This is a genomic window from Algoriphagus resistens (genome assembly GCF_001442615.1).
Lineage (GTDB): Bacteria > Bacteroidota > Bacteroidia > Cytophagales > Cyclobacteriaceae > Algoriphagus > Algoriphagus resistens.
The window spans coordinates 1-115343 of the sequence record NZ_LMXN01000005.1; the positions used below are offsets into that span (position 1 = coordinate 1).

The 115343-nt window shown below is 41.6% G+C and carries 98 protein-coding genes (1 of these 98 running past the window's edge); 59 read left to right on the forward strand and 39 right to left on the reverse strand.

Annotation, left to right across the window (positions count from 1 at the left end):
• On the reverse strand, nucleotides 1–510 hold a 510-nt coding region (locus AS141_RS10590; RefSeq protein ID WP_057937641.1), incomplete at its 3' end, for a 3-keto-disaccharide hydrolase.
• Nucleotides 511–884: 374 nt separating this feature from the next.
• Between AS141_RS10590 and AS141_RS10595 the strand changes: the two genes are divergently transcribed.
• Nucleotides 885–1586, forward strand: a complete 702-nt coding sequence (locus AS141_RS10595; RefSeq protein ID WP_057937642.1) for a ferritin-like domain-containing protein — start codon at nucleotides 885–887, stop codon at nucleotides 1584–1586.
• 24 nt (nucleotides 1587–1610) lie between these two features.
• Nucleotides 1611–2429 carry a ferritin-like domain-containing protein gene (locus tag AS141_RS10600; RefSeq protein ID WP_057937643.1) on the forward strand — a complete coding sequence of 273 codons (819 nt, stop codon included), beginning with the start codon at nucleotides 1611–1613 and terminating at the stop codon, nucleotides 2427–2429.
• A gap of 173 nt (nucleotides 2430–2602) precedes the next feature.
• On the opposite strand, the gene AS141_RS10605 is transcribed toward AS141_RS10600, so the two are convergent.
• On the reverse strand, nucleotides 2603–3136 hold the full coding sequence (locus AS141_RS10605) for a GNAT family N-acetyltransferase (RefSeq protein WP_057937644.1): 534 nt from the start codon (nucleotides 3134–3136) through the stop codon (nucleotides 2603–2605).
• Between the two features lie 92 nt (nucleotides 3137–3228).
• Between AS141_RS10605 and AS141_RS10610 the strand changes: the two genes are divergently transcribed.
• The 5 genes from AS141_RS10610 (at nucleotide 3229) to AS141_RS10630 (ending at nucleotide 8216) form a co-directional block, all read left to right on the forward strand.
• The gene (locus AS141_RS10610) at nucleotides 3229–4086 is read left to right on the forward strand and encodes an ATP-binding cassette domain-containing protein (RefSeq protein WP_057937645.1); all 858 of its coding nucleotides are present in this window, start codon (nucleotides 3229–3231) and stop codon (nucleotides 4084–4086) included.
• Nucleotides 4083–4907: a hypothetical protein gene (locus AS141_RS10615; RefSeq protein WP_057937646.1), complete on the forward strand. Its 825-nt coding sequence runs from the start codon at nucleotides 4083–4085 to the stop codon at nucleotides 4905–4907. Before AS141_RS10610 ends, AS141_RS10615 begins: the two co-directional genes overlap by 4 nt.
• A gap of 1 nt (nucleotide 4908) precedes the next feature.
• Nucleotides 4909–5286 carry a GntR family transcriptional regulator gene (locus AS141_RS10620; RefSeq protein WP_057937647.1) on the forward strand — a complete coding sequence of 126 codons (378 nt, stop codon included), beginning with the start codon at nucleotides 4909–4911 and terminating at the stop codon, nucleotides 5284–5286.
• Complete coding sequence (locus AS141_RS10625) at nucleotides 5273–5968, forward strand: hypothetical protein (RefSeq protein ID WP_057937648.1); 696 nt, start codon at nucleotides 5273–5275, stop codon at nucleotides 5966–5968. The genes AS141_RS10620 and AS141_RS10625 overlap by 14 nt, the downstream gene beginning before the upstream one ends.
• A 64-nt stretch (nucleotides 5969–6032) precedes the next feature.
• Nucleotides 6033–8216, forward strand: coding sequence for a S41 family peptidase (locus tag AS141_RS10630; RefSeq protein ID WP_057937649.1), 2184 nt, complete (start codon nucleotides 6033–6035; stop codon nucleotides 8214–8216).
• Nucleotides 8217–8263: 47 nt separating this feature from the next.
• On the opposite strand, the gene AS141_RS10635 is transcribed toward AS141_RS10630, so the two are convergent.
• Nucleotides 8264–8884, reverse strand: a complete 621-nt coding sequence (locus tag AS141_RS10635) for an HPP family protein (RefSeq protein ID WP_057937650.1) — start codon at nucleotides 8882–8884, stop codon at nucleotides 8264–8266.
• A 226-nt stretch (nucleotides 8885–9110) separates the two neighbouring features.
• Complete coding sequence (locus AS141_RS10640; protein ID WP_057937651.1) at nucleotides 9111–9617, reverse strand: RidA family protein; 507 nt, start codon at nucleotides 9615–9617, stop codon at nucleotides 9111–9113.
• A gap of 81 nt (nucleotides 9618–9698) precedes the next feature.
• Here AS141_RS10640 and AS141_RS10645 point away from each other — a divergent pair, with 81 nt between their 5' ends.
• Complete coding sequence (locus tag AS141_RS10645) at nucleotides 9699–10160, forward strand: GNAT family N-acetyltransferase (protein WP_057937652.1); 462 nt, start codon at nucleotides 9699–9701, stop codon at nucleotides 10158–10160.
• A 22-nt stretch (nucleotides 10161–10182) separates the two neighbouring features.
• Here AS141_RS10645 and AS141_RS10650 read toward each other — a convergent pair whose 3' ends face one another.
• On the reverse strand, nucleotides 10183–11106 hold the full coding sequence (locus AS141_RS10650) for a DUF6089 family protein (protein WP_057937653.1): 924 nt from the start codon (nucleotides 11104–11106) through the stop codon (nucleotides 10183–10185).
• Nucleotides 11107–11157: 51 nt separating this feature from the next.
• Nucleotides 11158–12060, reverse strand: coding sequence for a mechanosensitive ion channel family protein (locus AS141_RS10655; RefSeq protein ID WP_057937654.1), 903 nt, complete (start codon nucleotides 12058–12060; stop codon nucleotides 11158–11160).
• Nucleotides 12061–12223: 163 nt separating this feature from the next.
• On the opposite strand from AS141_RS10655, the gene AS141_RS10660 reads away from it, so the two are divergent.
• The 5 genes from AS141_RS10660 to AS141_RS10680 all read left to right on the forward strand — a co-directional run bounded on the left by AS141_RS10660 (nucleotide 12224) and on the right by AS141_RS10680 (nucleotide 18752).
• Nucleotides 12224–13765, forward strand: coding sequence for a carbon-nitrogen hydrolase family protein (locus AS141_RS10660; protein WP_057937655.1), 1542 nt, complete (start codon nucleotides 12224–12226; stop codon nucleotides 13763–13765).
• Entirely contained in the window at nucleotides 13747–14331 is a 585-nt protein-coding gene (locus AS141_RS10665) for a KdsC family phosphatase (protein ID WP_057937656.1), read from the forward strand. The genes AS141_RS10660 and AS141_RS10665 overlap by 19 nt, the downstream gene beginning before the upstream one ends.
• Nucleotides 14318–15166 (forward strand): 3-deoxy-8-phosphooctulonate synthase, encoded by an 849-nt coding sequence (gene kdsA / locus AS141_RS10670; protein WP_057937657.1) that lies wholly within the window; start codon nucleotides 14318–14320, stop codon nucleotides 15164–15166. Before AS141_RS10665 ends, kdsA begins: the two co-directional genes overlap by 14 nt.
• Before the next feature lie 11 nt (nucleotides 15167–15177).
• Nucleotides 15178–16818, forward strand: coding sequence for a L,D-transpeptidase family protein (locus AS141_RS10675; RefSeq protein ID WP_082632259.1), 1641 nt, complete (start codon nucleotides 15178–15180; stop codon nucleotides 16816–16818).
• Between the two features lie 269 nt (nucleotides 16819–17087).
• Nucleotides 17088–18752, forward strand: a complete 1665-nt coding sequence (locus tag AS141_RS10680) for a L,D-transpeptidase family protein (RefSeq protein ID WP_157243435.1) — start codon at nucleotides 17088–17090, stop codon at nucleotides 18750–18752.
• Here AS141_RS10680 and AS141_RS10685 read toward each other — a convergent pair.
• Complete coding sequence (locus AS141_RS10685; protein ID WP_057937659.1) at nucleotides 18732–19421, reverse strand: murein L,D-transpeptidase catalytic domain family protein; 690 nt, start codon at nucleotides 19419–19421, stop codon at nucleotides 18732–18734. The two genes, AS141_RS10680 and AS141_RS10685, sit on opposite strands and share 21 nt — an antisense overlap.
• Before the next feature lie 294 nt (nucleotides 19422–19715).
• Here AS141_RS10685 and AS141_RS10690 point away from each other — a divergent pair, with 294 nt between their 5' ends.
• Together AS141_RS10690 and folE are read left to right on the forward strand one after the other, a co-directional pair.
• Nucleotides 19716–20126, forward strand: coding sequence for a 6-pyruvoyl trahydropterin synthase family protein (locus AS141_RS10690; protein ID WP_057937939.1), 411 nt, complete (start codon nucleotides 19716–19718; stop codon nucleotides 20124–20126).
• Complete coding sequence (gene folE / locus AS141_RS10695; RefSeq protein ID WP_057937660.1) at nucleotides 20086–20790, forward strand: GTP cyclohydrolase I FolE; 705 nt, start codon at nucleotides 20086–20088, stop codon at nucleotides 20788–20790. The genes AS141_RS10690 and folE overlap by 41 nt, the downstream gene beginning before the upstream one ends.
• 466 nt (nucleotides 20791–21256) lie before the next feature.
• Here folE and AS141_RS10700 read toward each other — a convergent pair whose 3' ends face one another.
• Complete coding sequence (locus tag AS141_RS10700; protein WP_082632260.1) at nucleotides 21257–21976, reverse strand: CPBP family intramembrane glutamic endopeptidase; 720 nt, start codon at nucleotides 21974–21976, stop codon at nucleotides 21257–21259.
• A gap of 109 nt (nucleotides 21977–22085) precedes the next feature.
• Complete coding sequence (locus AS141_RS10705; protein ID WP_057937662.1) at nucleotides 22086–23609, reverse strand: FG-GAP repeat domain-containing protein; 1524 nt, start codon at nucleotides 23607–23609, stop codon at nucleotides 22086–22088.
• Between the two features lie 151 nt (nucleotides 23610–23760).
• Here AS141_RS10705 and AS141_RS10710 point away from each other — a divergent pair, with 151 nt between their 5' ends.
• The 3 genes from AS141_RS10710 to AS141_RS10720 all read left to right on the forward strand — a co-directional run bounded on the left by AS141_RS10710 (nucleotide 23761) and on the right by AS141_RS10720 (nucleotide 26791).
• Entirely contained in the window at nucleotides 23761–24897 is a 1137-nt protein-coding gene (locus AS141_RS10710; protein WP_057937663.1) for a hypothetical protein, read from the forward strand.
• 271 nt (nucleotides 24898–25168) lie between these two features.
• Complete coding sequence (locus AS141_RS10715; RefSeq protein ID WP_157243436.1) at nucleotides 25169–25786, forward strand: hypothetical protein; 618 nt, start codon at nucleotides 25169–25171, stop codon at nucleotides 25784–25786.
• Nucleotides 25787–25801: 15 nt separating this feature from the next.
• Nucleotides 25802–26791, forward strand: a complete 990-nt coding sequence (locus tag AS141_RS10720; protein ID WP_057937665.1) for a phosphotriesterase family protein — start codon at nucleotides 25802–25804, stop codon at nucleotides 26789–26791.
• Nucleotides 26792–26888: 97 nt separating this feature from the next.
• Here AS141_RS10720 and AS141_RS10725 read toward each other — a convergent pair whose 3' ends face one another.
• From AS141_RS10725 to AS141_RS10735, 3 genes are read right to left on the reverse strand one after another with little or no spacing between them, the layout of a single operon-like run.
• A complete protein-coding gene (locus tag AS141_RS10725; RefSeq protein WP_057937666.1) occupies nucleotides 26889–27491 on the reverse strand; it encodes a hypothetical protein in 603 nt (200 codons plus the stop codon).
• Between the two features lie 59 nt (nucleotides 27492–27550).
• Nucleotides 27551–29260, reverse strand: coding sequence for a M28 family peptidase (locus AS141_RS10730; protein WP_057937667.1), 1710 nt, complete (start codon nucleotides 29258–29260; stop codon nucleotides 27551–27553).
• A 50-nt stretch (nucleotides 29261–29310) separates the two neighbouring features.
• Nucleotides 29311–29913: a hypothetical protein gene (locus tag AS141_RS10735; RefSeq protein WP_057937668.1), complete on the reverse strand. Its 603-nt coding sequence runs from the start codon at nucleotides 29911–29913 to the stop codon at nucleotides 29311–29313.
• Nucleotides 29914–30259: 346 nt separating this feature from the next.
• Between AS141_RS10735 and guaA the strand changes: the two genes are divergently transcribed.
• From guaA to AS141_RS10755, 4 genes are all read left to right on the forward strand, one after another.
• Nucleotides 30260–31789: a glutamine-hydrolyzing GMP synthase gene (gene guaA, locus AS141_RS10740; RefSeq protein WP_057937669.1), complete on the forward strand. Its 1530-nt coding sequence runs from the start codon at nucleotides 30260–30262 to the stop codon at nucleotides 31787–31789.
• Between the two features lie 294 nt (nucleotides 31790–32083).
• On the forward strand, nucleotides 32084–33733 hold the full coding sequence (locus AS141_RS10745; protein ID WP_057937670.1) for an ABC transporter substrate-binding protein: 1650 nt from the start codon (nucleotides 32084–32086) through the stop codon (nucleotides 33731–33733).
• 3 nt (nucleotides 33734–33736) lie between these two features.
• On the forward strand, nucleotides 33737–35047 hold the full coding sequence (hemL, locus tag AS141_RS10750) for a glutamate-1-semialdehyde 2,1-aminomutase (RefSeq protein ID WP_057937671.1): 1311 nt from the start codon (nucleotides 33737–33739) through the stop codon (nucleotides 35045–35047).
• A 15-nt stretch (nucleotides 35048–35062) separates the two neighbouring features.
• Nucleotides 35063–35416, forward strand: coding sequence for a Spx/MgsR family RNA polymerase-binding regulatory protein (locus AS141_RS10755; RefSeq protein WP_057937672.1), 354 nt, complete (start codon nucleotides 35063–35065; stop codon nucleotides 35414–35416).
• 141 nt (nucleotides 35417–35557) lie between these two features.
• Here the strand turns inward: AS141_RS10755 and AS141_RS10760 are convergent, their stop codons facing one another.
• The 5 genes from AS141_RS10760 to AS141_RS10780 form a co-directional block, all read right to left on the reverse strand.
• The gene (locus AS141_RS10760; protein ID WP_057937673.1) at nucleotides 35558–36940 is read right to left on the reverse strand and encodes a c-type cytochrome domain-containing protein; all 1383 of its coding nucleotides are present in this window, start codon (nucleotides 36938–36940) and stop codon (nucleotides 35558–35560) included.
• On the reverse strand, nucleotides 36933–37778 hold the full coding sequence (locus AS141_RS10765; protein ID WP_232424874.1) for a sugar phosphate isomerase/epimerase family protein: 846 nt from the start codon (nucleotides 37776–37778) through the stop codon (nucleotides 36933–36935). Before AS141_RS10765 ends, AS141_RS10760 begins: the two co-directional genes overlap by 8 nt.
• A gap of 34 nt (nucleotides 37779–37812) precedes the next feature.
• Entirely contained in the window at nucleotides 37813–39306 is a 1494-nt protein-coding gene (locus tag AS141_RS10770) for a DUF1501 domain-containing protein (RefSeq protein ID WP_057937674.1), read from the reverse strand.
• Between the two features lies 1 nt (nucleotide 39307).
• Nucleotides 39308–42049 carry a DUF1553 domain-containing protein gene (locus AS141_RS10775; RefSeq protein ID WP_057937675.1) on the reverse strand — a complete coding sequence of 914 codons (2742 nt, stop codon included), beginning with the start codon at nucleotides 42047–42049 and terminating at the stop codon, nucleotides 39308–39310.
• A 412-nt stretch (nucleotides 42050–42461) separates the two neighbouring features.
• Nucleotides 42462–43409 carry an NAD-dependent epimerase/dehydratase family protein gene (locus AS141_RS10780; RefSeq protein ID WP_057937676.1) on the reverse strand — a complete coding sequence of 316 codons (948 nt, stop codon included), beginning with the start codon at nucleotides 43407–43409 and terminating at the stop codon, nucleotides 42462–42464.
• Between the two features lie 155 nt (nucleotides 43410–43564).
• Between AS141_RS10780 and kbl the strand changes: the two genes are divergently transcribed.
• Nucleotides 43565–44761, forward strand: a complete 1197-nt coding sequence (gene kbl, locus AS141_RS10785; protein WP_057937677.1) for a glycine C-acetyltransferase — start codon at nucleotides 43565–43567, stop codon at nucleotides 44759–44761.
• Nucleotides 44762–45061: 300 nt separating this feature from the next.
• On the opposite strand, the gene AS141_RS10790 is transcribed toward kbl, so the two are convergent.
• From AS141_RS10790 to folP, 3 genes are all read right to left on the reverse strand, one after another.
• On the reverse strand, nucleotides 45062–45772 hold the full coding sequence (locus AS141_RS10790; RefSeq protein ID WP_057937678.1) for a DUF5715 family protein: 711 nt from the start codon (nucleotides 45770–45772) through the stop codon (nucleotides 45062–45064).
• A 404-nt stretch (nucleotides 45773–46176) separates the two neighbouring features.
• Complete coding sequence (gene cdaA, locus AS141_RS10795; RefSeq protein WP_057937679.1) at nucleotides 46177–47058, reverse strand: diadenylate cyclase CdaA; 882 nt, start codon at nucleotides 47056–47058, stop codon at nucleotides 46177–46179.
• A complete protein-coding gene (gene folP / locus AS141_RS10800; RefSeq protein ID WP_317043032.1) occupies nucleotides 47055–47831 on the reverse strand; it encodes a dihydropteroate synthase in 777 nt (258 codons plus the stop codon). The genes cdaA and folP overlap by 4 nt, the downstream gene beginning before the upstream one ends.
• A gap of 122 nt (nucleotides 47832–47953) precedes the next feature.
• On the opposite strand from folP, the gene AS141_RS10805 reads away from it, so the two are divergent.
• The 3 genes from AS141_RS10805 to AS141_RS10815 are packed head-to-tail and all read left to right on the forward strand — an operon-like array spanning nucleotide 47954 to nucleotide 50138.
• Entirely contained in the window at nucleotides 47954–48499 is a 546-nt protein-coding gene (locus AS141_RS10805; protein ID WP_057937681.1) for a DUF1599 domain-containing protein, read from the forward strand.
• Nucleotides 48492–49592 (forward strand): BT_3928 family protein, encoded by a 1101-nt coding sequence (locus AS141_RS10810; protein WP_057937682.1) that lies wholly within the window; start codon nucleotides 48492–48494, stop codon nucleotides 49590–49592. The genes AS141_RS10805 and AS141_RS10810 overlap by 8 nt, the downstream gene beginning before the upstream one ends.
• A gap of 3 nt (nucleotides 49593–49595) precedes the next feature.
• Nucleotides 49596–50138 (forward strand): shikimate kinase, encoded by a 543-nt coding sequence (locus AS141_RS10815; protein WP_057937683.1) that lies wholly within the window; start codon nucleotides 49596–49598, stop codon nucleotides 50136–50138.
• Here the strand turns inward: AS141_RS10815 and AS141_RS10820 are convergent.
• Nucleotides 50116–51621, reverse strand: coding sequence for an OmpP1/FadL family transporter (locus AS141_RS10820; RefSeq protein WP_057937684.1), 1506 nt, complete (start codon nucleotides 51619–51621; stop codon nucleotides 50116–50118). The two genes, AS141_RS10815 and AS141_RS10820, sit on opposite strands and share 23 nt — an antisense overlap.
• A 180-nt stretch (nucleotides 51622–51801) precedes the next feature.
• Complete coding sequence (locus tag AS141_RS10825) at nucleotides 51802–53016, reverse strand: DUF5320 domain-containing protein (RefSeq protein WP_057937685.1); 1215 nt, start codon at nucleotides 53014–53016, stop codon at nucleotides 51802–51804.
• A 233-nt stretch (nucleotides 53017–53249) separates the two neighbouring features.
• Here AS141_RS10825 and proS point away from each other — a divergent pair, with 233 nt between their 5' ends.
• From proS to floA, 3 genes are all read left to right on the forward strand, one after another.
• Nucleotides 53250–54731, forward strand: a complete 1482-nt coding sequence (gene proS, locus AS141_RS10830) for a proline--tRNA ligase (protein WP_057937686.1) — start codon at nucleotides 53250–53252, stop codon at nucleotides 54729–54731.
• Nucleotides 54732–55036: 305 nt separating this feature from the next.
• Nucleotides 55037–55495 carry an NfeD family protein gene (locus AS141_RS10835; protein WP_057937941.1) on the forward strand — a complete coding sequence of 153 codons (459 nt, stop codon included), beginning with the start codon at nucleotides 55037–55039 and terminating at the stop codon, nucleotides 55493–55495.
• 1 nt (nucleotide 55496) lies between these two features.
• Nucleotides 55497–56513, forward strand: coding sequence for a flotillin-like protein FloA (gene floA, locus AS141_RS10840; protein ID WP_057937687.1), 1017 nt, complete (start codon nucleotides 55497–55499; stop codon nucleotides 56511–56513).
• Between the two features lie 11 nt (nucleotides 56514–56524).
• Here the strand turns inward: floA and AS141_RS10845 are convergent, their stop codons facing one another.
• The 3 genes from AS141_RS10845 to AS141_RS10855 form a co-directional block, all read right to left on the reverse strand.
• Nucleotides 56525–58090 carry a WG repeat-containing protein gene (locus AS141_RS10845; protein WP_057937688.1) on the reverse strand — a complete coding sequence of 522 codons (1566 nt, stop codon included), beginning with the start codon at nucleotides 58088–58090 and terminating at the stop codon, nucleotides 56525–56527.
• Nucleotides 58091–58186: 96 nt separating this feature from the next.
• Nucleotides 58187–59452: a glutamyl-tRNA reductase gene (gene hemA, locus AS141_RS10850; protein ID WP_057937689.1), complete on the reverse strand. Its 1266-nt coding sequence runs from the start codon at nucleotides 59450–59452 to the stop codon at nucleotides 58187–58189.
• A gap of 341 nt (nucleotides 59453–59793) precedes the next feature.
• Nucleotides 59794–60060 (reverse strand): hypothetical protein, encoded by a 267-nt coding sequence (locus AS141_RS10855; RefSeq protein WP_057937690.1) that lies wholly within the window; start codon nucleotides 60058–60060, stop codon nucleotides 59794–59796.
• On the opposite strand from AS141_RS10855, the gene AS141_RS10860 reads away from it, so the two are divergent.
• From AS141_RS10860 to AS141_RS10930, 15 genes are all read left to right on the forward strand, one after another.
• Nucleotides 60059–60532, forward strand: a complete 474-nt coding sequence (locus AS141_RS10860) for a type I restriction enzyme HsdR N-terminal domain-containing protein (protein ID WP_057937691.1) — start codon at nucleotides 60059–60061, stop codon at nucleotides 60530–60532. The two genes, AS141_RS10855 and AS141_RS10860, sit on opposite strands and share 2 nt — an antisense overlap.
• 62 nt (nucleotides 60533–60594) lie before the next feature.
• Nucleotides 60595–61308 (forward strand): Crp/Fnr family transcriptional regulator, encoded by a 714-nt coding sequence (locus AS141_RS10865; protein WP_057937692.1) that lies wholly within the window; start codon nucleotides 60595–60597, stop codon nucleotides 61306–61308.
• A gap of 36 nt (nucleotides 61309–61344) precedes the next feature.
• Nucleotides 61345–61854 carry a rhodanese-like domain-containing protein gene (locus AS141_RS10870; RefSeq protein WP_232424875.1) on the forward strand — a complete coding sequence of 170 codons (510 nt, stop codon included), beginning with the start codon at nucleotides 61345–61347 and terminating at the stop codon, nucleotides 61852–61854.
• Nucleotides 61855–61944: 90 nt separating this feature from the next.
• Entirely contained in the window at nucleotides 61945–62709 is a 765-nt protein-coding gene (locus tag AS141_RS10875) for a DUF547 domain-containing protein (protein ID WP_057937693.1), read from the forward strand.
• A gap of 50 nt (nucleotides 62710–62759) precedes the next feature.
• Nucleotides 62760–64115: an NAD(P)/FAD-dependent oxidoreductase gene (locus AS141_RS10880; RefSeq protein WP_057937694.1), complete on the forward strand. Its 1356-nt coding sequence runs from the start codon at nucleotides 62760–62762 to the stop codon at nucleotides 64113–64115.
• Nucleotides 64116–64194: 79 nt separating this feature from the next.
• Complete coding sequence (locus AS141_RS10885; RefSeq protein WP_057937695.1) at nucleotides 64195–65739, forward strand: 4Fe-4S binding protein; 1545 nt, start codon at nucleotides 64195–64197, stop codon at nucleotides 65737–65739.
• On the forward strand, nucleotides 65740–67206 hold the full coding sequence (locus tag AS141_RS10890) for a cellulose synthase family protein (RefSeq protein ID WP_057937696.1): 1467 nt from the start codon (nucleotides 65740–65742) through the stop codon (nucleotides 67204–67206). It begins immediately after the preceding gene.
• Between the two features lie 4 nt (nucleotides 67207–67210).
• A complete protein-coding gene (locus tag AS141_RS10895; protein ID WP_057937697.1) occupies nucleotides 67211–67903 on the forward strand; it encodes a glycosyltransferase family 2 protein in 693 nt (230 codons plus the stop codon).
• 86 nt (nucleotides 67904–67989) lie between these two features.
• On the forward strand, nucleotides 67990–68868 hold the full coding sequence (locus AS141_RS10900; RefSeq protein WP_057937698.1) for a hypothetical protein: 879 nt from the start codon (nucleotides 67990–67992) through the stop codon (nucleotides 68866–68868).
• Nucleotides 68869–68912: 44 nt separating this feature from the next.
• Entirely contained in the window at nucleotides 68913–70199 is a 1287-nt protein-coding gene (locus AS141_RS10905) for a glycosyltransferase 87 family protein (RefSeq protein WP_057937699.1), read from the forward strand.
• Nucleotides 70196–70924, forward strand: a complete 729-nt coding sequence (locus tag AS141_RS10910) for a PepSY domain-containing protein (protein WP_057937700.1) — start codon at nucleotides 70196–70198, stop codon at nucleotides 70922–70924. The genes AS141_RS10905 and AS141_RS10910 overlap by 4 nt, the downstream gene beginning before the upstream one ends.
• A gap of 37 nt (nucleotides 70925–70961) precedes the next feature.
• Nucleotides 70962–71708 carry a DUF6503 family protein gene (locus AS141_RS10915; protein WP_057937701.1) on the forward strand — a complete coding sequence of 249 codons (747 nt, stop codon included), beginning with the start codon at nucleotides 70962–70964 and terminating at the stop codon, nucleotides 71706–71708.
• 7 nt (nucleotides 71709–71715) lie between these two features.
• Nucleotides 71716–72930, forward strand: a complete 1215-nt coding sequence (locus AS141_RS10920) for a bifunctional alpha/beta hydrolase/OsmC family protein (RefSeq protein ID WP_057937702.1) — start codon at nucleotides 71716–71718, stop codon at nucleotides 72928–72930.
• The gene (locus tag AS141_RS10925) at nucleotides 72927–73967 is read left to right on the forward strand and encodes a glycoside hydrolase family 113 (RefSeq protein ID WP_057937703.1); all 1041 of its coding nucleotides are present in this window, start codon (nucleotides 72927–72929) and stop codon (nucleotides 73965–73967) included. Before AS141_RS10920 ends, AS141_RS10925 begins: the two co-directional genes overlap by 4 nt.
• Before the next feature lie 291 nt (nucleotides 73968–74258).
• Complete coding sequence (locus AS141_RS10930; protein ID WP_057937704.1) at nucleotides 74259–75671, forward strand: Gfo/Idh/MocA family protein; 1413 nt, start codon at nucleotides 74259–74261, stop codon at nucleotides 75669–75671.
• A 153-nt stretch (nucleotides 75672–75824) separates the two neighbouring features.
• Here the strand turns inward: AS141_RS10930 and AS141_RS10935 are convergent, their stop codons facing one another.
• Both AS141_RS10935 and AS141_RS10940 read right to left on the reverse strand, forming a co-directional pair.
• Nucleotides 75825–76682, reverse strand: coding sequence for a 3-keto-disaccharide hydrolase (locus tag AS141_RS10935; RefSeq protein WP_057937705.1), 858 nt, complete (start codon nucleotides 76680–76682; stop codon nucleotides 75825–75827).
• A gap of 6 nt (nucleotides 76683–76688) precedes the next feature.
• Nucleotides 76689–77489, reverse strand: a complete 801-nt coding sequence (locus tag AS141_RS10940) for an endonuclease/exonuclease/phosphatase family protein (protein WP_057937706.1) — start codon at nucleotides 77487–77489, stop codon at nucleotides 76689–76691.
• A gap of 284 nt (nucleotides 77490–77773) precedes the next feature.
• Between AS141_RS10940 and AS141_RS10945 the strand changes: the two genes are divergently transcribed.
• Nucleotides 77774–79408 carry an AsmA family protein gene (locus tag AS141_RS10945; protein ID WP_057937707.1) on the forward strand — a complete coding sequence of 545 codons (1635 nt, stop codon included), beginning with the start codon at nucleotides 77774–77776 and terminating at the stop codon, nucleotides 79406–79408.
• A 203-nt stretch (nucleotides 79409–79611) separates the two neighbouring features.
• Here AS141_RS10945 and AS141_RS10950 read toward each other — a convergent pair whose 3' ends face one another.
• Nucleotides 79612–79986 carry a PRC-barrel domain-containing protein gene (locus AS141_RS10950; protein ID WP_057937708.1) on the reverse strand — a complete coding sequence of 125 codons (375 nt, stop codon included), beginning with the start codon at nucleotides 79984–79986 and terminating at the stop codon, nucleotides 79612–79614.
• 350 nt (nucleotides 79987–80336) lie between these two features.
• Between AS141_RS10950 and AS141_RS10955 the strand changes: the two genes are divergently transcribed.
• Nucleotides 80337–82592 carry a helix-turn-helix domain-containing protein gene (locus tag AS141_RS10955; protein ID WP_057937709.1) on the forward strand — a complete coding sequence of 752 codons (2256 nt, stop codon included), beginning with the start codon at nucleotides 80337–80339 and terminating at the stop codon, nucleotides 82590–82592.
• Between the two features lie 242 nt (nucleotides 82593–82834).
• On the opposite strand, the gene AS141_RS10960 is transcribed toward AS141_RS10955, so the two are convergent.
• Nucleotides 82835–84478 carry a carboxylesterase/lipase family protein gene (locus AS141_RS10960; RefSeq protein ID WP_057937710.1) on the reverse strand — a complete coding sequence of 548 codons (1644 nt, stop codon included), beginning with the start codon at nucleotides 84476–84478 and terminating at the stop codon, nucleotides 82835–82837.
• A 90-nt stretch (nucleotides 84479–84568) separates the two neighbouring features.
• Between AS141_RS10960 and AS141_RS10965 the strand changes: the two genes are divergently transcribed.
• Nucleotides 84569–85276, forward strand: coding sequence for an NUDIX hydrolase (locus AS141_RS10965; RefSeq protein WP_057937711.1), 708 nt, complete (start codon nucleotides 84569–84571; stop codon nucleotides 85274–85276).
• A 15-nt stretch (nucleotides 85277–85291) separates the two neighbouring features.
• On the opposite strand, the gene AS141_RS10970 is transcribed toward AS141_RS10965, so the two are convergent.
• The 5 genes from AS141_RS10970 to AS141_RS10990 all read right to left on the reverse strand — a co-directional run bounded on the left by AS141_RS10970 (nucleotide 85292) and on the right by AS141_RS10990 (nucleotide 90993).
• Nucleotides 85292–85858, reverse strand: coding sequence for a pentapeptide repeat-containing protein (locus tag AS141_RS10970; RefSeq protein ID WP_057937712.1), 567 nt, complete (start codon nucleotides 85856–85858; stop codon nucleotides 85292–85294).
• A 90-nt stretch (nucleotides 85859–85948) separates the two neighbouring features.
• Nucleotides 85949–86542 carry a hypothetical protein gene (locus AS141_RS10975; RefSeq protein ID WP_057937713.1) on the reverse strand — a complete coding sequence of 198 codons (594 nt, stop codon included), beginning with the start codon at nucleotides 86540–86542 and terminating at the stop codon, nucleotides 85949–85951.
• A 227-nt stretch (nucleotides 86543–86769) separates the two neighbouring features.
• The gene (locus AS141_RS10980) at nucleotides 86770–87882 is read right to left on the reverse strand and encodes a carbon-nitrogen hydrolase family protein (RefSeq protein WP_057937714.1); all 1113 of its coding nucleotides are present in this window, start codon (nucleotides 87880–87882) and stop codon (nucleotides 86770–86772) included.
• A 96-nt stretch (nucleotides 87883–87978) separates the two neighbouring features.
• A complete protein-coding gene (locus tag AS141_RS10985) occupies nucleotides 87979–90318 on the reverse strand; it encodes a glycoside hydrolase family 95 protein (RefSeq protein WP_057937715.1) in 2340 nt (779 codons plus the stop codon).
• Nucleotides 90319–90414: 96 nt separating this feature from the next.
• Nucleotides 90415–90993: a TlpA family protein disulfide reductase gene (locus tag AS141_RS10990; protein ID WP_057937716.1), complete on the reverse strand. Its 579-nt coding sequence runs from the start codon at nucleotides 90991–90993 to the stop codon at nucleotides 90415–90417.
• A gap of 299 nt (nucleotides 90994–91292) precedes the next feature.
• On the opposite strand from AS141_RS10990, the gene AS141_RS10995 reads away from it, so the two are divergent.
• A complete protein-coding gene (locus tag AS141_RS10995; RefSeq protein WP_057937717.1) occupies nucleotides 91293–93539 on the forward strand; it encodes a Tex family protein in 2247 nt (748 codons plus the stop codon).
• Nucleotides 93540–93735: 196 nt separating this feature from the next.
• On the opposite strand, the gene AS141_RS11000 is transcribed toward AS141_RS10995, so the two are convergent.
• Nucleotides 93736–94932, reverse strand: a complete 1197-nt coding sequence (locus AS141_RS11000; RefSeq protein ID WP_057937718.1) for an ATP-binding protein — start codon at nucleotides 94930–94932, stop codon at nucleotides 93736–93738.
• A gap of 286 nt (nucleotides 94933–95218) precedes the next feature.
• On the opposite strand from AS141_RS11000, the gene AS141_RS11005 reads away from it, so the two are divergent.
• On the forward strand, nucleotides 95219–97636 hold the full coding sequence (locus AS141_RS11005) for an ABC transporter permease (protein WP_057937719.1): 2418 nt from the start codon (nucleotides 95219–95221) through the stop codon (nucleotides 97634–97636).
• A 281-nt stretch (nucleotides 97637–97917) separates the two neighbouring features.
• Here the strand turns inward: AS141_RS11005 and AS141_RS11010 are convergent, their stop codons facing one another.
• From AS141_RS11010 to trpF, 3 genes are all read right to left on the reverse strand, one after another.
• Nucleotides 97918–98910: an LLM class flavin-dependent oxidoreductase gene (locus AS141_RS11010; protein WP_082632278.1), complete on the reverse strand. Its 993-nt coding sequence runs from the start codon at nucleotides 98908–98910 to the stop codon at nucleotides 97918–97920.
• 308 nt (nucleotides 98911–99218) lie between these two features.
• Complete coding sequence (locus tag AS141_RS11015) at nucleotides 99219–99464, reverse strand: hypothetical protein (RefSeq protein WP_057937720.1); 246 nt, start codon at nucleotides 99462–99464, stop codon at nucleotides 99219–99221.
• A gap of 140 nt (nucleotides 99465–99604) precedes the next feature.
• Nucleotides 99605–100225: a phosphoribosylanthranilate isomerase gene (gene trpF, locus AS141_RS11020; RefSeq protein ID WP_057937721.1), complete on the reverse strand. Its 621-nt coding sequence runs from the start codon at nucleotides 100223–100225 to the stop codon at nucleotides 99605–99607.
• Nucleotides 100226–100353: 128 nt separating this feature from the next.
• Here trpF and AS141_RS11025 point away from each other — a divergent pair, with 128 nt between their 5' ends.
• The 10 genes from AS141_RS11025 (at nucleotide 100354) to AS141_RS11070 (ending at nucleotide 114686) form a co-directional block, all read left to right on the forward strand.
• Nucleotides 100354–101013 (forward strand): hypothetical protein, encoded by a 660-nt coding sequence (locus AS141_RS11025; RefSeq protein ID WP_057937722.1) that lies wholly within the window; start codon nucleotides 100354–100356, stop codon nucleotides 101011–101013.
• A complete protein-coding gene (locus AS141_RS11030; protein ID WP_057937723.1) occupies nucleotides 101000–102664 on the forward strand; it encodes a S8 family serine peptidase in 1665 nt (554 codons plus the stop codon). The genes AS141_RS11025 and AS141_RS11030 overlap by 14 nt, the downstream gene beginning before the upstream one ends.
• 58 nt (nucleotides 102665–102722) lie before the next feature.
• Nucleotides 102723–103376, forward strand: a complete 654-nt coding sequence (rpe, locus tag AS141_RS11035; protein WP_057937724.1) for a ribulose-phosphate 3-epimerase — start codon at nucleotides 102723–102725, stop codon at nucleotides 103374–103376.
• A 119-nt stretch (nucleotides 103377–103495) separates the two neighbouring features.
• On the forward strand, nucleotides 103496–104005 hold the full coding sequence (locus AS141_RS11040) for a hypothetical protein (RefSeq protein WP_057937725.1): 510 nt from the start codon (nucleotides 103496–103498) through the stop codon (nucleotides 104003–104005).
• Nucleotides 104006–104100: 95 nt separating this feature from the next.
• Nucleotides 104101–105123 (forward strand): hypothetical protein, encoded by a 1023-nt coding sequence (locus tag AS141_RS11045; protein WP_057937726.1) that lies wholly within the window; start codon nucleotides 104101–104103, stop codon nucleotides 105121–105123.
• Between the two features lie 96 nt (nucleotides 105124–105219).
• The gene (gene gyrA / locus AS141_RS11050) at nucleotides 105220–107793 is read left to right on the forward strand and encodes a DNA gyrase subunit A (RefSeq protein WP_057937727.1); all 2574 of its coding nucleotides are present in this window, start codon (nucleotides 105220–105222) and stop codon (nucleotides 107791–107793) included.
• A gap of 27 nt (nucleotides 107794–107820) precedes the next feature.
• Nucleotides 107821–109032: a tetratricopeptide repeat protein gene (locus AS141_RS11055; protein WP_057937728.1), complete on the forward strand. Its 1212-nt coding sequence runs from the start codon at nucleotides 107821–107823 to the stop codon at nucleotides 109030–109032.
• Nucleotides 109033–109191: 159 nt separating this feature from the next.
• Nucleotides 109192–110322, forward strand: coding sequence for an acyloxyacyl hydrolase (locus AS141_RS11060; RefSeq protein ID WP_057937729.1), 1131 nt, complete (start codon nucleotides 109192–109194; stop codon nucleotides 110320–110322).
• 82 nt (nucleotides 110323–110404) lie between these two features.
• Nucleotides 110405–112861: a PIG-L family deacetylase gene (locus tag AS141_RS11065; RefSeq protein WP_057937730.1), complete on the forward strand. Its 2457-nt coding sequence runs from the start codon at nucleotides 110405–110407 to the stop codon at nucleotides 112859–112861.
• 103 nt (nucleotides 112862–112964) lie between these two features.
• Nucleotides 112965–114686, forward strand: coding sequence for a sodium:solute symporter (locus tag AS141_RS11070; RefSeq protein ID WP_057937731.1), 1722 nt, complete (start codon nucleotides 112965–112967; stop codon nucleotides 114684–114686).
• 108 nt (nucleotides 114687–114794) lie between these two features.
• On the opposite strand, the gene AS141_RS11075 is transcribed toward AS141_RS11070, so the two are convergent.
• On the reverse strand, nucleotides 114795–115343 hold the 3' portion of the coding sequence (locus AS141_RS11075) for an IS701 family transposase (RefSeq protein ID WP_057937732.1). Its footprint extends 876 nt past the window's final position; the window shows 549 of its 1425 coding nt (coding positions 877–1425); its start codon lies beyond the right edge, outside the window — the gene reads right to left on this strand; its stop codon occupies nucleotides 114795–114797.

Here is a 115343-nt window from a genome sequence, read left to right on the forward strand (position 1 = left end):
TCCCCGAAGCCCAACCCATCGGCTCCGGCCGTGGGTGGGTAATTCACAGTCGTTCCAATCATTTTTATTTATCCAAGAAGCCACCTGTGTAGAATCTGGGGCAATCAAGGTGCGGTTTCTTCTGGATTCATCATAGAGACTTGCCCAATAGTCTTCACCCCAATCTGCCTGATATCCCTGCATTTCGTAATCCGGATCTGATAGTCTTTTACTATGAAACTGAATCCCTGAATTAATGAAACCCTCGTTGCCGGTGAGCTTAATTTTTGCGGTAAGTATAAAGTTATCATAGCTTCTGTCGGTTACTAAAAATTCATTTGTTGGGACCGTTTCAGTCAAGGACCCTCCCACAATCATTCCATCTTCAACACGCCAGGTGTTCATGGTGTCTCCCTGCCATCCTGAAAAACTTTTCCCATCAAACAGAGAAGTGGGAGTATCCACTGATGCTTCACTACATGCAAAAAGGATGAACAGAATGAGCGAAAGTGGTAATAAACTTGATCCCATGGGTAAAGTGGTTGAAGGTGAAAATTAGCTGGCGGACCATACAATTTACAAGATTCATTTCGCAGTCCAGGATTTTTATTGGGGTTTTATATGAAAAATTTTGAAATGTAGAGTGGCAAATAAAATCGCTTTTTTCAAGGCTCTTGGTATTAAAAAGGAGGATTTTAATAAAAAGCGAGGGTTTGGTAGGAGAAGTGTCCTGGCTCAGATTCTCAATCAATTTTTGATTGATCTCAAAAAACTTTGGGGTTAGCTAAATCCGGAGGTGCAGAGGACTTCGTAATTGAGTCCATAGTACCTGATTTATCAAAAAGGGACTAAAGATAAGTCTCATAAAAACCATAACCGGATTATTAACCTAAACAATCAGAAAAATGAAAAATGAACTATTCAAGCCTCAGGGACTGGTCAAAAATGCAAACCGCAGACAGTTCCTTAAAGCAGGCTCACTTTCGGTAGCTGCTGCCGGATTAATCATGGTAGGCTGTAAAGATGTGGAAGATAGGGATCCAATTCCTCCGATGGAAGGGGTAATGCTTGGCTCAGGTGATATTGGGATTTTGAATTATGCGTATGCTTTAGAACAGTTGGAAGCAGCATTTTATGCCGCTGTGATGCAAGGAAGTTATTTTGCCAATGCAAGTGCGGAGGAAAAAACCATTATGGGGGATTTAGAGAAGCATGAAAGAGCCCACAGAGAGTTTTTCAAAGCAGCACTAGGTGACGCGGCAATCGCTGACCTGGAGGTTGATTTTAGTGCCATAGATTTCAGCAACAGAACATCTGTCCTGGGAGCTGCAAAGACTTTTGAAGACTTGGGGGTTGCTGCCTACAATGGAGCAGGACAATACATAGAGAATGTCGATTACCTGTTGATCGCAGGTAAAATTGTTTCAGTAGAAGCCAGACATGCTGCTGCGATCAGAGATTTGATTAACCCAGGCTCTGCCGATTTTGCAGGAGATGATCTGATCGATGCAAATGGCCTTGAGCGCACCCTGAATTTTACTGAAGTATTGACCGCAGCCAGCTCATTTGTCACCACACCGATTGACTTCAGTCAGTTGCCATCCTAATCCACCACTTTAAACAACACAGATATGAACTTATTAAATTTGCTTGATAAAATGTGCCCGGATACCAATAGTCCGGAAGAGAAAGAAATGTTTTTCTCCAGAAGAGAGGCTTTCCGCCAGTTTGGAGACATGAGTAAGAAAGTAGCGATGGCTGCCGTTCCACTTGGGATTCTGTCGGCTTTGCCGAAAGTGGCAAAGGCGGATACCGCAAGTTTGATCGGTGTATTGAATTACGCCTTAACCCTGGAGCATTTGGAGTACAGGTATTACCAGATGGGTATTGAGTCAGGAGTAATTGACGGAGCTGATTTGGCGATTTTCACCAAAATCAGAGATCATGAATTGGCTCATGTGAATTTCTTGGACGAGGTGATTTCCAACGTGCTTATGGGATCGCCGGTCCCGGAACCGGAATTTGACTTTACTGCTGGTGGCAACTTTATGCCATTCGATGATTATCCTACGTTTTTGGCGCTATCCCAGGCGTTTGAAGATACGGGGGTAAGAGCATATAAAGGGCAGGCTGGAAATGTAATGGAAAATGATGTGGTGTTGACAGCTGCACTTTCTATTCACTCGGTAGAAGCCAGACATGCTTCAATGGTTAGAAGATTAAGGACCAGAAAAGGTCAGGATGACGTAAAAGGTTGGATTACCAATGACTCCAGAGGATCCCTTCCAGAACCTACGCAGGCTATCTATGCTGGAGAAGAAAATGTGACACACGGGGGTGTAAATGTAGTTAATCTCACCGGTATAGATGCGGGGGCAGTATCCGAGGGATGGGATGAGCCACTTAGCAAAGAAGCTGTGCTGGGAATTGCCTCACTTTTCCTGGCTTAACAAAAATACATTAGTTGGGGTTGAGTGGTTTGATGTCACTTCCGCTTGGGAGTGGCATCTTTTTTTTACCACTGCGGTCGCAGAGTTGTCCGAAGACAGTGCAGGTCATTGGATAGCTCGTTGTCCTGCTTCTCCAGAAACTGGACTTTTGTAAAGAATGTAAGCTGGTAATTTTAGATCTCAATTTTATATAAGCTGCAGGGTTGTAATTCAGGATAATCTATGAGGTCAGGATGCTCAAAATCATATTCATGTTCCATTCCTATTTTTTGCATCACGCGGATGGAAGCCATGTTTTTCGTTGAGGCGAGGGAATAGACTTTTTTTATTCCTAATTTTTTCGCGTGAACAAGACATCTTCCAGCTCCTTCACTTGCGTAGCCTTGATTCCAATACTCTTTCCTGATCCGCCAGCCAATATCGACGCAAGGCGTGAAGTCGGCTTGGAAAGTTTTTGTGCCAAGTCCAATCATACCTAAGAATTGCCTGTTTTCCAGTAGTTCAACAGCGAAATAACAATGATTCCGTTCAGCATAGAGTCGGGCCATTCTATCCATTAAAGCCTGCGATTCTTTCTCGGACAAAGGATGCTGAAAGAAAGTCATCGTCTCTTTATCAGCGTTCATTTCGCTAAAAGCGGGTAAATCTGAAGGGAGCCAGGTGCGGAAACCAAGTCGTTGGCTTTGGAAGAGGTAAGGTGAATCCATGGCTGAATTTAAGGGTTTGTAGAAAATCTTACGTGAAAAGTTTGATTTTCAATTTTAGTTTGTAGTTTAGTGTCATAATACACTATGACACTATGTCTATTTCAATTGAAGATTTGAATTTTTCCTATCCAAAATTTGATCCCTTATTTAAGCGATTGCACTGGTCAGTCCCGCAAGGATCAGTGGTAGGGCTTCTTGGCAAAAACGGATCAGGAAAATCCACCCTGTTACATTTGCTTACAGGATTACTTTTTCCTAAAAACGGGTCCATCAAGGTTGATTCCTGGTGCCCTAAAGACAGGAAGCCGGTATTTCTTGAAGACGTTTTTCTGCTTACTGATGATATGGCCTATTCTGGGTCAATGCGTATTGCCACTTATGAGAAGGTGATGGGTGCCTTTTATCCAAAGTTTAATTCATCAAGGTTTTATCAAATACTCGGGGATTTTGATTTGAAAAGAAAAACCAAGATGAATAAGCTCTCACTGGGAGAGCGGAAAAAAGTGTTTTTGTCTTTTGCGCTAAGTACGAACTGCCGATTCCTGTTTTTCGACGAGCCTACCAATGGATTGGATATCCCTTCCAAAAGTGCCTTCAGAAAAATAGTGACAGGCAATCTTCATGAAGACCAAACCCTGGTTATCTCCACCCATCTGGTGGCAGATGTGGAGAAATTGATTGATCGGGTGGCGATTTTGAACAATGGGGGGATACAATTGGATGCTGATTTATTGGACTTGTCGGATCATTTGCAATTCAGTTTAGCCATAAATGCTCCACAGGATGCGCTGTATGTGGAGAAATCCGGAACCGGATATCGGTTCATCAGGGCAAGGGCATCGAACGAAGTACAGACGCAAGTACATCTGGAACTACTGTTCAATGCCGTGATTGGCAATAATTTGGACGAAAGTTCAATTTTTCAAACTAAAAATCCAGAAATGCTATGAGAAATAATTCAATAGATTTTCATCGTTTTCAAAACCTGTTGCGAATTGAGTGGGCATTTCAGAAGAGGTTTTATCTGATGGGCTCAAGTGGGATTTTCTTAATAACCTTTGGAGTTTTTTTAACAATTTGGTTTAATCAATATTCAGGATTTATATGGCGTTCAGTGGACTATAATTCTATCTTTTTTGGAGGGTTTATTTTTCTATCGGTTTTCGGGGTCAGTCAGAGTTTTGTGGATTTGAGGGAGAAGAAGATGGCTATCCGTTATCTTGCCTTGCCTGCCAGCCCTATGGAAAAGTACCTCCTGCAGGTCTTTCTTCGCTTATTCTTACCCCTAATTCTTTATCCCGTTGTTTTTTGGCTTGGGGCAAATTTGTCAGTAGATGTATATTATTTTATTCAACATTCGCTTCTGGAAAAAACAGAACTTCCAGAAATAGAAAAGGTGGAGGTTTTGCATTTGTATTGGATTCCAACGACAAACATGAACATGGTATACTGGGCCGTTTTTGGATTAACCTTTTCAATTCCTACACTTATGTTTATGGGTGGGATAGTATTTGGTAAATGGAATTTTATTATGATGCCAGTTGCTGTCGTAATAATACTTGCTTTGTTTTTAGGAAGCTTTTTTGGGTTGAGTTGGTTTGTAAATGCCAGCCCGTTTGGCGCAGGTGGTAATTATTCTATCCGAATTGATAATCCGGAGGTAATGGATGGTGTACCCTTATTGATATTTATTTCATCGATTTTGGTTTGGCCAGCCTTGTTTCTGACATTACTGCTGCCCTATCTCAAACTCAAAGAACGAGAGGTTTAAGATGGATTTTAACGATACTAAAAACATTTTCCTTCAGATCCGGGATTGGGTGGCTGACCAGATTCTTCAGGGAAAAATCATTGCTGGAGAGAAGATCCCCTCGGTAAGAGAACTGGCTGTAGATATGGAGGTAAACCGCAATACCGTTATGCGTAGTTATGCGCTGATGGAAGAGGAGGGAATCATAGAGAACAAGCGGGGAATCGGTTTTTTCGTCGCTGCTGACGCAAAAGTTAATCTACTCAAGATGCAAAAGCGGAGTTTTTTGAAAGACGAGCTTCCTGCTATTCTACATAAGGTAGAAGTACTCAAACTCAATTCCGAGGATTTGCAAATCCTTATCCAAACCATTCAATCCAACGACCATGAAAACCAGTAATAAAATCATCATTTCCTTTTTGACGTTTGCCTGGCTTAGCCTCATGGCTTCGCTGTTGATTTCCCATCAATTTGCCGATTATGATAAAATTCCTGGAATGAGGAGAGTTGTCAAGAAAATGAATCCTCTGGAGGATTTTACTGTAGTAAAAATTGAAGATGCTGTTGTTTTGAAAATTGTCCCTGGAGATAGTAATCAGTTAAGTTACGACGAACTCTTCGGTGCAGATATAGATTCATCGGAAGCTGAGCCTACCCAGAACTTTAGTGTGAGAGACGACACACTTTTCATTGCAAGTCTGAGCCGGGGAAATTATGAGGGATATGTTTTGTGCGTAAATAATATGAAGCATCTGATTGTGGATAATGCCGCCGAAATTGATTTGGCAGGCTTTAATCAAGATTCTCTTCTAATCACCTCCGAATACAATAATGTGACAATTTCGAAAAATTCTGGATTCTCTTATCTGTATTTGAAATCAGGACAAAAATTCGATCTAACCTTTAAAGCCGTGAAAGAATTTGGAATGGCTCTCTCGGAGACTAATTGTAATGTTTTTGGTGATATCGAGGAGATTTCGGGAACAGTTGGCAATTATGCGAGACTAGGTATTCCTAGGGAAACAGGCAAGGTGAATGTTGATACCTCGATCAATGGGAAAATGCATTTCGTATTTAAATAGGCCCTGAATTTTAATTTTCAATCAATTGATTGGCTTAGCCGCTATAACTTTTAAATAACCAACCATGAAAAAGATTTTTGTACTACTGTTTCTATTGTCATCACTGAATTGTTTTGCCCAGCAAGTAGAGAAATTTAACCTAGGGTTTGAACACCAAAAAGAGGGAAATACACTTTCAGATGACTGGGGTAAATGGGGTGATTACAAATTGAGTATTGATTCTTTGGCATTTTCTGGGATAAAGTCGGGAAAAATAGCATCAACTGGTGTTGAAAACGCCTTCGGTTGTATCGCTTACAGAATTCCGGCCCATTATTCAGGTGATGTCATTAAGCTTGAGGGTTATATGAAGATCAACAATGTTGAAAATGGATTTGCGGGATTGATGCTAAGAATCGATGGGAACGGGAATACGCTTGCATTGGACAATATGCAAAACCAACAGGTGATAGGAACCAAAGATTGGCAGAAGTACAGTGTTACCCTCGCTTACCCGGAAGATGCGGAGTACATATATGTTGCAGGAATACTAGTTGGGAAAGGAGAAGCTTGGTTTGATGATTTTCAGGTAACTGTTGATGGCAATGATATACAAACAATAGAATTACCTAGGGCTATAACAGACCATGGGTTTGACAATGGTTCTCTTATTGAATTTGGAAAATTGACTCTCGATCAGATCGAAAATTTGGAGTTGCTGGGAAGAGTCTGGGGATTTTTGAAATATCATCATCCTGAAATAGCAAAGGGAAATTATAACTGGGATTATGAATTGTTTAGATTTTTACCAAAATATTTGGACGCTACTGATGCGAATGAGAAAACGCGGCTCTTAATAGACTGGATCGGTACTCTCGGTACCCTAGAAGAATGTACAACATGTGAGACTTCTGCCAAGAATAAATTCATATTAACCGATTTTGAATGGGTTGAGGAGCAGCCGGAAAAGCTGAGAAATACACTGCTAGCTGTCTATTCCAGTCGCCCGCAGAACGGAAACTTCTTCGTGAAAATCAATTCCAATAATGGGAGACCTGATTTCAAGAATGAAAATATGTATTCAACTATGGCTTATCCAGATCAGGGGTTTAGGCTTCTGTCACTTTTCAGGTATTGGAATATGATCAATTACTTCTTTCCCTATAAGTATCAAATGGATAGGGAATGGAAGCTTGCACTAAAAGAATTTATACCAGGTTTTCTAAATGCTGGAAATGAACTGGAGTATGAATTGGCTGTACTTGAAATAATCGAATATATCCAGGATTCACATGCCTATCTGGGGGGAGCAGCGGATAAAATTTATCAGTGGAAGGGAGAGAGATTCCCACCTGTTAACGTTGATTTTGTGGAAAACAAATTAGTAGTGACAGGATTCCATAATGATGAATTTAAAGAGAGAACGGGGCTTCAATTGGGTGATATTATCACTGAAGTGAATGGGGAAAGAATTGAGCAGCTTATAGAAAGTAAATCTAAATATTATCCCGCATCAAACCTTCCAGTTAAGTATAAAAGCATGTCTATGGATCTTTTACGCTCAAATTCCAGTGAAATTTCGATTACATATTTAACAAAAGACCTTAAAGAGCATATGGAGACAATTCAATTGTATGCTTACGAAGACCTGGATATGCATTCAGATGATAATCTGGAAACGTTCAAGATGCTAGAGGATTCTATTGGGTATTTTACTGTTGAGACTATTAAAGAGGAGCATGTTTCCAAGTTTAAGGATTATTTAAATGAAACTAGAGGTCTTATAATTGATCTGCGTAAATACCCAGCCCTCAATGTAGCCCACAAGTTAGGAGCGTACTTTGTTTCTTCCCCAACCCCTTTCGTGAAGTTTAGTATTGGAATGGTGGAGAACCCAGGAGAGTTTTACTTGACAGATGAAATATTCCTCCAAAGCGAGACTGACCCATATAAAGGAAAAGTGGTTGTGTTGGTAAATGAAATAACAATCAGCCGGGGTGAATTTTTGGCAATGGCACTGCGGGCAGGGGACAACACCACAATAATCGGGAGTACGACAGCCGGAGCAGACGGAGAAGTTTCAACTATTTTACTTCCTGGTGGACTCCAGACAAGAATTTCGGGAATTGGAGTGTATTATCCGGATGGAGGCGAAACCCAGCGGATTGGAATTGTCCCTGACATGGTGGTCAAACCGACTGTTGAAGGCATCCGAGAGAACAGAGACGAGCTTATGGAAAAGGCAATTGAAGTGCTATTGAAAGATTAATATTATCTTGGCATGCTTGTCGGGAAATTCACTTATGACAGGGGGTTCTAATTTATGGAATCCTCAATTCTTTTCCTCGCAAACCTTTTCTTCCTTATCAATTTCATGGTCCTGCTAAACGGTCGATTTGAAGGGTATTGTCTATGCGAAGTGATATTGTTGAAAATCAAAGCAACCAGCAGCAAGATCAAAGATCCAGTCAGTACAGGTGAGAGCACATACATATAGCCCAATGCTTTCACTTTTTCAGATCCGATCACGGCGATCAAAGCTGTAGCGCCACCTGGAGGGTGGAGGGTAAGGGTCATCTGCATCAGGACGATAGAAAAGGCTACGGCCAGTGGAGCGGCAAGCCATAATGTCCCAGGAAACAGGAGGTTTACCGTTACACCCACTATTGCGGAAACGACGTGCCCGCCGACAAGATTTCTCGGCTGTGCCAAGGGGCTGCCTATCAGGCCATACACGAGCACACTAGATGCACCGAAGGAGCCGATCAGGAACAGGTTTTCATAGCCATTCAGAGAGTTGCTGTGAAAATAGGTGATCAGTCCAATTCCCACAAAGGCACCCAAGAAAGACCAGAAATGTTCCTTTGCATCTATGAGCGTTTCCTTGTAAAAGACGTAGCGGGAAACACGGATTCCCCGCTGAAAATGTTTCTTCATCTTGATGAAAACTCTAAACTGGTTTTTTGACTAAAACTGAAAAAACCACATCAATTATCCGAAATGATTCAGTTTTGATGTGGTTTTGGCCAAAAATACAGGAAAAATTTCCGGTTTTAGCTATTAATCCGAGGAAATAAAGAGAATTGTTGAAATGATGGTTGTGGGATTTTCACATTCTTTATAAAGGGATTTAGTTAAGTTGAGAATCTAAGAAAGAGATCTGTTAATCTTGTAATTCTACGATTAACTCTATTTCAACTGCCATATTGTTTGGTAAAGCGGCAACACCCACAGCAGATCGGGCATGTTTTCCTTTTTCTCCAAAAATTTCCACCATCAGATCAGAAAAGCCATTGATCACGGCTGGCTGTTTGGTGAAGTCAGGAGCGGAATTGACCATTCCCAACACCTTTACAAACTGCTTGATTCTGCTTAGGTCCCCGGTGGCGGCTTTCAATACAGCAATAATCTCTAAACCCGTTTCCCTGGCTGCCTGATATCCTTCTTCTGCTGATAATTCGGCGCCGACTTTGCCAAAAACATCGGGGCCAGTTCCGGATAAATATAGCATATTATCGACTTGTTTCCATTTTACGTAATTGGCGATGGGAGTTCCAACTTCAGGAAGCTCTAAACCAAGCTTTTTGAGTTGTTCTTCAGGAGATTGGGCAATTGCCAAAGAAGAATAAAACATTAGGAAAAACAAGAGAATGACTTTGGTGCGATACATAGCTTAGGTTTTGTGGTTTCGTATTTCTAAGCTAAGTGATTCTTTTTACTTTTGGTTTTCATACTCTAAAAAGTTGTTCTGATGGACAAGATAGAAATAGTGCCTTTTTCTGCTGATCTAAGCCCTTTCTTCAAATCTATAAACCAAGTTTGGGTTGAGGATCTTTTTTCAATTGAGGCATTTGATCAGGCTCAGTTCGACAATCCTGAAGATACTATCCTTAAGCCCGGTGGCACTATAATTTATGCAAAACTGGGTGAAGAGATTGTTGGAACTGTAGGCTTACACAAAGTCTCTGAGGATATCTATGAACTGATCAAAATGGGGGTGACTGCCAGTGCTCAAGGCAAAGGAGTAGGGATATTATTAGCAAAGACGATTTTGGAGAACGCCAAGGAAATGGGAGCCAAAAAAGTTGTGCTTTACACGCATTCCAAGCTTACTCCTGCCTTAAGGATCTATCAAAAGTTAGGATTTAAACCCGCAGAACCCGAAGAGGGGAAGTATTGCAGATGCGATATAAAAATGGAACTGGATCTATAAATCTCAAATCCCAAATTCCGGTTTACCAGAATCGGAAAGCTTTTTCATTCACTCTGTTTCGGAGGAAGAAGTTGTCCCAAATGTCCGGGGAAAGGTAAATTTCCACTCCCAGGTTCACTGTCATGTAGCCATCATATCGGTGCGTTAAACCTGAACCACGACGGATTCTTCCGCCATTCTTTAGGATTTTATCTACATCTGGGAAGCCATTGTCATTAAGGAAATCAGGGTTACGAACAGCTAACCTCAGGCGGTCTGGGTTATTTCCTGTAACATAATCATCTACCAGATCCAAGTAGAATTCACTGATATTGTAGGCGGAGATATCATCCATGTAATCGGTAAGTGTGAACCTGTAATTTCCTTCCAAGAAGAGGTCCATGTAAACATTGATTTTGTATTTCAGACCCAATCCCATCGGGAATGTGATGATATAACGCTCATAAGGATTGTTTTCCAGTTGAAGGGGTCTAAGATCTACCCATTCGCCGTCCAGTTGAGTCTCTGGATTGTTTGTAGACATCCCTATTCCAGCAAAAATGTACGGATTCCACAAGGATCGATGGATGTTGGGAAGCTTTACGGGAAACCAATAATATTCTACCATGGCTGTAGTCTCCCAGTTCTGCGCTCTAAAATCAAGATTTCTAGCTACTCTATGGGCGCGGGGATCTGACGGGGGATCCTGCCCGGACATTTTGATGTAAGAGAAATCAAGCCGGGCTCTTAAGTTCGTACCAAATGTATAGTGCGCTGCAATGTTGGCATTCCAGTCCGGTTGCACCCCTTCGTTATACTTCCAGAAGGAATACAGTTCACCATAATATTGAGTGGCTCCGGCACTAGCAGAAAATGACCAGGGTTCTTCAAAACGAAAGCGATAAAAGCTCTGGGAATAGACCGACGAAGAGGAAAGGAAAAGAAAAATGATTAGTATCTTTTTCATAGTTGGCCTTCGCCAGATTTTTCTGAAATAGGATTTCAAAAGAAAATTAGGCTAATTTTCCAACTTTTCAAATCCGGATTTAAGATGAAGATCACGCTGAGGGAATGGGATTTCTATTCCTTGCTCACCAAATTTTCTGAAGATTGCATAATATAACTGGCTTTTTAGCACTTTTGGTCTATTTATATATTCTGAAGACCATACCCGAAGAATGAAATTGATGCTGTTGTCACCATAGCTGTCGAAAAGAACATCAGGAGCCGGAGTCTGAAGCACCCCTTTATTTTCATTTGCCGCTTCAATAAGTATATTTTTCACCTTTTCAGGGTCTTCTTTATAAGCTACTCCTACAGGGAAATTGAAGCGGATATTCCGGTCATTGTGAGACCAATTAATCACGGGACTGTCAATAAACTGACTGTTAGGGACAATGATGGTTATATTATCATTTGTGATTATAGTTGTAGAACGCGCAGAAATCCTGATTACATCGCCAGCCACATCACCTACTTCTATTCTATCGCCCACTTTTATAGGCTGCTCGAATAAAATGATTAGCCCGGAGATAAAATTGTTGGTGATATTTTGCAGACCGAAACCAATACCAACACCCAGTGCTCCGGCCAAAATCCCAAAAGCACTTAAGTCAACCCCATTGGTTTGTAAGATGGAAAATACTCCCGCTAAAATCAGGATGTATTTGACTATCATGCCGATAGAGGACCGTGTGCCCGCCTCAATCTTATACCGTGTTAAAACCTTGTGAACCAGCAATCTCCGTATCCATTCAGCAATAATGAAAAGAACTACAAAGGATATAATTAAGGTGAAAATCAATCCAACAGTAAGTCTGGAATCTCCCAGACTCACCAGACTGTGATTGAGAATTTGCTCAACCCACTCTATAAAGCCTGATGTTTTTTCCTTTGCTACCTCTTTGATTCCGTCTTGCATATGTATAAATGTGCCGATTTAGGATATTCCATTCAGAGAGAATCCGAATAGGCTTTTAATCTAATACATTTCTATTAGAACTTACAAAAGGATAGATTGTTCTTATGGACTGTGAATAGAACGACCTTGAAATTTATTGATTCATTTTGGCTAATTTTGAAGCATGAGTAAGCAAAAAGAAGAGCTGGAGCATAGACTAAAGCTTAGAAATATTAAACTCTCGGATTACGATGATATCCGGGAAATCATGGTTTCCATTTATAAAAACCAAGGAGGTGCTTGGACTAAAGAGGAGCTCAAAAACCAACTGAAAGTCTTTCCGGAAGGACAGATCGGCATCGAGGACAACGGTAAACTTGTAGCTGCTGCTATGAGTATTGTCGTGGACTATATGAAGTTTGGCGACAACCACACCTATGATCAGATTACCGGTTTTGGAAAATTCGATACCCACGATATAGATGGGGACACGCTGTATGGAACGGATGTGTTTGTCCATACTGATTATAGGGGGATGCGGCTTGGTAGACGTCTTTATGATGTTCGGAAAGAACTATGCGAAAACCTAAATCTGAGATCCATCATCGCGGGAGGGAGAATTCCTGGCTATAAAAATTATGCGGAGGAAATGACTCCGCGTAAGTACATAGACCTGGTGAAAAACAAGGAAATCTACGATCCGGTGCTGTCTTTCCAGATAGCAAATGAATTTCATGTAAGGAAAGTGATTACGAAATATTTACCTTCTGACACAGATTCCAGAGCTTATGCGACACTCCTCGAATGGATCAATATCTATTATGAAAAGGATGAGAAGCTAATCGGTAATGTAAAGTCCATCGTACGTCTGGGATTGGTCCAGTGGAAAATGCGTAGGTTCTCGAATGTAGATGATCTGATGCAGCAAGTGGAGTTTTTTATTGATACTGTCTCTGGCTACAAATCGGATTTCTGCTTACTTCCGGAGTTTTTCAATGCCCCACTTTTGGCTGAGTTCAATGACATGGATGCATCGGAGGCAATTAGGAATCTTGCAGATTATACCGATGAAATAGTGAGTCGGATGAGTGACCTGGCGGTGTCTTACAACGTGAATGTGATCGCAGGTTCCATGCCCGAATACGATGGGAAAAAACTTAGGAATGTGAGTTATCTCTGCCGTAGAGACGGGACGCAGGACAAACAATACAAGCTTCATATCACACCGGATGAGGCATCCTATTGGGGGCTACAGGGAGGAAATGGGATAAATGTATTTGATACCGATGCCGGGAGAATAGGGATTCTGATCTGTTATGATATTGAATTTCCCGAGCTCGGAAGAATTCTGGCAGAGCAGGAAATGGATATTTTGTTTGTGCCATTTTGGACAGATACCAAGAATGCTTTCCTACGCGTAAATACCTGTGCAAAGTCCCGCGCGATCGAAAATGAGTGCTATGTGGCGATAACCGGATCTGTAGGTAATCTCCCGAAAGTAGAGAATATGGATATACAGTATTCTCAGGCGGCCATTTATTCTCCTTCAGATTTCTCTTTTCCCCATGATGCTGTAGTGGCAATGGCTTCAGAGAATGAAGAAACCATCATCGTAGCAGATGTGGATTTGGATCTTTTGACCAAGCTACGAAAAGCAGGAAGTGTACGAAACCTAGAGCAGAGAAGGCTCGACCTTTATTCAATCCAATGGAAACAGAAAAAATAGTAGCTGATTACTTTGCCCATTTACCTGAGGGAATTTGGGAAAGGGCAGCAAACATAAAACTTCTCATCACTGACATAGATGGAGTAATGACGGATGGCGGTATTATCTATGATGATAATAAGCTGGAATTTAAAAAATTCAATGTAAAAGATGGCTTGATTGTCTATCACCTTCGCAAAAGCGGTCTGATGGTCGGGGCAATCACAGGAAGAGAATCCTATGTGGTGCAGAACCGCTGCGAAGAACTCAAATTTGATTTCCATTATCACGGCGTGAAAAACAAAGCTAAGAAGTTTGAAGAAATCTTGGAGACACTTGAGCTTCAGGCGGAAGAAGTCGCTTTTATTGGTGATGACTTGATCGATCTTCCTATTTTGGCGCGAGTTGGTTTGGCAGTAGTACCGCACGATGCGCTGGAATATGTGAAGCCTATAGCCCACTACGTTTCCCGCTTCAAAGGTGGAGAGGGTGTATTCCGTGAAGTGGGAGATATTCTTCTGCATGCCAACGAACAATTAGTCCCATTGATTGAAACTTTATCCCAAAAGGAAAATGCAAAAAAATAACAAACCCATGCGTATCACAGATTCCATAATACTTGGTGAAGAAAAACCAGTTTTGTTTGCTGGCCCATGTGCAGTGGAGAGTTATGATATTTGTCTGGAAATAGGAACCAAAACCAAGGAATGGGCAGAGCAGCATGGATTCTCTTATGTGTTCAAGGCCTCTTTTGACAAGGCGAATAGGACATCTTCCAGCTCATTCAGAAGCATAGGCATGGACAGGTCACTGGAGGTTTTGCAGCGTGTGGGAAATGCACTCAACGTGCCTCTTGTTACCGATATCCATGAAAGTTATCAGGTGAAGGATGTAGCAGAAGTGGTGGATGTGTTACAGATTCCTGCATTTCTCTGTCGGCAGACGGATTTACTAATAGCCGCAGGTGAAAGTGGAAAGGCTGTCAAAATCAAGCGTGGACAATTTATGGCCCCAGAAGACATGCAATATGCGGTGAGCAAGGTAAGATCTACAGGAAACGAGAATGTCTGTCTTACTGAGCGAGGTTTTTCTCTTGGCTATCACAATCTGGTAGTGGACATGCGCGGCCTTCCGATTATGCGGCAGTTTGCACCGGTAGTTTTCGATATTACGCACTCAGTACAGCAGCCGGGTGGACAAGGTGGTAGTAGTGGGGGACAGCGGGAATTCGCTCCGGTTTTGGCAAGGGCAGCGGCGGCTACCGGGATTGACGGCTTCTTTATAGAAACTCATCCTGAACCTTCCAAAGCTCTTAGCGATGGACCAAATCTGATTCCGCTCCACAAAATGGGTGAGTTTCTGGAGATGCTGAAAGATGCCTGGACGCTGGGTAGAAAATATCAGGATTTTGAAGTTGAATAACTATCTTAGCTATGAATAAACAAGTATTACTTTTAATGCTCCTGAGTCTTGCTCCGGGGCTTTTTTGTTTTGCTCAAAGTAACAACCTCTCTGATAATATTAGGCTAAGGTTAGAGCTGGATCAACCTGATGTTCCTCTAAACGTGCGAAAGAACGAACTTTTTGCCAAAGGCGAAATTCACCAGTTCTATACCAATCGTATATTTGAACCGGCATGGACTAAAAATGGTGTACTGACAGAACTTGCATACGAGCTTCGCTTTGAAATAATGCAGAGCAAGTTTGATGGGCTCAATCCCAAAGATTACCACTTAGATCTGATCAATGAATTTTTTATACAATTTGAGTCTAACAAGAAGCTGGCAAGCCCCAATGCATTGGATGATCTGGCAGACGTGGAGCTGTTGTTATCCGATGCATTTTTCCATTTGGCAGCACATCTGGAATTAGGAAAGGTGAATCCTCAGGATCTTGCAGGGAATTGGCACATCACAGCTAAAACAGCCAGAGTTTCTTACAATGAATTGCTCGAAGAAGCACTGGGAAAGCAGCAGATAAGACAATCTTTTGAGAGGCTCTATCCCACCTTGACGATTTATAAGAAAGGACGAGAGGTAATACGTAGTTTGGATGAAATCCGAAAGCAGGATACACTTAACTGGAAGGCAATTAAAATCTCCAAAACCATTAAAGTAGGCGAGACTAACGGCGGGGTTCCAAATTTGCGGGAGCGTCTGACATTTTGGAAGTACCTAACCCCTTATACTTATGCCGACGAAAAGGAATATGATTCGACCATGTTTGTGGCTGTTCAAAAATTTCAGCAAAGAAATGGAATGGAACCTGATGGAGCCTTGGGCAAAAACACCATCAATGCATTGAATCTGTCCCCCGCTGACCTCATCGATAGGGCAGCGGTTAATATGGAGCGCCTCCGCTGGCTGCCAGATACCCTACGGGGTGCAGAGATGATAGTGGTAAATATTGCCAACTATCAATTGGATTACCTCAGCAACCGTGACACGCTGTTTTCGACGCGTGTGATCGTAGGTACTAAATACCACGCCTCTCCGATTTTTTCTTCAGCGATGAGCTATATCGTGTTTAGTCCATACTGGAATTTGCCCACTTCCATCGTGCGAAATGAAATAATGCCGGCAGTTCGTAAAAATCCAGATTACCTTGTCCAGAAAAACATGGAATTGGTGACTCCCTCGGGCAAGCCTGTGGATCCCACTTCTGTTAATTGGAGCGGGAAATCCATTCCGTATATGATCCGCCAAAAGCCCGGGCCTCACAATTCGCTGGGTTTGGTGAAATTTATGTTTCCCAACGAATATAGTGTCTACATTCACGATACGCCTAGCAGAAACCTGTTTATCAGGGAAGACCGTGCGCTGAGCCATGGTTGCATCCGTATTCAGAATCCTGCAGATTTTGCCGCTTTACTTCTGAAGGATGATGCTAAGTGGACCAGGGAAAAAATCGATCAGGCAATGCGTCAAAGCAAGGAGCAGATTGTGACTTTAAACCGTAAAATCCCTGTTGTGTTACTTTACCTAACATTTTGGGCGGATACTAGGGGACTGGGTCATTTTAGGCAAGATATCTATGACAGAGATGGAGAAGTTTTAAGTGAGTTACGAAAATGAGATTGTTGTTTTTGCGATCTGTGAAACTACCTACCGGAGGCGGGGAGGCGCTCCGTGAATGATAAACGAGGAGAAAATCAGGCTATCCACCCCAAAGTGGGTAATTACAGTCTCGGTGCGTAGTTTGTTTGAATTTTATTATTCAGTTTTATTTTTCTCCTAAATCCCTGACAGTTAAGTAAAAGTATCGGGTTTATACGGTTTTCTTTGTTAAGAAATTTAAGCGTATGAACTTTGAACAAGAAAAGGCAAATACAAAAACGCCTTTCATGAGCAAAAAGATAATTGTCCCCATAGTAGCTGTGGGTGTACTGGCAGTAGTCCTGCTATTGTTTTTCACACAGCGCAGATCTGACATCACCGATGAACTGGAGAAGAGCCTAACTGGTGAGAGCACGGGTGTTTTAGCACAGTCTGATCATGTAGAGGATATCCGTACTTTTTATGCAGATAGGAATTATCTGGAAGTTTGGCTCTTCAATGGCTCTCTTTCCAATTCCGGAGATAAACTGCTAAAGCAGATTGAAAATGCCAAATACGATGGTTTGCAGCCAGCTGATTACCATTTGGAGGAAATCTATGAACTCTCTTCAAACCCTGACAAGGAAAATAAGAAATTCAGAAATCTCTCATCTCAGGATAAAGTCAGTTTGGAGCTGATGCTGAGCGATGCATTTTTGACTTTGGTACATGACTTGGTAAAAGGGAAAGTTGATCCTTCTACGTTGGATCCCAGCTGGAAATTTGAAGAGAAAGAAACAGATGTGAACTTCACTGCTTTACTAGAGGAAGTGGCAAATGGAAGCTCTGTGGAGAAAATTTTTGAGGAACTCTATCCTCATTCAGAATTATATGTACAGGGAAGGAAAGCTATCGAAGAGCTTTATCAGATTCAAAAGAATGATACGCTTTCCTGGGATTTTGAATCGGTAGACGGAGCGATCAAAGTGGGGGAAAAGCATAATGCTATACCTGCTTTACGGAAGCGATTGATCTTTTGGGATTTTTTGAAGCCTTATACTATGAAAGACCCGACTTTGTTTGATTCCACCATGTTTGCCGGCCTTCAGAACTATCAGGAAGCCAATGGGATGAATCCAGATGGTGTAATTGGGGCGTTGGTGGCTGAATCACTAAATAAATCCCCTCAAGATCTGATCGATATTGCTTCTATTAATATGGAGCGGCTTCGCTGGATGCCACAGATGGATTGGGGCCAGGAAATGGTGGTAGTGAATATTGCTAATTACCAATTGGATTACCTTGATAAGAAAGATACGGTTTTTACAGCTAAAGTAATCGTAGGTAAGGAATACAATGAATCACCGACATTCACTTCACCGATGAGTTATATTGTGTTCAGCCCGTATTGGAATATTCCTGAGTCTATAACCAATAATGAGATTATCCCATCCATTAAGAAAAACAAGGGGTACCTGGCAGAGAAAAATATGGAAGTAGTTTCTGATTCCGGTGAACCTGTGAAAATGAAAAATGTGAATTGGAATGATGCCGAGAAAGATTTCCCCTATCGGATCCGTCAAAAGCCTGGAGGAGATAATTCACTTGGGCTGGTAAAGTTTATGTTTCCCAACGAATATAATATCTATATCCATGATACCCCCGCGAGAAGCCTTTTCGAAAAGGAAAATAGGGCACTGAGTCATGGATGTATCCGAATCCAGAATCCTGATCAGTTCGCCAAAATTCTACTCGATGAAAAGGAATGGGATGATGAAAAGATCCAGGAAGCCATGCATCAGGATGAAGAAACGATAGTGGAGCTAGATAAAAAGATTCCTGTTGTCCTATTGTACATGACCTTCTGGGCTGATCAAAATGGTAAAGCCAATTTTAGATCGGATGTATATGATCGGGATGAAGCACTATTAAAAGCGTTGCAAAGCAAAAGATCAAGCTTGGATAAGGCTTGATTTGGTAAGATAATTATCGTCTTTACCATAGATAAAGAGCAAAGATCCTTCCTTGATCATGTCGATGGCTTTGGCAGAAAGCTCACTTGGAAGTGCCGGACATCCTAAACTTCGCCCCAATCTTCCTACCGACTTTGCAAATTCTTCACTGGCATAATCTGCCCCATGGATTACAATGGCACGGTTTCTTGCCTGATCGTTAAAGCCTTGTTCCAAGCCGTCCAACCGGAGCGAATATCCATGTTTTCCGGAGTATGTTTCGGCGGTTTTATAAAATCCTAAGCTACTTTTGAAAGATTCCGGTTGATTTGAAAAAGCTTTTGCCATCAGATCTCCAGAATTCCTTCCGTGGGATACTACCGAATTCATGAGGATTTTCCCCTTTTCCGGGTCGATGATCCACATTCTTTTGGCAGTAGAAGGCATACTGAAATCAATCACAGTCAGGACTTTTGATTTGAGGTTGTCTTTCATTTTGGTCCAGCCTTGGTAAGCCAATAGGAAGACCTCCTTGGAAGGCAAAGCTCCTGTGGAGGCATGCAAGCCATCATATAGGGTTGTGACAGGATCGATGGAGATGGTGATTGTTGGGCTTTTTACGTTGAAGTCTGGATGGGGGAAACTTCCTATGAATAAAAGGAAGGTAATTGCAATGGTTTGATAAAGCATAAGTAGTTGGGTGATTTTGCAAATTTAGGAGGATATCCCGTGAGATCAAACGAACTTGGAGTCAGTCTCTTATGGATTTTCCATAAAACTTGTGAAATTCTTCCGGGAACCTTCTAACCAAGTTTCTCCGTTCTTGGCTTGATGAGATGACATTGTGATTTTGGTACCAATTATTATTCTGTAATTTTGCGTTCCGAAAATTATTCCACTGTAGGTCAGTGCCATCCTTGTACTGTAACAGTGAGAACCGAAAATAATTCAAACAAAATAGAAAAGTGGCTGTTTCAGCATTCCATGAAAGTATCAGTATTTAGAAAAGAACATTTCAATGCAGCCCATAGACTCCACAATTCTGAATGGTCAGACAAACAGAATCTAGCGGTTTTTGGGAAATGTAATAATCCTAATTTTCATGGTCACAATTATGAATTGGTCGTAAAACTAAGAGGGGAAATAGATCCTCAGACAGGCTACGTATACGATATGAAAGTGCTCAGTGACCTGATCAAAGAGCATGTTTTAAGGAAATTAGATCACAAAAATTTAAACCTGGATACCGATGAATTCAAAGAACTTAACCCAACCGCTGAAAACATTGCAGTGGTTATTTGGAATATTTTAAGGGAAAAGATTGATCGAAAATTCGAGTTAACGATTCGACTTTATGAAACAGAAAGAAACTTTGTTGAATACGATGGGAATTAATATTGCCCGGGCATCTGCTGAGGATATCGGAGATGAACATGTAGGTACCTCCCTGGAAACGCCCCTGAGGGAAGATGCTTTTGAGATGGATGATGACCTGAAGGTCGAATTGATAGAAAAGCACTTTCGTGAGATCATGCATATCATGGGCTTGGATCTAACAGATGACAGTCTCAAAGGTACTCCGAATCGTGTGGCAAAGATGTATGTGAAGGAAGTATTCAGCGGTCTCAACCCAAAAAATAAGCCTGTAGCAAAGCTTTTTGAAAATAAATACAAATACAATGAGATGCTGGTAGAGAAGAATATCACATTCTTTTCACACTGCGAGCATCACTTCGTGCCGATTCACGGCAAAGCCCATGTGGCTTATATTTCCAACGGATCTGTAATCGGTCTCTCCAAAATCAACCGGATTGTACAGTACTTTTCCCAGCGTCCGCAAGTGCAGGAGCGGCTGACTATGCAGATCGGGAATGAGCTGGTGGAGGCTCTTGGAACTGACGACGTGGCCGTGATCATGGATGCAGATCACATGTGCGTGAGCTCTAGAGGAGTGAAGGATACAACAAGTAGCACCCTGACGTCGTTCTACTCAGGTAAGTTTGAAAAAGACGAGCAAACCCGAAATGAATTTCTGAAGTATATCAGTTTGGAAAGGTAATTTTGAACTACTAAACCAACATTGAAAACCGGGCTGAGAGGCTCGGTTTTTTTAATTTAGCGACTTGGTTTAACCGCGGTACGCAGGTTTCGTGAGACTTTGGTGTTACAAATCCCAAAGTGAAAATAGCGAAAAACAAGGGCTAATTCTTTTTTTACCACAAAATACCCAGGGATAGCAGATTTTGTGATCATTCTAAATAGATCTTGCGGAGGTATCCTGCATAGACCTTAATCCTTGACCAGCCGATACCGACCGATGTAAATATCTAAATTAGCAGAGCGATTGTCCTTTGAAAATTCCTATACACTACCACTTTTCTCTAATATGAACTCCCCGGAAAGGATTAGGATATCAATAGACGCATGTTATACTTGGAGGTTTTTCTCAAAAACGAATGTGATTTGATAATCGCTATTTGAGAATAGTTTGCAGTCAGTTACTTGTAGTAGAAAACTGAACGGGTTCACTGCATCTTGATCAGCATTCCTACTCCGTTCCCAAGGTTATGGGAAATTAAGGCCAATAGAATACTGCCGCTTTTAATTGTAATCCAACCCAAAATTAAACCATAAAACAAAGACCAGAGAAAAGGGGTGAGGTGAAATGCCAGCTCAAAACTTTCTGTAAGAAAAAGTCCATGTGCCATTCCAAATAATAATGCGGTTGTCCAGAGAGCTGGATTGAGAAAAGTATTCTTGCTTTTCAACACCTTAAGTAACAGACCATGCATTATGCCCCGGTAGGCAATTTCCTCATCGATTCCCGGCATGGAAAATTGAAACAGTAGTGTTTCTAGATCGAATATTCTACCATGAGAGAAATAGACATAGGTACTATGGATCAGCCAAACGATGGCTATAATTCCAACTCCAGTGTAAATAAAATTCTTATCCTGCTTAAAAGTTAAAAAGTAATCACCAAGAGGAAATTTTCTATAAACTGCTAAGAAAATAATACTCCCTAGAATAGCAAATAGTTTTCCTGACCAATTCCAGCTTGAAACCCCGATTCTAGCTTCGGGATATTGGATAGGAATATATACTAGGATCTGGTGGAAGAAATAATAGACGAAAAAAGCTCCTAAAATTTTCAGCGTGTCCATATTTCTGTCTTTCAAAAAGATAAATATGATTGGAAAGACAATCGCCATCTGAAGCAAGTCCTCTGCTATAAATCTAATCATCTTGACTGTCAGTGGTAACCAACGTTTGACGTCTCTTTATCACTACTGTTTTCAATTTTTCGGGGTTTCTTTAACCAATTACTACTTTCTTCTCAACAAACTGTTAATCCTATTTTCTATTCTCCAAAATCAAAACGCTTGGGATCTCATCGACTCCCCGGATGACAAGTTTCGTGTATTCTAGCGCGTTGTGTGCATAGGAGCCTAGTACTATGTCCATGTCTCCGTCTCCATCTAAATCTCCCACATCCATGGTTAGCCATTTTCCCAGCGCGGCTTCAGGGATGTATTTGGGTTGGAAAATCATGTTCCCCTTGTTTTCAAAAAGCAAGAATTGCTGTTCCGGATTTTCAAGTTCATCATAAAACCCAATGCTTGCCAGATCCAAATCCCCGTCTCCATCATAGTCAACTGCCATAGCTTTGGCAGCTCCATACTGCGGATAAAACCAGGATTCTTCAAAAATGCCATCCCCTCTATTTTCATAAATACGAAACCCGTGATAAGGTTTTGGTACGGATGAATAATCCCAATTATCCCCATTGCTGACTAAAAGATCCACTAGCCCATCCTCATTGAAATCATGCACCTCAAAATAACTGGAACCCATCACGGGTGAGAATTTTAACAGAACATTCTCCGGTTCAAATTGCCCATTTTCCTTAGTATAGAAAACCGATATCCGCTCATTTCCTTGGCAAAAAAGTGCTATAATATCGAGATTCCCATCATTATTTAGATCTGTTAGTTCGATCTTCCTAGCCCCGGCTCCACCGAGCTGAACGGGTTCTGAGTCCAGGTTGCCATCGGCATAAATAGCTATGTGTCCCCCGTGATTTCCATAGTTACATAGCACAAAATCCGGTTTTCCGTCCTTTTCAATGTCCTCCCAAACTCCATAGACGGGCCTGGGGAGGTTGTCCATCATCATCTTCCAGCTGTCGGAATTTAAATCCATCTGATAAAGAGCCCCTTCTGATAGATCGCTGGGGGCGATAGTGCCTACCGTAATGAAGTTATATACATTAGGAGCTTTCTTAAGAAAATGTACTGCTGGACTGGAGGTGGAAGGAAGTGTGAAAAATTCATCGCTTTGAACCTTCACATAAAGTTGATTGGAATTGGCATCTGCGATCAACAGTTCCGCCCTGTCTTCATTGATTGCAACCAGACTTGTTTTTGGACTTTGGATTCCTTCTATGAAAAGTGTTTTGGCAACAAATCCTTCTAGGAGTATAGGAGTTTCTTTTGTTTGTTGGAGAGGTAAGTCTATCGGTGCTTCCGAGGTGTAGAAATCAACGATGGACTGGAAATCTTCATTGCTGATGAGTGCTGAGGAAGAGTAAACCCCCAGCTTTTTGATGAAGGTAATTTCATCAGGTGATTTGTTTTCCCATACTTCCAGGCTATCCTGAGCTGCTTTGATGCCCATAAAGGCGGCCATTTGTGGCAAAACCTGTTTTCTCCATACCTCTTTCGGCAGTAGGGAAGGTGCCGCATATGTATGGCAGGAGGCGCAGTAGCTTTCTGCCAATATTCTTCCTCTCAGCAAAGCCTCCTGTTGCGCTTGGACCCCAGAGCAAAGGTAAAAGCCCAAGGTTACAAGAACGATATATTTGTGAACAGAAGACATTCCTCGTCTAAATTAAAACCTCTGATTTTAGGACCCACCTGATTGGAGTGTAAGTTAATTCTTCAAGGTATAATTGTCCTGAGAAAATTTCAATTGGAATATTCTTTTGAACTTTTTTATTCAAGCTTATTTAATTAGTAAATTAAACTTTATGAAGAATTTTTTACTGACAACTTTTTTAGCAGCCTTGATAGCTTGTGAAGAAAAAACGGAAGAAACAGGATCTTCGGCCAACATTCCTGAGCTGGTGATTACCGATAGTCTGGTGATTGAGAACTTGACCCAACTGGCTTTTATTGATGTAATGGAAGACCATTCGGAATATTTGTTTTATGACTTTAAGACCAGTGAGTTCTTTAGAGTAGATAAATCAGGAGTAATCCTACTAAAAGCGAATCGAAGTGAAGAAGGGAAGGATAGTTATAAATCCACTTACTTTTCTACAGCTCACTATATGAAGGATGACCAGATTCTAGTGCTGACCCATGGACATGCATCTATCTATGATCTTGATTTTAATTTAGTTGATTCAAAAAAGATTGATTTTGAACTGGTTTCCCGAACTGTAGGGGGAAGTCGAGCTGCACTTACATTTGCTAAGTATTTGTACACTTTTTCTTTAGATATTACGGGAGATGTTGAGGCAATAGTTGGATCTGAAGAATTCAGTATAGCTTACCCTTTTATGACCATTCGAGATATCAATTCACTTGACAAGCTGCATAAGAGTTATATACCGAAAGAAACACAAATGGCTTTAAATCCGGGGCAATACTATAATCTGGATCCAATTGTTAAAATAGTGAAGGATGAGATGTATGCGATTTTTCCCAATTCTCCTGAAATGTATGTCTATGAGTTTCCTGAAATGAAACTGAAAACATTTTGGCAGCTGAGACCTGGGGATGAGTATAAACAAATTAAACCAAGCAATCCGGATATTGGATTGGATGGATTCTTCCAATCCTTAGCGGCCTCCGAATACAAAGGATTTGCCTTTTCCAATGGATATTTACTGACCTTTTTTGAGGGTGGAACTCCCCAAAGTGAAATTGATGCGCTTCCAAATAGGACTGTAGGCAGTGCAGAGTTCAATGACTTAGTAAAAAGGTATAAGTCGAAATATCATTACCAAATATTTAAAGGTCAGGATAAAATCTGGCAGGGGGATTTAGATGTCAATCTCTGGTCAGTTCGTGATATTCTTTATTCTAACGCTAAGCCCGGTGAAGACCCAGAGGCAGTGGAAAAGGATATGCAGACTTTTTATTTTTATGAGTTGAAGTAGCAAACTTTTCTAATTTAAAAGTTATGCTAAATTACATCACAAAGAGAGAAATCAACATTTAAATCCAAATCACCATATAGCCTTCAAACGACAAATTATAATTATATGAAAAAGAGCATGACCAAAAAGTCACACACTGGGATGATTATAATGCATGCGAGATTCCATCTGACCATTTTAAAACAATTATAAACACATGAAACTTGTTTTTTGCCAACTATTAAGCCTTTGCTTGTTTTTAAATCTCAGTACGGTTCAAGCAAATGAACACGTGATAATTTACCAATTGGAAAAACCAAATTATAGACTGGAAATAGAATCCCTGCCAGAATTACCAGGCAATACAAAAGGAAGTTCAGAAGGAGCGAATATGATTCAATATTTGGGGCCAGCAGCTCAGGTATTTGATGAATTCTTCCCGGGGGTGGTAGTAGAAACCAATTCTGAGTGGAGTAATCAAGTGATAAGAATGACCATCTATGCTGATGAAATTGAACTCACACCTGGTTTAAAGAGTCAAATTTTGTCTGATTTAGCTGAAAATGGAAAAGGTGTCATCAGAATCGAGGAGTCATTGAAAGACATTTATTGTCTTTCGGTTGCAGATACCAAGTTATACGACAAAGCTATTTTCAAGAATAATAGAGGGACGGTGAAAAGTAGCTCCAGTGGGACTGATTATTTGGAGTTGAAGGGGTATTCCTTGATGGAAATTGCAGATAAACTGTCGGAAAAAATTGGTTTTCAGTATATTTATGAGGGCGATGCTAATGATAAACTTAAAGTGGACTTGGATACCCATGATCTTGAATCAATCGCCGAATCCTTTGGAAAAGCGGGTGTTATATCAACGGTTTGCCAAAAGGATTTCAAAAAAATAATTCTTTAATAAAACTGGAATGCAATGGCTAAATTCTTCACTTTTCTGATTGCCATTATTTGCTTGGGTTGCTCAAGTTCTGAAACTGATTTTGCTTACATCAATACGGTCTCCGGCTCTATTCCAATAGATTCCATGGGGCTGGCATTAATTCATGAGCACATGCTGGTGGATTTTATAGGCGCAGATTCTGTTTCTTCGGATCGTTATAGCCAAGATGAAGTTATTGCAAAGGTTTTACCGTATTTGATAGAAATAAAGAAGTATGGGGTGAAAACGGTTTTTGATTGCACACCTTCTTATCTGGCCAAAGATCCTAAATTGTTAAGTAAACTTTCTGAGCTATCAGGAATCCAACTCGTCACCAACACGGGTTTTTATGGAGCAGTTGGCGGGAAGTACCTGCCTGGTTTTGCATATGCAGAAAGTGCTGGGGAATTAGCAGCGCGATGGATAGATGAATTTGAAGAGGGAATTGGAGATACTGGAATCAAGCCTGGATTTATCAAAATATCGGTAAACGAAGAAAATCCAATGCGGGAAATCGATGCTAAATTGATAAGAGCGGCCGGACTTACCCATCAAAAAACGGGGCTGACAATAGCGTCCCACACCGGGACTTGGGCTACGGCAAAACAGGAAGTAGCTATTTTACAGGAAATGGGAATTGATCCATCAGCTTTCGTTTGGGTCCATGCGCAAGCGGAAGAGGATTTTCAGAATTACCTGACAGCTGCTAAACTTGGCGTGTGGATCAGTCTGGACGGAATTGGCTGGAGTGTGGATGAATATGTGGATCGCTTATTTTTTGCCAAGGAAAATGGAATTTTGGAAAATCTGCTGATTTCCCACGATGCCGGTTGGTATGATCCTGAAAAGTCTGACGGAGGAGATTTTGTGCCCTTTACCAATATTTTTGAAAAGCTAATGCCTGTCTTGAATGCTAGAGGATTTGAGCAGTCAGATTGGGATTTGCTATTGAAGGAAAATCCAAAAAGTGCATTTGGAAAATGATCAATGGCAAAATTCAAATTCAGTTTAGAACTACCCACCTTGAGTGTTCAGTTTCAATCTTTGAATTCTATGACAACTGATCATTTTTACGCGATAGTTACTTTAATCTGAATCCCATTCTATAAGTAGCCATCAGGTACCATGGCCAATAACCGTCAAATGAAGACATACTCACTACGGCAGAATTTCTGCGGTTTTCGTTTTTGCTTTGCCAGTCAAATGCGACCTGCTGGGTGTAGCCTAATCTAGAATAACGCTTAATACTATATTTGTATTCATAATAACTGCCAAATTCATAGTATCTCAGGTAGGCGCCATCTGTACTGTTTTCACTTCCTAGTTGGAATGAGGGGCCAAAAGCCAAGGAGATTCTGAAATCATTTCTGGTTTTCAGGATGTCATACTTCAACGTGACATTGGTGAATAGACCGGAAGAATTATCCTGACCAAAATTAGGGTCGTCATAGTTATCGAAGGACTTTATAGACTGATAATATGTCAAAGAAGGATTCAAAGCTGTTCTTTTCCCCAAACCAATACTCAGTTCGTTACTTACGTTGATTCCGTATAATCCAATGTTGCCGTCTATTGCGGGCCCGACTCCCACATAATAAGTAAGTTTTCTGTCTTCTTGGGCTAAGGCAGCTGTCTGCAAAAAGTAGGTGATAAGTACAAAACATACGAATAGTTTTTTTTTCATAAAAGTGGATTTAAGCGAGAAGCTAAATCTAAGAAAAAATACTTAGTTGTAGCTATGAATTAAAGCTGAGGTACTTGAGCCTTGATCGCTTCTTTTGCAAGCGTTATTCTCCTGAAGGTTTTCTCATCATCTTCAGGTACCAAGTCCTTGATCGAATCCATAGACTTGGCATAATAGTCTGCCCAGGTATCTATTATTTTCTGCTCATCTTCTTTAGATCCACCTGCCGCAATTGCTTTTTTGCTAAGTTGAACTTCTGTCAGCAAACGTATTTGGGCTTTTGCAGCGATCAAGCTCATCATATGATTTACAGTTTTCTTGTCTGCATTTAATAAGGCAAAAGCTGAAACCAGAGCGGCCGTTCCCACATTTTGCATGGTTTTTTGGGAGACTTTATCCAGTCGGTCATTATCGGTATGGTAAAATTGATCGGTAAAATGCCACAGCAAAAGTCCGGGAATACCAGCCTGAAGAAAAGGCGTGTGGTCTGATCCTCCCTCAAATGGATTGGACTTAACCAACCAATCAGCATGTGTACCCTGAGCTTCGAAGTTTGTCAGGATAAAGTCGTTCAAATAATGTGGTTTCATCTGCTCCACTGTCATGGGAGCGCCTCCCCATTCCGAATGCTTATCCTCGCCGCGAGTCCAGATAGCGCTTGGGTCAGGCATTTTCTCGATCAGAAATGTGCCTCCTGTTAAGTCAGTATTTTCACCCACCATGTCCAAGGAAATTCCCCAGTTGATATTGGTTTGCCGCTTTTCCTTTTCCTCAATGTATCTTCTCGTAGAAATTATTTCATCCCCCCAGAGAAAAGTCAGCGTCCGCTTTAGATTTAACTTGCCTTTTTGGATCAGATTTGAAGTGATTGTTGCCATTTCCAATTGTGTACCTACACCTGTAGCGTTGTCATTTGCCCCTGGTTCTTGGATATGTGCTGAGAAGACCAAACTTTCCAATGGCAGTTCAGATCCTTTTACATTCGCTACTACCGTGAGTTCTTCAGAATCATAGATCTTTGTTTCGGCCTTCACCAGCACTTCTACTTTGCCTTTTGCTAATTCAGTTTTCAGTTTTTCTTTGGCTTCAAGGGAAAGCGCCATTGCCCAAGTCGGGTTTTTCTTATCATATCTCAAACTTCGAAACTGGATAGAAGTCGTGTTCTTTTCTGGCTGCAAATATTCTGGCATATCATAAGTCAACACTCCCAATGCGCCATTTTTGCCCACTGCGGCTTGCAAAGTTGTGTAGTCAACCTGATCGGAAAAGAGAATTTTTCCTTTCACATCAAGAGAAGAAAGGGCATTTTTGCTTTCGATATAAACCACTTCCCCGGTAATTCCTTCAGCCGGAGTGGAGGAGGAATACTGATAAATCATATTGCGGTTGGTCTCGGAGGAAAGCAGATTTTCATTCGCTCCTACTATTTTTACTGAGCAAGAAACAGGTTCCCAGGTGGGCTGCTTCATCTTCCTGTTTTCTATTCTATAGGTAAATTGATCTGTCTGCTTGGCTTTTTCCTCTAAGATATAACCAGCTGCTTCCAGCTTCTCGGCAATGCGAAATACAGTATTGTTAAATCCGGTATTTCCTGCTATTCTCCAATACTGCTCCACAAAGGCTACTGTCTCATAGGCTAAATCCCCATTGAATTCTGGTCGTACCAGCTTAAAATAAGGGTTTGTGAGCTTCTGTAAAGGAGCTTTTTGTGCGGATGTGTTGAAAGTAATAAGCAGAAAAACTATGGATAGAAAGGAGGGGGATTTCATGCGACCGTGGTGTATTGATGTGCTTTTGGGCACAAGATAGAGTTTTAGGTTTATTTCTTCCCGACTTTATATCTCATTTTATAGGTGGCGTTAAGATACCAAGGCATAGCGTTTTCAGCCCCATATGCCGAAAGACTGATTGCATTCTTTCGATTAGGATTTTTGGAATTCCACTGAGCTTCTAATTCTATCATCAACCCAACGCGCTGATATTTATTGACTATGTAGTTTGAGGTAGGGGTTCCAGTATAGAAAGAGCGGATGAATGATTCTCCTCCTAGCTGTAGCGAAGGTCCCGCTGAAAAAGCTAAGTTGAATCCAGAAGGGCGTTGTATGATGTCGTACTTGAATGATGGGGTTATGAAAATACCAGATGACTGTTCATTATTCTTTCCGTTTGAATACTCAGGCAATATTTTTTCATTGTAACTACCCAAGGATTGATAGAATAAAAGTCCTGCATTGAATGAGGTCCTCTTACCAAGTCTTACGTTTAATTCATTGGAGAAATTGAGCCCATAAAGATCATTCATGCCGTCAATGGAAGATCCAAATCCTACAGTGTATTGAAGTTTGGGTTTTTCTTGGGCTGATAAAGCAAAAGGCAGTAAGCAGACCAAAGATAGGATTAGAAGGAGTCGATTTGTTTTCATGTTTTAGAAAGTTTTAAAAGTTGATTTATCGAATTTCTACTAATCTTCCTTAAAACTAAACTCTCTTTAGTTTAATTAACTAAAAGATTGTTAAAATGTTTTTAGTCAGAAATTTAATAGATTTCTGTAGGTGTGATTCTATTTTCAATCCATTACATGGATCAAATTATTCCAAGCTTTTTTCAAAAAAAGATGAATAACTAACTACAACTTGTTGCAGCTTTTCAAACTTGGGACTTTGCAGCTCTTACAATCTTCCGATTTCCCATTTCCTTCTCACCAAACATTATTCTGTAAAAATTGGCGGATCACTTCCTCAATTTGCCAGCCCTGCTTACCTTTGCGCATGGCAGAACAAATCCTCATCCTTGATTTCGGTTCTCAGTACACACAACTTATCGCCCGACGAGTTAGAGAGCTGAATGTTTATTGCGAAATCCATCCTTATAATAAAGTTCCAGAGATCACTTCCGATATCAAAGGAGTGATTCTTTCAGGTTCTCCATGCTCAGTCCGAGACGAGGGGTCCCCTGATTTGGATCTGGACATTTTGAGAGGCAGACTCCCACTCTTGGGCGTATGTTACGGTTCCCAACTTCTGGCGCAGAAATACGGAGGGGAAGTACTTCCATCCGAGATCAGAGAATATGGAAGAGCTAATCTGAGCCATCTGGATAACCATTACGACCTGCTCAAGGAAATGAGCCATGGTTCGCAGGTATGGATGTCACATGGAGATACGATCAAGAATTTACCTGATAATTTTGAAGTTATTGCCAGCACTGATTCTGTACGAGTGGCGGCCTTCAAAATCCAGAATGAAGAAACGTACGGAATTCAATTTCACCCAGAAGTAACACACTCCACTGAGGGGAAAAATCTTCTTAGAAATTTTGTGGTTGGAATCTGCGGTTGCGCCCAGGACTGGACTTCAGATGTATTTATTGATGCAAGTATAGCTGATTTGAAAGCTAAAATCGGCTCTGATAAAGTGGTGATGGGGCTTTCGGGCGGGGTGGATTCTTCAGTAGCGGCTACCTTGATCCACCGCGCTATCGGTGATCAGCTAATCTGTGTATTTGTAGATAATGGCTTGCTTCGCAAAAATGAATTCGAAGAAGTTTTAGATTCGTATAAGCACATGGGATTGAATGTGATTGGTGTAGATGCCAAGCAGAAATTCTACGATGCCCTAGCGGGTATCACAGATCCTGAAGCTAAGAGAAAAGCAATCGGAAACGCGTTTATTGAGGTTTTCGATGAAGAATCAAATAAGCTGGAAGATGTCAAGTGGCTTGGACAAGGAACGATCTATCCGGATGTGATCGAATCGATTTCTGTAAAAGGACCTTCTGCTACTATCAAATCCCACCACAATGTGGGAGGTTTACCCGATTTCATGAAGCTTTCGGTAGTGGAGCCGTTGAATACTTTGTTTAAAGATGAGGTTCGTGAAGTAGGACGTGCTTTGGAAATTGTGGAAACGATCATCGGTCGTCATCCTTTCCCAGGCCCAGGGCTTGGTATTCGTATTTTAGGAGATATTACTGCAGAGAAAGTAAAAACGCTGCAGGAAGTGGATCATATTTTTATCAAAGGTCTGAAAGATGCCGGTCTTTATGATGGTGTATGGCAGGCAGGAGCTATGCTTCTTCCAATACAGTCTGTAGGTGTGATGGGAGATGAACGGACTTATGAGAAAGTTGTGGCGCTGAGAGCTGTAGGTTCAGTAGATGGGATGACTGCTGACTGGATTCACTTGCCATATGAGTTTCTGGGCAAGATATCTAATGAAATCATCAATAAAGTAAAAGGTGTTAACCGCGTTGTGTACGATATTTCTTCAAAGCCGCCGGCAACTATTGAGTGGGAATAAGAAATTTGAAATTGTGAAACCCGGAGATAACGCTTCGGGTTTTTGCATTTTATGTTTACCTACATTAGAAAATCGTGGGATAAAATTATCATAAGGAGGCTTGGGAATGAAGTATTTAAGCTCCTTCGGTCATCGATCTCCGATCTTTTGTCTACCAAATCAAGGGAAATGTGGTAATTGACATCAATTAAGATAATCATATTCCTTCTTAAGCCTTTTCGGCTCGAACTTTGGGTTTGAAAATAATGGGTTAAATTTGCAGACCCTGTTTGATGTTTGATTCACCTCGAAATAATGAAAAAATTTCTTTTAGTAATTCCGGTATTTTTCATCTTGAGTTTTGCTATTGCCCAAATTCCCACACCGGATGACTATCGCAAGGCTCAGTCCGAGCTGGCTGCCAAAAATTACTGGGAAGCAATTCCTCTTTTCAAGCAATTTACCGATCCTAAGGAGTATGGGAATTTGGCAAACTATGCAGCTTTTCATTTGGCTGAAGCCGCACTGGGAGCCAATCAGCCGGGACAAGCAGTAACTGCTTTGGAACCTGTAGTCACTAGCAACTGGGCAAAATCAGAAGAAGCGAAATACCTTTTGGCCGTTGCCTATTTCAAAAACCAACAGAATTTAGAAGCTCTTAGACTCATCAAAAAAATCAGAGATGATAAGCTTATGTCAATGGCTGAAAATGCCACATACGAAAATCTGAAGCAGGTCAGTGTTAGTTTTATGATAGCCAACCTTTCGGAGTTCAAGGAAAATAGTGGCTATGGAGAAGCGCTGAAGAGAGTATTGGAAAATCAGACTATTCTTTCGGCAACAGAACGTGCAGCTTACTATGAGTTACAAGGCAAAGCAAACGTGGGTAAAAATGCGGTGAAAGACGAGGTATTGGATATTGTGGTGATTTTGCCTTTTACTAATTCCTCCCGCACAAACCTATCGACTATCCCGCAGAATGATTTCGTATTTGAATTGTACCAGGGGTTGGAATACGGAGTAGAGCAGTTGAAGCAAAATGGAACCATGGTCAACATGTTGACTTTTGATTCGAAGAGAGATGTAGCTCATTTACAAAGTCTATTGACAGAACCCGCTATTGCTTCTGCTGATATTATTATCGGTCCGATTTATCCTGACGAATCTGATGTAGTCAGCAGTTTTGCTGAGACGGCCAAGATTCCGTTTGTCCATCCACTTTCAAACCTTGGTGAACGATTTGAAGAATTGAGGTACAGTTATTTGTTCCGCCCATCTGTTAGTTCGATAGCGGAGGGAATTGTGGAAGGCCTTAGAAAGCAGAATTGGGGCAAAAGGGTTGCCGTTGGATATAGTGGAAGTTCCCGTGATGAGATGTTGGCGAAAATGCTTCAAGATCAATTGGCAGCAGCTGGATTTCAGATGGTGAAATACGAACAAATCAATCCAAGAAACACCAGTGAGTTTTTGCAGGGATTGGGAATCCGTGGAGGTCAATCCACTGTGTCTGTGGATCAGATTATTCTACTTTCAGATGACCCATCGATTGCTCAGCCTGCATTTTCATTGATGGAATCAATTACAGCTTCCATACCGACACTGGTAATGGACTCGTGGTTGGGGTTTAATTTTGCGAATTATGAAATGCTGGAGTTTCCTAATTTCTATTTCATAGGCAATAATACCTTGAATTTTTATGGTGAGCCTATGCAGGAATTCCGGAATAAATTTTACGACAAGTACCTGAATTTCCCAAGCATGAACGCTGCCATTGGAGTGGAGTTGGTCAATTGGATTGCATCCAACATGTCTGACACCAAGGGATTTGATTTAAGAAGAAACCTGGATCAGAAAGCATTCCAAGCTGGTGATTTGACTTGGGGATTCAATTTCCAAGGAGCCCACAATAATCAATACGTGCCTGTGTTCAAGTTAGAAGCGGGTGAATTGAAACCTTTAGATTAAATCATGAATATTTCTAAGAGTAAGGCACTTTTTGCCAAAGCCCAAAATTTCATTCCAGGTGGAGTGAATTCTCCTGTTCGTGCCTTTCGGGCGGTTGGTGGTGAACCGCTTTTTATAAAAGAAGCAGACGGGGCATTTTTGTACGATGAGGATGGAAATAAATTCATAGAACTGATCAACAGCTGGGGGCCAATGCTCCTAGGCCATAATCACCCGAAAGTGAAGGATGCGATAATTCAGGCTATGGAAGATGGGACATCTTTTGGTGCTCCTACAGCACGTGAAGTGGAAATAGCTGAGCTGATCGTAAGCATGGTGCCTTCTATAGAGAAAGTTAGAATGGTGAATTCCGGTACGGAAGCGACCATGTCAGCTATCCGGGTTGCCAGAGGCTACACTGGTCGGGATAAATTTATCAAGATGGAAGGGCATTACCATGGTCACGGTGACTCATTTTTGATTGCAGCAGGTTCTGGGGCAATGACGATGGGAGATCCAGACTCGCCAGGAGTAACCAAAGGAACGGCTAAGGATACCCTGATCGCTCCTTACAATGATTTGGAGGCGATTGAGGAGCTTGTAGCGGCAAATCCAGGAGAAATTGCAGCATTGATCTTGGAACCTGTTCCGGGAAATATGGGGCTTTGTATTCCCAAAGAAGGATATCTACAGGGACTTCGGGAAATCTGTACAAGAGAAGGAATTGTTCTGATCTTCGATGAAGTGATGACAGGGTTCCGTTTGGCAAAAGGTGGCGCCCAGGAAGTTTTTGGCGTAACCCCTGATATGACTACACTTGGCAAAATTATCGGGGGAGGTATGCCGGTTGGAGCTTATGGAGGAAAGAGAGAGATAATGGAGTTTGTATCACCTGCCGGACCTGTTTATCAGGCAGGTACACTTTCCGGAAATCCAATCGCTATGGCTGCCGGATTGACCATGTTGAATATTCTGAATGAAGATCCAACTGTTTATTCCGAGCTAAATCACATCGGAACGAAATTGACAGAGGGAATTATAAGTATCAATGAGGAGCTAGGACTGAATTATACGATTAATAGCGTTGGAAGTATGTATTCGTTGTTTTTCACAGATAGGCCCGTACATGATTTTGGAAGTGCAAAGACTTCTGACACCGTTTTATTTGGAAAGTATTTCCAGGCGATGCTGAAGCGTGGCGTGTACCTGGCACCGAGCCAGTTTGAAAGTTTGTTCTTATCTACCGCCTTGAAAGATGAATTGATTGATCAGATTTTAGTCGCTCATAAGGAAGCGATGGTGGAGATACTTGCATTGAAACAAATAGAAAATTAGAGAAATTATTGATCCATGCCTATCAAAGTTTACGGAATTAAGAATTGCAATACGATGAAGAAGACCTTCGATTTCCTAGTGGAAAAAGGAGTGGAGTACGACTTCATTGACTATAAAAAGCAAAAGCCTGAAGCGCCACTTTTAGAAAGTTTTTTGGAGAAAACTGATCTTGGTTCTTTGGTGAATAAAAAAGGAACGACTTATCGGAAAATGACTGATGAGCAGAAATCAGCTCTTGAAAGTGAGGAGACTGCGATTCCTGTTTTGGAAGAAAACCCAAGTATGATCAAGCGTCCGGTGATCGTTTACAAAGACGGAAGTCTGACTTTGGGTTTTGATCCTGAATTGATTGAAGGGCATTTGAAATAAAGTTCCCGCAACACGGCGGCACATTTTGTTACCAGGGCTATATTGCTCTTCGAGGTGGTGACCTCGAATGATTTATAGTTGGATTTGTAATCCTTTAATAAACTTTGAAATTGCGGATTCCGAAGAGTAGTTAGAATTTTACTAGTACACAATAGTGTCAGTCGGCAAAGGAGGTAAGCTGAGATTACCTGTTTCGAGGTGAAAACTAAATTGCGAAGAGGTACCCGAATCAGCAGCTGGTGTGTCAAAAGCAAATACTTTTTCTAGTCTTGGATGTTTGTCCAATGCTTTAAGTTGCCCAGAATTCACCTTGGTTTCGTTTAGGTAAAGCAGTTTCAGATTGTTGGATTGGTTCAGTTTATCCAGGTTTTTTCCTTCAATAAATGTTTGATTGAGTTTCAAAACTGTCAGGTTTGGAAGAGATGATACTTGTTCTAAAATAGCGTCGGTAATCTTGGTTCCGGTGAGATCCAGATAAACAATCTGCTCTTTCGCAGATGCTAATAAGCTCCAATCTGAATCAGAAAAAGCAGGAAAGTTGATACAGCTGATCTTCAAAAATGGCGAGTCTGTTTTCACTACCTCGGCAAAGAATCCACTGCCTCTGAGTATGGAAATGGAATCTTCTGCAAGGGTTGGTACCGCCACGACAGGGTAAAATGGCTTTTCATCTTTCTTGAAAAATGGTTCTACCAAACTCAGCTGTATTGATGTTTCACCAAGCGTTGCATGTTCAGCAGAACCGGATTCAATCCAGGCTTTGATCAATTCTATCTCCTCTTTTCTGGGTTGGCGCTTATCCTTCGGCGGCATGTGGTCATCATGGTCTTCTGGCAAAATAAGCCTGGCAAAAAGTGAGCTCTCCCTAGCATTTCCGTTCTCTAGGATAGCTCCGTTTTCGCCCCCTTTATGTATTCCTTTGAAGGAACTGAGATCCAGCTCTCCTTTAAGTTTTTTCGGATTATGGCAGCTTTTGCAATTTTGGTCCAAAATCGGCTGAATCGCTCCAGTAAAGAACTCTACTTCTTCCCAATTGTCTGCGGGGAGTTCAAGGGGTTCATTGCTGCTTGCCTCACCTCCCAAGAAAGCTTGAAGCGCTGGTGGTAAAACTTCCGTAAAGTAGTTCTCACCGTGCGTGATATTTCCCCCAAGATGCCCCGTGAGTGTTAATATTGCCAAAAGGAGTGCTCCTTTGATTTTCAACCGCGGAGGAGATACAGCTGATTTTTGCAAGTGATACCAAAGTCCAAATGACAGAAACGTCGTGAAAATCCCTAAAATGAGATGAAGTTGAACCGTATCCCAACCATACCCTTCATATTGGAATTGCATAAATCCACTTATGCTGGCCAAACCAGCCGAAATTCCTCCTAACAGAAATGCCAATTTGATAATAGGGGAGTATATCGCATACTTTTCTGCTGACCAAAAAATCAAGATCACCCCAAAAACCAAGAAGCCAATCGGCAAGTGCACCAAAATCGGATGAAACCGCCCGAATAATGGCAAGATAAAATCAATCATTTGCGAAGCGGGCTTTAAGGGCTTTCATGATAAAAACATTCGCTTCCCACTGATCTGCGATGGGCACATTAGAAAATGGAACGGTAGGTAAATAGGGGGGAGGCCCAAATTCAGTAGTTATGGTATATATATCCTGAGCAGAATTTCTAATAATATGCTCCCAAATATCCAGGTGTGTGTCCAAAGCAGTTTGCCATTCCGGTGCTGCCGGATTATTCACTTGTGGGCCTTCTGCAAAACCAATCCGTGCATGAATATGGTCCACTTTTGAAAGAACCTGCTGTAAGAGAGGATCATCCAACTTTATCAGGCGCTCATGAACCACCATCCAATGACTGATGTCCAAATTCAGCCGCAATTCAGGAGCAGCCTTCACCATGGCCACAGTCAGTGGAACGGAATATGAAAAGCGGCTCCGATGTGTTTCATGGACGATAGGAATTCCTGATTCTTTACTTGCCGTTACCGTTACGTCTATAAAAGCCTTGTTCTGTTCTAAAGTCCAATAATCTGACCCGGTGTGAGAATTAATCTTTATTGGATTCCAGGCTATGATTTTTTGTAAGTTTTCTTCGTATGATTTGAGCGCCTCATCGTAAGGCAGTCCCTTGTTTGTCCCATGGAGAAACATGATTTTCAGATCGTACTTTTCCAGTCCTGCCTTGAGTTCTTTTTGAACCGATTCATCGGATGGAAACCAAACCTCAATCCCATCATAGCCGTCGTTTTTGGTACGCTTTAAAAACTCATCCACGGAAAGTTCATTTCCCCAGTCCGTCTGAAAGAAGAGTAGCTGCTGCTGGGCAAAAACTGGTGAAAGTGAGTTAACTACTAACAAAAAGAGGCAGGTAATTCTAGGAATCATATGGTAATTAAGCTAATATTTTATTGATCAATTCACCTTCCACATCGGTCAATCGGAACGGTCGACCTTGAAATTCATAGGTGAATTGCTCATGGTCAAAGCCCATCAGATGAAGAATGGTGGCGTGAATATCATGGACAGAAACTTTATCCTCTATGCCTGAAAATCCAAAATCATCCGTTCTGCCATAGGTCACGCCCGGTTTTATACCGCCTCCTGCCATCCACATGGTAAATGCATCTCCGTGATGATCCCTTCCAAGGAAACTTTGTGTTTTGCCTTCCCGGTTTTCCTGCATAGGCGTACGGCCAAACTCTCCTCCCCAGACCACTAATGTATCTTCTAAAAGTCCTCTTTGTTTCAAATCCAGCAGCAGTGCAGAAACTGGTCGGTCCATCTCACGGCATTTATTTCTTAGCCCCATGTCAATCGAGCCGTCATGATCAGTACCGTGTGTATCCCATCCCCAATCATATAACTGGACAAAACGGACTCCTTTTTCTACTAGTTTTCTGGCAAGAAGGCAATTATTTGCAAGGGATTCTGCGCCGGGCTTGGTTCCATACAATTGATGTATTGATTCAGGTTCATCCGTGATATTCATGACTTCCGGCACTTCGATCTGCATTCGGTAAGCCATTTCATATTGGTTGATCCTTGCAAGAATTTCGGGATCACCATAAGCATTAAACTCCTCTTTATTAACTGTATTGATTGCATCAATGACGTTTTTCTTTAAGTTTCGCGACATTCCTTCAGGATCATCCAAGTAGAGAACAGGATCGCCTTTGGATCTACATTGCACACCTTGATAAACGGAGGGTAAAAATCCGCTACCCCAAACACTTTTGCCTGCATCAGGGGTTTTTCCCCCGGAAGTAAGCACCACAAATCCGGGTAAATTCTGATTTTCTGTACCCAATCCATAGGTTACCCAGCTTCCTAAACTAGGACGGCCAAGTCTCGCGCTTCCCGTTTGCATCAAAAGTTGGGCAGGGCCATGATTAAATTGATCTGTATGCACGGCCTTTAAAAAAGAAACTTCATCAGCCAACTTTTGGAAATGCGGCATGTAATCTGAAATCCAAGCGCCGGATTCTCCATGCTGGGAGAAATTAGCTTGAGGACCAAGCATTTTAGGAACTCCACGGATAAAAGCAAATTTCTTCCCTTCCAGTAAGGACTGAGGGCATGGTTGATTGTGATATTTCGCCAACTCAGGCTTAAAATCAAACAACTCCAATTGGGAAGGTGCCCCAGCCATGTGGAGGTAAATGATTGATTTCGCTTTTGCCCCATAAGGTGGAGGTAAAGGAGAAAGCGGGTTGAGATCTCTCTGGCTGAGATTTAATTCTGAAGATCCTGTACCACAACCGAACATCAGCGGCGCCATTGCCAGTCCACCGACTTTGGCTACACAATCCATCAGAAAATGTCTTCTTGTTTGTTTCTCCAGCTTCTGCTGCGCAAATTCTGCGAGCATTTTATCGAGATTTTGCATATCAGGGTTTGGTTAAGAATTCGTCCATATTCAACAGCGCATTTGCCACTACAGACATGGCAGCTTGCTCAGGATTTGTTGATTTATCCTGAATGGAAAAGAATGTTCTCAATGAGTCAGGTTTATCTTTGTATTCGATAAGTGCCTCATTGTAAAGGTTAGAAAGTGCCTCAAGTTTTGTGTCTGAGATAGGATTAAGTACAAGCTTTTGGTAGCCGTAGGCAATGCCTTTTGTGGGCTTACTGGCATCTTGCTTAATCATATCTTCTGCTAAATAATAAGCGGCTTCCAGATAAACAGGGTCATTCAACGTGACCAAAGCTTGTAACGGAGTATTTGTGACTATTCTTCTGCTTAGACAGACCTCCCTGCTTGCTGCATCAAAGGTGATGAAGGAAGGATAAGGACTCGTCCTCTTCAAAAAAGTATAGATTCCTCTTCTATGCGCATCCTCTCCTTCACTTTCCTTCCATGATTGCCCATTGTATACTGTTTGCCAGATACCTTCTGGCTGATGAGGTTTGACTCCAGGGCCATACATTTTATCACTGAGTAATCCAGAAACAGCCAACGCCTGGTCCCGGATTTGTTCGGCATTTAATCGGAATCTTGGTCCCCGTGCGTACCACTTGTTTTGCGGATCTTTTTTGAAAAGCTCGGCAGACACAGCAGACGATTGCTTATAAGTATCAGAAGTTACAATTTCACGAATCAAACTTTTTATGCTCCAATCGTACTCGTTCATCGTTTTCCATGCCAAATAATCAAGCAGTGCTGGATGTGAAGGCGGGTCGGATTGAGTTCCCATATCTTCCAGGGAACTTACGATTCCTCTACCAAAAAGCTGATCCCAAACTCTATTGACCAATGTTCTCGAAGTAAGTGGGTTTTCTTTGTCAGTCAACCAATAGGCGAAACCCAGCCTGTTTTTAGGCCATTCAGGATTCCAGTCATTAAGAACTTTGGGAGTTTCCGGATTGACCTTGTCACCCAACATCATCCAGTTTCCCCGCTCAAAAACATGCATTTCCCTGGCCATGTAGTCTGGATTTTCAATCATAATTGGAAGCTTGGTTCCCTTGAAATCCAAGATGGTTTCCCAAGAATTTTGAATATTCCTGAAACCCGGTTTATCCTTTCCTGCCAGCGTAGGAACAAAAGCAAACCATACAAATTTTGCAGCGTTTTGTTCTGATCTGACAGTTGGGTTTTTTACCTCTAGATAGAGGTCTATCAATCCATTTGTAGGCTTGAACGGGATAGCACGGATAATATCTCCGTCTGTTTTATTGATAGAAAAAGCGGCTAGAATTTCCCCTTCGGGGCCTCCATTCCGGATGGTCATTTCGCTTCCATTTAGGCCTGAGCCGTAGTTTATAAGCAATTGATCAGAACTTCGCGTGTCAACTTTTCTCAGATAAGCAGAGCCGTTTGCCTGGATCCCCAGCCATTTAGTGTCAATAAGTTCTGCATTAGTGAAATCAACAGCATTGTGTGAAGGATATTTTGGCTCCAGGTAAGTCAGGAAGTTTTTGCGTTCAGCGACAGCTTTTGCACTTTCATTTGTTTTGACCCAAGCAAGAACAGACTCAATTTCTTTTTTCTCTTCAGGTGAATAAAATCTCAATCTAGGCTCTTCATCGTGTGTGTCTTCGTCTCTTGAATTATTGAAGAAGGCCGCTGATTGATAGAACTCTTCATGACGAATAGGATCATAGGGATGACTGTGGCATTGTACGCAAGCCATGGTGGTACTTTGCCAAACCTCAAAAGTGGTACTCACTCTGTCCAAAACTGCGGCTACCCGAAATTCCTCGTCATTTGTCCCCCCTTCGTCATTATTCATGGTATTGCGATGAAAGGCTGTTGCGGCTAGTTGCTCCTCTGTAGGATTTGGAAGTAAGTCTCCGGCTAATTGCTCTATGGTAAAATCATCGAATGGTTTGTCCGCATTGAGTGCGCGGATTACATAATCACGATAAGGCCACATTGTGCGGGAAACATCCCTCTCATAGCCTTTTGTATCTGCATACCTGGCCAGATCTAGCCACCAAGTAGCCCATTTTTCGCCATAGGTAGGAGAGGAAAGCAGCTGATCTACCGCTTGTTCGTAAGAGATTCTTTGGGAAGAATACTGGGTCAATAGTTCTTTTGAAGGGGGTAGGCCAGTAATGTCGAGGGCGGCTCTCCTGAGAAGTCTGAGTGGCTTTTCTTCTTTCGAAAAAGCCAGGCCATTCTCTTCGAGTTTTTTGCCTATATAAAAATCGATGGAATTTATTGCGGAGGGATTATTGTCAGAAGTAAATCCCGCCGTAGTTCTTTGCTCCGCAATCTCAGGTGTTTGCACAGGATCATATGCCCAATGTTTGCCCCATTTAGCGCCTTGCTTGATCCAGGTTTTGAGAAGGTCGATCTCATCTTCTGAAAGTGGTGTTCGCTCATATGGCATCCTCACTTCTGGGTCTGAAGCTGTTAATCTCTTGATTAATTCACTCCCATTGGGATCACCAGGAATAATTGCAGGGTGACCAGATTCTGTTTTGGCAAAAGCTTCTTCTTCAAAAAGCACCGAGAATCCACCATTCTTTTTGACACCTCCGTGACAGGAAATGCAGTTTTTATTTAAGATGGGTTTTATCTGTGTACTGAAGTCTACTTCTTTTTCCTGGCCAAAAATCAAAAGACCTGTAATACCAAGGATTATGGCAAGGGAAAGTAAGCCAGCTACTTTAAGATTATTCATGGGTCATTGAATGAACCTGAAAGTAAAGAATTCTGCGCTACTTCGAAAACCGTTTATAGGATTGGGGTAAATATGAATAAAGATGTGCTTTTATTCTGATATTTTGGGATTGGGAAAGGGAACCAACTGGTGAAGTTTTGGTCATCCCGCTATTTTAACGCTTAGGTATATTGTACTTCCCTTCACGCTGCCCTGTCGGGCCCGGCCTGGTATGGGGAGATGTCAATCCCATTTCATTTTGACACGGATTAAGTCCTTAGAGAGAATCCATGCTGCCCAGGGTTCAAAGGATAGCTAGAATTAAGACTTCCTTCTCACGCAGTCTGAGAAATTACTTACCAATCTTAGGTTTATGGCCTGTGTGACCCAGTGAAAAAAATACCCTGCTTTACTAGGAACAGGGTACTAATTATTAAAATTTAAAATTTGGAAGATTCTCCAAAATATCTTGGGTCATGGCATCCAGATCGTAATCATGTTTCCATCCCCAGTCTTTCCTTGCGCAGGAATCATCAATGCTGTCTGGCCAGCTGTCAGCAATTGCCTGTCGGAAATCAGGATGATATTCGATTTTGAAATCAGGAATGTACTTGAGGATGCTTTGATAGATTTCAGCAGGAGTGAAATTCATGGCAGCAAGGTTGTAACTGGATCGTATTTTTACGGCTTGGCGAGGAGCGTTCATCAGATCCAAGGTAGATTTGATGGCATCAGGCATGTACATCATGGGCAGAGAACTGTCCTCACGGAGAAAGCAATCAAATTTTTCTCCTGCCAATGCTTTGTGATAAATATCCACGGCATAATCAGTTGTGCCACCGCCTGGAAGAGACTTATAGCCGATCAAACCCGGATAGCGTAAACTTCGAACGTCCACATTGTATTTCTGAAAATAGTATTCACACCATCTTTCCCCCGCCTGCTTCGATATGCCATATACGGTGTTAGGTTCTTTTACACAATATTGGGGTGTATTGATTTTTGGGGTATTTGGTCCAAAAACAGCAATAGATGACGGCCAGTAGACTTTGTTCAAGTTAAATTCCTTTGCCAACTCCAGGACATGAAGCAGACTATCCATATTGAGTTCCCAAGCGAAAAGTGGTTTTTTTTCACCTACAGCGGAAAGCACTGCCGCCAAATGATAGATTTGGGTGATTTTTTCTTCTTTGACCAGGTTTCTCAAACCTTCCTTGTTCATCACATCGAGGACTTGAAAGCGACAAAAGTCAAATTTTGATCTTGCTGATTCATTGAGATCTGTAGCGATTACTTGCTCAGCACCAAACTGATCTGCCAGAGACTTAGTGAGTTCCGAACCCAATTGTCCAGCAGCTCCAATAACGAGGATTTTTTCCATTAATATTTCTTTCAAAATCTACCTAAAGCCGAGCTCTGGGTTTTTGTTTATATTTGGGTTTGCAGTCGCAAAAGTAAGAAAAAACTGCTTTCTGAGCAGGTTTTTTGACTAAAGGAACCAGACGTTTTTGAATAACATAAAATCAACTAGCCAGTATGTACGATCAGTTCAGACCCAAATTACAAGAAGAGCTTAAGGGAATAGAGGAAGCAGGCCTTTTTAAAAAAGAGCGTATCATTACCTCTCCACAGTCAGCAGAAATTACCATTGCCGGCGGACAGAAAGTTTTGAATTTCTGTGCCAATAATTATTTAGGGCTTTCCTCCCATCCTAAAGTGATTGAAGCTGCCAAATCTGCCATTGATTCACATGGGTTTGGTATGTCTTCTGTGCGATTTATTTGCGGAACCCAGGATATTCACAAGGAATTGGAAAAGAAGATTTCTGAATTTCTAGGTACAGAAGATACAATTCTTTATGCAGCAGCTTTTGATGCCAATGGGGGAGTCTTCGAGCCTATTCTAGGTCCGGAAGATGCTATTATTTCCGATGCTTTGAATCATGCGTCTATCATTGACGGTGTACGACTTTGCAAGGCCATGCGTTTCAGATATCAGCACAATGATATGGAAGATCTGGAAGCCCAATTAAAGGAGGCTGTCATAAAAGGAGCGAAGCAAAAAATTATCGTGACTGATGGCGTATTTTCTATGGATGGGACGATTGCACAGCTGGATAAGATTGTGGAGTTGGCTGAGAAATATGAAGCTTTGGTGATGACCGATGAGTGTCATTCTACAGGATTCATGGGAAAGACAGGCCGGGGAGTTCATGAGCATTGCGGAGTGATGGGCAAGATAGACATCATCACCGGTACGCTTGGAAAAGCATTGGGTGGCGCTTCCGGAGGATTTACCTCTGGGAGGAAAGAGATTGTTGAATTACTTCGTCAGCGTTCCAGACCTTATTTGTTTTCAAATACGTTGGCACCATCCATCACGGGGGCTTCAATAGCGGTATTTGACCTGTTATCTGAGACGACTGAATTGAGAGATAAACTGGAAGAAAACACGAAGTATTTCCGGGAGAAAATGACTGCTGTGGGTTTTGATATCAAACCCGGCGAGCATGCCATAGTGCCGATTATGTTGTATGATGCCATTCTTTCGCAGAAGATGGCAGAGAAGGTGCTGGAGAAAGGGATTTATGTTATTGGTTTCTATTACCCTGTTGTCCCGAAAGGCCAAGCCAGAATACGTGTTCAGATCTCGGCAGGTCATGATCGGACGCATCTTGATCAGGCGATTGCAGCTTTCACTGAAGTTGGAAAAGAACTGGGGGTGATAGCCTAGCTCTCAAGAATTGAGCTGCGAAATGCCGATGTTACGGTTGGTTGTAGGGCGCCAGGTGTCGGATGCCTCAAGGCTGGGTTTCTATTTTTAGATTCCCGGTTTTTTTTTAACTGCGTACAGAGATTTAGGTAGAATACGGATTATGGGTTGATTTTGCTGTTCGGGATTTGAAATTTTTAAGCCAACCCGCAGGTTTTTTATCCGGATATTTCCCAAGAAAGCACAAGTTTGCAGTTGTCTACTTTTTGAAAATTAGGTTTGGATAGTGATACTGTAAAGGCTTTTCGTACCTATAAACATTTACCTAACAGTCACATGGAAACAACGCTGTTTTCTTTCTTTAATAAAAAATATTTTACCTTCTTCCTGAAATCTACCCAAAACCTTTTCAAGTGCTTTTTGCTTTTTCCTGTCGAAGCTTTTTTTACCATTAAATCTAATGTAAGAGATGTCAAATGAGGAGCCATAAGAGTGGGAACTAATACCCTCAGTTGCATTTCTATTCCTCTTTCTTAGGCTTTTTTGCTGCTCAGGAGTCCGTGTAACCGAAGTAAGAGTAAAGAAACTCTCATTATCTGTAAGGGTTTGAAAAGCTATGCCAAGTTCTTCAAGGATGATTTTCGAGTATGGTGTAATGTAAGGATGGCTATGCGATAAGCGCATAACATCGTACCCGCTTCCCTGATTTACAAGTACTAATTTCTCATCTTCAATTAATTCTTTAAAATGACTTTCCCCCTCAATCAACCCAAATCCATTATATTCTGCTGCAAACAGATGTTTGTCATATTCTTTGGTAATTAGTTCCTCCGGAATAGGAGGGATAACTCTCGGGACAGGTATATCCACTTCTAAAGGCTCAATTTTCTCCGGTTGTGGATTGGTGATAAGGGAAGAATAGGTGGTTGTTAGCTGTTTTTTCCATTCAGGCATATATGCCTGGGTAGCGAGGGTGCCTGCGGTAAAAAGTAGGAAAAAAGCAGCGAGGTACAATAATGGTTTGTTTTTCATAGGGTGATAAGCGCTTTGTTTGTGATTCTGCGGAAAGTGGAAGGGATGAGCAAAGATTAAACCATAACCTTCCATCTAATTGGTTTTAGGTGGTTTGTTTACTAGCTGCCATGCTATTTTATGGAATGGAAACCAACTTGCATTTTTTGGAATCATATTCCAAAAGAAATTACATTGGGGATAGTTAACTTATTGAAGTGGTATTCCGTACAGGGAAATGGCATTGTGACACTAATGACATAAGAATGACGTATTCCTGGCGCAAATAGTATGGGGTAGGCAAACTATTTTTGGATTCAACGAAATGAAAAAAAAAATGGATATTAAAGCACTTGGTGTAAAGTAAAAGTCAGGAGCGAAATATTTTCCTAAAATCAATTTTTTTTGTGAGCTTTTTGTGTTTTTTATGACGCTGACTTACTGGTCATTGCGAGCTTTCTTCGTTTTTTCATTTCATATTCTTCTAAATCTTCAAAGCGAGTATCAACATCCAGGTTGTTCAGGTAATCATTGATGGTCTCTCGGATTTCCTGAAAGGACATATTATGAAGTATTTTACCGTTCTTTGACATGGATAATTGTCCAGTCTCTTCAGATATAATCAAGACTATAGCGTCAGTAGTCTCTGACATCCCTATGGCAGCCCGGTGGCGAAGTCCGAATTGTGCAGGGACTTCACGTTCAGTAACCGGTAAAATACAGCGGGCTGCTTTGATTCTACCATTATGAATGATGGCAGCGCCGTCATGAAGGGGACTGAATTTGTTGAAGATTGAAATAAGAAGTCTTTTTGAAAGTTCAGCATCCAATATATCCCCGCTTTCTGCATAAAACTTCAATTCTGTACTTTTTGAAATCACCATCAAAGCGCCTGTATTACTTCCTGCCAATGTTTTTGAAGCGTCTATAATAGGGCTGATATTGAAAATAGCATTGTCTTTTTTTCTCCAGAAGAAAAGCATGTCTTTCCAGACGTTATCATCGGAAAGGAGGGAAGAGCGACCTATTAGAAGGAGAAATTTTCTGATTTCTGGCGCAAAGATGATTATAGCTGCTATCACACCTACGCCCATAAACTGGCCCAAAATGGCAGACAAAAGCTCCATTCGAAGTGCTCTTACTAGGAGATAGATTAAATAGATGGATAAGAAACCAAGGAAAATCTTAATTGCAACACTGCCTTTTAGAAGTTTATATACTTGGTATAATAGGGCAGCTACCAAGGCAATATCGATGATATTGACGATGGAGATGTCTAAAAATCCTATTTTGAAAAGTAATGTCAAGGGTATAATGTGGTATATAGTTTCAATGTTTCGTTAGCTTCTTTAACGTCATGTACTCGAAGGATGTTTGCGCCATGACATAAGGCAAACATATTTAATGCAGTGGTACCATTCAGCGCTTCTTCGGCACTTACTTCCAGCACGTTAGATATCATGGATTTTCTGGAAATCCCTACCAGCAACGGTAATGAAAGCGATTCAAACTGACGAAGGTTCCTCAGCAAGTAATAATTTTGTTCGAGTGTTTTAGCAAATCCAAAGCCGGGATCAATGATTACATCTTTGATGCCAAACTTTCTGAATTGTTCCAGCTTTTCAGCGAAATAATACAATATTTCTCCCAAAATATCTGAATAATTCGTTTTTTTCTGCATGTTTTGAGGATTTCCCCGCATATGCATGGCAATATAAGGTACCTGGAGTTTGGCCACTGTTGGTATCATTTCTCCGTCAAGATCGCCCGATGAAATATCATTTATGATATGGGCGCCAGAGCATATCGCCTCTTCAGCGACTTTGGCACGAAAAGTATCAACTGAAATTAAAATATTGGGATAATTAGAAGCAATCCAATCCACCGCAGGAATTACCCGGTCAATTTCTTCCTGTAAGCTTACTTCAGCTGCACCAGGTCTGGAACTGTAGCCTCCGAGATCCAGAATACTGGCACCATTGGAAATGTGTGTACTGACTAATGTGTTGATTTTAGCTAGAGATTTCTCTGTTCTACTTCCAGGGAAAAAAGAATCTGGTGTTAGATTCACTATTCCCATGAGCTGTGGTTTGTCCCAGCTGATTAGCCGACCATCGATTTGGAGGGTGTTTTTTTGTGGAAATGACTTATCTTCGATTTTAGAAGACCTGCCAGGAAGAGGAAACATTAAATTAAGAAACTTTGGAGACGCAAACGAGTAACGAATATAGGGAAGTTATCAGCCGTTGTAAAGAACTATTTCGTAAGAAGACTATAGATTATGGTACGGCATGGAGGATTTTCCGCCTTTCGTCCATTACGGATCAAATTTTCATCAAAGCGCAGCGTATTCGATCTATTCAGGAAAAGGGAAATCAAAAAGTGAATGACCCGATCGAAGATGATTTTGTTGGAATTATAAATTATTGCCTGATTGCTCTGCTTCAAATCAGTTATAGTAAAGATGATCGAATGGAAATTCCTTTCGAAGAACTGGAGCCGATTTATGATCATTGGGTGAATGAAACCCGAGGTCTTTTAGAAAATAAGAACCATGATTATGGAGAAGCCTGGAGGGAAATGAGAGTGAGTTCGATGACAGATATTATTTTGATGAAATTGCTTCGCACAAAACAAATAGAAGATAACCAAGGCCAAACCCTGGTATCGGAAGGCGTAGAAGCTAACTATCAGGATATGATCAATTATGCAGTGTTTTGTCTGATAAAATTAAAATATCATGTTTAAGCAGGGTTTTTTGTGGGTGATTAGGTTTATTGTCGGAGGCCTTTTTATTTTTTCTGGATTGATTAAAGTCAACGATCCTGTGGGGACATCGATTAAACTGGAAGAATACTTTGATGTTTTTTCTACAGATATTGCAGGTTTCTTTGCTTATCTAAAGCCATTCGCACTAGAACTGGGGATATTTCTGGTAGTGTTGGAAGTGGTTTTGGGTGTGATGCTTGTCCTGGGCGTGAAAAGCAGGTTCACTGTGTGGGCCTTGGCTTTGATGATTTTGTTTTTCACTTTTCTTACATTCTACTCTGCTTATTTTAATAAAGTGACAGATTGTGGTTGCTTTGGCGATGCAATAAAACTGACACCGTGGGAATCTTTTTATAAGGATTTGATCCTATTGGTTTTGATTTCAATACTTTTCTTGTTTCAGGCGGATTTACCAAAGTCCTCACCGGTATGGGCTTCAGGATTTACAGTTATATCCTTGGTATTGTCTTTTGTGCTCGCAATTGTGGCAGTGAGGAATTTACCATTCATTGATTTTAGAGCATATAAGGCAGGTGTGAACATCCCGCAAAATATGCAGCCCTCTGCACCTCTCCAGTATACTTATGTGATGAAAAAGGATGGTGAGCTATCAACTTTTGATCAATATCCTTCTGACGAAAGCTTAGAGTTTGTAGAGATGAACCTGAAGAACCCAGAAGCTTTACCGAAGATTTCTGATTTTGCAGTTTGGAATGAGGATGGAGATTATTCTGAGGAAGTTTTCACTGGAAGTAAGGTGCTGATTTTAGCTAGCAGTATGGCTAAAATGAGTGATTCGAATCTTGGGCAAATTGACGAGCTGATCAAATCTCTTTCTGGATCCCCTGTCCAGCCTGTTTTTGTAGCTGCAGCATCCCAGGAGGAAATTCAGAAATTCACTCTATCCAGAGGGTGGGATATACTTAGCCTTCAAGCGGACGCTACGGTGGTTAAAACTATGATTCGTGCCAATCCTGGAATAATGGTGCTAAAAGATGGGACAGTATTGGAAAAGTATCATCACAACAATACACCTGACGCAAGTGAGATTTTGGATCTGTACATGCACTAAGGAATGGACAAGGATTTAAAAATTGTTTTGGTAGGACTGCCTGGTTCAGGTAAAAGTACCTTTGGAAAGCAACTTGCATCTATTTTGCAATTTCCGTTTTATGACCTGGATTATCAGATAGAAGAAAGTTATCAGATGAAGATTCCTGATATATTTTCCCGTTATGGGGAAGGTCAGTTCCGCAGGTGGGAGACAGAAGTCCTTCAGAGGTTATTACGCAAAGAAGCTTCCTTTGTCCTTGCTTCCGGAGGCGGTTGCCCGTGTTTTAACGACAACATGGACTTAATCAATAAAAAAGCAGTTTCTGTGTATTTAGATGTTCCGTTGGAGGAGATTTCTAAGCGATTAGGCTTGACCAAAACCCAAAATAGGCCAATGTTTTCCGGGCTTGACCAAGGGGAAATTATCCTGAAATTAAAAAGTCTGCTTGTGGAAAGAGATTATTTTTATAGGCAATCCAAAATAAAACTCAGCGGAGAGGATTTTTCCGCTGAGTTATTAGTTTCAGAATTAATCCGATTGCTTAGAAGCTCAGACCAAGCGTAAGTACTCCGTTGAGTTGGTTGTTCTTGAGCTCAGTCACTGGCCCAATATTATTTCCCTGATTGTCGAGCACCTGGTAGCTGCCGTAAAGCGTGTTGAATTTTTGGTTTACTAAAGCAAAGTCCACAGAGAATTTGTTGAGTTTCACGCCAATTCCTCCGCTAATTTGCTGGGTACTTCTGTCGTAGTCTGAATTGGCAATGGGATCACCGTAGTAGCCATAGCCTCCTCTTACCCTGAAATTGCTGATTTTGTATTCAGCTCCAAATCTAAAATTGATTGTGCTGCCATAAAGATTTTGAATTTCCAGATTATCTGGCCCTTCATCAAAATCACTGGAATTGATTTTGGCAGCACTGTAATCTACCCAGTCTACATCAGCAGAAAGAAAACCATTTTTTCCAAGGAAAACTGTAGCGCCACCTCCGATTTTCAGCGGAGTATTCAAATTATACGAGCTAATAAATATATCTGTGAAATCCTCGACTTGACCTAGGGTGATCCCTTCGGGTTCATAATCATAGTTGTCATAATTTACGACCATACCCGCACTGTATTCATCATTCAAGGCATACCATGTCGGGGTCTGAAAGGTAAATCCCAAATTCAGGTAATCTATTGGTTTATAGATTAATCCTAAGTTAAGATTGACTCCACCGCCATTGATTGCCAGGTTCTCCTGGAGATTAGAGTTGATCAATGGGCCTTCAGGAAATTCCTCATTATATATTTTCCGAGAGGTATAATTCAAGGTTCTAAATCCTATGGAGCCACCTACGAATAATTTATAATTGAAATTGGCCCCATAGGCAAAAGTGATTTGACTTGAGCTGCCTTCCTGGGTGATATTTTCATCCTGAAAAGGGGAAATGAATCCGTTAATAGGCTCGTATTCTCCAGTGATCACCTGGCCATTACTATCCAGCTTTGGATTGATTTGATAGGTATTATACGCCATTCCAGTCAATCCGAAATTTTCAACCTGATTTTCGGGATATCCATTTGCATCCTGTAGATAGAAATCTATTATCGAGGTTTGGCCAGGCTGATCCGAATAATATCCATATTCGGTATTGAAATTGGCAATTCTTTGGATACTGATTCCAAAGGATCCTCCTTTAAATGCTCCTCTATCAAATTCACCTTTTGGGTTTGCCATTACAAAACTAACATTTGGCAAAGAGAAGTTTGTCGTGTTATAGCTCTTGTTTTGCCCTAGATAAGTTGTTTCCACTCCCCAGTCCGTGTAGCCAACAGTTGCGCTTGCTTCTGAATTTCTGAAAAAGCCGAGTCCTGCAGGATTTCCTGCAATATTTGAAACATCGCCCCCAAGTGACCATTGTGTCCCACCGGCTCCCATAATTCGGGCAGAACCTGCAGGTTTAACCTGACTGAAGCGAAAGGCGTCTTCATAGTATCCACTTTGGGCCAGCGTGTAAGAAGACGTAATAATACATAGGGATAAAACCAGAATGGATATTCTCATTTAGATTTGATTTGGGTGTGATTAATAAACGTGCAGTTGGGATAGAATTGTTACTTAATCTCAATATTCTTTCCCTAAAAAGCGCTAAAGGTTGCTGAAATAGGTTCAAGCGGTTTATACGTAGCAATAAATAAGGCAGTGAACCCACTGCCTTATCCAAATATATAATATGATAGAGGATTAATTTCCTCGTCCCCCCCTTGAAGGGGATGAACTTCTTGTAGCTCCTCCTGAAGATCCACTGCTTCTGGTTGGAGTACTGTAAGTTGGAGTACTTCTGGTAGTTGGAGTACTTCTAGTTGGACTTACAGTTCTCATATTTGTGTTACTTCTATTATAAGAAGGCGACGAAGTTCTGCTAGGAACGTTACTTCTATTATATGAAGGGCTAGATGATCTGCTATTTGTAGCAGGGTAAGAAGATCTTACTGTACCACCCCTACCTGAATTAATAGATCGGGAGTTTGTATTAGCTATACTTGGTCTAGCAGAAGGCATTGCACTTCTAGTTCTTGAGACTGGTCTATCTAAAGCGGCAGAACTCACATTTCTACTACTTCCTTGTCTAGCTCTGGAATTATAGTAGTCGTTTTGCGAGGAGCTGAAATCTCTTGCAGATGCTCTTGAATTAGCTGAATTGGAAACTATTCTTCTAGAAGTAGTACTATTGTTTAAAACATCTCTTCTAGCCTGAGCCCTGGCAGTGCTGGGCTGAAGCGCTGCATTGGAAACACTTCCTCTGGATGCGGCAAGTGAAGAGCCTCTTGTAGGTCTTGCCCCTCGCACAACTCTTCTGTCCCCGTATTCTCCACCAGGAAGTACGTAGATAGGATTGGTCACATAGATTGGCGCGTAACCGTATCTTGGATAACCAGCCCAACCATACATAGGCATTCCCCATGGATCATAAAATCCACCATATCCAAACCCTGGGCGATAGTAGGGGCTGCCAAAGCCAAACCCTATACTCATACTAAATCCAGGTCTATAACCAAAACTTGGTCCCCAGAATGGATCATAAAAACCACCCATTCCCCATGGATTTATTCCGTACATCATTCCCATGCTACCCATTCCATACATCATTCCCATATTGAAAGCCAGAGAACTGTTAAAGTTGGAATTATTGCCTGATCCATTTACTCGATAATTGTCGTAAGCATTGATGTCAGGGTCATTTTCTGCTACTTCTTGTCCTTCATCAAAGTACACGACATCGTCCTGGACAGTATCTTCTTCGGCCTGGTATCTTGCAAGATAGTCTGGATTCACATTGCGAGAGCTAAAACTCTCTTGTGGAATAGGCTCTGATGAAGTAGATGAAAGCGATTGAAAATGCTCAGGGCTATTGTTTTGTACGGCGTATTCAGTGGCAACCTTAGCGTCTGAAGCCATGAAGTACAAATTATCACTAGTATTCGTCGTAGCTAATTTATTCGTGCTACACGAAACCAATACCAGAGATCCAAGGATAAATGATGATGTTATAATTGAGGAATTCTTCATAGTAGAAGTTTAATTGTTGCTTTCTTATACGGAGACAGGGGTGAAGGGTTATACTTTTTGGTTTATATTTGCCCCGCATAAGTTAGCAAAAATAACCATAATCTGTATCTCAACCAACCACAATGAGTAAAGGACTACCTAAGAGAAGCGAGGATTATTCGCTTTGGTACAACGAATTAGTAAAAAAAGCCGATCTGGCAGAGAATTCAGCTGTCAGAGGCTGCATGGTCATCAAACCTTATGGCTATTCTATCTGGGAGAAAATGCAGGCAGAATTGGATCGCATGTTTAAAGAAACAGGTCATTCTAATGCGTATTTTCCGCTTTTTATCCCAAAATCCTATTTAAGTAAGGAAGCCAGCCATGTGGAAGGTTTTGCGAAGGAATGTGCTGTAGTTACTCATTACAGATTGAAAAATGCTGAGGACGGGAGTGGTGTGATTGTGGATCCTGAAGCAAAGCTAGATGAGGAATTGATAGTTCGCCCTACCTCAGAAACTGTCATTTGGAGTACGTACAAAAACTGGGTACAATCTTATCGGGATCTTCCTCTGTTAGTAAATCAATGGGCAAATGTTGTCCGTTGGGAAATGAGAACAAGACTTTTTCTTAGAACTACTGAATTTCTTTGGCAGGAAGGTCATACAGCTCATGCTACTCAAAAGGAAGCAGAAGAGGAGACAATGCAAATGATGAATGTTTATGCTCAGTTTGCAGAAGATTTTATGGCTTTACCTGTTGTAAGGGGAAGAAAGACTGAAAGTGAACGTTTTGCGGGTGCTGATGATACTTTATGTATCGAAGCGATGATGCAGGATGGCAAAGCTTTGCAGGCGGGAACCTCTCACTTTTTGGGACAGAATTTTGCTAAGGCATTTGATGTGAAATTTGCTACCAAAGAAGGTGGATTAGAATATGTATGGGGTACTTCCTGGGGGGTCAGCACCCGTTTGATGGGGGCTTTGATTATGGCTCATTCCGATGACAACGGATTAGTGCTGCCTCCTAAACTGGCTCCAATTCAAGTGGTGATTATTCCGATCTATAGAAAAGATGAGGAATTTGAAGCAATCACAGAGAAAGCTAACGAGCTTATTGCGGCATTACGTAAGGTCGGAGTTTCAGTGAAATATGACAATCGTGATACGCATAAGCCGGGATGGAAATTTGCAGAGCATGAACTGAAAGGTGTTCCATTGAGAATTGCCATCGGTCCTAGAGATTTGGAAAACGGTACCATTGAAATTGCCAGAAGAGACACCTTGACTAAGGAGCAATTTGAGTTGGCCTCTCAGCCGATTTCGGAGAAAATAACTGCTATGCTTGATGAAATACAGACTAGTATTTACACCAAAGCTTTAAGCTTTAAAGGCGAAATGACGACAGAAGTAAATTCCTGGAACGAATTCAAAGAAATATTGGAAGAGAAGGGAGGGTTTTTGTCTGCTCATTGGGACGGAACAGCGGAGACTGAAGAAAAGATCAAAGATCTCACGAAAGCCACGATTCGTTGCATTCCCCTAGATAGAAAAGAAGAGGCAGGGATTTGTGTCTATTCAGGGAGGCCTTCAGTTGGTAGGGTTCTTTTTGCAAAAGCCTATTAAAGCCTAATCAATAAGCAAGCCTGGAAATATGAGACCACTGAAAAAATCCTTTGCATAAATTTCACCATGAAATAGGTGTGAAAATATAAATTTAACCCTCTGAAAATCGTTTATATGCGATCTGGTTAAATGAAATTTTCAACTAATTAAAGCAGAATGGCTTATGGATTTTTATCTTCATAAGCCATTTTTTTAGGGATAGTTTTTTAGTGCCTTCGGAAATATCCGGGCTTTTTTTGCTTTTATTGGCAAGGGGTAACGAGGAAACTTGTATTTTAGACATCTATTCTTTTTCTGAAAAAGCAATGACAATCCTGGTACTTTCAAGTCTTCTACTTATAGGTCTTATCCTTTTGCTTGCTGAAGTGCTGTTTGTGCCCGGTACTACAGTAGTCGGGATTTTTGGACTTGCAGTAAGTTTAGCAGGCGTAGTCTATGCATTTCTCAGCTTTGATGCGGGAATAGCATGGTGGATTACTTCTATTGCGGTAGTATTGAACCTTGCTGCCATTGTTTATGGATTTAGTTCTGGTGTTTGGAATCGCTTTTCTCTAAAATCTGCTATGCAGGGAGGAGCTTTTGATGGACGTACAGATGCCTTACAGATTGGTATGCCGGGCAAAACGACCTCAGATCTTAAACCGATCGGGAAAGCAAGTTTTGGCGATATTGTCTACGAGGTGAAATCAGAGAATGGTTTTATTCCTGTGGGAACTGAGGTCACCATTTTCAAAATTGAAAACAATAAAATTATAGTTAAATAATATGGAGAATCTAGATCCGAGCAGTTCAATGTTCATCCTGGTGGCCGCAGTCGCAGGAATAGTCCTACTTTTCATCTTCTTGTACTTTGTTCCGGTCAATCTCTGGATCACTGCCCAATTTTCTAATGTTAGAGTAGGGATAGGAGAGCTTATTGGAATGAGAATCAGAAAAGTGCCACCAAGTATTATTGTTAATTCTTTGATCACTGCTACCAAAGCTGGGCTTCAGTTGACTACCAATGACTTGGAAACGCATTACATGGCTGGCGGGAATATCCCCAATGTGATCAGGGCTTTAATATCCGCTGATAAAGCGAATATTAATCTGACATTCAAGCAAGCAACCGCGATTGACTTAGCAGGAAGAGACGTGTTTGAGGCAGTTCAGATTTCTGTAAATCCTAAAGTGATCAATACGCCGAATGTAGCCGCTGTAGCCGCTGATGGTATACAATTGATAGCCAAAGCCAGAGTAACTGTCCGTGCGAATATAGCTCAGTTGGTCGGAGGAGCAGGTGAAGAGACTATCCTGGCACGAGTTGGTGAAGGTATCGTAACTTCTATAGGTTCGGCGGCGACGCACAAGAGTGTGCTCGAAAACCCGGACAAAATCTCCAAGCTGGTTTTACAGAGAGGCTTGGATGCAGGGACTGCTTTCGAGATTCTTTCTATTGATATCGCGGATATTGATGTGGGAACAAACATCGGTGCGAAACTACAAATCGATCAAGCTTCCGCTGATTTGAAAGTTGCAGAAGCTAGAGCAGAGGAGAGACGTGCAATGGCCGTGGCTCTGGAGCAGGAGATGAAAGCCCGAAATGTGGAAATGCGGGCTAAAGTGATAGAAGCTGAGGCAGAAGTTCCAAGAGCTCTGGCTGAAGCCTTCCGGAGTGGTAAGCTAGGAGTGATGGACTATTATAGAATGGAAAATATCCAATCAGATACCTCCATGCGGGAATCGATTGCCAACTCAGATGAATCGAAGGATTCCTCGAAAGGCAAAAACGAGAAAAAATAAAAAAAAGGGGCTCAGGCCCCTTTTTTGTTATTCTTACTTGGTTCTCCCAATGTTTGAACCACTGTGGGAATAAACTTATTTTTTGTGAAGATTTGGTCATTTGTCCAATCTACCAAAACCTTCTCATAAGCGACAGGTAAAATGACTTCTCCGCTTTCGTTGATTACTCCTGTAAGACCGTTTTTTCTTACGATTATAAAATCCTTACGTTCCCTTCTGAGTTCTTCAAATTCGGTAGGTATCACTTCTTTGCCTTCTGAATCAAGAAGGCCGAATTTCCCCGAATCTTCTACCAGGAAATACCCATCACTTGTTCGGTAAATATTATCAAACCCTTCAGTGTTTACAGTGGCTCCGAAGGGATTTAGTAAGAAATATTTACCGTTCAGTTTAGCTATTGCTAACCCATTTTGAAAGGATTTTATTTCTTCCCAGAGCGGATCAGTGAGTAGTTCTCCTGAAGCATTGATTAATCCCCAGTTTTGGGTTATTCTATAGGCAGCGATTTTTTCTGAAAACAAAGTTGTTTCAGTGAATTGAGGGGAAAGCACCCATGTCCCAGCTGAATCCACAAAACCAAATACACCGTTGGATTTAGCAGGAAAAAGTCCTTCCTTACCAAACTTGATTTCATCTGCACCAAGCATGGGCTGTACTAGCCAGCCTTTTTTTCCAAGAAGCCCAATTCTATCATCACGAAAATGAACATTGTAAGAATCTTTGCCGATTTTATTGACGGCTGTTATGCCCACATCATCAAGCAAAATACCATCGTCTTCCATCACACGGCGGAGTTTTCCGTGGATATATTCCAGCATGACATCATTCTCAAAAGTGATTTTGTGAAATGAATTGTAACGGATATTAGATTTGATATCATTTCCTTCTATAAGCAAATACTGATCTTGGTTATAGCCATAATAGAAATTGCCATGAGTATGCTGCAGCCTCTCGATGATGGGATCCAACACATAGTCCCCTTCTCTATTGATCAACCCAAAACCACTGGCTTCTTTGGCTAAGACAAATTCCCCGTCATTATCAGCAAGAAGCTCGAAAGTCTTATCAGGATTGGATGACAAAGGCAAAGAATAGTCATTTCCTTTCCTCAGGATGATTAATCCCGTGTTTGTTACCTTGGCTTCATCCAGTTCGCCAAGATAGGTTGTTTTGTTTTTTCCACGCTGGAATAGCCAGTACTCATTTCCCTTGCTTGCCAAAAGCATGTTGAAATAGGTTTGTATCCTTTCATACTCCAAGGGCAATACCTGTTGTCCATATTCATGAAATGCACCGATTCCATTTGGTCCCTTCACTAAGATCCAAGGCTCTAAGTACTGATAGATTTCTGTCCCTACCAATGAAACTGCCGGTCTAAGATCATTTGACAATAAAAAGAGTTCATCACCTTTCTTCCCGATTCTCACGGTTTCACTGAGAAGATCTACTTCATCGTAAATCAACCGGGACTGAAGTTGGAGCTTGGTGTTATATACTTCCCAAGATTGAGCTTGTGCCACTTCAGAAATAATAAAAGTGAAAATAAGACTTACGAGTATCGTAAAATTTTTATTCATTCTAAATGTCGGTTATTCGAAAAAGGTGTTAAAGGTAAAATGACCAAAGGTTTTCTTCAATCCTTTGGTCATTTTTAGTAAAAGTTGTAGAACTTTCTACTCTGATTTTACTTTTTCCAGATCAAAGAGATCTGAAATGATTTGGATCATTTCCTCAGCTTGATCTCGTTGGCAAGCTGCCCGAAGTTGTACCACGGGAACTTTGAGAATTTTTTGCATCATACTCTTGGTGATTTTATCGATCACCGCATATTCTTTCTTGTCGGCATTCTTTGTGAATCTTGCCATTTCTTCCTGGCGGATCTGTTCCAAGGATTGCTTCAGCTTATTAATAGTAGGGGATGCGATCATTTCTTTTTTCCAATCAAAAAATTCTTTAATGCTTTCCTCTATTATTTCTTCCACCATCGGTACTGAAGCCAATCTTTTTTCCAATGCTTCAGAAGCTTTACTGCGAATATTATCCACGTTGTAAAGCACAACCCCCGGGACGTCTTCCACAGAAGTTTCTATACTTCGCGGTACTGAGAGATCTACAAGCAATTTGTAGCTGTTGATCTGGAATTTCCTCACTAATTCTTTTGTGATAAATGGCTCAGATCGTTGAACTGATGAAACGATGACATCCGCTTCTTCCATCGCTTCAAAACTATTTTCAAAAGGAACTACTTCGAAGCCCATTTCTGCAGCGATAGATTCCGCTTTGGAAAGAGTCCTGTTCGTTATTTTGACCTTCGCATTGGGCAGATGAACCATATTCTTGGCTACATCTTCACCGATTTCCCCGACACCAATCAGTAATATTCTCGGTTCGAAAGTATTCGAAGTCAAGCTTTCGATCAATTCTATCGCAGCGTATGATAAAGACGCCGCCCCGTCTCTAAAAGCTGTTTCCTGTACAATACGTTTATTGGTGAAAAAGACCGTATGCATCAATCTATGGAGGAAGGGCCCGGTCATATTCAAGTCAGCAGAAGCCTGATACGCTCTTTTGACCTGATTTGAAATCTGAATATCACCTACTACCTGGGCTTCCAATCCCATCGAAACTCTGAATAAATGCCTGATTACAGCTCTATCATCATTCAAAATCTCGAAATACTCAAGAAAATTAACGATGTCAGTCAATCCTTTTTCAAGACCTATCAACTTAATTATTTCAGTGCTTATATCTTGACCATGGCTATAATATACCTCTGTACGGTTGCAGGTAGAAAGTATTAAAGCATCGTTTAGATTAAAAATGTCCTTGATTTTCAGTAAGATACCGTGTACGGCTTTCTCGTCCAAAGAAATTATTTCCCGGATTTGAACTGGTGCATTTTTATGAGATAAACTGAGGGCTCTAAATTTGACTTGCATCATGCTTAAGCTTGGATTGCAAATTTAACAGACTATGGCAAGGGAAGTGTTCATTTTGGGAAGGTATCTGTTAATTTGTAATCTGTCTAAATAACCTCCCCCTTTTAGTACTACAATAGTAAACAAAACCTGTTTCTCAATCCAATAGCATTGGCTTATGTAGAATTGGTAATTTCTATCACCTTTAGTGAACCATGAGAGCTATATTTTTTATTGGCTGAAAGTTTATCCCGGTTTCTCAGGTAAAGAATCCCGTGGGGTTTGTTTTCTTTATTCCGTTATTACTTCTTCTTGTGTCTTCAAAGTTTAAAGACAATTAGAAACGTGAAGGCTGAGAATTCTCATAGCCAATAATCTGCAAATTTGAACCAGAGACCATAGATACCATCTGGGGATGGTTTGATTGTGTTTGAATATTTTTCAGCAAGTCCAACAAAAATCCTGATCGCTTGAAGAAGCAATAGGGCAAGTTCCAATCTTCGGATAGTTTCAAACCTATAAAGATCTTCAAGAAAGAATGTATAGATAAAATCACCCCATTCATAGATTTTCAATAGTTTGGTGAATTCACTTTTCCCAAATGGCGAATTTGCGCATCTTTGATCCATGGATTCTCATTTGGATCAGATTCAATTACCCGCACTTAACTTACCGCATTTCGAACCGAAGCTTCTGAAAAGGGATGGAAAATTCTGGGTTTTTGATTCACTCCGTAAAAAAGCACTGGTTCTCACACCTGAAGAATGGGTACGGCAGCATTGGATTAATTTCCTGATTACTCAACTGAAATTTCCCAAAGGACTTTTGGCACTGGAAAAAGGTCTTATCTATAATAAGCTGCTCAAGCGAACGGATCTCGTGGTCTGGGATACAAATGGAAAACCCTATCTTCTGATCGAATGCAAAGCGCCGAAAGTGAAGCTCACCCAAAATACTATTGAGCAAGCTTGCCTGTATCACAAGGAATTGAAAACCCCATTTCTAGTCATCAGCAATGGTTTGCAGCATATTTGCCTGAGTTTTGACGCAGTCATGGAAAAGTTTACCCAAGAGAAATCTTTTCCTACACCGCCACTTTAGCTGAAGTATAGTAGATTTGGAACTGGAGACCTTTCGATTGCTGTTCTGAAATTTCTAATCCTATGGTAAAATCTTCTTCCGTCCACCCTTGCGATCTTTGTAGCAGTCGTAAGCTGTCTATGCTTTCTGATCTTACCGATGAGCAAGCTTGTAATATTTCAGACAATAAAAACATGATTTCTCATCGAAAAGGCCAGATGCTTTATTATGAGGAATCAAAACCGCAGGGAGTTTTTTGTATAAATTCCGGGGTAATTAAAGTTTTCAAAACAGCATCAAATGGCAAGGAACAAATTATTCACCTGGCAAAGAAGGGAGATCTCCTTGGATATTCAGCTTTACTTGGTGAGGAAAATTACACCAATTCTGCCCAGGTAATCGAAGACGCGAAAATTTGCTTTATCCCCAAGGAAACTTTCCTGAAAGCGCTGGTGAGCAACGGGCCTTTTTTCAAAAGACTGACCAAAGCACTCAGCCATGAAATCGGAGTTATGGAGGAAAAACTAGTTGATGCTTCGCAGAAGAGTATCCGGGAACGATTAGCTTACCTGCTGCTGCAGCTTGCCAACTCCTATGGACTTGAGGGTAGAGCGCATCAGCAGATTGACTTAGTGCTGAGTCGGGAGGAGATAGCTAGCCTGATTGGCACAGCCACCGAATCTGTCATTCGGTTATTATCAGAATTCAAAAAGGATAAACTCATAGAATTCAAAGGCAAGAAAATCGTGATTTTGGATAAAGAAGGACTTGTCAAGCTTTCGGATTTTTATGCCTGAGTTGAACATACCAACCTGTTTATGGGTTGAAGAGATATGATGGTAACGTTCAATAAAGGCTTGGTTTCACTGGTTTTTTTGTTGCTCTTTTCTCTTTTTTCTCTCCATTTGACAGCTCAATCCCTCGCCTATAAAACCCTACTTTCCACACTTTACGATTCTGATTTTCCAGTTTTAAAACCAGATCAAATCATAGATTTGGATGACTTTCAGATTTTGGATACCCGAGAAAAAGAGGAGTTTGAAACCAGTCATCTCATGGATGCTGAATGGGTTGGTTATGAGACTTTTTCCATGGAAAATGTTGCAAAATTGCATAAGGATCAACCGGTTTTGGTGTATTGCACGGTTGGGGCAAGATCTCAGGAAATTGGTAAAAAACTCAGGGAGGCGGGCTTCAAAGAAGTTTATAACCTCTACGGTGGACTGATCGAATGGGTAAATGAGGAAAAGCCGATTTACCAAGGCGGCTCACTTACAAACAAAGTACATACGTATTCCAAATCGTGGGGTGTTTGGTTGATCAAAGGAGAACAGGTTTATTGACTACCTGTTTAGTCCTCTGGTTGACTATTGCTTATTTTATTTATTATATCTTTTTCTGATTCGGACCGTACATCATCCTAAACCCATCCTATGAAAAATCTGAAAAGCCATATTCTCCTTTTTCTCAGCATTATTCTTTTTAGTTGCCAAAGCTCTGTTCCCGGAATGGCAGGTACTACTGCTCCAAGCCATAAATCTTGGGATGAACTACTGAAAGCCAATGTAAGCGCTGAAGGAAAGGTCAATTACAAGGGATTTATCGAAGAAAAAGTTAAACTTGATGCCTATTTGAAGAACATCAGCGAAAATGCCCCTGACCGTAAGACCTGGTCTAAAGATGAGCAACTGGCATATTGGATCAATGCGTATAATGCCTTTACGGTGAAATTAATCGTAGACAATTATCCGGTGGAAAGTATTAAAGATTTGGGTCCTGCATTGAAAATCCCGCTGGTCAAAGACGTGTGGCATTATAAATTTTTCAAAATAGGGGGGCAGGAATCCAGCTTGGATGAGATTGAGCATTCCATTTTGCGAAAGGAATTTGAAGAACCTAGGATACACTTTGCGATCAATTGTGCGTCAGTTTCCTGCCCGCCTTTGCTCAATGAAGCATTTGAAGCTTCCACTATTGATGCTCAGTTGGACAAGATGGCTAACCGTTTTATAAATGATTCTTCAAGAAATAAGATTACGCCGGGTGCTGTGCAGCTCTCATCGATTTTCTCCTGGTTCAAAGGGGATTTTACCAAGAATAGCAGTTTGATAGACTTTTTAAATAAATACAGCAAGACTAAAATCAATCCAAATGCAAAGATTTCCTTTTTGGATTATGATTGGAATTTGAATGAATAGATTCAGGTTTTTGGTACATTTCCATTAAGACAAAAATTAGCCCGCCCCCTATGAGTTCAAATCGCCATGTGGTTATCATCGGCAACGGTATTGCAGGGGTAACCTGTGCCCGTCAATTAAGAAAGCTGGATGATTCTGTCAGGATTACGCTGGTTTCAGGAGAATCAAGATACTTTTTCTCCAGAACTGCGCTGATGTACGTTTTTATGGGGCATATGAAATTTGAACATACACAACCGTATGAGAATTGGTTTTGGGAGAAAAACAGAATCGAGCTGAAAGAAGGGTGGGTGAAATCCATAGACTTTTCTGCCAAAAACCTTCATTTCAAATCTGGGGAAAACCTAAGCTATGATGAACTGGTAATTGCCACAGGTTCTAAGCCGAATAAATTTGGCTGGCCGGGAGAGGATCTGCAGGGAGTTCAGGGATTGTATTCCAAGCAGGATCTGGAGCTGATGGAGGAAAATACTTCTGTCGGAGTTCAGAGGGCAGTGATCGTGGGCGGGGGCTTGATCGGGATAGAAATGGCTGAAATGCTTGCCTACAAGAAAATTCCGGTGACTTTCCTTGTCCGGGAATCCGGTTTTTGGAGAAATGTGCTTCCAAAGGAAGAGTCAGAACTTGTGGGCAGGCATATGCTGGAACATCACATTGATCTGAGATTGAATGAGGAGTTGGATGAAATTTTAGCTGATCCAAATGCCCGTGTCCAAGCTGTACGAACTAAATCTGGGGAGATAATTCCATGCCAATTCGTGGGACTTACTGCTGGTGTGACCCCAAATATTGACTTTCTCAGAAAAACGCAGTTAGTAGTCAACCGGGGAGTAAAGGTGGATTTTGGTTTTCGGACCAACATTGCAAATGTATATTCTATAGGTGACTGTGCGGAATTTCATGAGGCTCCGGCCGCGCATCGCAAACCTGTGGAACAAGTGTGGTACACAGGACGGATGCACGGTGAGACTTTAGGGTATATTTTGGCAGGCAAAAAAGTCACCTACCAACCGGGAGTTTGGTTCAATTCGGCCAAGTTTCTGGATATAGAATACCAAACCTACGGAACTGTTCCCGCAAAATGGGAGGAGGACAAAATTTCCTCATTTTACTGGGAGCATGCTGGTGGAAAGGTGGCTTTTCGAATGCTAATGGATTTGGAAGGTCGGATTCTTGGCGTCAATAATTTGGGTCTTAGACTTCGACATGAGTTTTTTGACCAGGCAATCCGGGAAAAATGGGAAGGATCCAAAGCCATAGCCAAGTTAGACAAGGCTAATTTTGATCCTGAGTTTTTCGCTCCTTACTTCATGGAAATTCAACAGGCCTTCAAGAGTCAATTCGGAGGAGATATCAAAGTTTTTAGAAAGACATTTATCCAAAAACTATTCGGAGCAAGTGTATGAAATCGAGCAAAATGAGCATGTCAATTGGGGTTGTTTGCAACGATGCTCATGAGGCCATTTAAAATCTAATAGAAAACACATGAAGTTGATTCAACGTTTAGGTATTCTGCTGTTTTTGGTCGGTTTGACTGTATTTACTGTGATGCCCTTTTTAGGAAGTTATACGCTTACCAAAGAGTTGGTCTTGACGAATACCAAGGATATCCATCAAGAGAGAATGAGTAAAATTTTGGCTCCAATGTATGGAGAAACCTATTGGTCAAACTTCTCTTTTATTGCTGCTTTCAATGACAATTTCGATTCAAACAATGACGTCCTCAAGGCCGAGTCCAAATGGGAGGAGGTAATCTGGGATGATTACAGTTTTGCACTTGCAAAAAGCTCGATAAGCAGTCCAGTCCGCGATAATCCCTGGCTTTTCTTTGGTTTATCAATTGGTTTTGCGGTATTGGGAGGTTTGTTTTACAATCTCCCAAACCACAGGGATGAGCCTGCTGGAATAAAAAATAACGGCATTTTCCATTCTTCTATGAAGAACCGTGGCTGGATGGGGATGGTTACGGGTGCGTATTTGATTGTTTTCTACATCATTCTGTATTGGTTCCCTGCTTATATCGTGAATCAGGTATGGATGGTAAATCCCCTCAGCATGATCCTAAGTGGGAATTCTGCCAGCCAATGGTTTCTATACGGGACGATTTATACGCTGGCAATAGCCGTGATGGGCGTGCGGATGTTTAGAAAATACAAGGGCAATAGGTATCAGCAGCTTCGTACGGCTTCGGTGATGTTTTTCCAAACAGCCTTTGCGTTTTTGATTCCCGAGATCCTGGTATTGCTCAATCAGCCTTATTACGATTTCAAAAATATCTGGCCACTGGATTACGATTTCTTCTATGATTATCAGGTTGAAACCTTTATCAGTGCCGGTGGAGTAGGGATGTTTATGTTGATCTGGGGGATCTTGCTCATTAGTATAGCTGTTCCGGTTTTCACCTATTTTTTTGGTAAAAGATGGTATTGCTCTTGGGTGTGTGGATGTGGAGGTTTAGCCGAGACGGTGGGAGATCCTTATCGCCAGCTTTCTAACAAGTCATTGAAAGCATGGAAATACGAGCGGGTGATAGTCCACAGTGTTTTAGTCTTGGCTGTGGTAATGACGGGGCTCACTATCGCCAATTACTTTTCTGGATTTGCTCTTTTAGGAAATGTCACGAACCAATTACATTCGTTCTATGGTTTTGCGATTGGCTCCGTTTTCGCGGGTGTGGTAGGCACAGGGTTTTATCCATTTATGGGTAACCGCGTTTGGTGTAGATTTGGCTGCCCATTGGCTGCTTATTTAGGGATAGTTCAGCGGTTCAAATCCAGGTTCAGGATCACCACAAACGGAGGTCAGTGCATTTCCTGCGGTAACTGCTCCACCTATTGCGAAATGGGAATAGACGTGCGCTGGTATGCACAGCGGGGTCAGCAAATTGTGAGAGCCAGCTGTGTTGGATGTGGTGTCTGCTCGGCAGTTTGTCCACGAGGGGTTCTGAAACTTGAAAATGGACCAGAAGAAAACAGGGTCAATGAAATGCCTATAATCATTGGAAATGATTCCATCAAGGTAAAAGCGTAAATGATCTTATTATATATTTTGATTGGGATATATGCCCTGGGAATGCTGTTTATTTTCATATACAGTCTTGCTCAAGGGCATTTGCTTTTGAGGTTTTTGAGTGCCAAAAAATCTCTTGGAAAAGTGGCTCATGCTGCCCCGGAATCTTGGCCTGAAATAACCATACAGCTACCCGTTTTCAATGAAATGTATGTGGTAGACCGCCTGATAGAAGCTGTAGCCAAGATAAATTATCCTGCTGATCTGCTTGAAATCCAGGTGTTGGACGACAGTACGGATCAGACTTCGGATTTAATTCAAAAGAAAATTTCAGAATTTCCTGATTTTAATTTTAAATACCTTCATCGAACTGATAGAAGCGGATTTAAAGCTGGGGCGTTGAAGGAAGGTTTAGCAAAAGCCGGTGGGGAATTTATCGCGATTTTTGATGCGGATTTTGTGCCGGATCCGGATTTTTTGCTGAAAACTATCCCTTATTTCTCTTCAGAAAAAATCGGAATGGTACAGACACGATGGACACATTTGAATAAAAACTATTCTTTATTGACCCGATTACAAGCTTTTGCCTTGGATGCGCATTTTTTGATTGAGCAGATCGGTAGAAATAGTCAGCAGGCTTTTATCAATTTCAATGGGACAGGAGGAGTCTGGAGAAAGTCATGCATTATCGATGCGGGGGATTGGCAGGACGATACCCTGACTGAGGATTTGGATTTGAGTTATCGTGCACAGCGCAAGGGCTGGAGGTTTGTTTACCGTCCGGAAATTGAATCTCCCGCAGAACTCCCACCGATTATGTCCGCTGTTAAGTCCCAGCAGTTCCGTTGGACGAAGGGCGGGGCAGAATGTGCCGGGAAACATGCAAAGGCAGTTTTGAGAGAGGATTTTCCATTGTCCACCAAGTTTCATGCGATGGCACATTTGTTCAATAGTTGCATTTTCATTGCTGTCCTGCTCGTCAGCCTAAGCAGCATTGGAGTTTGGTATGCAGGAATGCAGGGAATGATTTCATCCAATTTATCTAAAGTTGCAGGCCTGTTTATGATAGGATTCGTGATCATTGCCGGAGTGTACTTGGTATCCTATTTCTATGGGAAAAGGAGTTTTTGGCGCAGCTTGCTTCAGTCGTTTTACATGTTGCCATTGTTTCTTTCGGTTTCCATGGGCTTGGCCTTGCACAATGCCCAGGCAGTTTGGGAGGGACTTTCGGGTAAAAAATCACCTTTTATCCGCACGCCGAAATTCAATCTCGAAGGAGGTACCGGCCTGGAAAGCAATCCCTATATAAAATTTAAACTTCCAGTCACCACCTGGATGGAAGGAATCTTAATGCTTGTCTTCTCGGTCATGGTCGGGCTACACATTTACTGGCAGTCCTTTACAATGTTGCCATTTCACTTGATGTTGGCAGTGGGCTATGGTCTGGTTTTCTTTTCTTCTTTTAAAGCCTATAATTTAGGTAAATAAGCTGATGTATAATCCCCCAATTATCGATGTGATCATCCCTGCCTATAACGAGGAAAAGTCCATTTCCAAAGTGATCGGGGATATTCCATCCTTAGTCAGAAATGTGGTGGTGGCAAATAACAACTCCACCGATGAGACCGGCAAAACAGCAGAAGCTGCGGGGGCAAAAGTGGTTTTAGAACCTCAAAAGGGCTATGGAAAAGCCTGTCTGACTGCGATGGATTGGATCAAAAAACAGGATGTCCAACCGGATATTGTTGTTTTTTTGGACGGAGATTACAGTGATTACCCTGAGGAATTGTTGGATTTGATTCATCCGATTTTAGATGGAAAAGCAGAAATGGTCATAGGTTCCCGGGTACTCGGCGAGCGGGAATCCGGCTCCATGACTTTTCCGCAGGTCTTTGGGAATTGGTTGGCAACTACCATGATGAGGTACATGCAAGGGGCTAAATTCTCCGACTTGGGGCCATTTCGGGCGATAGCTTGGTCAAAGTTGCTGGACCTGAATATGGTAGATGAGAACTTCGGCTGGACCATAGAAATGCAGATCAAGGCACATAAGGCGGGACTTCGCTATACAGAAGTGCCGGTGAATTACCGTAAGAGAATAGGAGTGTCCAAGGTCAGCGGAACTGTGAAGGGGGTGTTTGGGGCAGGATACAAGATTATCTACACGATTTTTAAGTATTGGTAATCTGGAAAATCAAGCAGCAGACTATTGGAATCATGCCTGTGTTACCGAGAATAGACCTTAGCAGGTATTTTAGTAATTTTAGACCTATGAGAAATTCATTGATTCTTGGAGCACTTTTGCTGGTCATCTGCTCCTGCAATTCCACAGGTAGAAAAGCCATAGACGAGGAGCAGTTTGCCTCGCGCTGGTATCAGGGTAAAGCAGAAATAAATGTCTTTGAACTAAAGCAAATACGCTATGGTGAAGAGCGGGAAGGAAAAGCAGTCATGATCTTTGTGACAGAGGATTTTTCTAAGCGTAAGCAGGTCAAGCTCGACGATCCTACCGGTGCCGGAGAAGGAGCAGTGAAAGTGATGAAGCTGAATATGACCCGCGATTTTGTGACAGGGGTATATCCATACCATACCATGCTTTCAGTATTCACACCGGTTTATGAGGAGCTGCATTCACCGAAAATCTCCGCTTCGGTGACCGAATGGTGCGGACAGTCATTTGCGCAGCTCAACTGGAGAAACAATAAGTATCAAGCAAAATTATTCTCCTATTTTGAATCGGAAGGCGATCAGGAAATAAGTATCTCTGCTTTGGCAGAAGATGAACTCTTCAACTTAATTCGACTCAATCCTGATCTGGTGCCTGATGGGCATTTGAAAATGATCCCAGGTCTGATTTACAATCGCTTCACACATCACCCATTGGGCTCAGAAAGTGCCCACATCACTAAACGTAAAACTGGAGCTAATCAGGCTGAGATAGAAGCAAATTACGAAGAAATCGGCAGGAAATTACTGATCAGATATAGGGATGCATTTCCATTTGAAATCATGTTTTGGGAAGAAACGCAAACCAAAGAAGATGGCACGGAAGAGGTGACTTCGGCAGTCCGAACCAATGTGCAAATGCTTGATTATTGGGAGAGAAACGGACTTAAGGATGAGTCCATCCGGAAAAGCCTAGGACTTTGAGAAAGGAGTTTCCCAAGCTCGTGATTTCTGCGAACTGCCTACTGATGGCAGTCGGATATTTTATGTTGGCCTATTATGTTCCAAGAGAAAATTTCTGGTGGATGTTTGCAATCTATTCAATGCTATTTGCTGGAATGTTGGCTTTTTATTTTTTGAGTGATACGCTAAAATGGGGGTGGATCCTTACCGCTGGCTTGATCATCAGAATTTCATTCTTAGTTGCTATCCCAACGTGGTCGGACGATTATCCCCGGTTTCTCTGGGATGGGGAATTGGTAAAAAGGAGCGGGAATCCTTATTCTGAAACCCCTGAACAGTGGCTTAAGAATCATCCGGAAATAGCAGATCCTTACCTGGAGAACCTTCATGAATTGATGAATTCACCTGCCTATTACTCAGTTTATCCCCCCTTGAATCAAGCGGTTTTTTATATGGCTGCTGAGGTTGGTGGGCTTGATCTGCAGCAGGGGATTATAGCGTTAAGAGTAATTCTGATACTTGGGGAAATAGGCGTCTTTTTGCTGTTACTGAAGCTTTTTGATAATTTTCAGTTTCCTGCAAAAAGACTGATTCTGTACTGGTTGAATCCGTTGGTAATTATGGAGATTACCGGAAATCTTCACTTTGAAGGGCTTGTACTGCTATTCTTACTTGCGGGTTTATATGCATTGCGCAAAAACAAAATGCTGCTTTCAGGCGGGTTTTGGGGGCTTTCTGTTGGGGTGAAATTACTGCCTTTGATGCTTTTGCCCAGCTTTTTTACCTTTGGGAAAACCAGAAAGTCCATCACTTTCTGGATAGGTTCGGGCATTGCTTTCATCCTAGGTTTTATATGGCTTTTACTAGACAATTCCTGGGTTCATTTTTTTCAAAGCCTGAAACTCTACCAAGGGAAATTTGAATTCAATGCTTCGATTTATTACCTGCTTCGTGAAGTTGGGTATTGGGTGAAAGGCTACAATATCATTGGGGAAATCACACCGGTCTTAAGCGGGATTATCTTGGTAGGAATTCTTTATTTTTCATGGAAAAGAAAGCCCGAAAACCTTATGCAACTCATAGATCTGTGGGTATTGATTTATTTGATTTACCTGATTTTGCAACCTGTTGTGCATCCTTGGTATCTGGTTCCGGTAGTTGGCTTGAGTTTATTTACTGACAAAAAAGCCTTCTTGATTTGGACTTTCACGGTACTTTTTTCGTACGAAGCTTATGGCGGTCCAACTTATCGGGAAAACCCAATTTTCCTTTTCAGTGAATATTCGATATTGTTTTTTACTGTTTATTGGGATTATGTTAAGAAAAATCACGAATCGGTAATAAATATATGAACTATAAAACTCTACTTTCATTCATTTTTCCATTTCTCATTTTCTCCTGCACTTCAAGCCCTGAAAAGCAGGCCCAGAAACTCCTCGAAAAATCCATTGAAGCGCATCAGCTTTCAGAAAACTGGGATGAGGTTGCGGCTGTTAAATTCAAAAAGGTGAGTCGCCTGTTGGATGAAAATGGAGCTGTAGAGGTCGAATTCGAGCAGTGGGTGGAATTTCGGTTAAAACCTTATTTTGAAGGAAAACTATCTTGGGAAAAGAACAGTGTTAGTCATGTGGCCAATTTCAACGGAAGTAGGATGAGCTATCAGATGGGTGAGAATACTATTCAGAATGAAGACTTTTTGAAATCAAAAAGAGCAGAAATCGATGCTGTTTTTTTTGCTTTTGCGCAGCCATGGAATAGGATAGATGAGAATGCAAGTTTAACCTATGAGAAGCAAAAAACCTTGGAGAATGGTTACACGGTTGAATCCGTTCGTGTAGCTTATGGACCGGATTCTGATGTGTCGTGGATTTATTTTGACCCGAATTCTGGAAAAGTTGTCGCCCAAGAAATGCTGTCCAAGAGTCATAAAAACAGGATTGAAACAATTTCCTACGATGAGTCAACAGGCTTAGTGTTACCAAAGGAGCAGAAAAGTTACCGAATCGACGAGCAGGGGGAGAAACCGTTTTTACAGGCGGAATATATATATTCTGGCTATCAAGTCACTTTTCAATAAGTAAACATTTATACATTAATAATCCGAGATCCGAATAATGAAATTTAGTAATCTTTTTATTTTCCTACTTGGTTCAGCTGTTTTTACTTCATGCGAATCACGAACAGAGGCAGAGAAAATTGTCGATAAAGCCATAGAAGCGCATGGTGGTGGAGCTTATTCTAATTCGAAAGTTGAATTTGATTTTAGGAATATCCACTACACGATTTATAAAACGCAGGATAGGTTCGAATACAAACGTGAGTTTTCAGATTCTACTGGAAGTGTGATAGACGTCCTGAATAATGCAGGATTTGAAAGAAAAGTCAATGGGGTGAAAATTGATACACTTTCAGAGGAATGGATTGGCAAATATTCCCGATCCGTAAATTCGGTGGCCTATTTTGCTTTTCTTCCTTACGGGCTTAATGATCCTGCTGTTTTCAAAACCTCTATAGGTGAGACAGTAATCAACGGGGAAAAATACGACCTGATCAAAGTGACTTTTGCGAAGGAAGGTGGTGGGGAGGATTTCGACGATGAGTTTTTGTATTGGATTGGAACCGAAGATTCGGTAGTGGATTATATAGCCTATAGCTATCACACAGATGGTGGTGGGGTGAGAATGCGGGAAGTAAGCGCTGTGCAGGAAGTCGGCGGAATCCGCTTTCAAAACTATTTGAATTTCAGGCCTAAAGATGAGTCGGTTTCGGTAGAAAAGATGCAGGAGCTTTACGAATCCGGAGATTTAGAAGTACTTTCAGAGATAAACTTGGAGAATATTAAGGTTGAACCGTTGAAGTAACCCCAAAATGAATCCCAAACGACTGACATTCATTAATAGAAATAATTTTGAGCTTTCTGCCCATTTGTATTTGCCTGCTGATCAGCGACCACACTTTTTTGCGATTTTTGCCCATTGCTTTACCTGTTCCAAAAACTTCTCAGCCGTCACACGAATCTGCACCGCACTTTCGCAAAATGGAATTGCAGCTTTAAGTTTCGATTTCACAGGGTTGGGAATGAGCGAGGGAGAATTTGGAGCGTCCTCATTTTCCAATAATGTGAGTGATTTGCTGGATGCTGCTGATTTTTTGAACAAAGAGTATCAGGCTCCCAAAATGCTCATCGGCCATTCCCTTGGAGGTGCTGCGGTATTATATGCAGCTGTTCAAATGGCTGAAGTGAAGGCTGTAGTGACCATCGCAGCACCAGCATTCCCTGGACATGTACGTCATTTATTTTTAGATAGTATTGAGCAGATAGAGAAAAACGGAAGTGCGAGAGTTGCTATCGGAGGAAGGCCTTTTCAGATAAGCAAGAGTTTTGTGGATGATTTGGAACAAGAACCATTGGCTTCTTTTTTGAAAAAGCTGCGGAAATCCCTTCTCATCTTGCATTCACCCCAGGATAAAATCGTTGAAATCAGCAATGCTGCAGAGATTTATAATGCAGCTCATCATCCGAAGAGTTTTATATCATTGGATGGAGCAAACCATTTGGTGTCAAATCCTCTGGACAGCGAGTATATCGCAGAAGTGATCGGGAGCTGGAGTAAGCGCTATGTGCTGGTGGAGGAAAAGCAGGTTAATGATACCCGGGGAAATCAGGTTTTTGTCCGGCTCTCAGGTGAGAAATACACCACCGAAGTCATGACACCAAATCATCAGTTGATTGCGGATGAACCGTTAGATGTTGGCGGTGCGGACTTGGGACCAAACCCATATGACTTGCTCATGGCTTCTCTTGGAAGCTGCACGGCCATGACGCTAAAAATGTACGCAGAGCGAAAAAAATGGCCACTCGAGCAAGTCTCTGTTTTTCTTAACCACGAAAAAGTGCACGTTACCGACAGTGCCCATCCAGAGGATAATTCCGCTAAAGTCAGTCAGTTTACAAGAATTATAGAAATTGAAGGTGACCTGAGTGCAGAACAAAGACAAAGGTTACTTGAAATTTCCAATAAATGTCCGGTGCATCGTACGCTTCAGGAGGAAATTATTATTCAAACCATGTTGGCAAAATGAAAAAGGTCTTGTCTAGGAATTATCTGCTGAGCTCAGTCTTGGTAATTTTGGGGCTAGGACTTTGGGCAGTTTTTCCTTCGGAACTAGATCTAATTACAGCAGGTGAAAAGTGGAAAGGGGTGTGCTGGGTGGGAAGTCGCTCTCCGCTTTTGGGACCAGAACTGGAAGCGTTGAAAGCCACAGGTGCAGATGCGCTTTCTCAAACACCATTTGGCTGGCAAAGGGAGAAAAACAGTCCTGAAATCCGTTGGGATACTCATAACGAGAATCAGTGGTGGGGAGAATCATCCGATGGAATCAAAGCAACTTTTGATTCCTCTGCGCGTCATGGCATCATGAACATGCTCAAACCGCATCTTTGGGTCCGTGGTAGCTGGCCAGGAGAGATAGCAATGAAAAGCGAGGAAGATTGGAAACTTTGGTTTGAGAATTACGAGGGCTTTATAGTTGATTATGCGAAAATGGCTGAGGCGCATCAGATCCCTATGCTTTGCGTGGGAACGGAGCTGGAAAGAACCTCGAGCAGGGAAGACGATTGGAGAAAAGTGATTGCTGAGATTCGCAACGTTTATTCTGGGAAATTGATCTATGCAGCAAATTTCACCGAATTTGAGCAAGTCAAATTTTGGGATGCACTGGATTACATAGGAATTCAAGCCTATTTCCCTCTTTCTACCAAGCCGAACCCTGAACTTGCTGATTTAAAATCTGGCTGGGAAAAGCATTTCCCAAAAATTGAAAAGCTAGTTGCTGAGTACAAGAAACCGGTTATGTTTACTGAGATTGGCTATTGCAACACTGTAGATGCCGCAAATGAGCCTTGGGTTTGGCCGAATGAGCGTAAGAAAACCGAGCTTTCGGAACAAATGCAGGCCCTTTGTTATGAGGCATTTTTTGAAACCGCTTGGCAAAAAAGCTGGATGGCTGGAGTGTTTTTCTGGAAATGGTACCCAGAAGGAAAACATCGTGAACCTGACTTTACTCCCCAGGGAAAATTGGCTGAACAAGTTATGTCAGACTACTTTTTAGCTGACTGAGGTTTAGTGCATTATTTGATCTATGTCATTTTTTATGGAGTTCTAAAGGCTTACTTTTGCACCGAAGAATCCAAACAGTCCTTCCTTTAAAAGTTTGCTGGAAAGTGCAAATCACCCTGTATTTACACTGACATTTGAATCGCTTAATTGTAATCCTTGCAGACGTACTATAATCCCAAATGTCAGTTAGAGTTGACCGAAAGTTGAAAAGCTTTCGGTTTTTTTATTTATAAGGTGTAAGTACTTCTTTTATTTTTTTATTAATTAGCTGAGTCAACATAACAAAGCATTATGAAAAATAACCAGAGAAGAGAGTTTCTAAAATCTACCGGTTTGGTAGGTCTAGGGATTTTTGGAGCGGGGAGTACCCTCGCCAATGAATTCGGGTCCCTTCCTTTACAGGCTAAAAGAGGAGTTAATCGAATCCAATCCTTCAATATGAGTGGTTTTGCTGCTCCCAAGATAGATACTGTTCGAATAGGTATAGTTGGACTTGGAATGAGAGGCCCTGGTGCTGTTGATAGATTGAGTAAAATAGAAAATGTTGAGATTAAGGCTCTTTGCGACTTACTTCCAGAACGGGTGGAGAAAGCAAAAAGCCAGTTAAAAGATACTCCTCATAAGCCTGATGGGTATTCTGGCAATGCCTATGCGTACAAAGAAATGATGGATAGGGATGATCTGGACTTGATATATATTGCCACACCTTGGGAATGGCATACGCCAATGGCTGTATATGCTATGGAAGCTGGGAAACATGCCGCATGTGAAGTGCCTATCGCCCGTACGCTTGATGAGTGCTGGCAATTGGTAGAGACTTCTGAGCGCACTAAGAAGCATTGTATGCAATTAGAAAATTGCTGCTATGATTTCTTTGAATTGATGACTTTAAAAATGGCCCGTGAAGGATATTTTGGTGAAGTTTTACATGTAGAAGGTGCCTACATCCATGATTTACTAGCCCTCAACTTTAAAAAGGATGGTGGTTACCAGGACATGTGGAGGTTGAAAGAAAACTATAGAGACGGTAATCTGTATGCTACTCACGGGTTAGGGCCAATCTGCCAGATCCTCAATATTAACAGAGGTGATCAGATGGATTATTTGACTTCCACTTCATCCGATGATTTCTCCATGCATATGGAGGCCAAGAAATTAGCTGAGCAGGATAACTTCTTCGCTTCCTTTGCTGAAAAGAAATTTCGTGGGAACATGAATACATCTTTAGTCAAGACAAAAAAAGGTAAGACGATCATGATCCAGCATGATGTATCCTCTCCTCGGCCATACTCCAGACTTCATGTAATAAGCGGTACTGAAGGATATGCACAGAAATATCCTAAGCCACAGGTTTCTAAGGGTCATGGCTGGTTGAAAGACGAAGAATTCAAAGATTTGGAGACGAAGTACACTCCCGAAATCATCCAGAAAGTCGGAGAATTGGCCAAGAAAGTCGGAGGCCATGGAGGTATGGACTTTATGATGGACTGGCGATTGATTGATTGCCTCAGAAATGGTCTTGCCCTTGATCAGGATGTGTATGATGCGGCACTTTGGAGTTGTATCTCCCCACTTTCTGAATGGTCTGTAGCCAACCGCTCCAATTCCATAGATGTGCCCGATTTTACAGGTGGAAACTGGAAAACGAATGCTCCGGTGAATATTACTCTTTCAGGTGGAGGAACGACCGGGGTAAGAGTGTAAGCTTCTGTTAGCCGTAGTATTCAGGTCTGTGTAGTAGACCGAGGCGTAAACGTGTAATGTATAGCGTGAGAATTGTCATGTTTTATTTTAATTCATACGCAAAGCCCGCTGGTCAAATGATCACCGGGCTTTTACTTGGATGATTGATTGGTTTTAATGTTCAGGATTGGAGTCAAGTCCTTCATTTACAACTTGTTCCAGTTTTTTCTGATCTCCCATATAGTTAGTCAGGTCGATCAGGCGGACAGTCCTGAAATCAATTGGATGACTTTCACTTTGCAGGGAAATGTACCCTCCGGTTAGCATTTTTCCATCTACTTTGACATTCGGATCAGATGGGTTTACATTTCCACCTCCGATTTGAGATTTAGAGTAGCTTAACACGGTATCCTGACCTACTAGATGATGCACATCGCCGTTTCCCAAAACAATGAAATTGGCTGTCACCCATTGATCACCGTGATAGGTTTCAGAAGTTGAATTTACACAGTGAGAAGTAATGAGTTTGTCTTCCATTACCACATTGGTGCCGGGAGTACAAAGGTTGCAGGTGCTTCTTTTGTCCTTACCATTTCCACCGAGAAATTGTGCTTCAATGGAAATAGGAAAATCCTGATCCTTCAGCATAGTCTTGGGGTCCTGGGAGTGAAGCATCGCTCCGGAATTCCGGGTAGCCCAACCTTCTCCGCCATTTGCCTGCTCTCCTACAAAACGATATTCTACCTGAAGCAGGTAATTGGAGTAGGGTTTGTTATAGAAAATATGGCCATACTGCTGGTCGAATTGGTCGTAACCATCGTAGCGGACCTTCATCAGACCATCTTCTACCCGGAAGGTATTTGCGAAATTGTCATTCAAATCATGCGTACGGATCTTAATAGACCAATCATCTATGTCTTTGCCGTTAAAAAGCGTTTGCCACTTTGGCTTTTTTGACTCCTCACTGGCATAGTTAAAAGCAAAGCCTAATCCTGCTAGGCAAAGGATAACAAGTAGTCCTGTCTTTTTCATTTTAGTTTATGGGTTTATCAATCGAAGAGTGACCAAAACTGGGTAGTGGTCAGAAAATGGTACATCAATTACTTTGTAGTTTACCAGTTCAAAATGTTCTGCGTCAAACCAGACATAGTCGATTCTTTTTCCTTCTTCCGAATCGAAGGTAGGGGAATTATTGCTAGCGGCCAGTCCAGCGTCCGTCCATTTGGAGCTTATACTTTTATATTCTGTTGATGAAGGATCAAAATTCAGATCACCTGCCCAAAATGCAGGCTTAGAAAGTGAATCAGCGTAATGGGTAATAGCTTCTAATTGTGCCAGGCGATTTTCTTCGAACTGATGACAAAGATGTGTCGCGCCAAAGTAGAGTTGTTCTCTGTTTTCCAGTTCTATTTTTACCCAAGCTGCCGCTCTGGGTTCACCACCGACAGGTGTAGGTAATTCCTGGGTTTTATAGTTTAAAGCATTCTTCACAAGAACCCCTTCACCATATCCGCCTTCTGCATAATCCATAGCTTTGGCAAAATACCCTCTGTACCCCGTCTTTTTGGCAAGTTCGGCTATCCAATTGATTTTTTCTCCATATACTCCCTCCAAGCGTGTGGTCATGCTATCCATCTCCTGAAGTGCCACTACCTCGGGTTGAAGCTGAATAATCAAGTTGGCTACATCATCTATATTGGGTGTTCCGGGGTGGCCAGGATTCTCTCCATGGTAAATGTTGTACGTCAAAACTTTGAATTCCGGATTCTTATCTTGGGCAAAAACGCAGAAACTTAAACTGTGCAAAAAAATAATAATTACTAGAGATGTTTTTTTCATTGTGTGGTGATTAGTTATTCAAGCTCCAAATACAAACGATGATCCTACCAGAGTAGGGAAGCAAGTGAAGTTGGAGGAAAGATAATGATTTAAAAGATTCCTGGGAATTAAAGCAACCATGTAATAGCCCCTTTTTAGTGTATTGGGTGAGGTAGGCTAGCCTGGTTTTACTTAGCTGAAAAAGAATAGTTATAATTAATTTGTATCTTTTTGAAACCTTCTACTTTCTTTTTATGCGTTAAATTCAACTTTATTTTGCTAATTAAGTTTTTAAAAAAAAGCTCTTGAAAAAAATTCTGTGGGTTCTGGGAATTCTGATTCTGTTGGGGTTTAGCTCTATATTTTTGGTTGAAATGTGGCTTGTAAAGACGCTGCCTGAACGGATGAATGCCAAAGAGGATCGCTCCTATGACATTCTCTTTGAAGATGTTAACGTGCAGCTGTTTAGGGGTAGTATAGAGCTCAGGGATATTGCCCTTCATCCAGTGAAAGATAGTATGGCTTCTACCATTTCAGGAACCGTGAAGTCAGCAAGGCTTGACGGACTGAATATGTTTGGGTTCATTTTTGGAGATATATTGGATATTGGAGAATTGAAATTTGAGAGTCCCAGTTTTATTTTGGTCAGAAATGATTCGATTTCCAAAAAGCCTGCAGACGTATCAAAGGCTTTTCAGGATTTCTTTGGAGATATAGTCTCCCGGGGCGTTATTCATAATTTTATTTTGAATGATGGTTCAGGCGAATTTTACACCCAATCAGATTCTTTGAGGAAATTTGGAAGCTTTGATAGTTTTAATATCTCTGCGATTAATCTGGAAACAGATTCAGTTCGACTGAATTATGCGATTCCATTTAACTTGGAAAGTCTACATAGTGGTCTGAAGAATTTGGTAATCAATATTGATGAAGAGCAAACCTTTACTCTTGGAGAATTGAATTATGATTCTAAAGCAGATTCCTTCGATTTTTTTGATTTGAGACTGGCATACGATGATTCAAATATTGCCGTAGCAAAGAGATCGGATTTCCAGGAAGACTACATAGAAATTGACCTGAAGCACCTGAAAATCGAAAAAATCAATGCCCGTAGTAGTATCTACGGAAACTGGGCAATTGTCGCCGGTTTGATGACAATCGATAGCCTGATTCTCCATGATGTGAGGAATAAAAACAAACCTCGTCCCTATGATGAGCCGGAGAAGCCAATGTTTGAAGGGATGGTAGAACTGATTCCTTTTCCGCTGGAGGTGGACACTGTGCAGGTGGTAAATTCAAGAATCACTTACTCCGAGATTTCCGAAGGAAAATCAGTTGCAGGAAGCCTGGGTTTTGAGCAGCTATCAGCCTTGATCACAAATGTGATTTCACTTGATTCTTTACAGACTGGAGAAATGCTGATCCATGGTGAAGCCGTACTCAATGGATTTGCTCCTATGCGGATGGATGTGACCGTGCCTTATAGAGTGAATTCAAGTGAGGAGAAATTCCATCTGGAGGCAAGTGTAGATCCATTTGATCTGCCATCATTGAATAGCATTCTAGGGGATTTAGTCTCTGTGAATATAAATACAGGAAGGATGCGTAAACTAGAAATCACTATGGACGCCAATCGGTATAACTCATCGAATTCCATGATTTTCCAGTACAGTGATCTCAAATTGGAGCTTAGGGATGAGGAGAAAAACAAGAAAAAAATGATGTCAATGCTCTCCAATATTCTAATTTCCAGTAGTAACCTTCCGGAAAACAGAAATTATAGAACAGCAGCTTTTCAAACAGAAAGGAATATTTATAGGGGCACCTTCAATCTTATCTGGGCGTCTTTGAGGGAAGGAATATTGGAGATAGCGCCGGGAGACCTGATGCAGTTGATATTGAAGGAGCAGGATCCGCCTGATAGCGGTAAAAGGAGGTAGTGACAAAGCGGGCTTTTCTGATTGATTCAGGTTTGTGTGACATGAGAACTTGTGAGCGGCGCGTTCGCTCTGATCCGGATAGCGAGAATTCTCCTCCAGTACCTAGGCTTCCTTTCCCTGACTGTGTTGACTAGCGAAGATCTCAGCGGCTTAGAAAAAAGGCTCCCCAAGTAGGAGAGCCTTACAGATTCAAAGCGCCACGCCTATTCAATTAGCGCTCTTCTTCTGTCAAATCCATAATACGTATGGACATGATTGATGAACTCATGCTGAGGTCCTACCGGCCAATCGTCCTTATCAAAACCGGGAGCATTTTCTAGCTTTTCCTTTTCGACATTGACGATGATTACATCACGTTGGTGACCGTGAAAATCAAACATCGCCCAAGGTAGCGCTAGAAGTTTGCTGCCCAGATTCAGAAATCCAGAATCAACTGACAGAACAACATAAGCAACTTCACCTGTTTCGGTATCCAGCATAATGTCCTTTATAGACCCTACTGGTTCATCTTTTAGCGTCTTAACCGCACAGTTTGTAGCCGTAGAGCTACTTATCGGAAAATAATATTCAGTATTCATGATTAAGTTATTTTAGGGGAGTGTCTGATAATTTATTAACCAAGGCTGTGCCATCCCCTCCAAAATGGATTTTGAAAGGGGGAGGCAAATTTTTTAAGATTTTTTATGTTTCCTATAAGGACGAATTGGGCAATCTATTACGCGGGTCCGCTGAAAATAAGACGCGGTTAGCCTGCTTATGAATCCATGCTACAAAACACAAGTATTTCCAAATCATGTAGGTAACTAGCTGCTATTAAATAAGTAAGAGTCAGGTTTGGGAAATGAGATAATAAATCGAAATTTATCTGATGAAGCTTTAAGCTTTTAACCATAATTACATTTATTTTTAAAAATTGTAGTTTCGTCAAATGGAAAAACTAAGTACCGACAAGCTAGAGTTAGCTGCTAAGTTTGTTAACAATACAGGGGCACCAATTTTTTTGACAGGAAAAGCAGGGACAGGAAAGACGACTTTCCTGAAGAATCTAGCACTTCAAACCCACAAAAACCATGTGATTGTAGCACCTACCGGTATTGCGGCTCTTAATGCCGGAGGAGTGACTATTCACTCCCAATTTTTGTTTCCCCTTGGTTTTTTCCTCCCCGTCAATGAGCCTGAAGGAAACTTCTCTGATCAGTACGGGTGTTTTACACAGCATACATTGATCAGAAAACATCCGCTGAATGCACTTAGGAAGAATGTGCTCAAATCAATTGAGTTATTGGTGATCGACGAGGTGAGTATGCTCCGGGCAGATGTGCTGGATGCGATCGACTACAGATTGAGAAGTGTCAAACGGAATTATACTACGCCTTTTGGCGGAGTGCAGGTGTTGATGATTGGAGATCTTTTCCAGCTTCCTCCGATTGTCCGTGATAATGAATGGCAGGTTCTGAACAAATTTTACCCCAGCATGCATTTCTTCCAGGCAAAGGTATTGCAGGATTCGGGATTGGTTTACCTGGAGCTTGATAAGATTTTCCGCCAGCAGGATGAGGACTTTATTCAAGTACTCAACCATCTACGGGAGAATGCGGTTACTCCTCAAGATGTAGCGCTGCTGAATAAGCACTATAAAACGCAGGAAGAGATCGCGCAAATCAAAGACTGTATTACGATTACCACACATAATTATAAAGCTGATCAGATTAACCGTGATCGATTAGTGGCTCTGAAAGGAAAGTCAATGTTCTACGAAGCAGAGATAGAAAATGATTTTCCGGAAAATATCTACCCACTGCCCAAGTCTCTGGAACTTCGTGTTGGTGCTCAGGTCATGTTTATAAAAAATGATTCTTCGGGCAACCAGGATTACTTCAATGGTAAACTGGCTACGGTGGAGGACCTGCAACATGATCAGATTAAGGTTTTGCTGGAGGGGAAGCGGGTTGTTTATCAACTGAGAAAAGAAATTTGGGAAAACAAGAAGTATGTCATCAACCCAGAGACTAAGGAGCTGGAGGAAGAAGTGATCGGGACATTTAGTCAATATCCGATTAAAACGGCCTGGGCAGTCACGGTACACAAAAGCCAGGGGTTAACCTTTGACCAGGCAATTATAGATGTAGGAAATGCCTTTGCTCCTGGCCAGGTTTACGTAGCACTAAGCCGGCTGAGATCATTGGAAGGATTAGTCTTGAGAACAAGAATCCAAAACACTGCATTACAGTCGGATTCCCAAGTCCATATGTTTGTAGAAAGTGCCAAAAAGCATTCCAGGTTAGAAGAACTTTTCGTCTCTTATCAACAAGCCTATCTTTCACTTTTGTCGGGTGAGACTTTCAATTTACAGAGCTTGCTTCAGGAAATCAGCAGTTTTCAACGCAAGAATGACAGTTCACTGGAATTTGAAGATCCCGAGATGCAAAAAGCAGTGGGTGAGATCGCTACTTTGATCAGGAATGAAGCAGACATTGCAGGCAAGTTCAGTAATCAACTACGATTTCTTTTGCAGCAGAATGACAAAGGGAAATTGATGGAACGTCTGGATAAAGGGACTTCTTATTTTAAAGATTTCCTGAAAGCAGCGTTGGAAAAAATTCTGATTCACCGAGCTGAAGTGGAGCGGTTTTCCAGAACCAAAACCTATGCGAATAGCTTGGAAGAGCTTGAAGTCAGTCTGCTTAAAAAGTACGGGGAAATAAGTAAAGTCAGCCATTTAATAGCATCGATTTTGGAAGGCAGGATCCCCGGTAAAATGACAGATCTGGAACAGGACAAAATAAATTTACGCCTTCGACTGGCTGAGACAGCCAAACAAGCTGCTGCTGACAACCCTAAGTTTGCCAGTAACAAAACGGGCAGGAAAAAGGCTGGAAAAGCAAATTTGAAAAGAAAAATAGGCGAGACCTATGAGATCACGTTTGGGATGATCAATGCGGGTAAAAGTATTGGAGATATTGTGGTAGAGAGAGGGTTGGCGGAATCTACCATCAAAAGTCACCTGGCAAAAGGAATCCAGGAAGGAAGAGTGGACCTGGAAGACTGTTTACCTGTTGAGGTTATTTCCGAAATTAATTCGCAGATCGAAAACATCAAGAACCTACAGGCACTCCGGATTCATTTTGAGGGGAAGTACGATTATAATACCATCAAGATGGTAGTGGCCGGAAGAGAAGGCTAAGAACTGGAATCAGATTTCAAGGCTTGATGTAAAAAGCGATAAGTAGCTTATAGGGTTTGAAACTGAAGTCATGAGAAATGATGTTGGGCTAAGATTCAGACATTAAACCAAAAAACAAAGCAAGATTGGTTGGTGAGAATAAGAACAGCTGCGCCCTCAGTGAAATCTTCAGTGACCTTAGGTAGTGAACAGATTAAGAGAGACCACCAGCCTCTCTTAATCTGTATTTGGTTGATTGGTTTTTAGTTATTGTTACCGTAAGCCTTATCGTGGAAATGGTATCTTGCATCGTCTGTTGCTTGCACCAATTTGCTTTCAGTATCGATTATCATTACTGCCGGTGCAGCGTCGGTGCCTTTCATGGCATTCCATTCGGGCTGCTCATCTCCGTTAGGATTTCCCGTCTTGATGAAATTGGCAAAGTAATTCATGAACGTTTTTGATACCTGATAATCATCAGCGGTCCAGGAATAAGCCTCTACCAACGGAAGATTTCCCATTGCATATTCTATTTCACAGGCATGTGGAGCACCAATAGGCTCTGGCTGTTTTGGTCCGCCTTCTACCACTCCACCAGCAAGACCTGAACTCAGGTTGGCATTTTTTAGCGGTGGACGAAGCTTGCTGTATAAGTATCGGAAAACAGGTTGGTCAGAATTTTTAGCATGGAGGTCAAGCCACTTCCAGGTAGAATAAGCAATGAATCTATCCGCTGCCAAGTTAGTCGCTGATCTTTCCACTTCTTTTGCATCGGTATGCGGATGTAAACTTAATACTTCTTCATAATCAGAAGGATAAACTTCCTTCACTTTGGCAATGAATGCTTCTGTAGTGTATGGCTGGCCTTGCATAAATGCCATACCTGGGATTTCGGCAGAATTCCATCCAGCAAGAAGTGGCACCATTGCCTGCTCTCTTGCTTCGAAAATCTCAGGAAGTGTTTTTGGAAGAAAATAGCCATCCAATACTACTGGGAACCCAAAGCGTTTGGACTCATTGTATAGCTCGTAAATGTCCATGGTAGAAAGAGCCCTGAGTTCCTCAATGTTACTGATACCGGCGTTAGAAATGAATTCTTCGCCTTGCTTCTCAGCTTCAGCCAGAGGTGTTGGTGCCAAAGTCGGATTGATACCGGCTCCACTTTCACCGATTGCTCCTGCGATAAGATCTTTGGACAGCGGAGATGCCATTTGGTAACTGACAGAAATAGAACCAGCGGATTCGCCTGCGATGGTGACTTTTGCAGGGTCGCCACCGAAAGCTGAAATATTCTCCTTAACCCATTTCAAAGAAGCCATTTGATCCATCAAGCCGTAATTTCCAGAAGCTTGGTAAGGAGCTTCGGCACTCAATTCAGGATGGGCGAAGAAACCGAAAATATTCAGTCTGTAATTTACCGTGACTACCACAATTCCTTTTTGCGCCATGGCTTCTCCGTTATAGCGGGGTTCAGAGCCGTCACCAGCTACAAAACCACCCCCATAAAAATAAACCAATACAGGAAGATTTTCTGTATTCCGGCTTGCTGGAGTCCACACATTCAAGTAAAGGCAATCTTCGCTGATCCCGTTTGATTTGAAGTCCATGTCTCCAAAGACGGGAGCCTGGACAGCTCTAGGCCCAAATTTTTTGGTTTCCTTCACTCCAGACCAGTCAGCCAATGGCTGGGGCGCTTTCCAACGTAATTCACCCACAGGAGGCTGTGCAAATGGAATTCCAAAGTATTTTTGTATGCCAGTCTTGATGTCGTATGACCCTGCAATCAATCCGTTTTTGATTTGGGTCTGTACTTCGAAGGAATTGTTATTCTGAGCTTTCAGCGTGGAAGTTATTCCAACGAAAAATATCAAGCTGAAAATCTGAATGGATTTTAGAAATATTTTCATAGGTATAAATTATTGTTTCTTTGTGAAACAATAGTAATTGCTTATTTTTAAAATTCCTATTATTTACATTAGTATTGGATAGTTTTGCATATGTCTTTATCTCGAGAAGAATATCTTCCAAATATTTCTTATGACTCTGTAATCTTTGGTTTTTCTGGAGAAAAGCTGAAAATATTGATTTTGGAGTATCATAATATGAAAACTTTTGCGCTGCCTGGTGGTTTTGTCAAAGTGGATGAAGACCTAAATACGGCCGTGCATCGAGGTTTGTCAGAAAGAACAGGTCTGAAGGAAGTTTATTTGGAGCAGTTTTACACCTTTGGATCGATGGATAGGCATAACCCTGAAATTATGGGTAGAATAATGAAGGAGCAAGGTCATTCAGATCCTGATCATTGGCTTTTGGGAAGATTTGTAACGGTAGCTTATTATGCCTTGATCAATTATGAAAATGTTACTCCCAAACCTGATGAACTTTCAGATTCTATCGAGTGGTATGATTATGACCATTTACCGATGTTGATGATGGATCATAATAAAATCGTGGACAAAGCACTGGAGCATCTCAGGACCCATCTGGATCAAAAATTGCTTAGTATAAATTTATTGCCGGATAGGTTTACAATGAAGGATCTGCAGCTGGTGTATGAGGCAATTCTTGGGGAGGATCTGAATAGGGCTAATTTTCAGCGAAAAATGCTGAGTCTGGATATTTTGGAACGTCATGACAAACTCTATTCGGGTGGCTCCCATAAGGCGCCATTCTTATATAGTTTCAAAAAGAAGACTAAGACCTAAGTGTTTTGGTAAACATCACCCCACCTTGATAGCATACTTACCAAGCAAACCCGGTAATCCATCCAGGTCAAATCGTGCGCCTTTAATCCGGTTGCGCTCGGGATCAATGGAATAGTGAAGTGTATTTCTGAAATCTGTCTTCTCCAGTATGGTCTGATCAAAAGTAACCCCGCTCAAATCCGAACCTTGGAAATCAGACGCTGTCAAATCAGTTTGGGTAAAATCAACTTCTGTGAGTCTACAATTTATAAACTTTGATTTTTTGATTTTTAAGTTGTAAAAACTGCAGTAGTCCAGTAAGCAGTCTTTGAAGAAAAATTCCAAAAGAAAGGGATTACTAGCGTGGAAATGAATACCAAGCATCTTGCAATGTTCAAATCTCACGTGCTGAAAAGACACATCAGGCACCCTGATGTTACTGAGGTCACAATTTTTGAAGATGCAATTCTCAAAACTTGTTCCTCTCAAATCCAGACTGTTGAAATTACATTGCTCAAAGGTACATTTCTCATATTCAGCAGTAGGGAAATCTATAGTGGTGAAATTTTGTGTCAGAAAATGCTTGTCGGAATAGTAAGGCACAGAATGAATATGATTTAGGATATTCTTAAGGAATTAGGAAAAGATCAAACCTGGTAATTTCTAAATTTTGGTTATATGGAAAGAAATAGGCTAATCCTTAGGTGGTGAAATCATGATATGCGCCCGATGTGTCCCCGGGTCCATTATCCATGGCATGCCCGGAGCATTCGGTTTTAACGGAAGCCCCGTAGTCTCTGCTGTAGCCCAAGGTAAATATACCACATATCTTAAGTAGGTATCAGTGACATTGCCGGAATTGACGTCGTAATTTTCCGGGTCTGCAGAAAGCACAAAGAGTGTAGCACCATCCCTAGGCATTTGGAGTTTGCCACTTTTGGCTTCCTCCTCTCTAATGTCAAAAATCTCCTGAAAATTTTTCCCCTCTTTTTTGAGTTCTCTACCTCTTTTCATAAATTTCTCTAAATCAACATGGTAGCAAGATACACTAAAGCCTTTTGCATTAGGATCATCTGCAATGCAGATCATTTCATTGCTGCCTTTTCGTAATTCGGTTAATTCGCCACTTTCATCATACCCCAGGACTCTTGCATCTGATTGTTTTTCTTCAGGAGCTGCCAAAACTGCAGTTTTAATCTGGACTTCTTTAGTAGGAACTGCAAGAATTTGAGAAAAAGCGGGGAAAATTGTAAAACAAACTAATACTGCGCTAAGTAGGGTTTTCATCGTATCCGAGTTAAGTATGGGATTAATTTAAGCTTTTTCAATCAGCTTGACAACATGGTTTACAATCAGATATTATCCAGCCATTTCGTCCAAAGTTAATTTGCTGACAGTTAAGTTTTCATTTGCCACAAATTATAGCTGGATAGTTTATCAGTTTTTAACCAATAGGTTCAATGAAGCCTATAGGGGGAAAACATTCTAGTTAAGTTCACAGAGAACTGCTAGTGCTAGAAGTTCAACGACCAAACGCCTCCCTTTTCCGCATGGGTAATTGGAAGAAGCCTTTTGTTTAACATTGCATGGGGCTGGCCTGAGAGATCCAAATCCCAAAGATCACCATGAAGAAAAACATTGAAAGCTACGTTTGATTTTACTTTTCTAGTTGAAGAGGGCGGGTAGTTTTCCTCTTTTGATCCAAGTTTCACCAGGTTGTCCGTGTTTTTTGAATTTCTTTCCATAGCCGCTATTATTTCATTAGATGGCTCGGAATGTTCTCCCGTACAAAAAGTTGAGAATAGAACAGTCCCAGAAGATAGGCCAGAAACATTACTATAGGATTGACTGTGCCAGCTAGCTTTGCATAGTGCTACTGATGTTTTTCCGAATGGCAGTTCAAAAACCTGGGATTTTCGAGGCTCATCAGAATACAAATCCATAGTAGAATCTGGAAATGGTTTCAAAATAGGTTCCCCAATTACGTTCCCATCGGGGCCAAATAGAAAGGATGCATTGTAGAGAGGTCCGTTGAGTTCAACATAAATTTTTCCTTCCATCACGCTGGGGGCCGGCAAAACAATAGATCCAGCAATAATATAGGCTCCAGTTTCTTCCGAAAGCTCACTAAAGGTGGTGTAATATGCGTTTAACATTACTTTTGCCTTCATTCGGAAAATAGCTGAAGATTCTGTATTGATTTCATCCCCTGTTTTCAAAAAGCCCAAAAAGAACTCAAATGCATTGCTCCACGCTAGGGCGCTCATTACTTTTTGAAGGGATTTCATTTCACTGATAGCATGTTTTTCTCCCACCAAAACTAGCCATGTACCAACATTTTCAGGAAATAGGATTAACGTATTCTCATCAATAAAATCTTTGGTACCTGCTGCGGCTAAATACTGCCTTAATTTGGATTTGTAGATATCCTGATTAAAATAATCAGAAACTTCCATATAGGGCTGAATAGCCAGAATATTGTTCGTCAGGGAATCAGAAGGATTGACTTCTTCCACTACCGTAAGGTAGCTTTTACTTTCTTGTAATGGTGTGTTTCTGCCAGAAAAAGACCATATAAGCCAAACAAATACAGCAAAAATAAATAGGGTAGTAAACTTTCTGATCATTGCCCGAATTTAACACTAGCTTTTCTCAAAATCACTTTCCGGCATAGTTAAACGTTAGCTTTCTTAATTCTGAAAGAGTAAATGAGGTGTCGCGTTTTATAGTTCAATCTCAACGCTCTGTCCTTTTTCAAGATCGAGATCCATTTCAGATCCATCGTAGAAAACCGAGATTCGACCGCTTTTTTCGGCATAGATTCTATAGGTTTTAAGTTCCCCATCCTGCCAAGTCATATCAATGGCATAGTTTCCTCTAGCCTTTAATCCTGTCACACTTCCGCTTTTCCATGCCTTGGGTAAAGCAGGCAAAAGCCGAATCATCCCATTCTCGTGGGATTGTACGAGCATTTCAGCCACGCCTGCGGTGTAACCGAAATTTCCATCAATTTGAAAAGGCGGATGCCCATCAAACAGATTTGGGTAAAGAGATTGGGAAAGTAATTTTTGAATATGTTCATGGGCCATTTCCCCATCCAACAGCCTGGCAGAGAAATTAATGAGCCAAGCCCGTGACCAGCCAGTTCCGGCTCCACCATGTGCCAGTCTGTATTCCAGAGTTTTCCTCACTGCTGCGAATGCATCCGGTGTTTTACTTTTTGTAATAGCGTCTCCAGGATGAAAAGCATACAAATGGGACATATGTCTATGGCCCTTTTCATTTTCCTCGTAAGGCTGATCCCATTCTAATATTCTACCGTCTTCGGCTATCTGAACCCCGGCCCGAAGATTTGCAAGTTGGTTTGTCACTTTGTCGCGGAGCGGGGACTCTTTGCCAAGAATCCCTGAAGCCTTAAGGTAATTGTTGAAAACGTCAGCGATAATCTGCTGATCCATTGCAGCTCCCATCGTAGCAGCTACTTTTTCTCCTTTTTTATTGATAAACTGATTCTCTGGAGAAGTGGAGGGAGAGGAGACAAGCTTTCCGTCCTCTGGGTATTCTACCAGCCAGTCAGAATAGAATGCCGAAATTGTTTCCAAAGCCGGAAATGCCCGCTCTTCAAGAAATAGCTTATCCTGAGTAAATAAATAGTGATCCCAATAATGTCTGCCTATCCAACCACCTGCACCTATCCAACTTCCCCAATAGGCTGTGGCGGCACGCAGAAAAGCCACTTGCCACAAGTCTGTGGTATGGGGAACCATGGAGCCTGCCATGTCAAAATTCTCTCGGGCCGCATTTTTCCCGTTTTCTATCACACCGTCAATAAAATCAAATAGTGGCTGATTTAGCTCGCTCAGATTAGTTACATCTGCCGGCCAGTAATTCATCTGTAAATTGATATTGACATGGTAATCGGCATTCCAGGGAGCGGCAATATGATTATTCCAAAGCCCTTGCAAATTAGCCGGATTGGTGCCGGGCCGGCTCGAGGAAATCAACAGGTAGCGCCCATAGTCAAAAAGTAGTTTTTCCAGATGCAAGTCGGTTACCCCATCCTTTACACGTTCTATTCTTTGGTCGGTAGGAATATTGTCAGGCTCTACTGAACCCAGATCCAGCTTCATTCTTTCGAACCAAGACGCATATTCCTTTTCGTGTGTATGAAGAATTTCTCCCCAGCTTTTCAGTTGTATTTTCTCCAATTGCCGATCTGCCTCCGCTTCGAAGTCCTCATGGTAAAAGGACGTTGCCGTCACTAATTTCAGGGTGAATTCCTTTGCACCGGCAATGATCAAAGTGGAATCAGAGGTGGAAATCTCTCCCGATTGGTTTTGGGCGAAAAGCAGGGTTCGGAATTTTACACCATTCAAAATCTCAATAGGCTTGGAATCCAGTCGCCCGCCCCGCTGCGTTATCATGCCGGACATTTCCAGTTGGCTATCATTCAGTGAAGAGGTCTTTGCTGTCGCAAAGCCATTGTCTTCAGGGCGGCTCATGGTAATTTTGGCCTGAAATCCCTCAGGATGCTCGGTTTTGAAGCGGATGACCAATGCATCATCCGGTGCTGAGGCGATTACTTCCTCGCTAGTTGCATATCCGTCTATGGTATATTCTGTCCGAACGGTTGCGGTAGAGAGATCAAGCCTTCTTTTTTTAAAATCAGTTTCCTCTTTGTTCTCAAATTCTATCCAGAGGTCTCCCAGGGTTTGATGAGATCTGGTAACCTCTTTTCTAGAGAATTTCAGTACCAAAAGTGAATCGGCTTTCTTGTTATCACCTGCCAATAAATAGGCTCGGATTTGATCCAGATCAGCTCTTTTTCCTTCAGCCAAATCCCAATCTTCATAGTCTCCCGGCCAGAGTGAATCTTCATTTAACTGAATTCTTTCCATGCCGGGAACCCCCATCACCATGGCGCCCAGTCGGCCATTCCCCACAGGCAATCCCTCTTCCCATTTTATTGCAGGTTGATTGTACCAAAGTATCGAGGGGGACTGGCCAAGCGTGAAGCTATATAAGGAAACTAAAAGCAGAATGCTCAGCAGGTACTTTTTCATAGGTATTTTGGGTCAAAAAATAAGATTACGACAAATCTTTGAAGTCGCCAACCAAAATTTTGAAAATTGCCTATTTGAGGATACTAAGGTTGTTTTTTACTGTGAAAGCAAAAAAGTGCGAAACTCATCTGTATTGAAATTGCTCATTCCTTCTTGATAAAAGACAATTTTGCCTTCCGGGTTAACTACCAAGGTGGTAGGAATTGACTCACTTTGTAAGCTTTGATTCAGCCCAAAGCTGGCATGTGCAGTTGGGAAAGACCAGTTTTTCCCTTCTATAAATCCCTGACTTTTTTTGATGTCATTATCAATTCCTATCATCAGAAACTCCAGGTCGGGCTGGTTTTGTACGGACTTATAAAGTTCCGAAATATGGGGCATTTCTGCACGGCATGGCCCGCACCAAGAAGCCCAGAGGTTAATGAAAAGGGTTTTGCCACGGTAGCTCTCCAGGTCTATTTGTTGTCCATCAAATGTCATGAATTGGCCTTGGTATTCGAACTGTTGGTCCGTTAAGTCAGGGATTTCGATCTTGGGCTTGATGAGTCCCGTGGAAAGTAATACCGACTGTAACCCACCGATGATGACTGGTAAAAGCCCTGTGAAGTATAAAAATGCTACAATGCTGAGCATGATGCCCCAGCTTTTAATTTCTTTTTTCCAATCTACGCTCATTTTAGGTAATTGATTTACGAGTTAAGGGATTTGTGGAAACCTTTGGTTTTGAGAACCCTGAAGGTTTTACTCTGTCCTGATAGGTAAGGTTTTTATGAATATTGAAGATTTAGGTCTTTCACGCAGTCTGATTCGTCTTTTATCTTCCTGCAATCTTTACAATTTCTCAATTTTTTATTCATTCAATTTTACAATCTTAAAATCAGACGCTTAGTGACATCAATCACCTTTCATACTTTTTGTCTTCAAAAGGAGGCTTAACTTGCGTCTCAAATTTAGATTAGAATTTTCTTTAGCATATGAATTACGAAGTACAAATAGCCGCCGAACTCCAGATTAAACCCAGCCAAGTGAATGCCACCGTGCAGTTGCTTGACGAAGGCGGAACGGTGCCTTTTATTTCCCGATACCGCAAAGAAGCCACTGGTGAATTGGATGAGGTACAAGTAGCCGCCATCAGGGATCGGGTGTTACAGTTGAGAGAGTTGGCCAAGCGGAAAGAGGCTGTACTGAAATCCATTGAGGATCAGGGGAAACTGACACCGGAATTGAAAGACAAAGTAGCGGCTGCCGAGACGATGTCAAAACTTGAGGATATTTACCTACCCTACAAGCCAAAACGTCGGACCAAAGCCACAATCGCCAGAGAGAAAGGCTTGGAACCGCTTGCTGAACAGATATTTGAGCAAAAATCAATCAACTTGCCCGCTGAAGCAGAGAAGTTTCTGGATGCTTCAAAAGAAGTGAATTCAGTCGATGAAGCCCTACAAGGTGCCCGCGATATAATGGCTGAGTGGATCAATGAAAAGGCTGAGTTACGGGAGAAAATGCGAAAGATTTTTCTGGAAGAGGGAGTTTTTTCTTCGAAAGTTTTGCCCGGTAAAGAGCAGGAAGCGATCAAATATAAGGATTACTTTGACTGGTCTGAACCCATCAAAACAGCTCCCTCGCACAGGGTGTTGGCGATGAGAAGAGGAGAAAAAGAACTGTTTTTGATGCTGGATTCTGTACCGGAGGAAGCTTCGGCGATCTATCAAATGGAGAAAATGATTCTTGTTGATGCGGCAAATTCATCTGTGGAACAGGTGAAACTTGCCATTAAAGATTGTTATAGAAGGTTGCTGAAACCTAGCATGGAAACTGAGGTCCGCCTGCTCACCAAACGTAAAGCAGACGAGGAAGCGATTAAGGTTTTTACTGAGAATTTGCGCCAGCTATTGCTTGGAGCACCTTTGGGAGAGAAGTCTGTGATGGCAATTGATCCGGGGTTCCGAACCGGTTGCAAACTGGTATGTCTTGGCCCGCAAGGACAGTTTCTGCACTACGAAGCAATCTATCCACATGAACCACAACGCAGATCTGCCGAGGCAGGAATGGCTATAAAAGGATTGGTTGAGAGACACGGGATCCAGGCAATTGCAATTGGAAACGGAACGGCAGGGCGCGAGACAGAGACTTTTGTGAAAAGTCTAGGCCTTCCAAAAACTGTGATCGTAACGATGGTGAACGAATCAGGAGCATCTATTTATTCGGCATCAGATGTGGCACGGGAAGAATTTCCTGATCTTGATTTGACAGTAAGGGGAGCTATTTCCATCGGAAGAAGATTGATGGATCCTTTGGCAGAACTGGTGAAAATCGATCCTAAATCTATCGGAGTGGGTCAGTATCAGCATGACGTGGATCAGAATGCCCTGAAAAATGCGTTGGACGATACGGTGATGTCTGCGGTAAATGGAGTAGGGGTAGAAGTGAATCTTGCCTCTAAGCAGCTATTGACTTATGTTTCAGGTTTGGGCCCTACTTTAGCTCAGAATATAGTGGAATTCAGAAATGAAAACGGCCCGTTCAAAAGTAGGGCTCAACTGAAAAAGGTACCTAGACTTGGTGATAAGGCATTTGAGCAAGCTGCCGGATTTTTGAGGATTAGCAAAGCAAAACATCCGCTGGATTCCTCTGCCGTTCACCCTGAGCGATATGCTTTGGTGGAGCAAATGGCAAAGGATGTGAATGCCTCTGTACCTGACTTGATGGGGTCGGATGAATTGAGAAATAGGATTTCTCTAAGGAATTATGTGTCGGAAACCGTTGGCTTGCCTACGCTGCAGGATATTTTGGAGGAATTGGCAAAGCCTGGAAGAGATCCCCGGGAGAGTTTTGAAGTTTTTGCTTTTGAAGAAGGAGTGAATAGCATGTCAGATCTGAAAGTTGGAATGAAGCTCCCTGGCGTGGTGACGAATATCACCGCATTTGGCGCATTTGTGGATGTGGGAGTACATCAGGATGGTTTGGTGCATTTGAGTCATTTGGCAGATCGTTTTGTGAAGGATCCAAATGAGATTGTTTCTGTCAACCAAAAAGTGCAGGTCACTGTGATGGAAGTGGATATTCCCCGAAAACGGGTTGGACTTAGTATGAAGTCAGATCCTTTTGGGGAGCGGGGTAAAAAGATGGAGAAGAAACCTGTTGCTAAAGCTCAACAAAAGGAATCAGAAGGTTCGATGGCTGATAAATTGGCTGCTTTGAAAGGTAAGTTTGGGGGGTGATTCTTTCTTTTAACCACAAAGTGCATTGAGCTAGCGCAAAGATTCTGCGGAGAGTTTTGCCGTCGTGGTTATTATCACTCGCAACTTTTGTTTTCGAAATACTTGTCTTTTGCCTAAACCAAAGTCGAGACTTGTAAGTGGAGACACTAAAATGGGCGAAATGATTGAAACCCTGAGATGAAAATCTTGGGGTTTTTCAATACATCATCCCAAACACCCAAAGCGGTACTTTTTTGCCAAAGCCATGCTCTATTTCATCAGCTGCAATCAGGTAGTTGTCTATGTGATTTACTTGGGTGGCATCTTTGTTTTTACCACCAACTTCTATGACCAGATCGTCCACTTTGAAGTCTCCAGATTTTGGAAGCCTGACTTTTTGCTTAAGGTTTTTGAGTTGGTTGAGAAGGAAAGTTTCCCGTATCGAACCTATTTCTGGATTGGCTTTTAATGCGTAGGAAAGATTTGTGTTTTCTAGGTAAACTTTATCCGGCTTTTGCAAAAGAGAAACTCCCTTTCCCTCTGCGATCAGAAAATTTAGCAATCGGGCTTTTTCCAATTGGGTGAGCCATTCATATACCGAATCCCGACTGGTTTCTACTTTTCTAGCAATCGAAGATACGTTCGGCTTGAAGGGAACCGACTCTGCCAACACGCCAAGTAGTTTCTTCACTTTATAGGCTGTTCCGGCGTTGTAATCAGCAATAAATGCCAGATCAGATTCAACTACTGTATTAATAATCTGCTGGAGGAAAACCGGGATGGTTTCAGGGTTTGACTCGGTGATGATAGGAAGATAGCCTCTTTTGAGATACTCCTTGAATACCGGTAGAGGTTGAAGGAGGGAGGTGATTTCAGATGTGATTTGAGAATGTGTGTTCTGAATTTCCGCAAGAGAAACAGGTTGAAAATTTTGGTTCTGAGTCAAGTTCAGGTATTCCCGAAATGACATTCCCGGTAATTCATAAGTAATCACTCGTCTGCTCAAATCGGACTCGCCTCTATAAATATCCAGTGCGGAAGAGGAGGAAAAAACAACTTTCAGATCAGGGTAAGAGTCATAAATGTTTTTGAGTTCCCTCGACCAATTTGGATATTTGTGAACCTCATCAATGAACAAAAAACGCCCTCCATTTTGATAAAAAGTATGGGCTGTCTCCACCAGATTGTGAGTGTAAAACCAGTAATGATCTGCAGAAAAGTATAGCGCGACGTTTGTCTGAGGTTTAATTCCAAATTTGATTCTTTGAAGCATCAGAGTGGTCTTTCCGGAACCTCTAGGTCCTTTTATGGCAATCATTCGCTGATTCCAGTCTATTTTGTCGAAAAGGTATCTGAAGAACTTGTCTCCAACCTGACTGAGTAGATTTAGGGAGTTTGAGAATAAAATGTCCATGATTTGTCGAATATATTCTACAAATATAAATAATAATTATCGAATTAAAACTACAATATGATCATTTTATTGTCGATTTTATTCGACAGTATTAAGTGTTAGGGAATAGTTGAAGATATTTAGGTAGGTTTTAAATAATAAGTCTTTGCCCGAAATCGCACAAAAATGTTCGAAATATTTTGAGAGGCTACAGTAAAAGCTTGCTTTTTTGCTTAGAAAAGCCTGTTTTTTCTGGTTTGATCTTGGTTACTTGTGCGTTTTATTAACATTTTCGGATACAAGAACTATGTGGAAAATATATTCTAAAATCGCCTGGAGAAATCTTAAGAAAGGGAAGCGTGTGACGCTGATCAATATATTGGGATTGACACTTGGGATCACGGCAGCTTTTTTACTTTTCACGGTAGTGAGCTATGAGTTGAGTTACGATGACTTTCAATCCAACGCGGATAGGATTTATCGTGTAGTGACCCAGGATGAATATGTGGATGGTCTCGATTATACGCCAGGCGTGTCGCCGCCGATGCCTGATGCTTTGAAAAACGACCTTTCTGGAATTGAGGCAATTGTTCCTGTGGTAAATTCATCGGTTTTTATTTCCACAGAAAGAGCTGCAACTAACTCTGGGGAAAGCAAATTCATTGTGGAAGATGCATTTTTCACTACACCTGAATATGCGTCTCTTTTTGATGTAGAGGTGCTGGCAGGAAATCTTCAGGTGTTAGCTAGTCCAGGACAGGTGGTACTCACAAAGACAGAAGCCAAGCGGCTATTTGGGAGTTGGGAAAATGCCTTTGGGAAATCGATTTTACTCTCGAAAAGAGTGGAGGCGAATGTAGGGGCAATTGTGGCTGATATTCCTGAGAACAGTAATTTCCAGTTCAACATGCTGGCTTCTTATCAAACTCTTAGGAGCAACGAGGCGGTATTTGATTACCATTTTGATGAGTGGGGCAGCTTTGGAAGTAATTTCCAGCTGTACTTGATGCTTCCAGAATCAACTGACCAAAGCCATATTAATCAGCAGCTGATAGCTTTTGCGGAGAAAAATTATAAAGATCGAGGTACTTCAAAGAAGTCATTTTTCCTTCAGCCAATGGAAGATATCCATTTTGACAACCGGTTTGATCCGATCAGCGGTGAAATGATCCGAAAAGCAACAATTTATACATTGGCTCTGATCGGGATTTTTATACTCCTTATGGCTTCCATCAATTTTGTTAACCTTTCGACTGCGCAGGCAATAGGTAAAAGTAAGGAAGTAGGGATCAGGAAAGTGATGGGAGGAAGTAGATTGCAGGTTATTGGACAGTCCTTTGGAGAAACATTTATGGTTGTATTTATCTCGGCCATCATTTCTACCGTTGCAGCTACTGCTCTGCTTCCGTTCTTGAGTAAAGTTGCAGAGGTTCCAGATACAATCAAGTTGATCACACCTTCATTTCTGCTGTTTTCTGGTGCTATAATTTTGGGCGTTACACTCCTTTCCGGGTTTTACCCAGCCTTTATTCTGTCAGGTTTCCAACCGGTCCAGGCGTTAAAAAATAAAATTCAGGTAGCTCAAATCGGTGGGGTTTCACTTCGGAGAAGTCTGGTGGTGATGCAGTTTGTCATCGCCCAGGTACTGATGATTGCCACGGTGATTGCTGTCAAGCAAATGACAGAGATTCAAGAAGCGGATTTGGGGTTTTCGAAGGAGGCTGTCTATTATTTTGAGATTCCTTTGGATGAAGCAAAGGATGGTAGGTTGGATGTGCTGAAACAGCGGTTAAAATCCAATTCTCAGATCAAAAGTGTGAGTGTGTCAAGCGATGTGCCTTCTTCTAATAACAACTGGGCATCGAATTTTTGGTTTGATGGCAAAAGAGAAGATGTTCAGTTTATGACTTCGCTGAAGTACGGTGACGCTGATTATTTTGACAATTATGGGTTACAGTTTGTATCCGGAAGTGGATTTTCAGAAAGCGACACGCTGAAAGAGGCTGTGATCAATGAGACTATGGCCAAAAAACTTAATCTATCAGACCCAGAAGATGCGATTGGAAAGACGATCACCATCGGTGGTGGAGGTCCCTGGATGACAATCACAGGCGTAGTGAAGGATTTTGCTCAGAATTCCTTGCGCGAAGATGTGAAGCCATTTATTATCGCTACCGAATTATCACAATACGAAGTCTTAGGCTTAAAATTGGATAAGAATGCAAGTCAGCAAACATTGGCAAACATAGAAGAGGAGTTCACATCTATCTATCCAGATGCCATTTATTCTGGTCAGTTTTTGGATGAAACGATTGCGAATTTCTACCGGAGAGAAAATCAACTTTCTATGGTTTATAAAATCTTCGCAGTGCTTTCGATAGTGATTTCCTCGATAGGACTCTATGGGTTGATTTCATTTTTGGTAGGGCAAAAATTAAAAGAAATAGGAATCAGAAAAGTGCTGGGAGCATCTGTCAGCCAGATTACCTATTTGCTTTCAAAAGAATTTATCGTACTCGTGTTTATCGCTTTTGCTATAGCCGTACCACTTGGGTATTACCTTACGGATCAGTGGCTACAGAATTTTTCCTATAAAACCACCGTACCGAGTGGATTGTATGCATTGGTGATCCTTGTGTCGCTTTTAATTACTGCAGCTACAGTTGGTTTTAGGTCTGTAAGAGCAGCATTAAGCAATCCTGTGGACAGTCTGGCAGATGAGTGAAATTGTTAGAGGTTTTTTATTAGATATTCGACCAAAAGTCCCCGCAGATCAGCACAAAAAGGAGGAGGATAAACGTAGACTTGGTTCCATATCCAATCCGTATTTAGTATGGAACCAAATCTGCAGGAATCAGTGATAGTTGTCAGCAAACATCTTTAGGAAAAGACTGTCTCACGTTGATCTTTTCTTAGCAGGCGAAGCAGCTTCGCCGTGATGGCAAATCGAATCGACCTCCAAATTAATGAAAAGTGGCCAAAAGTGGCCACTTTGTTTTTTGAGTTTTATCCTAAAACCTCCGAAGTAATCTCCAGCGATCTGAGTCGTTTTTCAGGATCATAGATATTGGTCGAAACCATCAATTCGTCCACTTCCACCTGTCGGAAGAAGCTCTCGAATTGAGCTTTGAGGGATTCCTTAGTTCCAATGAATGTACAGGCCATCATATTTTGGATTGCGGCAGCTTCCGGTTCTGTCCAGATACCCTCCATACTTTTCACAGGTTTTTTCATAGGATAAGACCTTCCCCGGATGATCCCTAGTGCCGTTTGGTAAAAGGACGTGGCCAAGTAGTGGGCCTCCATGTCTGTATCAGCTGCGATCACATTGACACAGGAAATGAAATAGGGTTGTGCCAAATCCTCAGATGGCTGAAAATTTTCCCGATAATACTTAGAAGCATTAATGAGATATCCTGGGGCAAAATGGCTCGCGAAAGCGTAGGGGAGACCTTTCTGAGAAGCAAGTACGGCACTGCTCATGCTTGAGCCCAGCAGGTAAATAGGAACGTCAAGCCCCTCGGCCGGAAAGGCACGTACTTTGGAATCAATATTCTCTTCTGAGAAATATTGTCGAAGGTCATCGAGATCAGCAGGGAATTCTTGGACGGATTCATGCCGCCCTCTTCGCAGGGCGGTAGCAGTAGTCTGATCAGTTCCCGGAGCTCTGCCTAGTCCAAGATCAATCCGGTTGGGATAAAGTGTGGCAAGTGTTCCAAATTGTTCTGCGATAATCAGCGGGCTGTGATTTGGAAGCATGATACCCCCTGATCCCAATCGGATAGTAGAAGTACCATTTGCCAAATAGCCGATCAAAATCTGTGGGGAGGAGCTTCCGACATTTGCCATGTTGTGGTGCTCTGCGAGCCACATTCGGGTATAGCCAAGCTGTTCTGCGCGCTGGGCTATCTGCAGGCTTCTTTCGTAAGCGTCTTTGGCATCGAAGTCCTCGCGGATGATAGCAAGGTCGAGCAGGGAGTATGGTTTAGTAGTTTTCAAAATAGCTGGTTTTAGATAGTTATAGATCAAATTGATTTTATTTCAGGAAAGTTTCTTGCTAGGGAAAGTTTCCTAGCATCCTTACTGATTCATTTGTCCCCAGCTTGAGACAATACTACCTCATATTTGATTGGTTAACAACGTGTTTTGTCCTAGTTTCACCCCTTTACGAGTTAAATTGGACTTTTGTCTTTTGGCTTATTATTTGGTCTTTATGTAAGCATGAATTCTGAAAAGGAGATCGTTGAATTCGAAATTGTGGATCCCTTTCGGTTAAAAAGTCAAATTAAACTAGATGCCCTATGAGTTCAATAGTAAGAATCAAAACCAGCATTCTCGAATCTTGTGAAACCTGTATCACAGCTTGCTCTGATTGCATAGAAGCTTGTCAGCACAAGCCTGGTATGGGCGATTGCATCAAATGGTGTGAAAGGTGTATCGACGCCTGCAAGGATTGTATAGGTGCTTCTGAGCGTAGTTCGCTTGACCGTGCCATCACTATGCAACAGTGCGTTGATGTTTGTTACAATTGCGCCAAGGAATGTGAAAAGCATGAGCACGAATCTTGCATCCAATGTGCAGACGCATGCAGGCGATGCATTGCTGAATGTGAAGCGATGCTCGCTTAAACTCAAAGAGGCTGATCAAATAGATGATCAGCTTCTGTATTTTTGTATCATTTTACTGGAAATATCTATCCCTCTACTTCCAAGGCTTCTAAAATATCCGCCAGTTCGTCAAAGTCTTTCAGACCAGGCTTGATTTCTTCTCCACCTGTGAGAGAAATGCCATAGAGGTGTAGCTCAGTAATTAAATCTAATACATTCTCTGCAGTGATACCTACTCCTAGTATCACCCGGCAATTTTCACTGAGCAGTTTTATTGTTTGTTTGTCATTTTCATCCAATTCTTCATGCTTTGAAGTGATATGGAAAATGATTCCTGATTCACTCAGTTTTTCAGCTACTTCTAATTCTATGTGCCTTACCTCTTCTAAATCCATTTTATAGATCATCCCATAACCTTTGCCCTCTAGGTTGGTAAGTGGTTCGATTCTATCGTGCTCTACCCATTTTACTGTTGGGTAATTCTTTAGTGTTTCTAAGACTTCCTGGGCATTGTAAGTTTCGAATTCACCCACAAAATCAAGTCCTGAAACCCAACCTGTGATTTCATTATATTGGGTAGGAGTAATAAATTTTTCAGATTTTTCTTCAAGTGAAAAACCCAGTAAATCCACATACATTCCCGCGCAGTACCGGGCATCAGATAGATTGGTGATCCCGCTGATTTTTACAAAAGTGCTTAAAGCCATGGTTCAAATTTTGAAATCGCTAAGTTAAACAGGATGATCGGCTAGAAAAAAGTATTTCGAAACTGTATGAGGCTTCGTTTACCCAATATTCAGGAAAATACTAGTATTTTTAGTCATCGAAGGTTCATATGGATAGACAACTACCCCTTACTATTGTAATTCTGCTGGCACTTTTTATTTCATGTGACCGGAAAATTGAAGAAGAGCCAGTTGACTTAGGCTATGATTTTCAGCCTTTGGAAGTTGGGCTGTTTTGGCTCTATGAAGTAGATCAAACAACCTATTTTGGGGAAAATGATTCAGAACAAGAGCATTTTTTCTATCGTGATCATATTATCAGCTATTATACCAATGAAGAGGGAGAGCAGGTTTTTGTCGTGTTGCGCTCAAAATCACAGGACAGAATTGACTGGAGTATTGAACTGCCCTATACACTAATTCAACGGGATCTTTCATTGGTGAGAACCATAGAGAACCAGGCGATCGTGACCTTGGTTTTTCCTCCCACGGATGGGATAGTATGGGATAGTAACGTGTATAGAAATGAAGCGGAAGACGATTTTGAGATGATCAGTTCAAGGAAAACCATACGCGTAAACCAAGAAAACAGCGACGATCTGGTGACTTATAGAGATATTCGCTTCGAAATTTATGAAGAGGGGGTAGGTATGGTGGAAAAGTACGAAGAGGTGTTGACCTACTGCTCAAGAAATGATTGTCTAGGGGAAATGTTGATAGATTCAGGTTATAAGATTCACATGAAGTTGGTAGGTAATGGCCAGGATTAGATTTTTAGCTCTCTTTATAATTGCAATGGCTTTTTACGGTGATTTAGCTGCGCAGGATCGCTATGCAGTATTTTATAAGTATAAGCCGCAGGAAAGTCTTTCGCTCGAAAAGCCGGATGAATTTCTAAGTCAAAAAGCGCTCGAGCGCAGAAGCAGAGAGGGAGTGCTGCCTGATAGCCTGGATCTGCCTGTAGCGCAGAAATATGTGGACGCGGTAGCTGAAAAGTCAACCTACATCCTGTATTCCAGCAAATGGTACAATGCCACTCTGTTGGTCACAGAAAAGGAGGGTGTCAAAGAGTTAGAGGCTTTTCCTTTTGTGGATAGAGTTGAGCTAGTTGGTCATGGTTTTATTGCAAATCCCGACGGTAAGATCGGTAGCAGGATATATGCATCTGAATCCCATAAATTCCGGAATCCCTCTTCAGAAAGTACCTGGGTTTTGGCTACAAATGAGGAAGCATACGATTTCCAGAATTCCTTGCTTGGGATAGACAAAATGCATGAAGAAGGCTATACAGGTAAAGGCGTGACTATCGCTGTTTTCGATGCGGGTTTTCCAGGATCCGAAACTGCCAGTCCCTTGATTCACCTCCAAACTAACGGGCAGATCATAGCCACTAGAGATTTTGTAAGACCATGGAATCAGAATGTCTATTCTGACAATCAACATGGCACCAATGTGCTTTCGCTGATAGCTTCCTATGAACCCGGGAAAATGGTCGCGGGAGCTCCTGATGCAAATTATATCCTTGCGATGACTGAGGAAATAACTACTGAATACTGGATAGAAGAATACAACTGGGTTCGTGCCGCTGAATATGCAGATAGCCTTGGTACGGATATTATCAGTAGTTCTGTTGGTTATTGGGATTTCGATGACCCTGAAATGAACTACACCGTAGAGGATTTAGATGGTGAAACCACGATAATTGCCCGCGGAGCAAATATTGCGGCCAGTAAGGGGATTCTTGTGGTTAATAGTGCAGGGAATACTGGACCTTCGGAATCAACTTTGAATTCTCCATCCGATGCCAAAGGGATTTTGGCAATAGGCTCTGTGGATAGAGAGTTAACTGTTTCTGGTTTCAGTTCCCGGGGGCCAACCGGTGACGGAAGAGCCAAACCTGATTTAGCCGCTTTTGGAGGCGGTACGGTACTGATCCGGTCTAATGGAGAGATCGGCTATTCCAACGGGACGTCATTTTCAGCACCACAGATTGCTGCATTGGCAGCAGGGCTCTGGGAAGCAAAACCGGAATGGACTAAAGATGAATTAGTGGAAAGCTTATTGACTAGTGGAAGTCAAGCAGAGGAACCGGATAATTTGTTGGGCTATGGTATTCCCAATTTTTTTGATGCGCTTTACGGAGAAATACTAGGGGTGGAGGATAAGGGTGAGGAATTTGTGTGGAAAGTTTATCCTAATCCGGTCATCGGCGATGAACTGAATATACATTTTGGAAATAGCCTCAGTGCAGAGTTTTCGCTTACAGATCTTAATGGCCGGGTTTTCGCCAATCAAATTTTAACTAGGCAAACTCTCAAAGAACCTTTCCGGATCCTGTTGAATGGAATAAATCACGGCTTTTATGTGATTCAAATGCAAGATGGAGAATTGATCAGGCATGGAAAAATAGTAAAGCAGTAAAGATAGATTTGTGGACTGATCATTATTTTAGCTTTTTTACACAAACAAAAACAAAAACATGACCCCATTGATCGCCCCTTCAATATTGGCTGCTGATTTTTCAAATCTCCAAAGAGAAGTAGAAATGCTTAATTCCTCTGTGGCGGATTACATTCATGTGGATATTATGGATGGGGTTTTTGTCCCTAATATCTCATTTGGTATTCCTGTAACCGAGGCAATCCGGCGCTTCGCAAAAAAGCCCATGGATGTACACCTGATGATTGTAAATCCTGATAACTACCTGGAGGCTTTTAGAAATGCCGGAGCAGAAGTGATCTCAGTTCATTATGAAGCCTGTACCCATTTGCATCGTACGTTGCAGACTATCAAGCACCTCGGGGCAAAGGCAGGTGTGGCAATAAATCCCCATACTCCTGTGGAATTATTGACCGATGTGATAAATGATATAGATATGGTTTGTTTGATGTCCGTGAATCCTGGATTTGGCGGACAAAAATTTATAGAGCATACATACTCAAAAATTTCCCGTTTAAAAGACTTGATTTTAGCGAGAGGTGCCAAAACGAAAATTGAAATTGATGGTGGGGTAACTATAGAAAATGCATCAAAATTGATGGCTGCAGGGGCAGATGTACTTGTTGCAGGCAGTTTTGTTTTCAATTCCCCTGACCCCGTTCGTACCATCAGCCAGCTAAAATCAGTCGAATAGGTATAGAGGATCGTTTTACCTTTTATCATAAAATTCCTTAAAAAATATTGACGATTCTTGAATTTTTGGATTTTGGTTTTTTTATTGAAGATTATACAGAAATTAAAATCAGATAGATTATGAAAAAAGTATTGCTTTTCGGTACGTTGTTCGCGTTTCTAGGGCTTGCTGCTTACGCACAAGATGAGGAGATAGTCACAGATGAAGACTTGGCTAAATATGCAAATGTAGAGGTGACATTTGATAATTATGTAAATTCAAAAACTGAGGAATTAAAAGCTATGATCTTGGAAAATGAGATTTTCCAAGGTGGTGCAAGATATAATGAAATCAAGGCTGCTTGGGGAGATGAAGCAAAAATGACAGAAGCGAAAGTTACTGAAGAAGAAAAAGCAGCGTTTGTAGAAGTTAAGGATTTTCAGGAATCCCTTCAGGGAGTGTTGAAGGAATATAAAACCGGTTTAATTATGGATGAGGAGATGTTGGGTGCTGGGACTTACAATAAAGTATTGGCAGCAACGAAAGAAGATCCATCTATAAAGGAAAAACTGGATACTATGATCGCTGAAATGAAAGCGAAACAGGAAGCTGAAAAGGAAGATACTGAAGAGCCAACTGACGGCAAATAAGATATTTTTAATGTTAATAGTAAGATGCCTCCCAATCGGGAGGCATTTTTTTTTAATTTCACACCAAGAGTCCGAAGTATTCGTTTATGATAAGTATGAATTTAAAAAAACTACCCCTCTCTTTAGTTCTTTGTTTTATAGTGACAGCGGTCGTTGCACAGCAGGAAGATATTTTCGGGATTTCCGAGAAGGCGAAAAGTCCGAAAAGTGAGTCGGGTTTAGGAAATGTCACACGAAATGTATTGGAAATGTTTAGTCTTGAGCTTTCAGGAGGAGGTGCCTATCAGCAATTTGGTACTAGCTTTTATTCGGAAAATCCTAGCCTTTATCCCTTCTCTCGTTATCAAAACCTGGATGGTGATCCACTGGATATTTCCGAAGAAAACCCACTTGACATGAAGGGTGGAGACTGGGTGTTTCCAAACTGGAACGGTGGGGTGAGGGTCAATCTTTTTAACCTCCTTACCATTGGAGGAGGATTCGGTCAGGAATGGGGGAACCTAGCTCCTATGCAAGGTGGGGATTATCAGTTTGACTTCGAAGGGGCTACCTATCAGGTAGACAAACTTTATGGGACTGTAGGATTGGTGCTTTATGATGCAAAAAGGAGGCGCTCATTTCTTAACTGGCGTTATAGGAATTACTCATCTTCTAATCTTTACATGCAGTCCGAGTTAAGGCAAAGGGCTAGACAAAATTATCCTTGGAGATTTATCCTTGAAGCTGAGTTTGGCAAGTTGAATCTCAAAAAAGCCTATGATGCCACCTTGGATAACGGTGTTGATCCATATGTCCCTAGGCTAGCTGTATCAGATAAGAATTATTATGGTTTGGGATTGAGGGTTGAGCGGGATTTTTCCGATTACACGAAAGTGTTTGTGAAAGGAGGGGCAGATTTTCGCAGCTTTACCTATGCCGCATCTGATTTTTCGCAGTTTCAGGAGTTAAATCAACAAGTCTATGCTATGCAAGCGGGACTGGCTGTCCGTTTTCCGGGAACCAAGCGCTGTAAAATTGCAGGCTGCGGTGTAGTAATGAAGCATATGCACAACGGAGTGGAGTATAGAGGCAGTGGGATTTTTAATTTTCAGGACAGGAAAATAGGGCAGTGGTATTAATGTTTTGATTATACACTTTGGTGTTTGTAATCTCTTTTCAAAACCAGTCGGTTTTTACTATCTTGCAGCCTTAATCGACCCCGTGAATAGCATTATATGGCTCAAGGAGAAAACGAGAACATCATACCCATTAACATTGAAGAGGAAATGCGTGGTGCCTACATCGATTATTCGATGTCGGTTATTGTTTCAAGAGCACTTCCTGATGTCCGTGACGGACTGAAACCAGTACACCGAAGAATCCTTTTTGGGATGCAGGAACTGGGCGTATTACATAACAAACCTTATAAGAAATCTGCCAGAATCGTAGGTGAGGTACTTGGTAAGTATCACCCACATGGTGATTCTGCCGTGTACGAAACGATGGTTCGTATGGCGCAGCCCTGGTCCCTGAGATATCCGCTGGTGGATGGTCAGGGTAACTTCGGTTCTGTCGATGGAGATAATCCGGCAGCGATGCGTTATACCGAAGCTAGGCTGAAACGCATTGCAGAGGAGCTTTTGGTGGATATCAACAAAGAAACAGTTGATTTTCAGTTCAACTTCGATGACTCCTTAAAGGAGCCGATCGTTTTGCCGGCTAAAGTACCTGCGTTACTATTGAACGGAGCTTCAGGTATCGCAGTAGGTATGGCGACGAATATGGCACCCCATAATTTGGGTGAAGTAATTGACGGAATTATAGCCTACATTGATAATAATGAGATCACCGTAGCTGAATTGATGGAGCATATTATCGCACCTGATTTTCCGACCGGCGGTATCATCTATGGTTATAATGGAGTGAAAGCTGCTTTTGAAACCGGCCGCGGTAGAGTAGTGATGCGGGGGAAAGCCAACGTAGAAGTAAAGGACGGTGGTAACAAAGAGATGATTGTTATCACTGAGATTCCCTATATGGTCAATAAGGCCAGTATGGTAGAGAAAACTGCCGCACTTATCAATGAGAAAAAGATAGACGGTATCTCTGCAATCCGTGATGAGTCTGACCGCTCAGGAATGCGAATCGTTTATGAATTGAAACGTGACGCTATTTCCAGCGTAGTTCTTAATAACCTCTATAAGCATACTCAGCTACAGACTTCATTCTCAGTGAATAATGTCGCCCTGGTAAAAGGGAGACCGCATACACTGAACCTAAAGGACATGATCGTTCACTACGTGAATCACCGCCATGAGGTAGTGATCCGAAGAACGGAATATGAGCTGAGAGAAGCTGAAAAGAGAGCGCACATCCTTCAGGGTTATCTGATAGCTTTGGATCATTTGGATGAGGTGATTTCCTTGATTAGAAGTTCAGCAGATCCGGAAACAGCCAGAAACGGGCTGATGGAGAAATTTGATTTGAGTGAAATCCAGGCAAGAGCAATTCTCGATATGAGATTGCAGCGATTGACTGGAATGGAGCGAGACAAGATCATCAATGAGTACCAGGAGATCATGGCATTGATCGAGGAGCTCAAAGAAATCCTTGCCAACGAAGAAAAGCGAATGGAAATCATCAAAGAAGAGCTTGCTGAAATGAAAACTCGCTATGCTGATGACCGGAGAACTGAAATTGAGCATAATGCTGAAGATTTCAGCTATGAAGATATGATTCCAAATGAGGAGGTGATAATCACTGTATCTCATGAAGGATACGTAAAGCGTACCGCACTTACAGAATATAAAACGCAAGGTAGAGGCGGGGTAGGATCACGTGGAGTGAGTACCAAGCAGGATGATTTTACAGAATATCTTTTTACCGCATCCACCCATAATTACCTATTGATTTTTACGGATAAAGGGAAGTTGTTCTGGTTGAAAACCTACGCGATTCCTGAAGGGTCGAAGACTTCCAAAGGAAGACCTATCCAGAACCTGATTAGTATTGAGCAGGATGATAGAATCCGTTCAATCATCCAGGTTGCCGATTTGAATGATCAGGATTATCTGAATAATCATTTCCTGGTGATGGTGACCAAACAAGGCATTATCAAGAAAACTACACTAGAGCAATATAGTCGTCCGAGAACAAACGGTATCATCGCGCTTAACATCCGTGAAGATGACCAACTGGTCAATGTGGAAATGACCAATGGCAGTCAGCATATTGTGATTGCGGCTAAGTCAGGTAGAGCTATTCACTTCAACGAAACAGCAGTAAGACCAATGGGGCGTACTGCAACGGGAGTGAGAGCTATCAGGTTAAATGATGAAAATGATTATGTGATTGGCATGGTATGTGCGTCCGAAGAGAATGCAACGTTGCTAGTAGTTTCTGAGAAGGGCTATGGAAAGCGTTCCAGCCTTGACGAGTATAGAATCACCAATCGTGGAGGGAAAGGCGTAAAAGCAATGAGTGTAACGGAGAAAACCGGTGCATTGGTTGCAATCAAAGAAGTAGTGGAAACTGATGATTTAATGATCATAAACAGATCTGGTATTACCATTCGTATTTCTGTAGATGGACTTCGTATCATGGGAAGAGCTACTCAAGGAGTAAGATTGATTAAAATCGGAGAGAATGACGAAATTTCCTCCGTCGAAAAAATATCCAGGGAAGAAGAGGTAGAAGCAATCGTAGATGCAGCATTGGCAGATGGTGCAAATGCTGAGAACACTCCTGATGAATCTTCAACCAACGGGGCTGATGATACTTCTGAAGAACCGAATGAAATAAACGAATAACCAACCAAACAAGAAAAATACGCTAAAATGAAGAAGCTAATTCTATCAATGGCCTTGATCGGTGCAACGACCTTGGCTTTTGGACAAAAAAAAGTGGTTCGATCTGCGGAGAAGAACTTCAAGTCCGGAGATTTAACTGCAGCGATGGCTGACATAGAAGCTGCCAGTGCTGATCCCGAAACTGGAAGTGACCCGGCTACTTATTTACTTAAGGCTCAGATCGAAACCAAAATGTTTGGTTCAGATTCTTCCAATACTGCTTCTACAGTCGAGACTGGAAGAACTGCATTGGCAACGTACAACAAAGCTCTTGAAATGGCTGGTGGTAATAAAGAAGAAGGTTTAGGAAAGGATATTTATACAGAAGATATGCCGGGAGTTCCTGATAACCTGAGACCCTATTCTATTTTTACCCTTAAAAATATATCCTTCGACAAAGCTCTTGAAAGGTATAATGCAGAAGATCAAGAAATGGCTTATGAATTCTTTGATCTGGCAGGGGAAATTGATCTTACGGATACTACCGTTCATTACAATGCAGGCTTCATAGCAAATGAGTTGGGTAAATTCGAAGAGGCAAAAAAGCATTTCGGATACCTGCTTGACGTTGAGGAATATAATAAGCTAACAGTTTATTATTTGTTGGTTCAGATCTTAAGCGGTGAAGAAAAAGACCCAGAAGCAGCATATAATATAATTATGCAGGGTAGAGAAGATTATCCTGATGACAAAGTTCTTGCAGAATATGAGATTCAATTGCTACTCCAGCTAAACAAAATGGATGAAGCAATGGCGTCTATTCAAGAAGCATTAAAAAATGATCCGAACAATGCTGGAATTCTTTTAAGATCAGGATACCTTAAGGAACAAGCTGGTGATATGGAAGGAGCATTGGCAGATTACAAAAAATCTGTTGAGGCTGATCCTGAATTCTACGATGGTAACTACTACACCGGAGCGCTTTTGTTGGATAAGTCTATGAAAATTCTAAATGAATTGAGTGCCCTTCCGGATGATGAATGGGAAGCCAAATCCCAATCAATGGGAGAAGAAGCAAATGTTCACTACAAGGAAGCAGTGAAGTATTTCGAAAAAGCGCTGGAAATCAAACCTGATAATGCTGAAGTAATGATTATTCTTTATCAAGTGCACGAACGGTTGAAGAACACAGAAGAAGTTGAAAAATACAACAAGATGTTGATCGAATTGAAAGGTCCTAACTGGCTAGATAATATTTAATCAGTGTAGGTAAAAAAAAGGCCTCTGAATCAATTTCAGAGGCCTTTTTTTAGCTATTCATTTCATTAAGGGATGAATAGTTGTTTCCATTGAATTCTAAAATAGGTAGGCGGGTTCTCGCAATATTTTTATCTTTGCATCCGGAAATTAACAAAAGGAATGCGATTGCAGATAGTACGGATTATAGCATATATATTTTTTGGATTAATTTCGTTCGGAGTTAAGGCACAATCAAAGAGGTTTATTGAAGTTTCCTATGACCAAGGTCCTATTATTGGCAACCATAAAGATTGGGCAGACGAACTTATAGAGATCATCGATTATTCCGGAGTTGACGTAAGGTTTGGGTGGAGAAGCAGCAAGAATATATATTATAATTACATTAATAGGTTTCCAAGCTATGGCTTTGGTGTTACTTCTGCGGTCAATTACTACGCGGAAATAGGGCGGCCAATGGGTATCTACGCTTTTGGCGAGTTTCCTTTAGGTAAGAATAATTTTTACAGGAAGCTCAATTTCAGTTACTATACCCAAATTGGTTTGGGGTTCAATATGAATCCTTACGATGCTGAAACAAATCCACTGAACGGATTTGTAGGAACGGCTATCAATGCACATGTTCATTTCGGGCTAAAAGCTGCCTATCAATTTTCTGATACTTTCGGTGCATTCACTTCCATTGGAACCAAACATTATTCAAATGGGTCTATCAAAAAACCTAATGCAGGGATCAATTTTGTTCCTATAGCGCTCGGGGTGAAAATGAATTTGGATAATGAACAGTTCCGTCCCGGTATTAAACCTGATTTTCCTCCATTAGAGAAGAGAGGGTTTTGGAACATTACTGCTTATATGGGATTGAAAAGTTATGATATAGATGAAAAAGCCTATTTCAGGGGTGGTTTAGGGATAAATTACCTTTGGGAGCTCTCTTATAAATATAGGGGAGGACTGGGTATAGATTGGTTTTATGGTGCTGGCGCAAAAGAGCGATATCCCAATGAGTCTATTACTTTTTTAGATGTTAACTCCTTTGCAGTTGTGGGCTCATGGGAATGGAAACTAACTGAGCAATTATACATGCCCATAGCATTCGGGGTTTATCTGAGCAAGGCGCATCTCAACCAGGAAACTACCCGCTTCTATGAGCGGATCGGTGTCAGGTATCGCCTGAACAATAATGTATTTATCGGAGTTCATATCAAGGCACATAAGGTAAAGGCCGATTTTTTTGAGGTTGCTTTGGGATATACTATTCCGGGAAAAGTAAAAAAAACCATTACTTATTAGGGAGTTCCTTTTCCTTTAGTCAAAAAATGTTTTTATTTCCATCAGGCTTATTTTAGCTTGGAGAGATAAATTATGCCTATTTATGACCGAACCTCTTTTACTCAGATGTTTAGCCTTTTTTTGCCTTCTGCTAAACAGTCTGATCTGTGCTTCACAATCACTTCCTTCCTCAGGGATTTACCACCAACTACTTCAGCTAAAGGAAACCAAAAGAGTTTTATATGTGGCCGCGCATCCCGATGATGAAAATACTCAACTTATTGCAGCCTTGGGCAACGGTGAACATGTGCAAGTGGCTTACCTGAGCCTTACACGAGGCGATGGAGGGCAGAATCTATTGGGAAAAGAGCTGGGAATAGAACTAGGTCAAATCCGTACCCAGGAATTACTTCGTGCCCGCGAGACAGATGGTGGAAGCCAGTTTTTTACCAGGGCTATGGACTTTGGCTATTCTAAAAATCCAGATGAGACCCTTCAAAACTGGGATAAGCAAAAAATACTTTCCGATGTGGTGTGGGTTGTAAGGAAATTTAGGCCAGACATTATCATTACCAGATTCAATACTGTCCCCGGAGGAAACCATGGTCACCATACAACTTCGGCGATTTTGGCGGAGGAAGCTTTTGACCTGGCAGCTGACCCAAACGTATTTCCAGATCAATTGAACTATGTGGGTACATGGAAGCCGAGAAGAATTTTTTGGAACTCCTACAATTTTGGTGGGGAGTTCAAACCATTGGAAAATGAAAAGTATGCTGTTATCCAAACAGGTGGTTTCAACAGTTTACTCGGTGAATATTATAGTCAAATAGCAGCAAATAGCCGTACCATGCACAAATCCCAGGGGTTTGGGGCGACAGCTAGAATAGGTAACACTGCTGATTACCTGCAGTTTATCAAAGGGGAGCCTTTTGAAGATTCAGCTTTCGAGGGAATCCCCAACCGCTGGGCAGAGGTGGATGGGGGGAAGGAAATAGAGGCTTTGATCCAAAATGTAATTGAAAAATTTGACTTTAAAGATCCTCTTATCAATCTCGGTTCCTTGATGGGAATTAGATCAAAGCTATTGGAACTGAACCCCAAAGCGTCATGGATAAAGGAGAAGATCCAGAAGCTGGACAAGCTTATTTTTGAAGTATTGGGGTTAAAAATAGAATTAGTTACTAATCAGGAACTAGGGTGTGTAGGTGAAGAGATCAGGGCAAACCTGGTCGTCAATAACCCTTCTGCTGTTTTGCTTACAGACGTTTCACTGCAGCTCTATGATAGCTACTATCCTTCTGAGGGAAAAACAGTCGCCAATAACGATCCAGTTCAGATCCCGGTTGAATTTCAAATCCCTGAAGATGAGCCTTTGTCCCAGCCTTATTGGTTAGTGAACCCTGTAAAAGATGCGATCTATGATGTAAGAGAGCAGCATATGATTGGCAAGCCTTTTAATGATATGAAAATCGGCGGTGAATTAACTTTTAAAATAAATAACCAGGAATTCAAACTAGCCATTCCCTTGGAATACAAATACAATGATCAAGTGGATGGGGAAGTAAGGCAACCCTTCACAGTAGTTCCTGAAGTAGATTTAGCCATATCAGATCAAAATGTATTCTTGATTTCAGACTTAAATCCAGTGGTTACAATTACTGTGAACTTCAATAAGGACATAAAAGAAGGAGTTCTGACTTTCAGAAACCTGCAAAAAAATGAATTTGAAATCCTGGAAGTAAAAGATAATATCAGCCAAAAAAGGAAAATTTACAGAGTTTCATTCAATTTGGATAAAAATGAAAAGCGTGAAGTAATCGCTCAATTTACTACCGCCGAAGGGAAGACATATGATCAAATGACACATCGGATTTCTTACAGGCACATTCCAAATTTGACTTATTTTTCACCTGCCTCTTTAAACCTGATCCAGGAAAACTGGAAAGTGTCCCGGGCTAAAATAGGCTACATCAAGGGCGCGGGAGATGATGTGCCGGCAGTGCTTTCTTCATTAGGGTACCAAGTCACCGAAATTTCTGATTATTCTTTGGCAAACCTGTCTCAATACAAAAGCATCGTAGTGGGAATCAGGGCATACAATACTAATTCGGAACTTGCTGCCAACCAACAAAACTTATTGACGTATGTAGAAAATGGCGGGACTGTGGTGGTCCAATACAATGTAAGCAGACCTCTTTTGATAGAGAAGCTTGGACCTTATCCTTTTTCAATCAGTAGAGATCGGGTGACGGTGGAAGATTCACCTTTTGAAGCAGACTGGAATCATCCGATATTGGCGGGGCCAAATAAGATTACCGAGAAGGATTTTGACGGTTGGATCCAGGAAAGAGGATTGTATTTTGAAGCTGATATTGCTCCTGAATACTCTACGCCACTTACTTTCCAGGACCCCGGAGAAGAGCCATTGACCAGTTCATTGATCTACGCTAAATATGGCAAGGGAACTTACATTTATACGGGTATCTCGTTCTTTAGAGAGCTGCCAGCAGGCGTTCCGGGAGCGACTAAATTATTTATCAACTTGATCGAGCAATAATTGTGGAGGAAAAACCTTTACGTTGGAAATACCTGTATGTGGGATTAATTGCCTGCCTCTTTTTGCAAATGGGCCTGTTTTATTGGCTTAAAGTAGCCTACGCATGAGTACATTGGATTGGATCGTACTTTTTGGAACGTTAGCACTAATTGCCACTTACGGAATTTATAAGACCTACGGTACTAAGAGCCTGGATTCTTACCTCCGCGGTAAAAATTCCATGAACTGGTGGTCTATTGGATTGTCCATAATGGCGACCCAGGCTTCAGCGATTACATTTTTGAGTACTCCCGGCCAGGCTTATGAGGACGGAATGAGGTTCATACAGTTTTATTTTGGTTTGCCGTTGGCGATGATTATCATCTCGGTGGTTTTTATTCCAATATATTACAGACTGAAGGTATACACAGCCTATGAGTTTCTGGAAAATCGCTTTGATCTAAAAACCAGAACACTTGCTGCACTGCTTTTTATAATCCAGAGGGGATTGGCGGCAGGAATTACCATCTATGCCCCGGCGATTATTCTTTCCACTTTACTCGGATGGAATCTGACAGGTACAAATATCTTTATCGGTTCGGTGGTTATTCTCTATACAGTGTCAGGAGGTACCGAGGCAGTTTCCATTACGCAAAAACAGCAGATGGCTGTCATGATGGGGGGGATGATTTTAGCCGGAATTATAGTAATCCAACTGCTTCCGATCTCTTTTCAGGAAGCCATGCATGTGGCCGGGAAAATGGATAAACTGAACATGATCAACTTTGAATTCGATATTTCAGATCGATACAATGTATGGTCAGGGATGACTGCAGCAGTTTTTCTTTTCCTTTCATACTTCGGTACAGATCAAAGTCAGGTACAACGTTACCTTTCTGGACAGACGCTTTCCCAAAGCAGAATGGGGCTGATTATGAATGGATTTTTGAAGATACCAATGCAGTTTATTATTTTATTTATCGGTGTAATGGTATTTGTATTTTACCAATTCTTTTTGCCCCCGGTAGTCTTCAATAAAGTGCAAACAGATAAACTACGCGAAAGCGAGCTAGCGGGCAAGTTTGAAAGTTTGGAGAGCGAGTACGCTGAAAACTTTGAAGAGAGCAAAGCTTCCTATCTGGACATGCTTGATGCAATTACTAGTGAAAATGTTAGTGAGGAAACTGAAATCCGGGAGAAATTATCCGCCTTAAAAGCAGCCCAAAAAGCTATTCGAGAGGAAGTTAAAGAGTTAATCATAATCAATGATCCTGTAGCTGAAACCCGGGATACGGATTATGTATTTATGCGGTTTGTTATGGACCACTTACCTAAGGGGATTATCGGTTTGCTCTTTGCGGTGATCTTCTCTGCGGCAATGTCATCCACGGCTTCTGAGTTAAATGCCCTTGGATCTACGACCACTATAGATTTATACAAAAGATCCATCAAGAAAAGTGCGAGCGACAAGCACTACTTGAAATCATCCAAGTTGTTTACTGCTTTCTGGGGGGTAGGAGCTATTCTCTTTGCTACCTATGCGTCTTTGTTCGAAAATCTGATCCAGGCTGTTAATCTGCTGGGATCTCTTTTTTATGGGACTATACTTGGGATATTTCTCGTCGCTTTCTTTATGAAATGGGTAAAGGGACAAGCGGTCTTTATAGGTGCATTGCTGTCACAGGCGTTGGTTTTGGCCGTTCATTTCAGCAACGGGGATGTAACCGATGGTAATTTGTGGGATATCGGTTTTCTTTGGTATAATCCAATAGGATGTTTGGCAGTAATGCTTTTTGCCGCAGTGATACAGCTTTTGATCCCTTCCAGGGGCACTGGTAAATACTAAAAACAAGAAGCCTCCCAAATCGGGAGGCTTCTATCGTAGTTATTTTAATAGCTGTAAACAATGCTGAAAAGACCATTGTTGAACGGGAAAAAGCGTCTCAGCATAGTACTACTTTACGACTTTAGGTTCATCCTCATGTTGGTAATATCGATCGATGTCCCGTTGTCTTTTTAGGTGTCTTGTTATCATTTGCTCCCACTTGGTTTGGAATTGGTTCGGTGTCCCGAACATTGATACGACCATCAGGATCCTATAATCCCTGACACTGAGCAAGGGGATGTCCTCTCCGTTTTCAATCCGTTCGTTCATCATGAAAAGTGTTGCCATGAACACCAACGCATGGTGATGGTGCCATCCAGTCCATTTCCTTACCTGATAATCCGATAGGCCCAATTCATTTTTACTGTCGTCGAATGTACGTTCCACCCAGTAGCGCTGGGATTGAAAATAAGCATATTCGGCAGAAGTATATGCTTCAAGTTCCCCGTTGCTGAAACTATATTTGGTCTTCGGCTTATCGCCTTCAGTTCTGGTAATCAGCAGCGTCCGTTTCTTTGCAGAGGCCTCCTTCCCATTCCATGACCATACCGTGCACTTGTGGACCAACAGGCAGAGCCAGCCTTTGACCGTTTTTCTGACTTTCACCCGTGTCCAGTC

Bases quoted from the DNA above. Each gene is read 5' to 3' on its own strand.
- AS141_RS10595 (WP_057937642.1), top strand. From the start codon at position 885: ATGAAAAATGAACTATTCAAGCCTCAGGGACTGGTCAAAAATGCAAAC.
- AS141_RS10600 (WP_057937643.1), top strand. From the start codon at position 1,611: ATGAACTTATTAAATTTGCTTGATAAAATGTGCCCGGATACCAATAGT.
- AS141_RS10605 (WP_057937644.1), bottom strand. From the start codon at position 3,136: ATGGATTCACCTTACCTCTTCCAAAGCCAACGACTTGGTTTCCGCACC.
- AS141_RS10610 (WP_057937645.1), top strand. From the start codon at position 3,229: ATGTCTATTTCAATTGAAGATTTGAATTTTTCCTATCCAAAATTTGAT.
- AS141_RS10615 (WP_057937646.1), top strand. From the start codon at position 4,083: ATGAGAAATAATTCAATAGATTTTCATCGTTTTCAAAACCTGTTGCGA.
- AS141_RS10620 (WP_057937647.1), top strand. From the start codon at position 4,909: ATGGATTTTAACGATACTAAAAACATTTTCCTTCAGATCCGGGATTGG.
- AS141_RS10625 (WP_057937648.1), top strand. From the start codon at position 5,273: ATGAAAACCAGTAATAAAATCATCATTTCCTTTTTGACGTTTGCCTGG.
- AS141_RS10630 (WP_057937649.1), top strand. From the start codon at position 6,033: ATGAAAAAGATTTTTGTACTACTGTTTCTATTGTCATCACTGAATTGT.
- AS141_RS10635 (WP_057937650.1), bottom strand. From the start codon at position 8,884: ATGAAGAAACATTTTCAGCGGGGAATCCGTGTTTCCCGCTACGTCTTT.
- AS141_RS10640 (WP_057937651.1), bottom strand. From the start codon at position 9,617: ATGTATCGCACCAAAGTCATTCTCTTGTTTTTCCTAATGTTTTATTCT.
- AS141_RS10645 (WP_057937652.1), top strand. From the start codon at position 9,699: ATGGACAAGATAGAAATAGTGCCTTTTTCTGCTGATCTAAGCCCTTTC.
- AS141_RS10650 (WP_057937653.1), bottom strand. From the start codon at position 11,106: ATGAAAAAGATACTAATCATTTTTCTTTTCCTTTCCTCTTCGTCGGTC.
- AS141_RS10655 (WP_057937654.1), bottom strand. From the start codon at position 12,060: ATGCAAGACGGAATCAAAGAGGTAGCAAAGGAAAAAACATCAGGCTTT.
- AS141_RS10660 (WP_057937655.1), top strand. From the start codon at position 12,224: ATGAGTAAGCAAAAAGAAGAGCTGGAGCATAGACTAAAGCTTAGAAAT.
- AS141_RS10665 (WP_057937656.1), top strand. From the start codon at position 13,747: ATGGAAACAGAAAAAATAGTAGCTGATTACTTTGCCCATTTACCTGAG.
- kdsA (WP_057937657.1), top strand. From the start codon at position 14,318: ATGCAAAAAAATAACAAACCCATGCGTATCACAGATTCCATAATACTT.
- AS141_RS10675 (WP_082632259.1), top strand. From the start codon at position 15,178: ATGAATAAACAAGTATTACTTTTAATGCTCCTGAGTCTTGCTCCGGGG.
- AS141_RS10680 (WP_157243435.1), top strand. From the start codon at position 17,088: ATGAGCAAAAAGATAATTGTCCCCATAGTAGCTGTGGGTGTACTGGCA.
- AS141_RS10685 (WP_057937659.1), bottom strand. From the start codon at position 19,421: ATGCTTTATCAAACCATTGCAATTACCTTCCTTTTATTCATAGGAAGT.
- AS141_RS10690 (WP_057937939.1), top strand. From the start codon at position 19,716: ATGAAAGTATCAGTATTTAGAAAAGAACATTTCAATGCAGCCCATAGA.
- folE (WP_057937660.1), top strand. From the start codon at position 20,086: ATGAAACAGAAAGAAACTTTGTTGAATACGATGGGAATTAATATTGCC.
- AS141_RS10700 (WP_082632260.1), bottom strand. From the start codon at position 21,976: ATGATTAGATTTATAGCAGAGGACTTGCTTCAGATGGCGATTGTCTTT.
- AS141_RS10705 (WP_057937662.1), bottom strand. From the start codon at position 23,609: ATGTCTTCTGTTCACAAATATATCGTTCTTGTAACCTTGGGCTTTTAC.
- AS141_RS10710 (WP_057937663.1), top strand. From the start codon at position 23,761: ATGAAGAATTTTTTACTGACAACTTTTTTAGCAGCCTTGATAGCTTGT.
- AS141_RS10720 (WP_057937665.1), top strand. From the start codon at position 25,802: ATGGCTAAATTCTTCACTTTTCTGATTGCCATTATTTGCTTGGGTTGC.
- AS141_RS10725 (WP_057937666.1), bottom strand. From the start codon at position 27,491: ATGAAAAAAAAACTATTCGTATGTTTTGTACTTATCACCTACTTTTTG.
- AS141_RS10730 (WP_057937667.1), bottom strand. From the start codon at position 29,260: ATGAAATCCCCCTCCTTTCTATCCATAGTTTTTCTGCTTATTACTTTC.
- AS141_RS10735 (WP_057937668.1), bottom strand. From the start codon at position 29,913: ATGAAAACAAATCGACTCCTTCTAATCCTATCTTTGGTCTGCTTACTG.
- guaA (WP_057937669.1), top strand. From the start codon at position 30,260: ATGGCAGAACAAATCCTCATCCTTGATTTCGGTTCTCAGTACACACAA.
- AS141_RS10745 (WP_057937670.1), top strand. From the start codon at position 32,084: ATGAAAAAATTTCTTTTAGTAATTCCGGTATTTTTCATCTTGAGTTTT.
- hemL (WP_057937671.1), top strand. From the start codon at position 33,737: ATGAATATTTCTAAGAGTAAGGCACTTTTTGCCAAAGCCCAAAATTTC.
- AS141_RS10755 (WP_057937672.1), top strand. From the start codon at position 35,063: ATGCCTATCAAAGTTTACGGAATTAAGAATTGCAATACGATGAAGAAG.
- AS141_RS10760 (WP_057937673.1), bottom strand. From the start codon at position 36,940: ATGATTGATTTTATCTTGCCATTATTCGGGCGGTTTCATCCGATTTTG.
- AS141_RS10770 (WP_057937674.1), bottom strand. From the start codon at position 39,306: ATGCAAAATCTCGATAAAATGCTCGCAGAATTTGCGCAGCAGAAGCTG.
- AS141_RS10775 (WP_057937675.1), bottom strand. From the start codon at position 42,049: ATGAATAATCTTAAAGTAGCTGGCTTACTTTCCCTTGCCATAATCCTT.
- AS141_RS10780 (WP_057937676.1), bottom strand. From the start codon at position 43,409: ATGGAAAAAATCCTCGTTATTGGAGCTGCTGGACAATTGGGTTCGGAA.
- kbl (WP_057937677.1), top strand. From the start codon at position 43,565: ATGTACGATCAGTTCAGACCCAAATTACAAGAAGAGCTTAAGGGAATA.
- AS141_RS10790 (WP_057937678.1), bottom strand. From the start codon at position 45,772: ATGAAAAACAAACCATTATTGTACCTCGCTGCTTTTTTCCTACTTTTT.
- folP (WP_317043032.1), bottom strand. From the start codon at position 47,831: ATGGGAATAGTGAATCTAACACCAGATTCTTTTTTCCCTGGAAGTAGA.
- AS141_RS10810 (WP_057937682.1), top strand. From the start codon at position 48,492: ATGTTTAAGCAGGGTTTTTTGTGGGTGATTAGGTTTATTGTCGGAGGC.
- AS141_RS10815 (WP_057937683.1), top strand. From the start codon at position 49,596: ATGGACAAGGATTTAAAAATTGTTTTGGTAGGACTGCCTGGTTCAGGT.
- AS141_RS10820 (WP_057937684.1), bottom strand. From the start codon at position 51,621: ATGAGAATATCCATTCTGGTTTTATCCCTATGTATTATTACGTCTTCT.
- AS141_RS10825 (WP_057937685.1), bottom strand. From the start codon at position 53,016: ATGGCTTCAGACGCTAAGGTTGCCACTGAATACGCCGTACAAAACAAT.
- proS (WP_057937686.1), top strand. From the start codon at position 53,250: ATGAGTAAAGGACTACCTAAGAGAAGCGAGGATTATTCGCTTTGGTAC.
- AS141_RS10835 (WP_057937941.1), top strand. From the start codon at position 55,037: ATGACAATCCTGGTACTTTCAAGTCTTCTACTTATAGGTCTTATCCTT.
- floA (WP_057937687.1), top strand. From the start codon at position 55,497: ATGGAGAATCTAGATCCGAGCAGTTCAATGTTCATCCTGGTGGCCGCA.
- AS141_RS10845 (WP_057937688.1), bottom strand. From the start codon at position 58,090: ATGAATAAAAATTTTACGATACTCGTAAGTCTTATTTTCACTTTTATT.
- hemA (WP_057937689.1), bottom strand. From the start codon at position 59,452: ATGCAAGTCAAATTTAGAGCCCTCAGTTTATCTCATAAAAATGCACCA.
- AS141_RS10860 (WP_057937691.1), top strand. From the start codon at position 60,059: ATGGATTCTCATTTGGATCAGATTCAATTACCCGCACTTAACTTACCG.
- AS141_RS10855 (WP_057937690.1), bottom strand. From the start codon at position 60,060: ATGGATCAAAGATGCGCAAATTCGCCATTTGGGAAAAGTGAATTCACC.
- AS141_RS10865 (WP_057937692.1), top strand. From the start codon at position 60,595: ATGGTAAAATCTTCTTCCGTCCACCCTTGCGATCTTTGTAGCAGTCGT.
- AS141_RS10870 (WP_232424875.1), top strand. From the start codon at position 61,345: ATGATGGTAACGTTCAATAAAGGCTTGGTTTCACTGGTTTTTTTGTTG.
- AS141_RS10875 (WP_057937693.1), top strand. From the start codon at position 61,945: ATGAAAAATCTGAAAAGCCATATTCTCCTTTTTCTCAGCATTATTCTT.
- AS141_RS10880 (WP_057937694.1), top strand. From the start codon at position 62,760: ATGAGTTCAAATCGCCATGTGGTTATCATCGGCAACGGTATTGCAGGG.
- AS141_RS10885 (WP_057937695.1), top strand. From the start codon at position 64,195: ATGAAGTTGATTCAACGTTTAGGTATTCTGCTGTTTTTGGTCGGTTTG.
- AS141_RS10890 (WP_057937696.1), top strand. From the start codon at position 65,740: ATGATCTTATTATATATTTTGATTGGGATATATGCCCTGGGAATGCTG.
- AS141_RS10895 (WP_057937697.1), top strand. From the start codon at position 67,211: ATGTATAATCCCCCAATTATCGATGTGATCATCCCTGCCTATAACGAG.
- AS141_RS10900 (WP_057937698.1), top strand. From the start codon at position 67,990: ATGAGAAATTCATTGATTCTTGGAGCACTTTTGCTGGTCATCTGCTCC.
- AS141_RS10905 (WP_057937699.1), top strand. From the start codon at position 68,913: ATGGCAGTCGGATATTTTATGTTGGCCTATTATGTTCCAAGAGAAAAT.
- AS141_RS10910 (WP_057937700.1), top strand. From the start codon at position 70,196: ATGAACTATAAAACTCTACTTTCATTCATTTTTCCATTTCTCATTTTC.
- AS141_RS10915 (WP_057937701.1), top strand. From the start codon at position 70,962: ATGAAATTTAGTAATCTTTTTATTTTCCTACTTGGTTCAGCTGTTTTT.
- AS141_RS10920 (WP_057937702.1), top strand. From the start codon at position 71,716: ATGAATCCCAAACGACTGACATTCATTAATAGAAATAATTTTGAGCTT.
- AS141_RS10925 (WP_057937703.1), top strand. From the start codon at position 72,927: ATGAAAAAGGTCTTGTCTAGGAATTATCTGCTGAGCTCAGTCTTGGTA.
- AS141_RS10930 (WP_057937704.1), top strand. From the start codon at position 74,259: ATGAAAAATAACCAGAGAAGAGAGTTTCTAAAATCTACCGGTTTGGTA.
- AS141_RS10935 (WP_057937705.1), bottom strand. From the start codon at position 76,682: ATGAAAAAGACAGGACTACTTGTTATCCTTTGCCTAGCAGGATTAGGC.
- AS141_RS10940 (WP_057937706.1), bottom strand. From the start codon at position 77,489: ATGAAAAAAACATCTCTAGTAATTATTATTTTTTTGCACAGTTTAAGT.
- AS141_RS10950 (WP_057937708.1), bottom strand. From the start codon at position 79,986: ATGAATACTGAATATTATTTTCCGATAAGTAGCTCTACGGCTACAAAC.
- AS141_RS10955 (WP_057937709.1), top strand. From the start codon at position 80,337: ATGGAAAAACTAAGTACCGACAAGCTAGAGTTAGCTGCTAAGTTTGTT.
- AS141_RS10960 (WP_057937710.1), bottom strand. From the start codon at position 84,478: ATGAAAATATTTCTAAAATCCATTCAGATTTTCAGCTTGATATTTTTC.
- AS141_RS10965 (WP_057937711.1), top strand. From the start codon at position 84,569: ATGTCTTTATCTCGAGAAGAATATCTTCCAAATATTTCTTATGACTCT.
- AS141_RS10975 (WP_057937713.1), bottom strand. From the start codon at position 86,542: ATGAAAACCCTACTTAGCGCAGTATTAGTTTGTTTTACAATTTTCCCC.
- AS141_RS10980 (WP_057937714.1), bottom strand. From the start codon at position 87,882: ATGATCAGAAAGTTTACTACCCTATTTATTTTTGCTGTATTTGTTTGG.
- AS141_RS10985 (WP_057937715.1), bottom strand. From the start codon at position 90,318: ATGAAAAAGTACCTGCTGAGCATTCTGCTTTTAGTTTCCTTATATAGC.
- AS141_RS10990 (WP_057937716.1), bottom strand. From the start codon at position 90,993: ATGAGCGTAGATTGGAAAAAAGAAATTAAAAGCTGGGGCATCATGCTC.
- AS141_RS10995 (WP_057937717.1), top strand. From the start codon at position 91,293: ATGAATTACGAAGTACAAATAGCCGCCGAACTCCAGATTAAACCCAGC.
- AS141_RS11000 (WP_057937718.1), bottom strand. From the start codon at position 94,932: ATGGACATTTTATTCTCAAACTCCCTAAATCTACTCAGTCAGGTTGGA.
- AS141_RS11005 (WP_057937719.1), top strand. From the start codon at position 95,219: ATGTGGAAAATATATTCTAAAATCGCCTGGAGAAATCTTAAGAAAGGG.
- AS141_RS11015 (WP_057937720.1), bottom strand. From the start codon at position 99,464: ATGCTTTTCACATTCCTTGGCGCAATTGTAACAAACATCAACGCACTG.
- trpF (WP_057937721.1), bottom strand. From the start codon at position 100,225: ATGGCTTTAAGCACTTTTGTAAAAATCAGCGGGATCACCAATCTATCT.
- AS141_RS11025 (WP_057937722.1), top strand. From the start codon at position 100,354: ATGGATAGACAACTACCCCTTACTATTGTAATTCTGCTGGCACTTTTT.
- AS141_RS11030 (WP_057937723.1), top strand. From the start codon at position 101,000: ATGGCCAGGATTAGATTTTTAGCTCTCTTTATAATTGCAATGGCTTTT.
- rpe (WP_057937724.1), top strand. From the start codon at position 102,723: ATGACCCCATTGATCGCCCCTTCAATATTGGCTGCTGATTTTTCAAAT.
- AS141_RS11040 (WP_057937725.1), top strand. From the start codon at position 103,496: ATGAAAAAAGTATTGCTTTTCGGTACGTTGTTCGCGTTTCTAGGGCTT.
- AS141_RS11045 (WP_057937726.1), top strand. From the start codon at position 104,101: ATGAATTTAAAAAAACTACCCCTCTCTTTAGTTCTTTGTTTTATAGTG.
- gyrA (WP_057937727.1), top strand. From the start codon at position 105,220: ATGGCTCAAGGAGAAAACGAGAACATCATACCCATTAACATTGAAGAG.
- AS141_RS11055 (WP_057937728.1), top strand. From the start codon at position 107,821: ATGAAGAAGCTAATTCTATCAATGGCCTTGATCGGTGCAACGACCTTG.
- AS141_RS11060 (WP_057937729.1), top strand. From the start codon at position 109,192: ATGCGATTGCAGATAGTACGGATTATAGCATATATATTTTTTGGATTA.
- AS141_RS11065 (WP_057937730.1), top strand. From the start codon at position 110,405: ATGACCGAACCTCTTTTACTCAGATGTTTAGCCTTTTTTTGCCTTCTG.
- AS141_RS11070 (WP_057937731.1), top strand. From the start codon at position 112,965: ATGAGTACATTGGATTGGATCGTACTTTTTGGAACGTTAGCACTAATT.